Here is a 111,991-nt window from a genome sequence, read left to right as displayed (position 1 = left end):
TACCACCCATCTCGGTGAGCCGGAGCATATTGTGGCAATGGCCAAGATGCAGCGGCGTCTCGCGAAACAGCACGACAAGCCGACGGCGCTCCTTCAACACGACGTCGGCGGCGCGGGTGACAAGATTGCCGCCGGTTCCCATGGCTATCTCCGCCAGGCTTTTGGCAGAGCAGGGGGCAACGATCATGCCGGCCGTGCGGAAGGAGCCGCTCGCAATCGGCGCACCGATATCGCGATTGTCGTGGCAGTGGTCGGCCAGTTGCTTGACTTTTGCGACGGTCATGTCGGTTTCATGCGACATGGCGGTCATGGCTGCGCGGGAAATGACCAGATGCGTCTCGATGGATTCGGAGCGCAACATTTCGAGGATTCGGATTCCGTAGTCGAAGCCGGAGGCCCCGGTGATGGCGACGATGATGCGTTTGGGGCCGGCCATGTGATCTGTCCTCAATAGTCTTCAATATGCGCGCGCACCTTGCGCATCACGTCTTCGGGCGGCCGGCAGAATTCCGACAAGGTCCCGCGTTCGCCGTCGCCAGGTCGGGTGCAGGCAACCATGCCGATCTTGGTAATTGTCAGGTTTTCATGGACAGGGTCGCAGCGATCGGCCTTCATGCCCGGCAGGACGACCAGATCCTCGTCGCCCCGGAACCGCGCGGCAAGCGACCATTCCACCTGAGCGGGATCTTCCGGATCGATATCGTCTTCGACGACGATGACGTGCTTCAGGAGATTGATCTGTCCCATTGCGAGGATGATCGCTCGCTTGCCCTCGCCGAGACGTGGCCGGTGCATGACGATGATCGCATGCAGCCGTCCCATGCCGCCATCCGTCACCAGAACCCGGCGGACTGCAGGGATGACCCGCTTCAGCGCCTGACAGCAGACTGCCTCGATAGCGATAGCTCCAAGCAGGCAGTGCTCCGAAGCATAGCCCGGCAGGATCGCTTGATAGACGGCATCGCTGCGGTGGGTAACGCAGGTGATCCGGCCGCCTGTCCCCGGGCCGTAACTGACGTAAAAGCCGTGGAACTCCGAGACCGAGCCTTCCTCGATCAGATCGCCAGCATCAATCTCTCCCTCGAGGACGATTTCCGCGCCGGCGGGAATTTCCAGAGGCACCGTCAGGCAGCGCGTCAGCTGCAGCGGTTCGCCGAGCATCCCGCCAACGACATCGTATTCGTCGTCACCGAGGCCGAGGTACATCTGTGAACCGAGCAGCACCGCGGGATGATTGCCGATGGCGACGGCGATCGGCAGCTTCCGCCCCAGCCCCCTGGCCTTTTCCGCCAGAAGATTGAGATGATGATTCTTGGCGATCCCGACCATGATGCGCCCGCCGCCGTCGAGCCGCAGCCGTGCGATGGAGACATTGCGGCGCCCGGTTTCCGGGTCCTTGGCGACAATAACGCCGGCGGTGATATAGGCTCCGCTTTCGTGCTCGAACCAGGTCGGAACGGGCAAAAGGTGGGCAAGATCGAAGAGATCTTTATGCACGACTTCGTGCAAGGGAGCATTTTCAACCATCACCGGAGAGATCGGCGAGGCGAGCGCCTTCAGGACCATCTGTTGGAGATCCGCCTTTTCGACGCCGAGAAGTGCCGCGACCCTTTCCCTGGAGTTCATGATGTTGCCGACGACCGGCATGGTGTGGCCCATAACATTGGAAAACAATTGAGCCGGGCCACGATCCCGTAATGCGAGGACGGCGCCGATTTCGAAGCGGGTGTCGACGGGGCGCTCGACCCGGTGTAATTGGCCGGCTGCCTTCAGATATTCCAGGGCCGCGCGGAAACTCTGATCGAATGAAGGGTGGGACATTGCCATCTCCTAGTCGAAAACCGATCGGCTGATGCCGAAGGCAGATTTCACCACATTGACGATCGGCGAGAGATCGAAGACCTGCTGGCCCTCGGTCCCGATCGGAAGCATGGGCAGGATCTGCTCGACCAGCGGCCGCACGCCGTCGCCGAGCGTGTGGATCGGCAGGGCGCGCCGATGGATCGCCCAGACCGCGCAGGCCATCTCGATGGCAACCACATTCCAGGCCGGCACCAGCATCCGCACCGTTTCCGCAACGGATTGCGGCGCATTGCCGGCGACATCCTCGACACCATCGTCGAGCTGGCCGGAATAGTTCAGCATTGCGGGATGGGCCGCTTGCCGAACCGCGCCGACATTCGCGCCGGCTATGTGACCGAAATTGAGGAACTGGACGCCGCCGATTGCGCCCGGCTCGACGGCAAGGCTGGTCGGCAATCCGGTGAACCCCGGCCACTGTATCTTATGGATACGCTGACCTGACGCCTCGATCACCTTGGCGAGTGCCTGACGCAACGTGTCCATGGCAAGCGCGCAGGCCGTCGTTTCCATGTTACCATGTGAGATGAAATCGCCGGAGGCGGTGTCGATGAGCGGATTGTCGCAAGCCGCCGACAGCTCGCTTTCAAATATGCCGGTCGCGAAATCGAAAGCGGCCTCGGCCGCGCCGTGGATCTGCGGGATGCAGCGGAAACTGAGGGGGTCCTGCAGGAAGCGGGCCTCACCGGCTTGCCACAGCCGGCTCTTGGCAAGCCGCGCGCGCAGGGCGACGCCGACACGGGTCTGGCCGGCCTGTCCGCGTGCGGCATCCACTCGGGCGCCCCATGATTGAACATTGCCGCGAAAGCCTTCCATCGACATCGCGCCTGCGGCTGTCGCCGCATCGAGAAGCGCTCTTACCTCCATGATCGCAAGGCTGGCTTCCGCCAGCATCAGGCTGTTGGAATTGAGCAGCGATACGGCCTCCTTGGCTGCGAGGCTTCCGACAGGCGAGGGACCTGCGCCGCCGTTCCCGATCGCCGCATTGCCGATCAGCGGCGCTGCAAGCTGGCTCATCGCCACGATATCCGATGCACCGACGGACGATCCAAGCCGCGCGCCGGGAAGATCGTCGGTCTGCAGCCGCGCAAGCAGGCTTTCGACCAATTCGAGGCGGACGCCGGAGCGCCCGCGCGCAAACAGCGAAAGCTGGATCGCAAGCGCGGCACGGACGACCTCTGGCGGCGCATCGCGTCCAGGCGCAAGCGTCGCATGGGCCGTGATCATCAGATTGTTGTAGCGAGCAATGGCTTCGGTGCTGATGCCGAAGTCCTTCTGGCTGCCGACTCCGGTCGTAATCCCGTAAGCGGGTGTGCCGCTCTCGACCAGCCTGTCGACAATGGCGCGCGCCGCGGCGACCGTCGCGCGTCCCTGTTGTGAGAGATCGACAGTTACGCGCTGTCTCGCGATCGCTTCGACCGCCTGCAGTGTCAGCGGCGTGTCGCCAAGAGTAACCGTGGACGGTGTCGTATCATTCAACGGCATTGTGCTCCCCGTCTTCCCACTGTTCCCGATCTTGCCGGGTAACTTTATTGCGGATGTCCGATCCGGGCGATATGCTAAAATATGGACACTGGATGCGCGACGACATCGCCACGTCGGCATCGCTATGGGACGCGAACCGGATGAATATTGCCACCCTGGCTATGACGCTTGCGGTTATGCAGGAGGGCTCCGTTCGCGGCGCCGCCCGCTTGCTCCGGCGTCCGGTCTCAACTGTCGCTGCGGCTTTCGAGCGGTTCGAGGCAGCGCTTGTGCTGAAATTGGCCCTACGCATCGATGGGGTGCTGTCCTTTACATTGGCCGGCGAGACCTTTGGACGGTCGATGGCAACCTTCGTCGAGAAGCTCGGGGCCATTGCCGAAATTGCAGAGCCAAAAGTCACCGTCGGTGGCAACGAAGTGCTGATCTGGGCGGCCGGCAGCACGATCTCCATTGGCTCGCTCTCCCATTTTAACCATGTCGTCCGCGCCGGCAGTGTCCGGCGGGCGGCGCGTCTGCTGGGGATAGGCCAGCCGAACCTGTCGCGCCAAATGCTGCATCTGGAAACGGTGCTAGGCTGCCCCCTGCTGGTGAGGGCCAGCGAAGGCTGCATGCCAACGGCGCAAGGGGCAGCCCTGAACGAGGCAGGGCTTGCCCTGGTCGCCCAGGTCGCAGAACTGACAGCCCCCGCCAAGATGCGGTTCGCTCAAGAAAGCAGGACAGTCAAGCTCGGCACGATCATCCCGATCAGTCACGAAGGCCGCCTTGCCGCGCGGTTGGCAAGGCTGGTCGCCCAATGGCGGGAGGACGACGCTCGACCGGATCTTCTTGTCAGCAGCACGACGGCGGAAGATCTGCTGGAAGGGCTGAAGTCCGGACGCTTCGATGTCGTGCTCCTCGATATTGCTACCCGGCACAAGCAGTTCGAAAGTCTGGAGATTTTCGCCGCGGAACTGGTGCTGGTCGCGCCATCTGAAGTCATGGCCGCAGCCGTCCCGCTCGAGTCCATGATTGCCGATAATTTGATGGCTGTCCCCAGTATGCGAAGTGGATTGCGGCAACAGATCAGCGAGGCACTGGGGTCGCTGATGGATAACAGCGGGAACGGGGATGTCTCGTCGCTGGTCGAGGTCGACGCGCTGTCGATCATTATCCGGCTCGTCAGCGATCATGGCTATTTGTCGATCCTTCCCATGGATACGGTGCCGTCGTCAGTGCGCGAAATCAGCATCGCCCGGTTGCCGGGAAATCCGCAGGTATGGTTTCATCTGGTGTGGCGACGGACACAGGCGGCAAGAAGGATTGCAATGCAGCTTGCCGATTCCCTGGCGCGGTCGGCTTAGCGCCGTTCGAGAGCAAGAATTGCCGGATCAAGTGTCAGCTGTCGCGCCCGCATAGCGTATTGCGATGAACGTCATGAGGCTCGCGACCGCGAAGGCATTGATGTTCAACAAGGCCGTAAGCTGATCGGAGTCCCAGGGAAAGAGCGGATCTCCCATTGTCTTCCAGGAGACGACGAAGCAGGCGAGGATGAAGCAGGCAAGACCCCGCTGCCACCATTTCTCACGCCCATAAAGGGACACCAGCACCAGTGCCATGCAGGGTGCGAGGAACAGGAGGGTCCCGGACGCTTTTCCGAATATGATGGTTTCGAAGACAGTGTCGAGCGTGCCGAAGAGCGGGAGAGCGAACCGGGCGAAGAAAGAGGATCGCCCCGCGACCAAGGGGATCACGAGGAGGAATGGAATAGAGGCAAGCGTTGCGGTGGACGTCCGGACACCGCTGCCGATAAGCCACCACACATAGAGCGGGTAGAAGGGCTTGTTGGCGATAATGACCCAGGCGATCGTCACGGTAGCCTGGGTCCGCTGATCCAGCGGCTGCCTCGTCATCCGGCGGGCCTTAGCAGATAGTGGCCGACACCCCAGACATCGCCCTTGTCATGTCCGAACAGGCCTGCCGTCGCCAGAAAGAAGAGCCGCCAGCGTCGCTGCCAAAGCGCGCTATCCCATCCATAGACCTTGTCGAAGAGCGGCTGGATGCGATCGATCTCGCGGTCGAAGTTCGCGAGCCAGTCGAGGGCGGTGCGCCGGTAGTGCTGGCCGGACCACCGCCATTCCCGTTCGACCGAAAACAGATCGGCGAAACGGCGCGTCAGATCGTGGGCTGGCATGATGCCGCCGGTGAAGAAATGATGTGCAATCCAATCGGCCGGATCGTCGCGATCGAATCTATAGGAGCGATCCCTGTGGGTGAACACATGCAGGAATAGCCTGCCATCGGGTTTCATCCAGCTGTGAACGCGCTCCAGCAATGTGCGCCAATTCGACATGTGCTCGAACATCTCAACCGAGACCACATGATCAAAACGTTCGCCGGTCTCGAAATCATTCATGTCTGCGGTGACGACGGTCAGATTGGTGAGGCCGCGCCGGGCCGCGATGTTGCGAATGTATGCGCGTTGAGAGGTGGAATTGGACACGGAGGTAATACGCGAGTTCGGGAACTGCTGTGCGAGATAAAGCGACAGCGAGCCCCAACCGCAACCGAGCTCCAGAACGCTCATGCCGTCTTCGATCCCCGCATGTTTGACCGTTTCGGCAAGGGCATGGACCTCGGCTTCCGCCAGCGTCGTGTCTGTGCTCGGATAGAGGCAGCAGGAGTATTTCCGCTGCGGCCCGAGAACCAGGCTGAAGAACTTCGCCGGCACCTCGTAATGCTGCCGATTGGCCTCGTCGGTATGGATTGCTATCGGAAAGCGATCCATCGTCTCGACAAAGGCATGTTCGGCAGCTTGCGGAGTTGCGGCCAATCGACGTCTTGTGCGTCCGCAAAGGAAATCGATGCCGGCAAGCGTCATGCCGTCGGGGAGCGGTACACGTTCGGCGGTATTGATGGCAAAGGCCAGCATGTTCATGATTATTCTCCTGAAGGGCGGGATTCGCGTTTGCGGGGGCCGGGGAAGAAGGCATTGACGCGTCGTTGCAGGGCACGGAACTTGTCGCCCCGCGAGTGCAGCATGTGTTCTTCCAGCGGTGGGATGCCTGAGACATGCGCGAGCAACCAGTACATCAGCGCCGGCGCGAGGAGCGATAACAGGCCCGACATCGATGTCGAGGCGGCAAATACGGGCCAACAGCACCAGAAGAGCCATTCGAAAAAGTAGTTGGGATGGCGGGAATATCGCCACAGGCCTACTTCGCAGACTTCGGTCTTTGCTTGCGGCGTCTTACGGAAACGGGAGAGCTGCCCGTCCGATATCGTCTCGCCGACAAGTGCCGCCGCCGCGATCAACATTGCAAGAAAATCCCGCCCGCCAGGATAGGCCTCGTCGTTCGTTGCTGCGAGATAGACGGCGAATACCAAAATGAAAGCCGCCAAAGCCTGAACCTGAAGGAAGAAGAACAGCCGCCGGCCGGCGCTGTCGCCCCAGACCTTGATGAGTTTGGCATAGCGTGGATCTTCGCCGGCGCCTTTGGTCCTTTTGCCTATATGCCAGCCGAGCCGCAGCGCCCAGACAGCGACAATGACAAGGACCGTCATACGACGCCCGAACGCGCCGTTGGCGAAGAAGGCTGCCGCAATACCGCCAATGCCGACGGCGAGGGACCAGATGGTATCGATCCAGCCGCTGCGGCCGGTCATGCGCTGCACCACCCAGGATGCGGCCATGGCCAGCGACAGACCGACCGCAATGAAAACCAGAAGAAACCAATCCATCCTTCCGCCCGCGTTCATGCACATCATCACACTGATGCCCTATTTACGGTCATCGTCCTGAACTGGTTTCGCTTCATTTTGAAAAAATCTCGCTATGCGCGAAACCAGCCACCGTCTCCTTCCGTATCTGTCTTGCGAGCCAAAAGCTGAGCATTGAGAGAAGAGAGGATTTGATGGGCCATTACGATCGGAACGGAGGCGGGCGGCGCCTGACTATCGCGGTGATCGGCAGCGGTATTTCAGGGCTTTCGGCTGCGTGGCTTCTGTCGAAGCGTCACGACGTGACCGTTTTCGAAGCGAGTGATCGGCTGGGCGGTCACAGCAATACGGTGGAGTTCAAGGGCGCGGCGGGCATCATCGCCGTTGATACCGGCTTCATCGTCTACAACGAGGTCACCTATCCCAACCTGACCGCGCTGTTTCGGACGCTCGACGTGCCGACTGCGGCTTCCGACATGTCTTTTGCGGTGTCGCTCGACGGCGGTGCCTACGAATATTCCGGCGGCACCGGTCTCGGTCTCTTCGCCCAGAAGTCCAATATCATCAGTCCGCGCTTCTGGTCGATGATGCGCGATCTCGTGCGTTTTTATCGCAACGCACCGCGGGACCTGGCTGACATGGCCGACATTTCGCTCGACGACTATCTTTCACGCAACGGTTACGGTCGCGCCTTCCGTGACGATCATCTCTATCCGATGGCGGCAGCGATCTGGTCGACGCCTGCCATGCAGGTCGGCGCCTATCCGGCGGCAAATTTCGTGCGGTTCTGCTGCAATCACGGCCTGCTTGAGTTTTTGGACCGACCGGTTTGGCGCACGGTGAAGGGCGGCAGCCGCAAATATGTGACGCGGATGACCAGTCGTTTCGCCGACCGTATCCGGTTGTCGACACCGGTGAAGGCCGTGCGCCGTGGGCTGCAGGGCATCGAGCTTGAGGATGCCCATGGCTGCAGGCATGTCTTCGACGATGTCGTCATCGCCACCCATGCCGATCAGGCACTGCGCATGCTGGTCGACGCCAGCACCGAGGAAAAACGTATTCTCGGCGCCTTCCGCTATTCGCGCAACGAGGCCGTTCTGCATGGTGACATCTCGTTGATGCCGAGGCGGCGGGCCGCCTGGTCGAGCTGGAACTATGTAGCCGAAAGGCCGGGCGAGCCGAACCAGCCTTCGATCACCTACTGGATGAACAAGCTTCAGCCGTTGGGCGACGCGCCGCCGACTTTCGTGACACTCAATCCGCAGCGGGCGCCGCGGGAAGAAACCGTAGTCTGCCGCGAGGTCTACGAACACCCGGTCTTCGATCTCGATACGGATCGGGCGCAGAAGGAGATCTGGTCGCTCCAGGGCGTGCGAAACACCTGGTTCTGTGGCGCTCATTTCGGATCGGGCTTCCATGAGGATGGCCTCCAGGCTGGGCTTGCGGTTGCGGAAGACCTCGGCGGCCTGCGCCGGCCTTGGCAGGTGGCGCGGGAAAGCGGACGTATCGTGCGAAAGCCGTTTGCAAGGCCGGTGGAGCTGCCTGATGACGTGGAGGTAAGCGCATGAGGGCTGGACTTCGCTCGGCGCTTTTTCCCGGATTGGTAACGCATGCGCGATCGAAGCCGAAACAGCACAGGCTCAGTTATCGCATCTATTCACTGCTGATCGATCTGGATGAGCTCGATGAAATCGATCGGCGACTGCGTCTTTTTTCGGTCGACCGGTTCAACCTCTTTTCGTTTTATCGCAAGGATCGGGGCGACGGTTCCGGTTCCGACCTCAAGAAGCAGGTTGAGCAATGCATGCGCAAAGCCGGCATCGAGCCGGATGGCGGGCCGATTCGGCTGCTCACCATGCCGCGCCTGCTCGGTTGGGCTTTCAATCCACTCAGCGTCTTCTTCTGCTACGCGACCGATGCATCTCTCAAAGCGATCTTGTGGGAGGTGGATAATACCTTCGGCGAGCGTCACGGTTATATGATCCCGGTCGAAGCGGATGGTGCTACGGAGATTGTCCAGCAATGCGACAAGGCTTTTCATGTGTCGCCTTTCATGGATATGGACCTTCGCTATCAATTCCGGGTCTCCCCGCCGACCGATATGCTTTCGATCCGGATCGACACCTTCGATCGCGAGGGACCTGTGTTGACTGCCAGGCATCTGGCGCATCGTACCGCCCTCACGGATAGAGCGTTGCTCAAAGCGTTTTTCACCATCCCCTTCCTGACGTTCCGCGTGATCGGCGGCATCTATTGGGAAGCGCTGAAGATCTGGTCGAAAGGCATTGGCTTGCGCGGCCATCCACTTCCGCCGGAGGAACCCATTACGTTCGTCCGCCCATCACCCGCTGAAGGGAAGACACCCCATTCGAAGGTCGATGTTCATGAGCCCGTTTGACGATTTTTCCCACGCTTCACTCCGTCTGTCCGACAGCACCGACAGGCTTTGCCTTGCCGGTCGTCTTTTGTTGAAATTGTTGCGCAACGTTCGCCATGGCCATCTGAAGATCATATTGCCGTCAGGCGCCGTGATCGAAAAATACGGTGTCGAGCCGGGTCCGCAGGCTGTGATCGTGATGCGGCGTTGGCGCATGTTGCGCCGCCTTGTCATCTCCGGGGATATCGGCTTTGCGGAAAGCTATCTCGACGAGGACTGGACGACACCGGATCTGACGGCGGTCATCCGTTTCGCCGCGAAAAACACCAAGGCGCTCGCGCCGACGGTCGAAGGGAGCCCGCTGATGCGCCTCTTCAACCGCGTGAAGCATTTGCTGAATGCGAATACGAAGCACGGTAGCCGGCGCAATATCGAGGCGCATTATGATCTCGGCAACGAGTTCTACAAGGAGTGGCTTGATCCCTCGATGCTCTATTCCTCGGGGATTTTTGACGATTCGACGCGCACATTGGAAGCCGCGCAGGAGAAGAAGCTTGGGCGCATTCTGGAAAGGCTCGATCTCGATGGCAGCGAAAGCGTGCTGGAGATCGGCTGCGGCTGGGGAGCGCTTGCCGTATTCCTGGCGGGCCGGGCAAAAGCGAAGGTGACGGGTGTCACCTTGTCACCTTCGCAGCTCGCCTGGGCAAAGGAAGCAGTCGCCGGTGCCGGCAAATCGGACCAGATCGACCTGCGCCTTCAGGATTATCGTGACCTCACCGGGCAATTCGACCGCATTGTCTCGATCGAGATGTTCGAGGCGGTTGGCGAAGCGTACTGGTCGAGTTATTTCGCAACGCTCAGGCGCTGCCTAAGACCTGGCGGTCGGGTCGTGCTGCAGGTCATCTCGATCGAAGAGGAACGCTTCAAGTCCTATCGCCGCGGTTCGGATTTTATCCAGAAGTACATCTTCCCGGGCGGCTTCCTGCCCTCGGATTCAGCCTTGTCGGCTGCAGCCTTGAAGGCTGGCTTCGTGCTTACAGCGAGAGAGCATTTCGGCACATCTTATGCACGGACGCTCGCCGACTGGCGCATGCGCTTTCACGCCCATTGGCCGGCGATCGCCGCGCTCGGCTTTGACGAGCGGTTCCGGCGCCTCTGGCACTACTACCTTTGCTATTGCGAAGCAGGCTTCGAGGAGGGGAGCATCGATGTCGGACTGTATACGCTCGAACACGCATGAGGGCGGGACGTTAAAGGGAGGCCTTCCTGTGGGACCGATGACCGGCGCGTTTGCGTGTCTGCTGATGACATTCGGAACGGTCGCGCAAGCCGCCGACATCGAGGGCCAATGGGCACGCGGAGACGGCAACGCCAAAGTCAGGATTGCGCCCTGCGGAGCCAACATCTGTGCGGTGAATACCTGGATAAAGCCAGGCACGCCGAGAGAAAAGGCGGGCGACAGGCTGGTGATGACGATCAAGGCTGGCGCAGATGGTGTCTACACCGGCAACGCCTTCGACCCTCAGCGCGATCTGACCTACAGGATCACAGTGACGGTGACCGGCGACCATATGGCAACGAAGGGTTGTGTGATTGCCGGGCTGATATGCAAGGGTGTCGATTGGATACGGACCCAATGATTGGCTGACGGCGTGTTACGAAGGAGATTGCGGTGAAGACCCATGTTGTCGCTTACCTCACCACCTTGATCGTGTTCGTCGCGATAGATTTCATCTGGCTGAGCAGCATGGCGGACCGGCTTTATCGGCCGCTGCTCGGAGACATGCTGGCAAGTGGCTTTCGACTGGCGCCCGCCATCGCGTTCTACCTGATCTACGCTCTAGGCCTCACAGCCCTTGCCGTGCGGCCTGGTCTGATAGCCGGATCAACCCAGACGGCGATCGTCTGCGGCGCGATGCTCGGCTTTACGGCCTATGCTACCTATGATCTGACCAACCAGGCGACGCTCAGAAATTGGTCGACCGTTCTGACTATAGCCGACCTTCTTTGGGGCACCTTCCTCTCTGGAATTGCCGCCGGGAGCGGCCAATGGATTACCGAGCGTCTGCTCGGGCCTGTCGGACCTAGCTGATAGGCCGCGCCCGTGCATGGGGCGACGCAGCCCGACCCCGGCGCTCAGCCATTCAGCCTCCAGATCTCGAAATTGAGTGCGAAGGCGAAAGCGACCCAGAATGCGAGAGGTAGCAGAGCGTAAGCCGCAGGTTGGTCAAGGCGATGGAAACTGCGGATGTCTCGAGGATCACGATCCATTGCGGGAGGATGTCCACGAGACCGAGCGCCGAACTATGAGAGCAAGGAATGCCCATGACCAAGCCGCATTGAAGGTGAGTTGCAAGTAGAAGCAAACGAGCGCTGGCGATTGCCCCCGAGCCTCAGTGGGAAACATCCATATGCGCCAGACCGCAAAGGTCACGAGTGTCTGAAGGCAATTCCAGACCGGTCCGAAGATCCGTTGGGCGGATTGAAAGTCGGCCACTGTCCAAGCAGAAGAACAATAATGATTGGTACGACTCCCATGCCGGCCTTCATCCAAGGTTCTTGTCGTTTCATTGCTTCATGCGGCATCGTGTTCTCTCTTCCGACCGCGCCCGCTTGCTAAGGCACTTTATTTCTTTCTACTCTTCAAATCTGATACGTGAATTTTCCCGGGCCGGATCACGGGATCCAAGTGGCACTGCCCGTCGTAGAAGGCGCATGAATGTTTCAGCACAGCCGATCGATAGTCATGGCAGACCGGACAGCATCTTTTCCTTTCACGGGAGACGAGCGGTGACGATGTTGTCCGATCGCGAGTTGCTATCGCGGGAAGCGATCAACCGGCTGGTTTTGGCGATCGCAACAAGACAGGATCGTCAGGCTTTCGCCGAGCTCTTCAATTTTGCAGCGCCCAGGATCAAGGCGTTCATGATGCGCTCGGGGTCCCCGCCTGAACTGGCGGAAGAAATTGCCCAGGAAGCGATGCTGCTCGTCTGGCGCAAGGCCTCTTATTTCGATCCTGCACGCGCCGGTGCCATGACATGGATCTTTACGATCGCACGGAATTTGCGCATCGACTTCCAGCGGAAGACCAAGACGGTCAAGCAGGCTCCCGGGGGCGAACCCGACGAATATCAGGTATCGGAACCGACGCCGGAGGAGATCCTCGTCGCCAGGGGAGATGAAGAAAGGGTTCGAGCCGCACTGCAGGCGCTCAGTTCGGAACAAGAGGAAATCATCAGATTGTCCTTTTTTCGTGATCGTCCTCATTCTGAAATCGCCAAGGAGCTGGATCTGCCGCTTGGGACCGTGAAATCTCGTATCAGACGTGCACTTGGCAGGCTGAGGGACATGCTGGAAGAAACACCATGACGATCAATCATCATCCCAGCGACCAAACACTCCTGCGCTTTGCCGCAGGCACGTTGCCTGCCGGTCCCGCGCTCGTGGTTGCCGCCCATCTGAGCGGTTGCCCATTTTGTCAAGGGCGGGTGGCGGCCTTCGAGGCCGTCGGCGGTGATATCCTGACACGGACGCGACCCGAGGCCCTGTCGTCGGATGCTCTCGAGCGCACCCTTGCCCGCTTGGACTCAAGCCATCGGGCGGCCACCATCAACCCCCGGCCGTCACCCATCTCCATCGATGGGCTTATCCTTCCAAGCGCATTGAGCGATTGCAAAGTGGGTCCCTGGCGCACCATCGGGGCAGGGGTCAAGCTTAGTCGCCTTGTCGTGCCGCATGCGCCAGCGGCAAACGTCATCCTGCTGAAAGTAAAAGCGAACAAACGCATGCCAGCGCATGGTCACACGGATCTGGAAGTAACGCAGGTTCTGAAGGGATCGTTCTCCGATGGCACTAATCGCTATCAGCCCGGAGACTTTGTCGAGGGCGACGACGAGACGGATCACCATCCGGTTATAGGCAGCGAAGGTGAATGTATTTCGTTGGCAGCCATCGAAGGACACGTCCGGTTTCATGGCTTCCTTGGAAGGCTGCTTCAACCTCTTGTTCGCATCTAAGTGAATTTTGCTTGGAACAAAGAGCGCCGAGATTATCCACCTCAATCCGCCAGAAGGCGATCGCTCTTGCAATGGACCGAACCGGAGAGCCCGCGACGGCAACCAACACCGGGACAGCTGCAGTTGCAGCGGTTTTCCTGTGCCGTTTAGTAGGAACTAAGCGTGATGGCGATGTTACGTTGTCGGTAGCTTAACGGTTGGCGGATAGTTGGGCGAGGATGAGCTGCCCGACGATCAGTTACAAGAATCGTCGCTTTCCATCGCAGATCATCTCGCATGCGGTGTGGCTGTATTTCCGATTCCCTTTGAGCCTGAGGCTGGTCGAGGAAATGTTTCTGGAGCGCGGCATTGTCGTGTCTTACAAAACGATCCGGCGATGGGGCTGCAAATTTGGGCGGCTTGCGCCAGGCAGTTGCGTAGAAAGAAGCCGTCACGCGAAGATATCTGGCATCTCAGTATGACGCGAGACGCGCTCAGTGCCTGCATCGACCCAAGAGTGTCCATACCAGCGCTCGTCAGGGGTGCACGGACGCAGCAGGACCTCGATCTTCGAGACCGTCGCCGGTCAAACGCTCCCAATTCTGAAAAGCAAGTTTCGATTTGCCGGCGTCGTCGAGTTCCAGACCGGCGACGAAACGCCGTGCATCGCCTCCAGGGCGATATTGGTACGGGTAGTCTGTCGAAAACAGGATGCGGTCAATTCCAACCGCGTCGACCGCCTGCCGCAGATAGGTGGGGCTGAACATGCCGCTTGCGGTTAGGTAAAGATTGCCGCGGATGTAATCCAAGAACGGCCGCTGGAGCTTGGAGACCCGATCAAGCATGACGAGCCGTTCGAGATAGAAAAGTACCAGCTCGCCCCAGTGGCCAAGGATTAACTGAAGCTTCGGGTAGCGGTCAAATACGCCTCCCAGGATCAGGCGCACAAACTGAATACCCGCCTCGAAATGCCATCCCAGCGCGAATGTGGACAAGGCGAGATCGACGGGAGCGCCGAAGCCCGCGTAATAGGAGTCGCGCACGCTCGTCCGTGGAATCTGCGGGTGGATCAGGAGCGGCACATTGAGCTCGGCCGCGCCAGCGAATGTCGGTTCAAAGATCGCATTATCCAGATTTTTGTCGCCGACCCGCCCAAAAAGAACGGCACCCTTGCAGCCGAGTTCCTCGACGGATCGTCGCAACTCCAGCGCCGCCGCGTCAGGCTCGGCGGATGGCAGAACCGCCATGGCCTGAAAACGAGACGGGTTGGCAGCGACGGCTTCGGCCAGCAAATCATTGGTACGACGCGCAAGATCGATGCCGTGGTGACCGAGGTGGTTGAGGCCTGGCGCCGTCAGGGAGAGAACCTGAACATCGACGCCCGTCTCGTCCATCAGAGCCAGCCGCTCTTCTCCAAGATTTGCAAGCCGCTCGCCAATCACACCCGGATTAAGGCCGAGCGTCCCGTCATCGGCGCCGGGGATGGTAGTCCACGCCTGCTTCACCTCATTGGGTAGGACATGTTCTTCGATCGCGATGATCTTCATCTCCCGGTCCTTAGGTTCGTGTCATCAGCGGCCCCAGACGACGCGCCACTTTTCATCATCCCGTGTGGATCTGAGGATGAGCTGACCATCCACGAAGCTGTATGCTCGTGGTAAATCCTGGCCCACAAGTTGTCGAACCAAGGCTCCTTCCACCCGATAGACGAAGATGCCGTTCGGGATATCGAGCGCAATCGTACCGTAGCTTGCTTCGTATCCGCCGCTGCTATACGGGCTGTCGACATGGTTGGGTTCAAGGTTGCAAACCTGAACTGCCATGTGGCCATCGTGCGTTACGACGAGGAGGCCTTCAGCGTCGGCCGTCCTCATCACTCCGTTCGCATCGGGCTGCTCGATCGCCACCAGCTGCCAAGCACCTGCCAATCGGGCAAGGATCTCAGCATCTGCGGTCGCCTGCTTGTACGTGGCAGCAACGGTCTTCATTTGGTTGAGTTCCTCTGTATTTTCGCCCTCGGTCGCTTCAGCTTTCGTGCAAACACTGCACGAGAGGCCGCCGCGCCGGAGCGAGACCGCCATCCATCTCTTCGCCCTGTCGCACCTCTCGCCGGGGCCGTCTTTCAGCGCTTCGTGGTCAGCTGATAGACGAGAGCCTGGCCGACGCCGTGCGCCGACGCCGGGTTCTGGCCCGTAATCAGGCGACCATCGGTCACGACATTTTCCGACCAATTGGGCGCAGGCTGATGCAGCGCGCCGCGCTGCTTGAGAGTGGTCGCAAGAAGGTAGGGCACCACTTTCGTGTAATTGACCTCGGCTTCCTCCTCGTCGGTAAAGGCGGCAAGCCTCTTGCCTGCCACGAGGTAGCTGCCATCGGATAGCGTCGCATTCACCAGCGCGGCCGGGCCATGGCAGACCGCCGAGACGATGCCGCCCGTCTCCCAGATCTCACGGATGACCTTCTGCACGGCCTCGCTGTCGGCAAAATCCCACATCGTGCCGTGGCCGCCGGCGAAGAAGACCGCCGAGTAGCGTGACGGGTCGAGATCCTTCAGGATCAACGAGTCAGCTAGCGCGCTGCGGAATTTCTTGTCCTTCCAGAAGCGATCGTTGACCGGGTCGGACAGGTCGAAGAAGTCGATCGGCGGATGGCCGCCGCGGATCGAGGCGACCTCCACCGGGATGCCGGCTGCCTCGAACACTTCCAGCGGATGGGTGAGTTCAACCATGGCGAAGCCGGTCGGCTCGCCGCTGTCGCCACGGATCGGATGGCTGGTCACCACGCACAGGATGGGCTTGATCGTGCTTGCCACGGTTCGGTCTCCTCAGGATTTAAGCGACGCCATGTCGATGACGAAGGATACTTCCCTTCGCTCTTCAACATGCGCTCATAGGCTTCGTTGATCTTCTGAATGGAAATGATCTCTGTGCCCGAGACGATGCCCTGGCGCGCGCCGCTCCAAGGCGAAACGTTCAATCGGCCCGAAGGCATACGCGAGATCAGACGTTGCCTGGGGCGAACAGCGATTCCCAGTTCGTGAAGGGACCGAGCGGGATCACGTCCCAGCCGATCAGGCCGGCCTTGGCGAGGGGAAATTCAGCAAGCGCTGCCTTGGCCGCCTCGACGGAGGCGGCTTCCGCGATGATGGCGACACCGGGACGGTCCTGCCGGAAGTAGATGTCACGGATGATGCCGCCCTTGTACATCTGCCAGGCGTGGCGAGCCTCATCCTGCATATGCGGCTGATACTTCTCCGGCGAGGCGCCGGGCTGTGGGACGTCGAGGCAAAGCAGTTTCATGGTCAAATTCCCTGGTTTGGTTTTGCGGTTAGGCAGGCTGAAACCGGCTGGTCGTCTCCGCCACGCGCCGGCCGAGATACTGAGCCGTCCTCAGATCGCTGCCGATCAGCGCCAAGTCGGGCGCCTGGTCCACGTTCGACTGGGTCATGACCCCGAGCCAGCTTCCCAGCCGATTGAGATCGTCCACGCTACCGGTGCTGCTGCTGTTGCCCGGCATCATATCGAGGCCCACCCAGATCATCCCGTGCTGGGCGGCGAACAGCGCCATGGACACCAGCGAATTCAGCTTGTCGCCGTGCTGGGCTCCGGAATTGGTAAAGCCGGCGGCGATCTTGTTGCGCCACGTCTGCTCCGACCAGGCGGCCTTGGTCGAATCTTCGAAGAACTGCTTGAGTTTGGCGCTGATCAGGCCGTTATAGGTCGGCGATCCGAAGATGATGGCATCGCTTCGCTCGAGTGTCTCCCAGTCCATCGGGCCGTCCGCGACGGCGATAAGTTTTGCCTCAGCTCCCGATACTTCGCCAATGCCGGCTGCCACTGCCTCAGCGACGCGCGCGGTGTGACCGAAGCCACTGTCATATACGATTGAAATCAACAACTTGATCGTCTTTCTGTAGTGAGAATGCACATGACGGGAGGGCGATTTGGGTCGATTGACCCTGATCGCTCTGCAAATGTCATTTGCCTGATCTCATCAATATCGTAGAATAGAGTTCATCAGTGGCGATTGTTTTTCACTTGTTTATTTCCTTCAGTTCCGCAATCGCGTCATAAAAGCGTCTGAAAGGTTTCGCCATGCGCGACAGATTTGACGGGATAGAAGTTTTTGTGGAGGCGGTAGAAGCAGGCGGGTTCAAAAGAGCGGCCGATCGGCTCTCCCTCACCCCTTCGGCCGTCGGCAAGGCCATTGCGCGCCTGGAAGAGCGGCTTGGCGTCCGCCTGTTTCAACGAACGACCCGCACGCAATGTCTGACTGAAGATGGCCAGCAATATTACGAGCGATGCCTGCGGGCCATCGAGGAATTGCGCACGGGCGAATCCCTGTTGGAAACGGGGCGGCGGGAGGTCGTGGGCAAACTTCGCGTGTCGCTGCCCGTCTTGTTCGGCCGCTACTGCGTCGCGCCCATTCTGCGCGCCTATGCGCGCCAGCATCCGAAGCTTGAACTCGAACTCAGCTTCAATGACCGTCAGGTCGACATGATTGCCGATGGTTTCGACCTTGCCGTGCGCAACGGCGCACTCGGTAATGGAACTTCGTTGCGCGCACGGCGGCTCGTCAGCCAACGCAAGGTGCTGTGCGCCTCTCCGGCCTATCTGGCGGCACGCGGACAGCCGCACTCCCTTACCGATTTCGCCGATCACGACGTGCTCGTTTATTGGCGCAACGACTATGCGCTGCCGTGGCGCCTCCCTGATGTCTCCGGTAACCTTATTGATGTGCCTGTCACCTCCCGGCTGCGTTTCGATGACCTTGAGGCCATCACGGACGCCGCGGTCGAGGGCATGGGGCTTGCCTGGCTGCCTCACTGGCTCATCAGCGACCGCATAAGCGCAGGCGATCTGGTCGAACTCTGGGCCGACCGGCCAAGCGCTACGGTCGAAGCCTACGCAGTCTGGCCGGCGGCGCAGCATCTGCCGCTGCGCTCGAGGCTGGCGATCGACGCCCTGGCGAGCGAGCTGCCGAAACGTTTCGGCCAAGAAATCCATTAGTCCGCCAAGCCTCGACGATATGGGCGTTGGTGTGGCCGAACCCTGTCTGATCCGCGAATTCCGCTCATTAGCTTGAATGGCGCAGCGCGCTTACAAGAAGGGAAAAAGCAGGAGAGGATTGGCGGCGGCTCGGATAATAGAGGTGAAACCCCTCCCAATAGGGCGAATAGTCTTCGAGAAACCGACAAAGGCGCCCGGTTTCGAGATAGGGCTTGGCGATATCCTCCGGGACATAGGCGAAACCAAAGCCGTCGAGAGCCGCCTCGAGAACATTATAGATCGTGTTGAAAACGAGCTGCCCGTCCACCCTAACCTTAAGCTCTCGTCCGTTCTCCTCGAACTCCCAGGCATAGAGGCCGCCATGAGTTGGCAGGCGCAGGTTGATGCAGCGATGCTGGGTCAACTCCTTCGGGTGGATCGGAATATCCCGAGACGCAAAATAGGATTCCGCGGCGACGACTGCGAAGCGTACATCCGGCCCGATCCTGACGGAGATCATGTCCTTGGCGATCTGTTCGCCAAAACGCACGCCAGCATCATAACGATCGCGGACGATGTCCTGCAAACCGTAATTAACATCAAGCTCGAGCCTGATATCCGGGTATTGATGGAGGAAACTGCGAAGCTTCGGCCAAATATAGTGCTGGATCTGATAGTCCCCTGCGGTCAACCGGATGGTTCCGGCGGGCTTATCACGCAGTGTGTTGAGCTCATCGATCGCCGTTCCGATTTCGTCAAAGAGCGGACCAATGCTCGCAAGCATCCGCTCGCCGGCTTCGGTCGGCGAGACACTGCGCGTCGTTCTCGTCAGGAGCCGCACGCCCAACCGCTCCTCGAGCTGACGGATCGTGTGACTGAGTGCCGACTGCGAAACACCGAGCTTAGCGGCCGCTTTCGTGAAACTGCGTTCCCGTGCAATCATCAGGAACACCATCAGATCATTGATATCCTGCCGCTCCAATCATGATTCCTTTCATGGCCAGACGTAAATTATAAACGCCGGACCATGAAATAGCAGCAAGCGGCGACGTCGAGGCGATCACCTTTGCATTGGATGCGCGGGCATCTGGGCGGGGCTTACTTCGCCCTATTGCGAAACACCTCAGCAACGACGGACGAAGCAGAAAACGCGTTCGGCCAACCAGCGTAGAAGGCAGCCTGGGTGATAACCTCGCCTGCTTCATCCGCGGTCAGGCCGTTATCCATCGCCCTATTGAGATGATAGCCGATCTGCGCGCTTTGTCCCGACGCAATGAGCGAGCTTACCGTGACGAGGCTTCGGTCGCGCGGCGCAAGACCCGGGCGCTGCCAGAGGTCGAGAAATAGCGGCTTGGCGGTAAACTGCACCAGTCCCGGCGAGATCTGCCCGACATTTTTCTCGACCGCAGTGGCCCGCTGCTGCTCCGCGTCTTCATTCAAAGGCAGTAATTGCGGGGAAGCCGATGGAAGCCGCTCGACCGTGATGCCACGTTCCGCGAACACGTCCTTCGTAGCGGCGACGGCCGACATCGCGTTCGACCATCCCGAATAGAATGCGAGATGGGTGATGATCTCGGAGATTTCCGCCGGCGTAACGTCGTTTTCAAGAGCGAGGTTCAGATAGTGCTTCAGGTCGATCGCCTGGTTTCGGGCAATGAGGATGGACAGCGTAACAATGCTGCGATCGCGCCGCGAGAGCTGCGGTCGCTGCCACAGGTTTCCAATCACATCCTCCTGAGCGTATCGGCCAAGAGCCGGCGACACGGACTGGATGTCGCTGATCGACAATGACGAGGCACTTCTTGGCGTAGCTCCGCCGCCAGTTCCTTCCTGAGCGAAAACGGGCTCACCCATCGTCAGTGAGATCGCCGTAGCAGCGAGAATCTTCTTCATTGGTATCTCCTTGGCATTGTTCACTCAACGATGACCATCGCATCGTCGTGTGGCTCATGATCGGACTATTCCGTGAGAAGCCATCTTTCGGCTAGAGCCGCTTATGCAACGGGGATCAGTTCCGATACTGCCCCCGTAAGTGAGCAGCGAGATCAGAGCCCCGAGCGGCGCAGTACGGCCTCGGGGTAACGAGCACCCTGGATGACGATGTTGGCCTGCTCGATTTCATCGAGATCGCACCGATCCAAGGTGATATTCAATGCCCCGATGTTTTCCTCGAACCGCTCGAGCTTGCGCGTGCCGAACAGCGGAACGATCCAAGGCTTCTGCGCCAGCAGCCAGGCAAGTGCGACCTGCGCCGGCGTCGCACCGTGCTTCTCGCCAACCTTGCGGATCAGGTCGACCAGCTTCTGGTTGGCGATGCGAGCCTCTTCGGAGAAGCGTGGGGTGTCCGCCCGGATATCGGAACTGTCGAACTTGGTATTGATGTCGATCTTGCCAGTCAGAAATCCCTTGCCCAACGGGCTGTAAGGAACGAGCCCGATACCAAGTTCCTCGATCGTCGGGATGATTTCTATCTCCGGCTCGCGGGTCCATAGCGAATATTCGCTCTGCAACACGGCCACCGGCTGCACGGCATGTGCTCGGCGAATGGACTGGGCACCGGCTTCGGACAGTCCGAACCACAGCACCTTGCCTTCGGCAATCAGATCCTTCACCGTGCCGGCCACGTCTTCCATCGGCACGTCCGGGTCGACCCGATGCTGATAGTAGAGATCGATATGGTCGGTGCGCAACCGTTTGAGGCTCCCTTCGATAGAGCGGCGGATTTGCGCCGGTCTGCTATTCACTCCGCCGCGATGCTGGCCGGTCTCCTGGTCGATATCCCAGCCGAATTTCGTTGCGATCTTGACCTGATTGCGAACCGGGGCGAGCGCCTCGCCTACCATCTCCTCATTGGTCCACGGGCCATAGACCTCGGCCGTGTCGAAGAAATCCATGCCGCGTTCGGCTGCAGTGCGAAGAAGGGCAATCATCTCCGCCCGGTCGGGGAGCTCGCGCGCCTTGCCGTAGCCCATGGCGCCAAGCGACAAGGCGGAAACCTCAAGGCCCTGACCCAGTTTGCGCCTGATCATATTGTGCGTCCTTTTCTTTGGATTGCTGTTGGACAGGCGACATCATCGGGATGCGGATGACGCGCCGTGTCTCTGACCATTGAGCCCGTAAACGTTATGCGATCAGTATTGCTTGCGCGGAGTAATCCTCACGGTCGCCGCGCGTGCTCGATCACTGATCATGGGCGCCAGATACGGGCTTTTGCCGTATTTTGCGCGATAGGCGTCGTCGATGCGATCATTGATCAGCCCGTCAATCGGCTCGAAGGCAACCTCCCTCGTCATGCCTGCTGCAATGATCCGGCCAGCCTTCTGGCGGACTGCGGCCTGATACCAGCGGGACGCCTGACCATGATAGCCACGCACGTAAAGACCACTGTCGACCACGACCTCCCAGATCCAGGTCGGAGTGCCGTAAGTGATCCCGTCCTCGCGAAAAGGCGCAATCTTCAGATCGTCTGCTCGATCGATCTTCGAAAGCTCATCCTGTAACCAGTTCATTGCCATCCTTCATAAGGCGCTCGCCTGCAACCGCACGACGTCGCCGGCCCGGCTATCCTTCGATTGGTCCAGACTTCTGTGGTACGGAACATAGAGCGCTTGTCTCATGTCGATTAGATGCAACAATTTGCATGAGCTTATGAGCCTGGCTAATCAATGAGAGCTTCTGCCGTACAAACGTCCTTCGATTGAAGGAGGATCAGCGGCCAGACTGGGAGCAGGTTCGACGCGCGTTGCGCGACCGCGCAAGATGCGCATCACCTTTGCAAATCAAGACAGGACTACATCGGACCGAACCACATAGCCGAGCGATCGTCCAAATCGCAGGTCTTGAACCGATACGAACCTGAGAAACCTAAATCCCCTCCGCGATTATCGGAGCCAGGGATTAATCACTTTCAACCCAGCCGTCTCGAACGGGCTTGTGTCGCGAGTTGCGAGGCGATTCGCCGCTGCTGTGGTGGCAATATAGCCGTCAACCGTGCCGATCGTTTTTCCAGATACCCGAGCGCGTGCCATCAGTTCCAAGTAAAACTGCGAAGTTGCCAGATCGAACGAAGGAATGCGCTCGGAAAAGTGAGGCAGCACGTCACCCTCCAGACGGTCGCGGAGGATAGTTTGCCGTTTCCCCGAAGGCATGGCAGCGAGCCCGAAGCGAAGTTCCGCAATCGTCATTGCGGAAATAAACAGCGTTTTGACGGCTTGGTCGTCCAACCAGGCGACCACTACCCCATCAGGAACCGGCTTCCACGGCTCGGATATAACATTGATGCCCAGCAAGATCATTCGAAGGTCATCGGTTGAACAGGCGTCTTGTCGCGACTTTTCCGCAGGGCTTCAACGTCGCTGCCGGAAAGCTCAGCGTCGCGACCGATAGCCGCCAGTAAAGACCCGAGCTTAACACGTTCGGGCGGACGAACAGACGCCTCAATAATGTCACGGATCACTGTCTCCGTGCTTCGGCCGTGATGAGCCGCTCGCAAGCGCAGAGCACGATGTGTTTCGTCAGAAAGATTTCGAATGGTAACCGCTGGAATTGATATCACTTCTACGGAAACGATAGCTTTGATGTCAAAGTCTGCAGAATGATGCCAACTTTCAAGGGCTTCAATAATGAGGACAATACCATGTCCGTTTAGGCCTACCTGCTCTTGAAAGAGGTCGAACCAAGTTTCCCATTCGCCGGCGACGAGCGGCCAAAAAACATCAGTCCCATCAAATGCTACCACGCAATTTCACGTGAGGTCCGATCAGAAGATGTCTGGCGTCACGGCGGCCGTCAATCCTACTGAGCAGAACCTCCGCAGCCGTCCGTCCGAGCTGCGTTGCGTTCTGATCGACGCTCGTTAGGCCGACAAGCGGCACAGCGGCCATCGGAGAATTGTCGTAGCCGATGATGGCAAGATCTTCAGGCACCCGAACCGCGTTTATCCGCGCTGCATTGATCAAGGGCACGGCATCGAGATCGGACCACACGAAAACTGCGCGAGGGCGATCCTTTGAATCGAGAAAACCCCGGATCGCTTCCTGCCGGTCGACGGCGACCGGCGGCAGCCGGATGATTCGTCCCTTGAGGCCGGCCTGCCTCATGGCGTCGAGATAGCCCGCCTCGCGCTGTAGGACGACGATGGTCGCCGGCGAATCCAGGATATCATAGCTCAGCATGGCAATATCCTGATGGCCAGCCCGCAGGGCCGCCTCGACAGCCAGATATCCGCCCCGTAGATCGTCGGAATTGACGGTATCATAGGTCTCGGCATGCGGCTCATGATGCGCGATGACGACGATCGGAATCTGCCGTGCATAGCGCTCCAGAACCTTGCCGGATATGCGCGGAGCAATGATGACGACGCCATCCATCCGGTTGTCGATCATCGATTCGATCATTGACGCTTCGATAGAGCTTGCGGAGCGCCCAATGCCGATCAATGCCTTGAAGCCATTTTCCGAGAGGGCGGCATTGGCCTCTTCGATGACACCGGGAAGGAACGGGTTCGATAGTTCGATCACCAGAACGCCAACGGTCTGCGTTCGTCCACGCATCGCTCGCGCGGCAACCGATGGGCGATAGTGAAGCTTTTCGATCGAGGCTTCCACCCTTCCTCTCAGGCCGTCGCTGACGCCATAAGCATTACGCAAAACTTTCGAGACCGCCGCAACGGACACACCTGCGTCTTCTGCCACATGCCGGATGGTCACCCGTTCCTGCGTCACGTTAACAATCTGATTTTTCATCATAAACTATCTCAATCCCCGAACCAGGCAAATTATAGGCACAAAACCCTTGCGCTGCAATCGATTGTGTAGAATGATATACATAGAACGATACACAAAATCGTATCCCGCCGGAGGACAGGCGGCTGAGGAGGCATGCAATGACAATTCGCTCAGACCACGGCGCAGCCGTGGCCAAGACCCATGTCGATTCCGCATTCCAATTTGCTGCATCGATGATCGCGCCCGCTTGCGATGCCGGTCAGGGAACCGCGGGAACATTCGTCTCCCGGCAATTCACGCTGGAAAAACTGCCGACCGAAGCGACTTTGCGCATTTCCGCACTGGGGCTCTATCGTGCCTTCATCAACGGCAAGCGCGTGGGCGACGATCTGCTCACGCCGGGCTGGACCTGCTATGATGATCGGCTCGCGTACCAGACCTACGACGTTACCGAGTATCTGCGCTCCGGCGAGAACCGCATCGAGATCTGGCTCGGCGATGGATGGTATCGCAGCCAGCTGCTATGGGCGCTTAACCCAATCTTCAATTGCTGGGGCGAACGGGTGGCGGCGATTGCGGAGCTGAATGCCGACGACCTGTCGCTTTTGAAGACCGACGACAGCTGGAAGAGCGGTTTTACGCCGGTCATCCGCAACGGCATTTATTATGGAGAGGACTACGACGCCCGCATCACGCCGCGCGACAGCTATGGCGTAGAGCCTTTGACCTTTGACAAGAGGCTGCTCGTTCCGTATGAGACAAACGCCGTCAAGGAACTCCCTGAGCACGCGCCGATCGATAGCTGGATCGAGGACGACGGCAGCAGCGTCCATGATTTTGGCCAGAACGCCGGCGCCTATATTCGTATCCGCGTGAAGGGTGAGAAAGGCGCCACGCTTCGCATCGAACATTCCGAAGTGCTCGGCCCCAAGCGATTTTTCGACAATCGCAACTATCGCAGCGCGCGGGCGGAGCTGATCTACACGCTCGCCGGAGAAGGGGAAGAGGTTTACGCACCACTCTTCACCTTCATGGGCTTCCGCTATGCGCGCGTCAGCATCACCGGCCAGGCGGAGCTGGTCGCCATCGCCATGGTTCCGATATCATCCGTTCCGGTGAGCGCCGGCGGTTTCAATTGTGGCGTCGCAGCGGTCAATCGCCTGGTCGAAAACACTATCTGGTCGCAGCGCTCCAACTTTATCGAGGTGCCGACAGACTGCCCGCAGCGCGATGAACGACTGGGGTGGACCGGCGATGCGCAGGTCTTCGCCGGAACTGCCTGTTGGCTGGCGAACAGCCAATCCTTCCTGCGGAAATTCCTCCGCGACGTCATGCATGACCAACGCGCCAATGGAGCTATTTCGCATTTTTCGCCGGACCCGACGCGCCTGCATCCAATCGACAGTCGTGGCGACTGGGCGGGATCGACCGGTTGGGGAGATGCCATCGTCATCATTCCCTGGCAGCTCTATCTCCATTATGGCGATGCTGCCGTACTTGAGGAATGCTTCCCGGCCATGCAGCGCTGGCTCGACTATTTGTGGGGCATTTCAAACGGACCGATCATCCGCCCGCCGGCTGTCTGGGGAGCGCAGGGCTTTACGTTCGGCGACTGGCTGCAGCCCGTTGGCGACAATCGCAAGCCGCGCCCGACGGTGGCGGACGATTGCGCGGCGACCCTCTATCATTTCATCTCTACCCAGCTGACGGCAAAGATCGCCCGCATCCTCGGCGAGCATGGCGAGGCGGAGCGCCTGGAGATCCGGACGGCGGAGATCCGCGACGCCTTCCACATGGAGTTCTTTACGCCGTCCGGCCGTATCGCGCACAATGATCAGACTTCATGGGCCCTGGCGTTCCTGTATGGTCTTGTTCCGCCGGAATATGAGGAGGCTGCGCGTGCCTATTTTCGGCGCGTGTCCGAAGAAACCGATGGCGTTATCGGCACCGGCTTCATAGGAACCCCGGCGCTGCTTCCGGCCCTCACACGGCTCGGCATGCATGACCTTGCGGAAAAGATGTTCCTCAATCGCAAGGTGCCAGGCTGGCTATACCAGGTTGATCAAGGCGCGACGTCGATATGGGAGCGATGGGATGCGCTTGCCGAAGACGGCACGATCTACGATCCTGACATGAACAGCTATAATCACTATGCCTATGGAGCCGTATGCCAATGGCTTTTCGAGGATGTCGCCGGGATCAAGCCGCTGGAGGGCGCGCCAGGCTTCGAGGAAATCTCATTCGATCCCACCATACTGCCGGCGCTGTCGCCGGTCTCAGCCTGGCATGATACGCGGTTCGGACGCATCGAGACGGGATGGACGGTGAAGGGAGAAACCGTCACATGCCGTCTGCTGCTGCCGGAGGGCATAACGGCACACCTGAAAGCTAGGCAGGGTCGAAAGTCGCTTCGGGTGGATGGCGCCGAGATCGAACCAGGCAGGGAATTCAAACTGGGCGAGGGGGAATACACGATCACCTTTGCCATCTGACATGACAGCTTGCGGCACTTTGTTCCGCAGGCAGGCAGCTCAATTCATTCCGGTCTTCAGGAGGAGGAAATGACCATGAGAGTGATGAAGTGGGTCCTCGCGGCAATTTCGATGTCGCTGGCGGCTGGTGTCGCGCATGCCGACGTGACGCTCAGCGTACTGATTGACACCAATCCCGAATCTATCGCGTCGTTCGACGCCGTCTCCAAGGCCTATATGGCGAAGCATCCGGATGTGAGCTTCGATGTTGAACAGCGTGCCGGCGGATCGGAAGGTGACAACATCATCAAGACACGCCTTGCAACCGGAGAAATGGCCGATATTTTTCAATATAATGCCGGATCGCTGTTTCAGGCCTTGAAGCCGGAACGGACGATGGCTGATCTGAACGATCTTTCTTCAGAAGCCGGAATTCTCGACAGTTTCAAGAAGGTCGTCACGAGCCCGGACGGCCATGTTCGCGGCATCCCGTTCGGCCCGGCCATGGGTGGTGGCATCTTCTACAACCGCAAGATCTATGCCGAGCTTGGCCTTGCGCCACCCAAGACCTGGGTGGAATTCATGGCCAACAACCAGAAGATCAAGGCGGCCGGCAAGGTGGCGATCGCCCAGACCTACGGCACGACCTGGACGTCCCAGCTTTTCGTGCTTGCCGATTTCCACAATGTTCAAGCCGAAATCCCCGACTTTGCTGCCGACTACACCGCCAACAAGCGGAAATATGCAGATACACCCGCCGCCTTGCGAGGATTTGAACATTTGGAAGAGGTCGCCAAAGGTGGATTTTTCAACGCCGATTTCGGCGCGGCGACCTTCGACGACGGCATGCGCATGGTGGCGACTGGCGAAGCCGCCCACTATCCAAATCTCACTTTCGGTATCGGGAACATACAGCAGAATTTTCCCGATAATCTGAAGGACCTCGGCTTTTTTGCTCTTCCCGGAACCGACGCCGCCAGGAATGGCCTGACGGTCTGGATGCCCGCCGCACTCTATGTCTCCGCGAAATCGGACCATGTCGAGGAGGCCAAGAAATTCGTCGACTGGGTCGGCTCCAAGGAAGCCTGCGACCTGATGGCCAAGGCAGTTCCCTCCGGTCCCTATCTCGTGAGGGGATGCGAGCTGCCGAAGGACATTCCACCCGTCGTTTCCGACATGTTGCCGTATTTCGAGACAGAAGGGCACGCAACTCCGGCATTGGAGTTTCTGTCGCCGATCAAGGGGCCCGCCCTCGAGCAGATCACGGTTGAGGTCGGGACCGGAATTCGCTCCGCCAAGGATGCCGCGGCCCTCTATGATCAGGACGTCGAAAAGCAGGCCAAGCAACTTGGACTGCCCAACTGGTAAACTCCCAGCCGATCCCTTGCCCGGCACCTGTCCGGGTGGGGGCACAAGGTAGCTCCATGGCCACACGCAAATCACCCTATCCCTATTGGTTCGTCCTGCCGGCAGCCATGATATTCACGGTTCTCTTTCTGGTGCCGACTGTCGCTTCCTTCTGGTTCAGCCTGACACGCTGGGATCTCTTTACCACCCAGTTCATCGGCCTGGACAACTATCGCCAGTTCTTCCGGGAACCATTTCTGATCCAGGGTCTGGTCAACACGATCATCTATGCGGTCATGACCTCCGGCACGAAGACGATCCTGGGTCTGCTGCTGGCTGTTCTTTTGACCTCGGGCATCTGGGCGCAGGGCCTGTTGCGCACGGTGATCTTCTTTCCGGTTCTCGTCTCCACGATCGGTGTCGGCATCACATTCTCCGTGCTCATGCATCCGACCCGCGGCCTGATCAATGTCACGCTCGCCGCCATCGGCATTCACGGACCCGGCTGGCTGACCGACCCGGCATTGGCGCTCTATTCGATTGTCTTCGTCGACCTTTGGAAGGGTATTGGCCTGGCAACCGTCATATATATTGCCGGTCTCGCTTCGATCAGCCCCGACTACTACGAAGCCGCCAGGATCGACGGCGCGACACGCCGCCAGATGTTTTTCCGCGTCACCGTTCCTCTGGTGAAACCGGCGACGATCACCGTCGTCACCCTGTCGCTGATCGGTGGGCTGCGCAGCTTCGACCTCATCTGGGCAATGACGCGCGGTGGCCCCGGCTTTTCCTCGGATGTGCTGGCAAGCGTCATCTACAAGCAGTATCAGGCCGGATTCTACGGCTTGTCGACGGCTGGGAATGTCATCCTGTTCATCCTCATCGGTGCGATCATTCTACCGATAACGGCCTGGTTTAACCGCAGGGAGGTGGACCTTTGACCCGCCGTCAGCTCTATATCGGTATTATCGCGCTGGCTGTTTGTGGCCTGATATTCGTCCTGCCTTTCCTATTCATCTTCATAACTGCTGCCAAAACCAAGCAGGATGCCGCGTCATTGACCTTCACGCTGCCCCAGGAATGGAACCTGTGGCAGAATTTCATCGAGGTCATTCAAACGCGAAACTACATGCTTCTACTGGCATATTTCAATTCAACCATCATCACTGTTGCTGCCGTTTCACTGCTTGTTCTTCTTGGCGCCATGGTTGGTTATATTTTGCAGCGTCGCCCATCAGGCTGGAACAGACTTATCTACGGCTGCGTTCTCGCCGGCCTCATGATCCCGCCTGCCGTTGTGCCAACCATCTGGGTGCTTCAGTCGATCGGCCTGTTCAAGTCCATATCGGGAATGATACTGATACAGGTCGCCTATGGTCTTGCCTTCACCGTCCTCATGTTCCGCAGCTTTATCGCGACAATTCCCCGCGATCTCGATGAAGCGGCAATCATCGACGGGGCAAAGCCGCTGCAGATCTTCTTTCGCGTCGTGTTGCCGTTGCTCAAGCCGGTGACCGTGACCATCATCGTCGTGCAGTCGATCGCCATCTTCAACGACTTCACCAACCCTCTCTATTACCTGCCCGGCAGAGAAAACGTAACGGTGCAGCTGACGCTCTACAATTTTCAGGGGCAGTTTCAGACGCAGTACAATCTTCTGTTCATGAATATTCTACTGGTGACGATCCCGCCGCTCATCGTCTTCGTATTCTTCAACAGGCAGATCGTGGCAGGCATGACGGCCGGCGCGGTGAAAGGATAAACCATGGCAAGTGTCGTTCTTCAGAATATCCGCAAGGACTTCGGCAGCCTGAACGTGATGAATGGTGTCGATCTGACCGTCGAAGCCGGGGAATTCTGTGTCTTCGTCGGCCCATCCGGCTGTGGAAAGTCCACTCTTCTGCGCATGATCGCGGGATTGGAAACCTCAACCTCGGGCAGGATTTCCATCGATGGCAAGGACGTAACGGACGCCGAGCCTTCGGAGCGCGGCATCGCAATGGTGTTTCAATCCTACGCGCTCTATCCGCATCTGACGGTCAGCGAAAACATCGGCTTCGGTCTTTCGCTTGCCAGGCGCCCGAAGGTCGAGATCCAGGAAAAGGTTCGCCAGACCGCTGATATTCTCCAGCTCTCGCATCTGCTGGATCGAAAGCCGAGGGCATTGTCCGGTGGCCAACGGCAACGCGTCGCGATCGGTCGGGCAATCATTCGCAATCCAAAGGTTTTCCTGTTTGACGAACCGCTCTCCAATCTCGACGCCTCGCTGCGATCGCAGATGCGAATGGAGTTGACCGAACTTCATGCCAAGCTCGGAGCAACGATGATCTATGTTACCCATGACCAGGTCGAGGCGATGACGATGGCAGACAAGATCGTCGTGCTCAATGGTGGCCGGATCGAACAGATCGGAACGCCAATGACCCTTTACCACAACCCGGCCACGCCCTTCGTCGCAGGTTTTATCGGATCGCCGAAAATGAACCTGTTTGACGGCGAAGTTGCGGCCAAGGAGGGGTGCAGAACCTACGGGATACGTCCGGAACATATCTCGCTTTCTCCTGCGGAGGGAAAATGGCAAGGGCGAGTGCGCCATATCGAACGGCTCGGCGCGGATACGGTCGTCCATCTGGACGTCCCCGAACTGACTTCACTCGTCGCGCGTACCGACGGGGATCGGCCGATCCAGATTGGCGAGGCCTTGTTTGCCACACCTTTGACCGGCAAGGAGCACAGATTTTAACATTTGCTATTGAACGGATCAGGCCTCACGACCCTGTTATTGCAAAAAGTGCTCCACCTCAAATTTTTCAACAACATACATCGGCTTGATCTCGGTGGAATGGCTGATTTTGGGCCGACAGCGGGTAGTCCGATGCTCGGGTCAGTGGGCGGCCGCCAGGTAGGATGCCGTCGATCTCCGGCACTCCGAAGGTAAGACAGCCGGCCTCTTTGGCGGATGCCCCCAGGGTCGAGATCCGCTTGCGAAGATCGGAGATCGCCCTTTCACGGACAGCAATCATCGTTCACGGCTCCCTTCAAGGTCGTGTTGGCGTCGAGTTCAAGCCCACATCATGTCAGCCAGAATGCGAATGTTCTATTTTCGTTCTAGATGGTTTAGAGAGTCAAGTAACCGGAAAGATGGGAGTATTATCCTGAATGTTAGAAATTCCGAGAATTGCTATCGGAATCAGGCACATAGCGAGCGTAAGGATTTTTCCGGTCACGGAGTCGGGATCACTGTCCGCTTGGATAACGGGGATAGAGCTGAAATCGTCGCAGTGTTTTTAAGATTTCCCTGCTGACGACCTTCGATATCGATCTGCCCCCGAAACTGCCCGCAGATATTTATTATAGCTTATGGCAATGCCACCGATATCGCCGTGCCCTGAAAGGGAAGGTGCGGGGCCGATGAGGTCGATGAGGTCGATGACATCGTTAAGCTGAATGTGCGACGCCGCGGTGACTATGCTCATGTTCATGCAGTTGTTTTTCCTCTGGAGTCCCGTCTCTCTGTGAGGCGTGCCTGGAACTTCGAATAGGGTAGGGTCAAGCCGGATGGACCTTTTCACCGTGCATGTCGACTCGTAACAAGATAACGGGATTGTCAACAAGCGACCAACGCCACCAAAGACTCGAGTTGATTTCAAATAGCGATCCGCGCACCAATGCCGGGCATGACTCCACGACGCAGAGCCCGTATAGAACGTTTATTAGGGGGCGTGCGGCATATGCTGCTGACGTCATGCATTTCTGGATCGACGCATAGGTATGAAATTTCCAGGTCAGACGACCGTTCGGGTTCCATTCAATTTCATCGTGCGATCGGTGGTGGTCTTCGTTGCCGTAGTGCTTCCGCGCCTGGCGGTTTTGGGAAGTCCCCCTTCCACAGATGAAGGGGGTCTACGCATATTTTGCGCAGATCGCGCATGCGACGTTGGCCAAAGGGCAGGGATTACCCGATACCGGCGCCCTGATGCTCTACCCGGTGCTTTTGTCGTGGTCCTTTGCGCTTTCCTTCAATCATTTGATCTTTTTACGAATTCTCGACATGGCTGTTAGCCTTGCGGCCGGATGGATCCTCTATGGCGTTGTAAGAAGAGAAAGCAGAAGCGCGTTCGCCACCACCCTGATTTCCTTTATCTTTCTCTTCACCATGAACCAGCCGATCTTCATTCAGTCCGGCTTCAAGAACAGCTTCTTTGCGGCATATGTTCCCCTGTTTCTGGCTGTATATCTTGAGCAAGGCGCCTGCCCAAAGAGCGTAGCGTCAAGGACGTCCAGTAGACCTGATTTGCGCACCCGTACTTTATCCTGATTCTTGCGGTGACCGTGTTTCAGGTGGCGTTGCAGATCGGCGCGCCGTCAGCCGGCGCCGTTTGGCAGCGGCGCGGCTGGGTCGATCAGGCCTTCGTTGCGAAGGTCCGACCAGAGCCCTACCGGGATCGACCAATGCATATATTGCAGGTTTTGCTCGAGCTCGGCTACCGAACGCGCACCCGGTATCACGCTGACGACGAGCTTATGGACGAGCGGGAACTGAAGGGCCGCGGCCGCCAGAGGAACCTTGTGGCTCTCACACACGGCATTCAGCCGCGCAACGCGCTCAAGCACATCCTGCGGTGCGTTCCTGGTGTTGAAGGTCGCGCCCTGGACGGCGCCGGTTGCCAGAATGCCGGAATTGTAGGGGCCGCCGATCACAAGCCTCGTACCCTTTCGTTCACAGGCCGGGAAAAGCGTTGCGAGCGGCTCCTGTTCCAGAAGCGTGTAGCGCCCGGCCAGAAGAAAATAGTCGAACTGCCCAGCCTCGACGAAATCCGAAAGCATCTGCCACTGGTTGATGCCGACACCGATCGCCTTGATTACGCCCTGCGACCGCAACTCGTCCAGTACCGGATAGGCGCCGTCCATCGCCTCTTGGAAGCGACTGCGGGCATAGGGATCTTCTCCCTTTGCGAAATGGATCGCCTCATCGGGATCATGGATCGCCAGCATGTCGATATAGTCGGTTCCAAGCCGCCTTAGCGAGCTTTCGATCGAGCGCAGCACTGCATCGCGCGAATAGTCGAAGTCGGCACGAAAGGCAGGAGCGTCATCCCAGAGAACCGGCTTGACCTCGCTTTCAGGGATCGGAACCAGATCGTAACCGACCTTGGAGGAAATGACGATCTCGCGCCGCGGCAGCGCTCTGATCGCTTCACCGAGGCGCGTTTCGGCAAGGCCGAAGCCATAGACCGGCGCGGTATCAAAATAGCGCAGGCCGTTTGCGAAGGCGGCGTGGACCGTGTCGTGGGCGACCCTGGGGTCGGTGGCGCGGTACATATTGCCGAGCCCCGTTCCTCCCAAGCCCATTGTGGTGACCGCCAGCCCGCTTGTCGTGACGTTTCTTTCTTCCAACCTCGGCATTTGATTTTCCTGCCTGTTTTCGATTTCACCATTTTGTGACGCCAGCGAAGGCGCCGTTTTGCTACGCGTCACCAAATCATATTGACATAGAAGTTGTCGTACAACAATGTAACCGTACGATGGTAAGCGCACGGGAGGTGTGGCACCGATCGTCAAAGGGAGGTTGCAGTGGTGAATGACGGTCACGATGAGAATGACGAATTCCATGCACGGCGGCTGCTGAGCCGCAGACAAGCCTTCGGCCTTGCGGCGAAAACCGGTCTTGGTGCCGCGGCATTGGCCAGTGGCGCTGCCGCCCTGGTCTCGAATCCCGATTTCGCCATGGCCCAGGCGGCGGCGCAGGCAAGTGCTGGCTTGCCGAAGAAGCCTTTCAAGTTTTACTTCGTCTGCCATGTGACGCTTGATCAGTTCTTCACGCCCTGCATCTACGGTATCCAGGATGCCTGCGCGGCCTTCGGCGCCAGCTATCAGTGGACGGGCTCACAGAAGAACGTCGTCTCGGAAATGGTGAGCGCCATGCAGACGGCGATTGCTCAGAAGGCCGATGGTATCGCGGTCTGTCTCGTCGATCCGAAGGCTTTCGATGCCGCGACGGATATGGCGATGGCGGCCGGCATTCCGGTCATCGCCTTTAACGCCGATGTCCCCACGGGAAGCCCGAACAAACGCCTTTCCTACGTCGGCCAGCCGTTGTTCCAATCAGGCTACAACAGCGCGGTGAAATGGCTGAAGCTGCTTCCGCCCAAGGCGCATGTGTTGTTGACGATCGGTGTTCCCGGTTCGCTCAATACGCAACCTCGTCTCGACGGCTACATCCAGGCGATCAAGGATCTTGGCAACGGCGTCACCTATGATGTCGTCAATGCCGGCCCGGACCCGCAGACGGAAATCTCACGTGTCGAATCCTATTATCTGAGCCATCAGAATGTCGCGGGCATGTTCGGCACCGGCGGTTCCGATACCTATGCCTGCGGTTTCGTGTCGAACAAATATGGTCTGGCAAAAAAGGGTGGTGTGGTCGCCGGCTTCGATCTCTTCCCGCAGACCTTGACCTTCATCAAGAGTGGCGACGTGACTTTCACCACCGACCAGCAGGCCTATCTGCAGGGCTTCCTGCCGGTGCAGCAGATGTTCCTCTACAAGGTCTCCGGCGGCCTGGTCGGTCCGGCAAACAGTGACACTAGCCAGGCCTATGTGACGAAGGACAATGTCGACCAATATCTCGGCCAGACGCGCTTCGAAGGCCGCACGAGCGACGAGCCGAAGTGAGCAAGTCCGCTGAACCGGAGTGCACGGCCGATACCGGTCGTGCGCTTGCCTGCCGGCCATGGCACCGGCCATCAATAATGAGGTCGTTTATCCAATGAATGTGGAGCCAGGAGGCCTCGAAAAGGCCCATCATATCGTTGCTGTCCCGCCGCCCCGTCCGACGATGGGCAGCAGGGCGGCGACGATATTTTCCCGCTACAAGGAAGCAAGTGTTGCCGTTGTCGCCGTGCTGCTCGTCATCTATTTCCAGATCGGCAGCAATGGCGGCTTCCTGACGACCCCGTTGATGAGTGTCGTCCTACGCGACACGGGCCGGCTGGGCATGATCTCGGTCGCCGAAGTCATGCTGATGATAACAGGCGAGATCGACCTGTCGCTGAGCAGCACTTTCTCGCTCGCGTCCTATCTGATGGTGCTGATGTCGGTCACCTGGGGGTTGCCGCTTTTTGCCGGCGCCATCATCGGCATTGTTCTCGGCGTCGCCATCGGCTTCATCAATGGCTACATCACGGTCAGGATGCGTGTGCCGTCGCTGATTACCACGGTCGGCACGCTCTTCCTGCTGCAGGGCATTACCGTTTCGATCTACGACAGCCAGCCGATCGTCGCGCCCGTGGAAGAGCCGTTCAATTCGATCTTCGGCGAAAGCCTCTATGCGCCTGGCGACACACTGTTTTCATTGCATGGACTGACGGCATTCTCGCCGTTCCTGTGGGCGCTGCTCGTGGTCCTCGCCTTGGCGCTGGTGTTGACCAAGACACGCTTCGGCCTCCACACGGTCGCAACAGGCAGCAACATTACCGGCGCGCGCGAAATCGGCATCCGAACCGACTGGATAAAGATCTACAACTTCATGATTGCCGGCGGCATCGCGGCATTTGCCGGCATCATCAACACGGCCGAGTTTTCGTCCGCCGATCCGACGGCCGGCAGCCCGTTTCTGACGCTTCAGGCGATCGCCGCCGCCGTCATTGGCGGCACATCCCTGCTTGGCGGCTCCGGGACGGCAATCGGCTCGCTCATCGGCGCCTTCATGGTCGCCTCGCTCAACAACGGCCTCGTCATGGTCGGCGCGCAGGCGACGACTTCCGATATCTATCTCGGAGGTGCGATCGTTGCCGCCATGATCCTCAACGTTCAGGTCGACAGACTGCGCACACGGAGGCGCAAATGACAGACGAACCCATTCCCGCCCTGGCCGAAGACGCATCGGTCATTCTGGAGATGCAGCATATCAGCAAGAGTTTCGGGCCGGTGACGGCACTTGTCGATGTCAGCCTCAAGCTTCGCAAGGGGGAAGTCTTGGCGCTCGTCGGCGACAATGGCGCGGGAAAATCGACGCTGATCAAGATCATGTCGGGGTTCCACACGCCGGATCACGGCAAGATGCTTTTCGGCGGAGCCGAGGTCGGGTTCAAATCGCCGCGTGACGCGCGCGCGCTCGGCATCGAAACCGTCTATCAGGACCTCGCCCTCATCGGCGATCTCAGCGTCTATCACAACATGTTCCTCGGGCGCGAACAGCGCAAGCGCTTCCTTGGGCTCAACTTGCTCGACAATCAGCGTATGCGGCAGCTTTCACGCACCTATCTCGATACGCTTGGCATCTCGATCCCCAGTGTGAACAGCACGGTCGACATGTTGTCGGGCGGCCAGCGCCAGTGCATCGCGGTGGCGCGCTCCATCTATTCCTCGCCGACCGTGCTGATCCTCGACGAGCCTCTCGCGGCACTGGGTGTGCGCGAGAGTGCCCATGTGCTCGGGCTGATCCAGAATTTGCGGCGCCAGCGCGAGGTTTCGGTCGTGCTGATCGTTCACAACTACAATCAGATCTTCGAGGTCTGCGATCGGATCAACTTCCTGCATGCCGGCGAGATCGTGCTTGACGCCTCGACATCGGAGACCAGCGAGGAGGAGCTGATCCACATCGTCAAATCAGGTCTTGGCAAGCGTGCGATTGCTGCTGCGGGGTAGGGAAGCCGCATTCCGCCCATTTTCATACGTAATCGTGCTGAGGTCGGGTCTGCCTGATACCTTTTAGAATATCCGCGGCCTTTTCCGCGATCATGACGGTTGCGGCATTGGTATTCGACGAAATCAGCCGGGGCATGATCGAGCTGTCACAAACCCTTAGTCGATCGATGCCCCAAACCTGGAGTTCGGGGTCGACGACCGCATCGCCCGCGCCGCCCATGCGGCATGTCCCGACAGGGTGATAGGCGGAGCGTGCATATTGCCGTGCAAACTCCCGGTATTCAGCCTGAGTACGAATATTTCCATCCGGCAGATGCAGCTTTTTGATGAAAGGCGTGAAGGCTGCTTGCGAAAGGATTTCCTGGCTGATCTTGATGCCGTCGACGGCGCGTTCGAGATCATAGGGTTCGGCAAAGGCATTGGGGTCGATGGCCGGCGCGGCACGCGGGTCCTTGGAGCGTAGGCTCACCTGTCCGCGCGAGCGCGGGCGCACATGGTAGGAATTCAGCGTGCAGCCGTTGCCGCCGGGAACACCGCCAATACCTTCCTCGACACCGGCGCCGGGAAGGAAATGGAACTGGATGTCAGGGGTCTTCTCGTTACGATCGCCCCACCAGAAGCCGCCCGCTTCGACGATATTGGATGCGACCGGTCCCTTGCGGAACAAGGCATACTCGATGCCAGCGGCAATCTGCCAGCGGCGCTTCTTGTAGCGGTCAATTCCGTAAGGTCCGCTCAGTTCGGCCAGCACATCGACATCCATGTGATCCTGCAGGTTCTTGCCGACCTGCGGGAGGTCTCTGATGACGTCGATATCAAGCGCGCGCAATTCATCGGCTGGTCCGAGGCCCGAAAGCATCAGCATCTTCGGCGAGCCGATGGCGCCCGCCGTCAGGATGACTTCGCGCTCCGCCCTCAGCAGCACCGGACGACCATCCTCGATGATTTCGATGCCGACGGCGCAGCCATTTTCGATGACGATGCGGTTGACGGCGGTGTCTGTCCGCACCGTCAGGTTCTTGCGTCCCAAGGCCGGCCTCAGATAGCCGACGGCCGTACTACTGCGCCGTCCGTTGCGCGTCGTCGTCTGGTAGAAGCCGGCTCCAGCCTGCGATCCGGCGTTAAAGTCGGGATTGAAGGGAAGGCCTGCTTCCTGTGCCGCGCGCACGAACGTGCGTGTCAGTGGGTGAGGGCTCTGCGAGCTCACGCCGAGCGGACCTTCAGTGCCATGATGAGCGCCGCCGAACGTGTCGTTGCCTTCGGATTTGCGGAAATAAGGCCGCACATCCTCATAGCCCCAGCCTTGGCAGCCTTCGAGATCGCGCCAGGCGTCATAATCCTCGGGGCACCCGCGAGTGAAGACCTGGGCGTTGATCGAGCTGCCGCCGCCGAGCACGCGGGCCTGGGGATAGACCATCGTGCGGCCTGCGATCTCGCGACCGGCGATCGTCTCGTAACCCCAGATCAACGGGCCTGCGGTCATCTTGAAGAAACCGACCGGGAGGTGAATATACATATTCGTGTCGCGCGGACCGGCCTCCAGCAAGGTGACGGAAACATCCGGATCTTCGCTCAGGCGTGCAGCCAGCACGCATCCCGCCGAGCCGCCACCGACGATGATATAATCGGGCATTCTCTCCTCCGCAGATGCCGGGAATTCCTCTTCGTCCGGCCATCAGTTCGGCTGCACAATCTCAAGTCTCTTGTCCCTCGTCAAGAGAAAGGGTACGGTTATAGTCTTGAAGGGTTGTCGTACAAATGCTACGACTGTCGTGCTTCAGATCTGGATGTCGCGGGAAGAAGGACGGCATCCGATCCTCGTCATTCAAAGGGAGGTTTTCGAATGACTGACAGGACAAATTCGCGTTTCGCCAGCATGAACCGCCGATCGTTTCTCGCCACCGTGGCGGCAGGCGCCACGGTCGCCGCACTGCCAAGACAACTCTTCGCCGCGGACAAGCCGACGCTCGTCACCTCGATCCGCTCGCTGTCCAATCCCTATCATGCGGTCTGGAAGACGGGGGCAGAGGCCTTTGCGTCGGCCGTCGGGCTCGACCACGTCACGCTGGTTTCCGAGGGCAACAGCGAAAAGGGCATTGCCGATATCAAGGCCATGCTCGCCAAGACCGGCGGCAACATGGTCTTGAATTCCGACCCGAACGATACGCCCGACGCACGGCCGATCGTGGAGGCCTGCGCCAAGGCCGGCGCCTACGTCGTGACGCAGTGGAACAAGCCCGACGACCTTCACCCGAAGGATTTCAATCCCTTCTACGTCTCGCACATCGAGTTCGACGGCATTTCCAGCGGCAAGCAGATTGCCGAAATCCTGTTCAAGTCGATCGGCGGCTCCGGCGGCATCATCGCCCTTGGCGGACAGATTTCGAATACGGCGGCGATCGAGCGCAAGAAGGGCCTGGAAGAGGCGCTGGCCGCAAATCCCAATATCAAGCTGCTGGATTTCCAGGTCGCCAACTGGAAATCATCGGAAGCCTACGACCTGACGGGCAATCTGCTGACGCGCTTCGGCGACGACGTGAAGGCTGTCTGGGCCGCCAATGACGATATGGGCACGGGCGCTCTGGAAGCGCTGCGCGCCGAAAATCTCGCCGGCAAGGTTCCGGTCGTCGGAGTCGATGGCATCAAGGCGACAGTCGATGCGGTCCGCAAGGGCGAGTTTGCCTGCACCGTGACATCAGATCCGTTCTGGCAGGGCGGCATGGGGCTCGCCATCGGCCTCGCTGCATTGCAGAAGAAGTTCGACCCCGCCAAGGAGCCGCCCGAGCATCGCGAGTTCTACGGCAAGGCCGTGCTGATCGCCAAGGACAATGTCGAGGACTACTACAAGAACAACATCGACTCGCATCCGACGCTCGACTGGAACGATCTCTGGGGCCGCGTCACGGGCGCCATTCGCGCCTAGCCCGGCAGTAGTCTCCCTTTGCAGCTTGCGGCTCCTCCCGTGGCTGCCTCGTGGCTGGCAGATGTTGCGACACCTGCCAGCCCTCTCCGGATGACGCAGCGAGGTATGTCCGTTGACCATCAACGTCGAGAACATCAAAACTATCACGAAAAGCAAGCGGGCAGGTGCCATGCCGACGTCTGGAAGCCGCCTGGTGGACAAGCTTAATCTGAAGCGCTGGCGTTCCCATGCCCCGGCGCTGGTGCTGATTGCGCTTTGCATTCTCATCACCATAGCAAATCCGAATTTCATCGAACTCCGCAATCTCGTGCGTGTCGCGAATTCCGCCGCTGTGCCGCTGACGCTTGCCATGGGGCTGACCTTCATCATCATGCTCGGTAGCATCGATCTGTCGGTCGAAGGGTCGCTGTCGGTCGCTGCGATGGTCACCGTGCTTCTGGCGACCAATGATGTCAATGCCAACTCCTATGGCTGGTTCGCGGTCATCGCGGCGATCGCCGCCAGCACGCTGATGGGATTTGCGACCGGCATCATCCAGACGTTCCTGAGAATACCATCCTTCATGGCAACGCTCGGTGTCTGGTTCATCGGGCTTGGCATCTCCGTCTATATGCTCGGCGGTTCGGCCGTGCGCCTGATGGACCCATCTATCCGTGATCTCGCCCTGATGCGCGTGCTCGGCCTGCCGCTCGCGGTATGGGTGGCATTTGCGGCCTTCCTGCTTGCCTGCACGGTCCAATATTATACGCGTCTTGGGCGACACATCGTGGCGATCGGAGGTGGCGAGGACGTGGCCGAGCTTTCGGGCATCAATCTGCGCCGGGTGCGCATCATGGCCTTCGGGTTGGCGGGCTTCTTCTTCGGCGTGGCCGGTGTGCTTGCCGCCGCCCAGCTTGGTCGGTCCGACGCGGTCATTGCGGACGGTCGGCTGTTTGCGGCCGTCACCGCTGTTGTCGTCGGTGGCACGGCGCTGACTGGCGGGGAAGGAGGCGTCGTCAATACGCTGATCGGCGTGCTCATCGTGACCGTGCTCAGCAATGGCATGATCCTGCTCGGCGTCTCTCCCTATGTGCAGCAGACCGTGCAAGGGCTGATGATCATCGCCGCCGTCGCGCTTTCCCTCGACCGCCTGCGCCTCCAGATCGTGAAGTGACCGCCATGTTGTCAGCCAAAGAAATCAGCAAATCCTTCGCGGGTGTTCACGCACTGAAAGACGTTTCGCTCGAAATCAGGCCGAACGAGGTCGTCGGGCTGATCGGTGAAAACGGAGCGGGCAAGTCGACGCTGATGCGCGTCCTCGCTGGAACCCACCAGCCCGACAGTGGAACGCTCATGCTCGACGGCCAGCCGCTCAGGTTGCGCAATGCGCGCGATGGCGCCATGCACGGCATCGGCATGGTCTTTCAGGAGCAGTCGCTGCTGCTCAATCTCTCCGTGGCGGAAAACATTTATCTCGGCCAGGAAGACCGGTTCGTTCGCTTCGGCATCATGGATTGGAAAGGCATGCGGGCGGCGGCCAGGCGGCAGCTGGAAAAGATCGGCGTCGATATCGACGTAACAGCGCGAACCTCGGAGTTGACATTCGCCGCTCGCCAGATGGTCGAACTCGCCAAGGCGCTGACACTTGAGGAAAGCGTATCACGCCCGCTGGTAATTCTGCTCGATGAGCCGACATCCGTGCTGAGTGGCAGCGATATCGACGTGCTGTTCAAGCGCGTGCGGTCGCTGAAGTCCCGGGCGAGCTTCGTCTTCGTTTCGCACCGCCTGGACGAGGTCCTGCGCATCTCGGACCGCGTCTACACCATGAAGGATGGGCAGGTGGTTGCCGAGCACAGGGCGGCCGATGTCTCCGGGCCGCAGCTGCACGAAATCATGGTCGGCCGCGGCCTGCAGGCAACCTACTATAAAGAGGACAAGCAGATCCCACCACGGAGCGAGATCGTCGTCGATGCCAGCCGGCTGGCGATCGAAGGCGCATTCCATGACGTCGATCTGCAGATCCGCGCCGGCGAGATCGTCGGTATCGCCGGTGTCGTCGGATCAGGACGTGAAGAAGTCACCCGCGCCATCGGCGGCTTCCTGACGCATACCGGCGGCACCTTGAAGATCAATGGAGAAGCCGTGCATTTTCGATCGCCCGAACAGGCGGTCCGCAAGAGCGTTGGATATGTCCCGCGCGAAAGACGCGTCGAAGGCCTGGTGATGTTTCTCTCCATTGCCGAAAACATCACGCTTGCCGATCTCTCTTCCGTCATGCGCAAGGGCGCGATCGATTACGGCCGCGAACGCCGTCTTGCCAGCGACTGGATCAAGCGCCTGCGTATCAAGGCTCCGGGTCCCGACATCGCCTGCCGCAAGCTTTCCGGCGGCAATCAGCAGAAGGTGGTGCTGGCCCGCTGGATGACGGCCGGTTCGCGCATCCTGGTGCTCGACCATCCGACGCGCGGGCTGGATGTCGGCGCGAAGGAGGAGGTCTACGAGCTGGTTCGCGAATTGTCGTCGCAAGGCATCGCGATCCTGCTGATCTCCGACACGCTCGAGGAGACGATCGGGCTTTCGCACCGCGTGCTTGTCATGCGCGACGGCGCGGTGACCGCGCATTTTGATGCGGCGCCGGGAAACAAGCCGGATCAGGTCGATCTGGTTCGGGCGATGGTTTGAGGAGAGCATCGTGAACAGCTTCAAAGATATTAAAGCGCTCATCGCCGCAGGCTGGGTCCAAGGGGCGATACCACCCGCGTTGCTGGTCGTGCTGGTGCTTGTCATCGAGGTGGCAGCACCCGGCTTTCTCTCCGGCGACACGCTGCTTCTTCTGTTGTCGAACACGGCGGTCGTCTTCATCTTGGCAGCCGGCGTGACCTTCGTCATTCTCATCGGCGGCATCGATCTATCGATCCAGTCGGTCGCATCACTTTCAAGCGTCATCCTCGCTCAGCTGCTACCGCAGATCGGCATCCTGGCCTTTCCGGCAGCCATTCTTTCGGGTCTCATCTTCGGTGTCCTCAGCGGCTACGTCCATGTCCGGCTGAAGGTTCCGTCCTTCGTCGCAACGCTTGCAACCGGCGGCGTCGTCGCCGGCATCGCGCTTTGGGCCGCCGCCGGCCGCGCCATTACCATCGAAGAAGGCGGCCGCGAGAAGACCGCGTGGATCAATGGAACGTTTGCCGGCTTGCCGACCGTCATCTGGATAGCAGCCGTCATCGGCATCCTGGCCTATATCGGCCTGCGTTATACGCGCTTCGGGCGCCACAGCCTGGCCGTCGGCGCCGGTGAACCGGCGGCGATTGCGGCCGGGATCAATGTCGAGCGGACGAAGATCGTCGCCTTTGCAATTTCGGGAATGCTGGCGGCCATTGCCGGCGTCATCCTCGCCGCGCGTCTGTCGAGCGGCTCGCCCAATCTTGCCAACCAGCTCCTGCTGCCTGCCATTGCCGCCGTCATCGTCGGCGGCACGGCGATCACGGGAGGCCTTGGTGGCGTGGCGCGCACGGCCGTCGGCGCGCTGATCATCTCGATCGTCCGCATCGGCATGACCTTCGTCGGGATCAATATCTTCGCGGAGAACGTCGTCTTCGGTGCCGTCCTCATCCTAGCTGTTGCGGTCACCATCGATCGCAGCAAGATCGCGATCATCAAATGACAGGGCGTTCGGGGGCGGCATTTGCGCATGAAAAAGGCCGCGTCGACCGACGCGGCCCCAGGACGGTGCAGCGACGGTTACATCGTGTCGAGGCCGATCAGCTCAATCTTGTAGCCATCCGGATCTTCGATGAAGGCGATATGGGTCGTGCCGTGCAGCATAGGGCCGGGCGGGCGCGGTATCTTCGCTCCCTGCTTCTCCAGAGCGGCGCAGACGGCATAGATGTCGTTGACGCCGAGCGCAAGGTGGCCGAAGGCGGTGCCGAGATCGTAGGGCTCTTCACGACCCCAATTGTAGGTCAGCTCGACGACCGTATCCGTTTCCTCTGGACCGTAGCCGACAAAGGCGTTGGTGAATTTTCCGCCGGGATAGTCGTCCTTGCGCAGAAGCTTCATGCCGAGGAGCTCGGTATAGAACTTGATCGACCTGTCGAGGTCGAAAACGCGGATCATGGTGTGCATCATTCGAAATTGGCCGGACGCTGCGGTCATAGTACGGGTCCTCCTGCAAGTTATCGTTTTCACACCGGTTTTTAGCGAAAGGGGAGCAGCGGAAAGGTCCCTGCACTTGATGTTCAAAACCGATGTTGTATGATAACCATGTAAGTGACCCAATTGTCCAGATGTTTTCCCGCTGAACCGGAGCAACAGAATGAATGCCCTCCCGCCCCTTCAGGAAAGAGCGCTTGCCGCCCTCGTCACTGCCATGCCGGCAGACATGTTCCTGACGGATGCGAAGGCCATGGAACGCTATAGCCGTGACTGGTCAGGCGACCATTATGGCCGGCCATTGGCGGTCGCTCGGCCGCGATCGACGGACGAGCTCAGCCGGTTGATGCGCCGCTGCCACGAAGAGCAGATCCATGTCGTGCCGCAGGGTGGGCTGACGGGGCTCGTCGGAGCGGCCGTGCCGAGCTATCCCGGCGGCGAGATCGTCGTGTCGCTGGAACGGATGAACAAGGTGCGCTCCGTAAACCCGATCGATTTCGCCATGGTCGTGGAAGCCGGCTGTATTCTCGAGGATGCCAAGCGCCACGCCGAGGCGGCCGACTGCATCCTGCCGATCACCTTCGGCGCGCAGGGCACTTGCCGGATCGGCGGCAACGTCTCCACCAATGCCGGCGGTTTCAACGTCCTGCGCTACGGCATGACGCGCGATCTCGTGCTCGGCCTTGAGGTGGTGCTCGCCGACGGCCGCATCTGGAACGGCCTGCGCACGCTGCGAAAGGACAATCGCGGCTATGACCTGAAGCAACTGTTCATCGGCAGCGAAGGTACGCTCGGCATCGTGACCGCTGTCGCGCTCAAGGTCTTTCCGAAGCCGGAGCAGGTGGAGACGGCGCTGGTCGGCCTGCAATCGGTCGAAGCCGCCATGCAGCTCTATGCACGGGCGCGGCGCCAATGCAGCGATCTGCTAACCGCTTTCGAGCTCATCCTGCGCGGCGGCATCGAAATCGCCATCAATTCCCGGGACGATCTGCCCGATCCGCTCGGCGAAGCCTATCCCGTCTATGTGCTGATCGAGGCCTCGGCCGCCGGCCGCGTCGACCTCAGGGCATTGCTGGAAGGCTTTCTCGCCGACGCCTCCGATCTCGTTCTCGATGGCGTCCTTGCCGGCAGCAAGGCGCAAAGCGAGCGGCTCTGGCTGCTGCGCGAGATGATGGTCGAGGCGCAGGGCCGCGGCGGGCGTTACCTTCGTACCGATGTGTCGGTCTCGATATCCAGCCTGGCCTCCTTCGTGTCCGACACGCTCGATGCCCTCTCGAAAAAACACCCCGAGGCGATTGCCGTAACCTACGGTCATGTCGGTGACGGCAATATCCATCTGAACATCGTTCCTCCCGAAGACATGCCGGCTGACCGATTCGACGAACTGTTCCACGCGACGGAGGAGGTGATCTTCGATGTCGTGGACCGGCACGGCGGCTCGATTAGCGCCGAGCACGGCATCGGCCGCGTCAAGCAGGCGGCGTTCCTCAAACGCGCCGACCCCTTGACGCTCGAGCTTTCCCGCCGGATCAAGGATGCGTTCGATCCCAGGCATCTATTGAGCGAGGGCCGAATATTGGCAGGCATGGAACGTAAGGCACAGGGGTAGGGGATGACGCTGAAACTCGATAAGGTCAATCGCGGGCCACATCTGTCGACGCTGGTCGCAAGTTCGATCTCGCGCGAGATCGCCCAAGGGCGGCTGAGGCCCGGCGACCAGCTGCCGACCGAACAGCAACTGGCCCAGACGTTCGGCGTCAGCCGTAACGTGGTTCGCGAGGCGATCGCCCGGCTGCGTTCCGAAGGCCGGATCTGGTCGCAGCAGGGCCGCGGCGCCTTTGTCGCCGACGAGCCCAATCCGACGGTGCTGACGATCGATTTCGAGGCGCTGCAGCAGGCAAGCGCTTTCAAATCGCTCTTCGAACTGCGCGGTATCCTTGAAGTCCAGGCAGCCGCTTTGGCCGCAAGGCGCCGCACGAGGAACGATCTTCTCGCCATGAAGGATGCGCTGGCAACGATGCGGGCGGCTCCTTACGGCAGTGTCATGTGGCTGAAGACCGACCTCGAATTTCATAAGACGCTCGCCGCGGCGACCGACAATGTCTACATGGTCCAGTTTCTGATGTTCGTCTCGGAAAAGGTGCGCGAAAGCATTCTCGCGTCAGGCAATCAGCAGCGATCAGAAGATCTCGCCGCCGTCACGCTCGGCGAGCACCAGCGCATTCTCGATGCCATCGAAGCGGGGGATGCCGAGGAAGCTCAGGAAGCGATGCGTGCCCACCTCCATGGCGCAGCAAGCCGCGTCGGCCTTGCCGAGGAGCAATCCGAATAAACTGTTGAGGATTTCAAATGACAGGAAGACTTGAGGGAAAGACGGCAGTCGTGACGGCGGCCGGGCAGGGGATGGGGTGTGCCACCGTGCTGGCCTTCCTCAGGGAAGGTGCCCGGGTCTGGGCGACGGACATCGATGCGACGAAGCTCGATGCGCTTCGCGATCATGCCGGCGTTACGGTGCGAAGGCTTGACGTTTTAAAAGCGGAGGAAATCAAGGATTTCTCGGCCGAAATCGCTGCGCCTGATATTCTTTTCAATTGCGCTGGTTTTGTCCATAACGGCTCGATCCTCGACTGCGACGAGGATGCTTTCGACTTTTCCGTCAATCTGAACATCCGCGCCATGTACCGGATGATCCGCGCCTTCCTGCCGGGCATGATTGCCCGCGGCGGCGGATCGATCGTCAACATGGCGTCGGTGGCGTCGAGCGTCATCGCAGCGCCGAACCGTTTCATCTACGGCACTACCAAGGCTGCGGTGATCGGGCTGACGAAATCGGTTGCGCTCGATTATGTCGGTCACGGCATCCGCGCCAATGCGATCTGCCCCGGCACGGTGGAAAGCCCCTCGCTGCAGGATCGTATGCGGGCACTTGGCGACTACGATCAGGCGAGAGCCGGCTTCATCGCGCGTCAGCCGATGGGAAGACTTGGAACGGCCGAGGAAGTCGCCGAACTCGTCGTGTACCTCGCCAGCAACGAGTCGGCCTTCATGACCGGCAACGCCATCGTCATTGATGGTGGCTGGGCGAACGCCTGAAGAACCAACTCAAAATAGCGGACAATCGACATGAAGCTTCTACGATACGGCCAGCGCGGCCTTGAAAAGCCCGGCATCCTCGACACGACTGGAAAGGTCCGAGATCTGAGCGGTGAGATCGACGATATTGCCGGCAATAACCTGACTACGGCCGGCCTGGCAAAGATCGCCGCGCTCGATGTCGAAAGCCTCCCCGTGGTGGCCGAGCCCGGCCGCCTCGGCCCATGCGTCGCGCGAACCGGCAAGTTCATCTGCGTTGGCTTGAACTATGCCGACCATGCCGCCGAGACGGGTGCGGCCATTCCCGAAGAGCCGATCCTTTTCATGAAGGCGACGAGCGCCATCACGGGGCCAAACGACAACGTCATCATCCCGCGCAAGTCGAAGAAGACGGACTGGGAAGTCGAGCTCGGCATCGTGATTGGCGATGAGGCACGCTACGTCTCCGAGGCCGACGCCATGAAGCATGTCGCCGGCTATTGCCTGATCAACGACGTTTCAGAGCGCGAATTCCAGGCCGAACGCGGGGGACAATGGACCAAGGGCAAGTCGGCCGACAGTTTTGGGCCGATCGGCCCGTGGGTGGTCACGCGCGACGAGATTGCCGATCCGCAGAACCTGAAGATGTGGCTGTCGGTTGACGGCACGATGCGCCAGAACGGTTCCACGAAGACGATGATCTTCGGCGTCGCCTTCCTCGTCCACTATATCTCGCAATTCATGAGCCTGCAGCCGGGCGATATCATTTCCACCGGCACGCCGCCCGGCGTTGGCCTCGGCATGAAGCCGCCGGTCTTTCTGACCGCGGGCCAGACGATCAAGCTTGGCATCGAGGGCCTCGGCGAACAGACCCAAGTGACCGTCGAGGCGGCCTGATCTGTGCAAGGAGGCGCTGCCAGCGCCTCCTCCTTCAGGGCAACTGGCGTTTATCCATGATGCCCATGATCCTCAGCGCTGCAGAGGCAGCGCCATAACCATTGTCGATATTGCAGACGGTTATGCCGGACGCGCAACTGGCCAGCATGGCGTTCAAAGCCGTGCGGCCGCCCTCGGCTGCTCCATAGCCGACGGAGGTCGGTACGGCGATGAGGACACCGCCAACAAGACCGCCGAGCACGCTGGCGAGTGCCGCATCCATACCGGCGACAGCAATGACGATCGGATGACGACGGATCTCCTCGATCCTGTCCATCAGCCGCCAGAGGCCCGCGACGCCAACATCGGTGATGAGATTGGCTTCGACGCCCGCATGACGGAGCGTCCGCGCGGCTTCCCGCGCCACGCCGGCATCCGACGTACCGGCAGCGACGATCGCAACCTTGCCAGTGACGACGACCGGCCGCAGCGGCCCGAAAAACGCGGTACGGGAGAGGGGGCAGTAGTCGATATCGGCAGCAAGCTCAGACGGCAGGCTTGAGAGCTTCTCAGCATCCAGGCGCGTCAGGAGTACACCGACTTTCCGCTCACCGGCATCTTCAAGGATCGATGCGATCTGCCCGACGCTCTTGCCCTCGCTGAATACAGCCTCATCAAGCCCGATGCGGGCGGAACGACCAAAATCGAAGACGACATCCGGGCCGCTCACTACTTTGCTCCAACGAAAGCACTGCCATTGCGATAGGCTTCGAAGCCTATCGGACGGGCGGCGAGTGCCGCAGGCAACAGTGCGACGATCGCGTCAGAGAGATAAGGCCGTCTGTCGGGTGCAATCCGAGCGAGGCTTTGTGGGTCGAGTTCGATGATAACGCCAGTGCGCCGCACGCGGCAGCGCACCGTCTGAGGTGTCAGTTCGTCGCCGACCAGGCGTTCGATGGCATGGATCGCCTTCAGCATCTCGGGATCGATGGCAATCGCCGTCTCGACGCGGCTGGAAAGGCAAGGCGAGGCCGGCAGCTCAGAAAGGTCGCCAAGGCCAAGTTCGCGGGCAAGCGCGCGTACACCTTGCTTGTCGATCCCCGTTTCAAGATAGGGATGGCGGACCTGATGGTTGCGGGCAGCTTCAAGCCCCGGCCGATATTCCCCGAGATCGTCGGTATTGGCGCCGGACAGAACCTGCCGGTCACATATGCGAGTGATGGCGCCATAGAGGTTGCCCTTGCAGAAGAAGCAGCGGTTCACCGGGTTGCTCAGGTAGTTCTCGTCGGCAAACTCACCCGCGTCGAGAATGCGAAGATCCCAGCCCTCACATTCGGCAAAATGGCGCACGCGTTCGGTCGCTTCGCCCGGCACGGCGGGAGAAACGGCGTGCATCATCGTGACCCGGTCTCTGCCGAGCAGGCGGTGAGCGATGACACCAAGCGTCATGGAATCGACGCCACCGCTGACCGCGATGGCCGATGTCTCCAACGACGAGAGCATGTCTTCCAGTCTCTGCCTCATTGCTCGTCCTCTGTGACGCTGGCCTCGGCTCGCCGCCGCAGTCGGGTCCGCGCGGCACTTCCTGCGATATCGGTGAGGTCATCGGCCTCCAGTTTGGCGGTGCGGCCGGCGGGACGGTCGACGAGTTTGAGGCGAAGAGACCGGCCATCCAGTTCGGTATGTCTCGTTTCGCGCGGCAGCACGCTCCGGTCGGCGAGCGAATGCCGGACACCGATCGTCGTTGTCTCATCGAAAATGGCGGTGACGATATCGTCGCGGGCGGCAGGATCGGCAAGGATGCGAAGATGGGTCATCATCCGGCCTTTCTTTCCGAAGACAGGCATCTGCACGACATCGAGCACGCCATCGCGGGCGCGCAGATTGTCGATCGCCTGCGCTAGGTCCTCGCCGGTCTGATCGTCGATCTCGCATTCGAGAACGGCCACCTGATCCTGGACAATGGATGTCTCGAGCGTCTCGAAAGTGAGCACACGGAGGCAGTTGCTGACATCAGGTAGGCGCTTCGTGCCGAAACCATGGCCGGAGGCGGTCAGCCGTCGGGGCCTGCGGGTGGTGTCGGCGCGATTGCAGAGGTAGCGCAGGATCGCCGCGCCGGTCGGCGTCACCCGCTCACCGACCACACCGTCGTCGATGGTCACGAAGCCTTTCATGAGAAGTGCCGTCGCCGGGGCAGGCACAGGCAGTAGCCCGTGGGCGCTTTGCACGCGGCCCGAGCCGAGCGACAGAGCGCCCACGGTCCACTTTACAGCACCGACGCGAGCAATCAGCCAACCGGCGGCAACGATATCGGCAATGGAATCCCAGGCACCGACCTCGTGGAAGCGTACCTGCTCGGGAGTAACCCCATGCACTTGCGCCTCCGCCTCGGCCAGATGAGAGAAGATGCCGACCGTATGCTTCACGGATTCCCGATCGAGCTTTGAAGTCAGTAGAGCCTCGCGGATCAAATGCCAGTCGGCGTGATGGTGGTGTCCTGCATGGTCTTCATGGACCTCTGCGCGCCGACCGTTGCGCCGAACGACGAAACGCCGACCCGTGAGGATACCATCATTGTGATCCAACAGCTCAAACACGACTTTATCGAGCAGCGGGCAGAGCGACAGGGCCTCCATCAGCCCTGCCTCGAGATCCGGCCTTACGTCCAGGAGTGCCGCGACGAACATGTCGCCGGCAATGCCTCCGATCGGATCGAGATGCACTTCAAGCATGGTCGATCCTCACCTATTCCGCTGGCCCGTTCTTTTCCGTCAGCGAGACACCGTTCAAAGCTGCAATGACGTCTGACAGGGCCGGCACGAAGGCTTCACCCCGGCCGGAGGCCACTGCCGCTGCAAAACTGTTGCGAACCGCTGCCCCGACCGGATTGGCGGCCTGGACGGATTGCGCGAAGGAGGCGAGGTAGCTCATATCCTTCAGGGCATTGACCATGGCGAAGCGCTGGGCATTCTCGTTGCGGTTCAGGACGAATTCGAAGAAGGCCTGATAGAAGCCGCAGTCCATGCGGCTGCCGCGCAATACGCTGTCGAAAACCTGCGGCGTCAGGCCGGCCTTGGCCGCCAGCATCAACGCTTCGGAATAGATCGCCGAATAGCCCATCGATACGAAATTGTTGAGCAGCTTCATCGTATGGCCGGTGCCGACGCCTCCCGTCGACACGATGCGGGCGGCGAAGGCCTCAAGGATCGGTCGAGCACGGGCGACCGCTTCCGGCGAGCCGCCGACCATCACATCCAGCTTGCCCTCGGCAGCTTCCTTCGGGGTCCGTGCCAGCGGCGCGTCGACGAGGGTGATTCCCGATTGCGCAAGCTCTTCCGCCAATTTTATCGTTTCGGCCGGATTGGACGTCGAGCAGTCGATGAGAAGCAATGGCTTTCCCGCCGCAACAATCCCGTCCCGCCCGGATACCAGCTCGCGAACCTGCTCGGAACCGGTGACGCAGAGCACGATGACATCCGACACCTCGGCCAGTTCTCTTGCCGTTGCAACCTCTGCCGCACCGCGTGTTTTCAGTTGATCGACCGCCTCACGCTTCCGGTAGGCTACAACGGTCACCGGCCATCCCTTGGCAAGCAGGTTTGCCGCCATGCCGGAGCCCATGGCGCCGATACCGATGAATCCGATTTTCTCTTTCATTCTTTCCTCCCGGTTGGTTTCGGTTGTACCGTCACGCGCTTTTGCTTTTTCCACTCGTATGGGTTAGCAACGACATCATTGGCTGGCCGCCAAATAGCGAGAATGGGCTTAAAGACAGCATGAAGGACAGGGACAACGCCGTTTTCAACACGATCCCGCAGACGCCCAATCTGCGCAGCGGGCTCGCGGACAGCCTGATTACCCAGATCGAGTCCGGCGACCTGAAGCCGGGTCAGCGGCTGCCGACGGAACAGGCGATCATGGAGGCAACTGGCGTTAGCAGAACCATCGTTCGCGAAGCGCTGGCGACGCTCCGCGCAAAGGGGCTGATCACCACGCGGCAGGGCCTCGGCGCCTTCGTCTCCAACGACCCGATGCCGCGATCCTTCTCGATCATCCCGAATGATCTGGAATCCATTGACGAAGTCCTTCGGGTGCTGGAACTGCGTCTCGGCATCGAATATGAAGCCGCCGGCCTGGCGGCATTGCGGCGTACCCCGGAAGACCTGATCCGCATGCAGGACCGTCTCGATGCCCTGGACCGCGCCATCGAAGAGGGCGGCTATGGTGCGGAGGAGGACTTTGCCTTCCACCGCACGATATTGGTCGCGACGCAAAATTCCTACTACAGCCGGCTTTTCGATACGTTCGGCACCGCCATGGTGCCGCGCCAATGGGCACGTCTCGACAGGATGACTGCTTCCGAGCGCCAGCGCCATGCTGCCGGCATGCGTCGGGAACACCATGCCATCTTCAACGCGATCCGCGACGGCAACGAAGCGGCGGCCCGCAAGGCGCTGCGCAATCACCTGTCGAAGAGCACGGCCCGCTTTGAAGAGCTTCGCGACGCCAGCCTGCACCGGTAGTCGCTCAGACCGAATAACGAGGCACGACATAAGGTCCCTCCGGAATGATGGCGACGGCGGGATCACCGCTTCTCGCAATGCTGCGTTCGATGGCGCTTGTGAGGTCGTCGATCACTTCCACACCTGTCAGACGGCGATCCTCGCCGGCAAGGCCCGTGGTGTAGAGCTCGACCTTGCCGAGCCGCATGGGCTTCAGCTGCATCTCCGTCTGCCATTCGTCGATCTCGGCGAGGCTCTTGGCCGTCAGTGTCGCCAGGAAGCGCTCTGGTCCCAGTTCGACAAGCCGTGCCTGCGCCTCGCGGAACTCCGGCGATCCGAAGCCTTCGGAGCATTCCGAAGCGATGATCAGCGTGCCGCCGGGCTTTAAAATGTCGAGCGGCGTCACCATGCCCTTGATCGTCTGATAGTAAGTCTTGTCGAGCGGATAGCCGGCCGACGAGGTGACGACGGTGGAGAACTTGCGGGGCAGGGGAATGCTGGTGGCAGCGCTGACGAAATCGACCGCCGCCTGATGACTGGCGATGATCTCGCCGAAGGTGACGCAGACAAGATCGCGCTCCTCGTCCAGTACGGTATTCAGCGCATAGACGTCGCCCAGCATGCGGACAATCTCCAGCTGCTCCTCATGCAGCGGATTGCCGACGAGATTGCACTGGACGGCGAGCGGGTCTTCCATGAAGCGGGCGGAATGGAAGGTACGGATGGTCTCGTGATGGGCGACGCCCGGCGCGATCACCTTGCGTCCGCCGGACCAGCCGGCCATGAAATGAGGTTCGACCAATCCGGTCGCGATGCGCAGATCGGCCTCCACGAAGAGCCGATCGAGCTTCACCGGCGTTTGGCGGGTGTTCGTGAAGCCGAGATCGACATGGGCGGCCTCATCCCGGGCATAATGGTTCTCCACACGCACGGTCTCCAGCACCCATGGATCGCCGATGAGCTCGGCCAGTTCCTCGCCGAGGTTCGGGCGGTGCAGACCGGTCGCGACCAGCACGGAAATCCCGTCGAGCGGAATGCCGGCGGCAACCATGGTTTCGATCATCGGACGCAGGAAAAGCCGGTTCGGAACGGGGCGGGTGATATCGCAGATCAGAATGCAGGCGCTTGTCCTACCCTTTGCCAGATCGCCAAGTGGTGCCGAGCCGATCGGGTTTTCCAAGGCGGAGATAATCGAAGTGACGGGATCGGCCAGCTTCGGTAATGCCTGCTTGCGGATCACGGTCGGCCGCGCATTCTGCGGCAGGGTGATGTCGATATGACCGCGACCGTAGGAAAGGGTGATTTCACTCATGATGATACCTGTTCCGTGACGCCGCCGAGATAGAGCTCGCGCATCAGCGACATGTTCTTCAGCTCGGAGATCGGGCCTGAGGTTGCGATGCGGCCGTTCTGCATGAGATAGCCGCGCGATGCGACGGAAAGGGCAAGCCCTGCATTCTGCTCGACAAGTAGCACCGATGCGCCGAAGGTCCTGCCGATATCGAGGATGATCGCCTGGATTTCCTTGACGAGCAGCGGCGAAAGCCCGAGCGACGGCTCATCGAGCAGCAGGACGCGCGGCCTTGCCATCAAGCCGCGCGCGATCGCCAGCATCTGCTGTTGACCGCCGCTCAGCGAGCCGCCCTTCTGCTGACGCTTCGAGGCAAGGATGGGGAAAAATCCCTCCATCGTCTTCACGTCGATGTCTACCGCATCGGCATCGCGGCGTGTGTAGGCGCCAAGGCGAAGATTTTCCTCGACCGTCATGTCGGCGAAGATGCGCCGGCCCTCGGGCACCAGGACGACGCCGCGTTTGGCCATGACATCGGGTGTGCGACCCGTCAGGTCTTCGCCGGCGAAAGTGACGCTTCCGGCGCGCGGCTTGACGAGGCCGACGATCGTGCGCAGCAGCGTCGACTTTCCCGCGCCGTTCGGCCCGAGGATGGTGATTACCTCGCCCTCGTCAAGCGTCAGCGAAACCTCACGGTTGACGACCGTCGCGCCATAACCCGTCGTGATATTCGATAGGCTGAGCAGGCTCACAACGCGCCTCCCAGATAGACTTCGAGGACTTTCGGGTCGGCAAGAACGGCCTGCGTCGGCCCGTCGGCGATCTTCGAACCGAAGTCGAGCACCACGAGGCGCTTGCAGAGCATCTGCATTAGCTTCATGTCGTGATCGATGACGCAGACGCTGATGCCATGACCGGGAAACTGCTTGACGAGACCGACAAGCGTTGCGGTTTCCTTGTCGTTGAGGCCAGCCGCCGGCTCGTCGAGCAGGATCAGCGATGGGCGTGTCGCCAGTGCCAGAGCGATACCGAGAAGACGCAGGTTGCCGAAGGGCAGCACCCCGGCTCTTTCTGTTGCCAATGCCAGGAGGCCGACGAAATCGAGCAAGGCGGCCGGTGTCGTCCATGGATAGGGGCGGCCGGTATTGCGGGCGTGCTCGCAGGCGATCTGGACGTTTTCCCATACGGATAGGCCTGGAAAGGCCATGGCCTGCTGGAAGGTGTAGCCGATCCCCGCGCCGGATATTTCATGGGCGGCGAGACTGGTGATGTCGCGGCCGCGCCAGCTGACCTTGCCGTCCGTCGGCTTGTAGACGCCGGTGATGACGTTGAAGAGCGTCGTCTTGCCGGAGCCGTTCGGGCCGACGATCCCAAGGATCTCGCCTTCCTCGATCGAGATATCGACGCCGGAGAGCGCGGTGAGGCCACCGAACTGCTTCTTCAGCCCGTTGATTTCGAGAATGGCGTTCATCGGCCAGCCTCCGAGGCTTGATGGCCGTTGGCGGCCCGGTTCGCCGCCTGCTTTCGCATCGAACCGCGTAAAAGCCGCTGCCAACCGTCGATCAGGCCGGCAATCAGCCCGTTCGGAAGCAGCAGGATCACCGCGATGAGGCACACCCCGTAAAGGATACGGGATTCGACCGGATCGAGGTTCAGGACTTCAGGTAGAAACGAGACGAGGATGCCGCCCGCGATCGGTCCGAGCAGCAGCCTTGCGCCGCCGATCATGACCATGAGCGCCAGATAGATGCTCGGGAAGGAGGCGAACTGCGTAGGTGAGATGTGGCGCAGGAAATAGGCAAGCAGGACGCCCGACACACCGGCGAAGACGCCGCTGACGACGAAGGCGCCAATCTTGTGGCGGCCGACATTGATACCGAGCGAGGCGGCAAGCTTCTCGTTCTCGCGGATTGCCCGCAGCGTGCGTCCATAGCGCGAGTTGATGATCGCCCAGCTTGCCACGGCGCTTAGCGTGACGAAGGCCAGCACGATGAAGTAATAGGGCAGGAGATCGTCGGCACGTTCGCCGAAGACGTTGACCGGAAGCTGCAGGTCGAGGCCGGTTGCGGCACCCGTATAGTCGCCGCCATTGGTGAGGACGATCGTCAGCAACTGCCCGAAGGCGAAGGTCATGATGACGAAATGGTGGCCGCTGACGCGCAAGGACGGGATACCGATGACGACGGCGGCGATCGCGGCGAAAATGCCGCCGAGCGGCAGCGCCACCCAGAAGCCGACGCCGCTGTCACGGGCAAGAATTGCAGCGGTATAGGCTCCGACCCCGACGAGCGCTGCGTGGCCCATGGAGAGAATGCCGGTCTGTCCGAAGAGGACCGAAAGGCCATAAAGGGCCACGATATTGATACCGGCGGAAATCGCCAGCGACAGCATTCGGTTGCTGGGGCCAAGCGCCGGCATCAGTGCCAACAGTGCGAGCACGACGAGAGCGGGGATCAGGGAACGAAAGGGCGAAAGCGAATTCTTCATGATCTTGTCTTTCGTGCCTCAGGCCATCTTGGGTCCGCTCGTGCCGCCGAAGAGACCGTTCGGACGGAAGAGCAGCACCAGGATCATCAAGGCGAAGGAATAAGCGTCAGTCCATTCGGAGAAACCGTAGCCGGCGCTGAAGCCTTCGACGATGCCGAGGATGAGACCAGCGACGACGGCGCCTGTCAGGTTTCCAAGGCCGCCGATAAGCGCAACGGCAAAGCCCTTCATGACCATCGTGCCGCCGGTGAACGGCGTGATGGGGAAGAGCGCGATCAACAGTGCGCCGCCGAGACCGGCAAGCGCGCTGCCGAGAACGAAAACGCCGGTGATGTAACGACGGACGGGAATGCCCATAAGTGCGGCCGTGTCGCGATCATCGACGGCGGCGCGAAGCGCGCGGCCATAGCGGCTGCGGGTCACCATGGCGAAGGTCAGCGCGACCACAGCGATAGTCACGAAAATGACCATCAGGCGGACAGACGCAATACGGACGCCCCCGACGTTCCAGATGCCTGCCAGCGGGCGCGGAATGCTTTTCTGGTTCGGGTCGTAGAAGAAAATGACGATGTGCTGCAGCACGACGATCAGACCAAGCGAGACGATGAAGCCGTTGGTCGGCCGCGTCAGCGTGAAACGGAACAGGCCGCGTTCGAGAACGAAGCCCATGGCTCCAACGGCGACGACGGCAAGGACAAGCGCGATGAAAAAGCCGAGCCCGGCCTGCACCGCAAGCCACGTCACGATGCTGCCGACCATCAGGAATTCGCCATGCGCGAAATTGATGATCCCGGTCAGCCCGAAGATCAAAGTAACCCCGACGGCGATCAGCGTGATGACGCTTGCGATCGATAGACCGTTGAGGATTTGCTGAAAGAGAATATCCACAGCCCTGTCCCGCTGTTGCGCAGGCCTTGTATGCCCGTCCGTTTCTGTGACGAAACTCCCGCCGGCAAGAGATCGCCGGCGGGAGCGCATTGGCAATTTACTCGGCAGGCGCCTCGGCGGGCGGCTGCTGCATGGCGCAGGAGATGTCGCCGCCGGGCGCTGCCGCGCAGACTTCCGTGGCGTGGGTCACCTGATGGCTCTTGTTGAAGGAAAGATCGTCGGAGACGACCCCCTTGTGATGCAGCGATTCCATCGCCGCGACGGTCTTGTCCGGATCAAGCGAGCCGGCCTTCTCCCAGGCCTCGGCCAGCATGTGCACGTAGTCGTAGTAGAGCAGGGAGACCGACGAGGTCACGCCCTTCGGGGCGCCGGCTGCGAAGTAATCCTTGAAGTAGGTCTTCGCGTTGGCATTCGAGGACTCGCCCCAGCAGATCGGAACGCAGCTCATGGCGACTGGAACATCGGCGCTGAGGCCGCGCTCCTTCCAGATGCCGGGGTCGACGCCGAACAGGAAGTAGCTTGGCGCAACGCCGAGTTCCAGCGCCTGCGGCAGGGCTGCCAGCGTCGAGTCGCCGTTGTACCAGAAGTGCACCACATCCGGATTGAGGCTCTTCGCCCGGGTCAGGAACGGCGAGAAGTCGGTGGTATCGGGCGGATAGGAAATGACCTCGGGCACTTCCTGGCCCTCTGCCTTCAGCGCCTTGACGTAATAGGAGGTCAGGAACTGTCCTGTCGCGTCATTGCCGACGATGACGACGGATTTCTTCAGCGGATGGCCGACAAGCGGCGTCAAAAGGCTGAGCACGCCGCGGGCGGTCGAGCCGGAACGCTGGAATTCCTGCGGCTCCGACTGGAAAAGATAATGGTCCTCGCCGCCGGGGGCCACGGATTGCGGGTTCAGGATTTTCGCAAGCGTGCTGTTGCCGGCGATCTGGATCACCTTCGCAGGCTGGGTGATCTTGGTCATGGCAAGGGTGAAATCATGCGTTTCGGAGCCAAAGATAGCCGCGACCTTGTCGTCGCGCACCAGCTCCTGCGTTGCTGCAATTGCCGTTGAAATGTCGGTGCGGTCGTCGCGCTTCAAAAGCTCGATCTTGTAGGTCTTGTCGCCGACCTTGACGCCTCCGGCGTCGTTGATTTCCTTGACCGCCAAGCCGACGCCTGCGGGCAGAGTGTGGCCAGCCGAGACGAAGGCTCCGGATTCGGCGGCAACGACGCCGATCTTGATGGTGTCTTCCGCCAGCGCCAGATGCGCAGATGCGCTGAGGCCGAGTGCAAGAGAAATGCCTCCCAATACCGATGATCGCACGATCCCATCCTCCCAATGCAGATTTTGCGTACTTACCGGGTTGTCGTACAACCCTGTTTTCTGATAATTGGATCGACTGTGAATGTCAAGCAAGTCCAACCAGACGGAAGCCGGCCTTGCCGGCGACCACAGACGAGGGAGAGAGAGATGCGAACGAGGGAATTTGGCCGGACGGGTCGCAAGGTCAGCGACATCGGCTTCGGCGCCTGGGCCATCGGCGCCGCCTGGGGTGAAGTCAACGACGAGGAGGCACTTGCGGCACTTCATACGGCGCTCGATACGGGTGTTACCTTCATCGATACGGCAGATGTTTATGGCGACGGCCATTCAGAACGCCTGATTGCGAAGGTCATGCGCGAGCGCGGCGGCGAGCGCCCGTTCATCGCGACCAAGGCGGGTCGACGTCTTCCCGCGCAATCGGTGGAGGGTTACAGCAGCGAGAACCTGACCTCCTGGATCGACCACAGCCTCAAGAATCTCGAGACCGATTGCCTGGACCTCGTGCAGTTGCATTGCCCGCCGACCGATCTCTATTACCATCCGGAAGTGTTCGAGCGGCTGGATCGCCTGGTGCAGCAGGGCAAGATCCGCAATTACGGCGTCAGCGTCGAACGTGTCGAGGAAGCGCTGAAGGCGATCGAATATCCCGACGTCGTCAGCGTGCAGATCATCTTCAATGCCTTCCGCCAGCGCCCGATCGAACATTTCTTCAAGCAGGCCGAGGACAAGAAGGTCGCGATCATAGCCCGCGTGCCGCTCGCAAGCGGGCTTCTCTCCGGCAAGTTCAGGAAGGACACCAAGTTCGAGGCCAATGACCATCGCCTCTTCAACCGCAATGGCGAGGCCTTCGATGTCGGCGAGACCTTCTCCGGCGTGCCCTACGAAGTTGGTCTGGAAGCCGTCGAGAAAGTACGGCCGCTGGTGTCGGGCGATACCACCATGGCGAAGTTTGCCCTGCGCTGGATCTTGATGTTCGACGCCGTCACCGTCGCCATTCCCGGCGCCCGCAATCCGCAGCAGGCACAATCAAACGCGGAAGCGGCTGACCTTCCGGCAATTTCCTCGGATGCGATGCAGGAGATAAGGTCGATCTACGACACCTACATCAAGCAGTATGTCCATCAGCGCTGGTAGGGGAGTGCGATCCATGACGAGCCCAATCATCGATTCCCATCATCATTTCTGGGACCCGGCCGGCGGCGGCGATTATGGCTGGCTGAGCGGCCCCTTCGAGCCGCTCAACAGGACCTTCGAGCCGGCCGATCTGCGGCCAAGCCTCGAAAGGAACGGTGTCGCGGGTACCGTCCTCGTCCAGACCTGGAACGATCTCGGCGAGACCTGGGATTTCATAAAGACTGCCGAAGAAACGGATTTCGTTGCAGGCGTCGTCGGCTGGGTCGATCTGACCGATGGCAAGCTTCCTGAGACGCTTTCCGAACTGCGGGTATCATCTTATGGGAAATGGCTCGTCGGTGTCCGGCATCTGATCCAGACGGAAAACGATCCCAACTGGCTGCTGCGCGAGGACGTCAAACACGGTCTGGCAGCCGTCCAGGCAGCTGGCCTCGTCTATGATCTCGTCCCGAACCTGCCGCAGCTGCCATCCTCAATCAAAACAGTCGAAGCGTTTCCCGACATGCGTTTCGTGCTTGATCACATTTCGAAGCCGGAGATCCGCAATCGCGGCTTTGACGAGTGGGCCGTTCTGATCCGCCAGTTCCGCAGCCAGCGTCATCATGTCTGGTGCAAGCTTTCGGGCATGGTCACGGAAGCCGATTGGCAAAGCTGGACGGCCGAAGACCTGAAACCCTATGTTCACGAAGTGCTTGACGTATTCGGGACCGATCGCTGTATGTTCGGCACCGATTGGCCGGTCTGCCTTGTCGCGGCGAGCTATGACAGGGTGGTCGACGCCCTGCAGGAATGCATCAAGGATCTCTCCGAAAACGACAGGAAGAAGATCTTCGGCCTGAATGCCATCGAGGCCTATCGGCTGCCGGAATTCCAGGAGCGGGGTGCATGACCGGCAATCCATCCCGAAGCCGCATCGGCTTTGCCTCGCGCCTCGGCTTCGGCGCGAGCGGCATTGGCACCCTCTACCGCGACGTGACCGAGGCCCAGGCGGCCGATGTGCTCAACGCGGCCTATGAAGGCGGACTGCGTTACTTTGATACCGCTCCGCTTTACGGGCATGGCCTCAGCGAACTGCGCCTCGGCCGCTTCCTGCGCACCATCGACCGGAAGACCGTCACGGTCTCCACCAAGGTTGGCCGCTACATGGTGCCGCCATACGGAGAGACGGTCGACTATGGGCTCTGGGCGTCGCCGCTTCGCCTGAAACCGGTGTTCGACTATAGCTATGCCGGCACCATGCGCTCGCTGGAGCAATCCGCGAGCCGGCTCGGCATTGCCGACTTCGATCTCGTCTATATCCATGATGTGGATCGCTTCACGCATGGCGACGCCTATGAGCGGCACTTCAACGAGGCCATCGAAGGCTGCTACCGCGCGCTCGATGATCTCCGTAAGGCCGGCCACATCAGGGCGATCGGCGTTGGCGTCAACGAGAGCGATGTCGCGACGCGCTTCATCAGAGCCTGTTCTCTGGACGCGGTGATGATGGCCGGCCGCTACACGCTCCTCGACCGCGCCGCCGAGGCGGATCTGTTGCCGGAAGCGGAGAGGCAGGGCGTCGAGATCGTGGTTGCGGGCGTATTCAATTCCGGCATTCTGGCAACGGGCGCCAGCGGCGCTGCAGCGACCTATGACTACGGCACGCCTCCGCCTGATATCGTCGAACGAGTGAAGAGGATCGAGGAGGCGTGCAAACGCCACGACGTTCCGCTTCAGGCTGCGGCAATCCAGTATCCGTTGCGCAATTCCCTCGTTTCCGCAGCCGTGCTTGGCATGAGCAATGTCGAACGCATCGGTCAGAATCTCGCTTGGTCGAAGATGGTCATCCCGGAGAGCTTCTGGAGCGAATTGGATGCGGCGTTATAGGAGAGATCGTCGGCTCCACAGTGTGAAGCCGGCCAAGGCCAGGAGGCGAATCCAATTACCAGATACGCCATCGTACATGCTCGATTTGGACGATGGTGGCTGCAATTTAGGCTGCCTCCTTCAAAGCATTGCGAAAATTGCATAGCTGCACTGCAGCATAAACGCTGGCGATCCGCGGCGGATGGGATAGTCTTGTTTCCAACGAAGCGATGCACCTCCTCCCGCAAAGCTTCGTGTTTCAGATGGTCCGCTCCTCCTCCCAAGGGCCATCTGTAGGAACGGCGGCACTCCTCCTCCCAGTCGCTGTTCGGTTCTTTTTGAAAAGCCTGCCGCACCTCCTCCCGCGGCAGGCTTTTTCAATTTCGGGCGCCGACGTTCAAAGACCGACACCGTGCCGGGATCGCGATTGACCATCTCCAGCATCTTCGTTCGTCAGGGACATCATCGGCACCGTTGATCATCATCACGGCTGTCGAGTGAAACTAAATCGACTCCATTCGCCAAATCCGACCGTTTTCCGGCATCCGCCATCGACAATTCGCTAGTTCTCGCGCCCTGAGTGTCAGCAATCTCATCGGCAACTGGCTCTCAAAGAAGTGATGTGGCGCATGTGAATGTGATGGGCGCGCAAATTGTTCGCTCGGTGCGAAAAAGATAGCTGTCGGGAGTACGGTTGGAGGCTCACGTGAAGATTTGCTCTTTGTTTCTCGTATTGATCTGTCTTTTGGCGCCCCATGCAGCCAGTGCATCGGCTTTGACTGCATGCGGCGGCTCCATTCCCTGTGCAGTCGAGGGCGGAGACTACAGGATCGAGCTTCCGGCCGATGGGGACGTGCGCGGCGTCTACGTATTCTTCCATGGTTTCAAGAGTTCGGCCGAACTTCAGATGCAGCAGCACTACCTGGTTGACGCCACGCTTGCGCATCATCTTGCCTATGCCGCGGTCGACGGTTTGGCCGGCAGCTGGTCCTTTCCCAATGGCCCCGGCAAAAGCCGGAACGACGATGCCTTCGTCACCAATGTATTGGCTGACCTTCGGAGCCGATATGGCTTTACCGCAGACAGGACCATTATCGGCGGCTTTTCGATCGGCGCGTCGATGGCCTATTACACGGCATGCCGGCATGGAGATCTTGCGGCTGCCATGTTGACCTTTTCCGGCGTCTTTTGGAATCCCTTGCCGAAACCGTCGGACTGCATCGCGAACCTTCCGCCGATGGTTCACTTTCATGGCACCGCCGATGAGACGTTCCCGCTTTCCGGCCGGCAGGTCGGCCCCACATCTCATCAAGGGGATGCCTACAAAAGCATTGCGATCCTGCGGGAACGGGCGAAATGCGACACACGGCAAGCCAAGACCATAACGCTTGACGGGATCGCCTGTGACGACGTGCCCTCCTGCATACGCGGAGACAGCATTTTGTGCATCCACAATGGCGGCCACGAGGCCCGTGCCGATTTTCTCGATGCCGGGCTGACCGCGCTCGGTTACGCGAAATAGGCGTCGGTCTTCGGCACGCAAACAATCAGATCCTCCACTGTAACGATCCGGTCATGCGCTGCGTATCAATCGATAGCCCACTGTTCGACGGGCATAGGACAATTCCGAAAACGGAGCTCTCGATGTTACACACAATCATTGCACCCAATGCGGGTCATCCCGTGGTCCATCATATCGGGGAAGGAGCCTCGGTGTGGGGGCATGCGATTACGGCAAGCATTGCTCATCTGATCCAGCTCAATCATGAGATCGAACTCGATTACTCGCTTATTGGCGCCGGAGTCGTGTTTCAGCGCACGTCGGGTGCTGCGATGCTGCCGCATGTGCTCGGCGAAAATGCCGTCCGCCTGCAGGTCGAGAAGGCCACGTTCCGCCGGGCGGCCGGCAATCCGCAGATCGGGACGGGTGCCATCGCCTGCGTCAGTATCGGTGACAGCTGCATCCTGAAACTGTGGGGGCATATCGCCGTCGACGATTCATCGATGCGCTGGGATCATCCGATGGGTAGCGACCGGGGCATTACGGTTCCCGCGATTTTCACGGTTTCCTTTTGGGAGGTGTCGCGGACGGCGGAGACGCGTCTGTCGACGCTGCTGCGCGAGACCGCCGAGAAGGACCGCAGGATCAGGGATTTGGAAGCCATTGTCGCGCTGACGGTGTGCTCGCAATAGCCGCGCGCTTTAACACGCCTGCGCAATGCACGAAGTCGTGAACATCGCTGCTGTAACTTTCGCTCTCTCTCAAACGAAAACAGCGCGTTCGTTCACAAAGGAAAGGATAGGATTGTCATGGTTTCGTTTCAACGCGCTGCGGCGCTTGCAATTGCCTTGACCGCTGCCGGGATCTCGACTGCAGGCGCTGATGAGATCTTTTCTAAAAATGGCATCGCCATCAATGGTTATGATCCGGTGGCCTATTTCACCGATCACAAGCCGGTGAAGGGAAGCCAGAAATATACGGCGAAGTACGAGGGTGCCACCTTCTACTTTGCGTCGGCGGATCACCGCGACATGTTCGCAAGCGATCCGACCCTCTACGCGCCGCAATTTGGTGGCTATTGTGCCTATGGTGCCGCCGAAGGACACAAGGCTCCGACAGAGCCCCAGGCATATACGGTGGTCGATGGAAAGCTTTATCTGAATTACAATGATGACGTCCTCAAAACCTGGCGTCAGGATGTGCCCGGCTACATTGCCAAGGCCAACGCCAATTGGGGCACAGTGAAAACGCAGCCGGCGCCCTAAGCCGGCTTTCCGCCGCGCCGGTCCGCCCACACAGCAACGCCCTTTGCCAACTCAGGAGCAAAACCCCATGATTACGGGTCCCCGCTTTCCCCGAAAGCATCCATCACGGCTTCGTGACTGCCAAAGAGCGATCGTCAACGATTTAAACGAGTTGCTCGATCGGGCGGACCGGGCGGGCTGGAATCGAAGCGAAGTGCTTGTCGCGCTCGCCGATTTGCTCGACGCCGAAACCGGCGAGGACGATCAGTTGCTGCGCGCCATGGCCGATTATGTAAGGCATGGCGGAACGGCAGCGGCATGAGATCGACAATTTAGGACCGGATAGCTGATGCGGCTGCTACTTTCTTTGCTCTTTTACTTCCTGACCTTCGCCGTCACCCTTGCCGCGGAAACGCCATTGGCGATGAATGATGCCTTTCGGTTTTCGGTGACCCGGGGTGCACCCGGCACAATCGAACTGCATTGGCGGATGCCGCCGGGCTACTATCTTTATCGAGAGCACCTGTCGGCCAAAAACGCGGACGGCTCGCCGATCAATCTCGAAACCGCGCCAGGAGTCGAGAAAACCGACGATAATTTTGGAACGACCGAGGTCTATTTCGGATCGGCCGATGCCGTTGTGAGATCGGCAACGCAGAAAATTACCGTCACCTACCGGGGCTGCCAGGAGCATGGATTGTGCTATCCGCCGGCAAGCCGCATCGTGGACCCTGCTACGCTCGCGATTTCCGATCAGCCGGCCTTTGCTTTGCCGATCGGCGGCAAGTCGGCATGGTCTCCCCAGGCGATCGCGTCTCCTCAGGCGACGGCGCCCCTGTCGGAAGATGCAGGTCCTGCAGTCGAGATCGCAAAGCCGGCTCCCCCTGCCGACACGATCGTCGATCGCTTCTTGTCGCGTGGCGGCATAGCGCTTGCCTTGGCGGCCTTTGTCGGCTTCGGCGTCCTTCTCGCGTTCACCCCTTGCGTATTCCCGCTCTATCCCATTCTTGCCGCAACCCTTGCTCGGGAGGGCGGGCAACTGAACGCGGGGAGGGGTTTCCTGCTGTCGGCCGGTTATGCGGTCGGGCTCGCATCCGCCTTCGCGATCTTCGGCGCGGTCGCGGCATGGACGGGCGAAAACCTGCAGATTGCGCTGCAATCGCCCGTCATGGTTGCAATTCTTGCGGCGATCTTTGCCATCCTGGCGCTGTCGATGTTCGGCCTTTTTGAACTCCAGCTTCCAGCCGCTCTTGTCACCCGTCTCAGCCGCCAAGGCGGAACGCAGCGCAGCTCGGTCGGCTCGGCGGTCGTCCTTGGCTTTTCCTCCGCATTTGTTATCGGCCCGTGCGTGACCGCACCGCTGGCCGGAGCGCTGCTTTACGTGGCGCGAACGGGCGACGCTTTGATCGGCGCAGCATTGTTGTTTGCTCTCGGTCTCGGCAAGGGCATTCCGCTGGTCGTGTTCGGTACGGCCGGTTCCAAGGTGCTGCCGCGCGCAGGTGCCTGGATGGAATCGGTGAAGCACATCTTTGGCTTCATTTTCTTCGCGGTTGCCATCTGGCTGGCGGAACCGGTTCTCCCCACATGGCTGCCGCTCGTTCTTTGGGCGATCCTGGCAATGACGGTTGCCATATTCTTCGGCGCTTTCGACGTCACCAAGGGGCGCGTCCAGCCGCTGCGCATGTGCGCGCAGGCAATCGGCCTTCTTTCGGCCGTTTATGCCGTGGTACTGCTTGTCGGCGCCGCAGCCGGATCGGTGGACCCGCTGCGACCGCTCGATGGCCTTTCTATCGCTCGAGCCGGGGCAGGGGGACGGGATGAGATAGTGCAACGGATGGCGGCGGTCGATTCACGCGAAGATTTCAATCGCCAGCTGGCTAAGGCTGGCGCGGAAGGCAAGGCAAGTCTCGTCTATTTCACGGCCGACTGGTGCGTCTCCTGCCGCTCGATCGATCGCTCGGTACTGTCGAAGCCCGATGTCATCGATGCATTGAAGCCGCTGCAAGCGATAAAAGTCGATCTGACTGACATCGGGCCGGCGCAGCGGGAGTTGATGCGCGATATGAACGTCGTTGGCCCACCCACGATGATCTTCATTCGACCGGATCAGCGGGAAGCAAAAAATGCTCGCCTTATCGGCGAGTTCGGTGCCGATGATGTCCTGGAGGCAGCCAAGGCTGCGCAGGCCGGGAACATCGGCGGGTAGGACCAACATGGTATCGGATAGGAAAACAGGTATGTTGAATCGTAGACACTTTCTCTCGGTGGCAGCGGGTGGGGTTGCGCTTGCCGGATTGGCTCCGCGCCTTGGCTTTGCACAGCAATTGACGCAGCAGGAGGTCTTTCATGATCCCGATGCTCCGGTGCTCGGCAACCCAAAAGGCGACGTGACGGTCGTGGAGTTTTTCGACTACCAGTGCCCATACTGCAAGAAGAGCCATCCGGACGTCGAGGCCGCCGTCTCTGAAGATGGAAATGTTCGCCTTATCATGAAGGACTGGCCGGTGTTCGGCGATGTCTCGGTATTCGCGGCGCAAGCCGTTCTCGGCGCCAATGAAATCGGCCTCTACAAGCCGGCCATGGAAGCTCTCATGGCGACGCAGGGGTCGCTGAGCGAAGACAAGGTGAGGTCGGTACTGTCGACCGCCGGCATCGACATGGGCAAAGTTACGACAGCGCTGCAGCAAAACAACCAGAAGATCTCGGATCTTCTGACGCGCAATTACAAGCAGGCCGTTGCCTTCAATTTTCGCGGCACGCCGTCCTTCGTGATCGGCAGAGGCACCTATTCCGGAGTCCTGAGCAAGGACCAGCTGCGCGAGGCCATCAATCAGGCCCGCGCAGCTTAAGCGATCAATCAAGCGTCTTCGGTCGGCCTTGCTGGGAGCCGAACAACGCTGGCGCAAAGGGCGATGTCACGAAGGGAGCGGGCGAACGATGTATCGTCCGCTCGTTGTTTTGGAAGGATAACGCCGAAGCCCTGCAGCCTGAAGCCCTCAACCGCTGATCTCCTGATCGGAGAGGAGTCCGAGGATCGCATCGCGATCCTGATCCACATGCGGGGGCGGCCCATCAAAGCGAACCGGTGTCGCCGACATCTTCAACGGATTTCCCAATAGCCGCACGCTCTGGCCGTCATCGGTCTGCATCTCGACCACCATGTCCCTTGCGATCGTGTGGGGGTTGGAAACCACCTGATCGACGGTGGCGACGCGGCCGGCGGGAATTTCGGCTGCGACGAGCCGTTGCTCCCAACGCTCCGCCGTGTCTGCTTTCAAGGCTTCTGTTACCAGCGGGTCCAGCACGTCGATATTGAGCACACGGTCGCGGTTTCGGCGAAAGCGCTCGTCGTCGGAGAGTTCTGGGAGCCCGATCGCCATAGAGAAGCGGACAAATTGCTGATCATTGCCGACGGCAATCGCGATCTCGCCCTCTGCCGTCTGAAACGTCTGATAGGGAGCTATGTTGGGATGTCGATTGCCGATCCGTGTGGGGATCTTTCCCGAAACAAGGTGGTTGGTGGCGGCGTTGACCAGCCAGGAGACCTGCGTGTCATAGAGCGAAAGATCGATATGCTGGCCTTCGCCGGTTCGATCCCGGTGACGAAGTGCCGCGAGGATTCCGACGGTCGCATACATGCCGCACATCACATCGGCGATGCCGACGCCGGCTTTGAGCGGTCTTCCGCCGTTGGCGTCGCTTTCGCCGGTAATGCTCATGATGCCGCCCATGGCCTGGATCAGGAAATCATAGCCGGTCCGATTTGCATAAGGGCCGGTTTGACCGAATCCTGATATCGAGCACCAGACGATATCGGGCCTTGTCTCGCGGATCGCTTGATATCCAAGCCCACGCCGGTCGAGGTCGCCGGGCTTGTAGTTCTCGATCACGACATCGCAGATCGCCGCCAAACGTCTGACGAGCGCGATCCCGTCTTCCGTGGCAAGGTCGATGGCAATCGATCGTTTGTTGCGGTTGGCAGCCAGGAAATAGGCACTGAGATCGCTATCGCTGCCATCGGCTGATGGAACGAAGGGCGGTCCCCAGCTCCGTGTATCGTCGCCAAAACCCGGCCGCTCGACCTTGATGACATCGGCACCGAGATCGGCAAGTAGCTGCGTGCAGGTTGGCCCCGCCAGGATACGTGAGAGGTCGAGAATACGCAGGCCGTGCAGGCTGCTCTTTTGCTGATGCTCGGTCATTCCTGCCTCATGATTTCCAGGGAGAGCTTTTGAACCACCGCACCAGATAGGCGGCCACGATCAGTACCGCGAAGCCGAAGAGGTTGCCGATCACTTCCGCACCAGTGGTGCGGCCGGCATGGTCAAGCGCAATCCCGATCGGCTGGGCAATCACCATTCCCGTGATAAAGACGGCAAGCGACTGCTGGCCGACCACGGTCACGACACGAACAGCACGGCCGCGCAGGCGCGATCCCTTCTCTCCGACAAGATGGATGGCTATGTAGCAGAGCGCCAGGAAATGAACGAAACGCAGGACGCCGAAATCCGTCTTGTCGGTAAACGGCATAAGCCTATTGGCAACCATCTCGAAAAACGGATGAACCTCCTGAAATCGCACCCAGGCAAAAGGTATCGTTATCACGACCATTGCAATGGCAAGGGCCATTAGCTTCCGGTTAAGGCGTGGTACAGGCAGATGACCACGCATGATGAAGAACCCAGTGAAAAATAGCAGCTGCCATCCGAATGGATTGAAGAACCATGGTCGATATGACCATGGTTCCGCCGGTAGGTTCGTTAAGCCGAACTGAGTCAGAAACCATAATACCGCCATGATTGCGAAAGGTAGAAGGCGATGGATACGGACAGCAAGTATCATCGGCGGAAGTAGCGCCAGAATGACGATATACATCGGTAGGATGTCAAAGTAGTTCGGCACGTAGGTAAGGGTGAGGAGTCCGACAAGAAGATGTCCCGGATCTTTCATGAAAGGCACGAGGTTCAGGCTGTCGACATAGGTCACTCCATCATAGCGCGTCCCGGCCACGACCATGATAGCGGCGACAACGACAAAGACGGCGATATGAGCCCAGAAGATCTGCCAGATACGCTGCGCGATGCGGGCGACAAGGGCAACCGGACCGTTCCTATCAAAGGTCGAGCCGAATGCGATCGCCGACGCCATCCCCGACTGGAAGACGAACATCTCGGTTGCGTCGGAAAAGCCGAAGCGTGCGGGAATCCAGAGCGCCCAGCCGTCGCTTGGAATGTGGGCGAGCAGGATGATCAACATTCCGACGCCCCGAAAGAAATCCAGACGCGGATCGCGCGGCCGCTTGGCTTCGCGCGAGACGACGCCTGCCGCCGGGACGGGTTCAGAAGGCGCCGTCGTAGGCGCTGGCATCGAACCGGCAGGCGATAAGGGTGAAGCCGCCGCGCTTGCCTGCAGCTTCAAGCTCATTACGGAAGTCATTGGAATTCTCCACATTGACACCATGGCCGCCGAAGCCTCGGGCAACGACGGCAAAATCGGTTTCGCCGAGCGTGACTCCGGCAGAAGCGAGGCCAGCGGCCGTTTGTTTGAGTGCGATCAGCGCAAGGCTGCGGTCCTGAAAGACAATGATCGTCAGCGGTAGATTGAGGTCGCGAACCGTTGCGAGTTCACCGACACCCATCTCAAGCCCGCCGTCGCCCATCACGGCGAACAACCGGCGCGATGGGTTCGCGACCTGGGCGCCGATCGCGAGGGGCAGCGCCGCATTCATCGTGCAAAAGCCTGCCGATTGAAGGAGTGAAAAAGGCCTGGTCGCCGCCCACTTCTGCGAAAGAAGGATTCGATGGGCGCCGCTGTCGACCGTTACCAGGCCGTCGTGTCCGGCGGCATGATTGAGGACATCGACGATCGCATGAGGGCCCCAGGCCGAGCGGGTCGCAAAGATTTCCTTGAGTTCGCGTTTTACGGCGGCAGGCTCGCCATCCGCCCAGCCTCTGTGGGGAATAGCGGAGCGGCCAAGAACCTCTACGACGGATTTTGGGTCAGCGATGAAGCTCGTGGCGGCGTGATGCATGGCATGATCCGGCCGCGCGCGGGAAATTTCGACGAGCCGGGATGGGTCATCCATGAAGTCGAGCCAGCCGAGGCGCATCTCGATCGGATCGTAGCCGACCGAGATGACGAGATCCGCCCTTTGGATCAGGGCCAGCAACACGCGATCCGCACGCGGCGACAGGCCCGCTCCGCCCAAGGCCAGCGGATGGTTTTCGGGAAGGATGCCCTTCGCCTTATATGTCGTGACAACAGGTGCGACGATCGCCTCGGCCAGATGCTGAATGCCCGGTCCGGCGCCACTGCGCGCGGCTTCAAGGCCGGCAAGGATCAACGGCCGCTTGGCAGCGCCTACTCGTTCCAGCAGCCGTTTTATGGCGGGGTCGGATTCGGCGACGGATGCCCGCAATTGCTGTGGCGCGCGTACGATTGCAGCGCTTGGGCTGGCGGCGGCTGCAACAGCCGGTGAGAGATCGAGATGGACCGGTCCCATTGGCTCGGCGGTGGCGATCGCCAAGGCACGCGCGATCGTCGATGCGGCGCTTTCCGGCTCGATCTCGAACGAGGCTTTGACGATTGGGCGCAACAGTTGCGCGTGATCGATGACCTGATGGGTATAGCGGGCGCGCGTGGCACGATCGACGACGCCCGAGATGACAATCAGGGGGATACGTTCCTGAAGCGCATCGGCAATACCGTTGACGGCATTGGCAAGCCCTGGCCCGACCGTCGTCACCAGAAGCTCCGGATGTCCGGTGATGGTGCTCGCGCCGGCGGCCATGATCGCCGCAGACGTTTCGTGCCGCGCCAGATGGAAGACGATGCCGGCCGCCTGTAATGCGTCGATCAACGTCACCACTTCGCCGCCCGGCACACCGAAGGCGTTGCGAACCTGATGAGCGTGAAGCGTCCTCGCAAGAATGTCGGCGACGCGATTGGAAACGGGCTCTTGGGTCATTGGATCATATTTCGCAAGGAAAAGAGTGTTGAGTTCGAAGCCTGCCCGGCAGAGGGCGGAGGGCCGGGCAGGCCTCCTCCATGAAGCGCCTCAGTGCTCCAGGAAACGGACGAGGAAGGCGACGACGGTTCCAAACAGCATATGGCCGATCAGCGATGCCCAGGTCAGCGTAATGAACCCGAGGAACGGCGGCAGGCCGGCAAAGAGATGGGCCATGACGTAGAGCGCGAAGACCCACAGTCCCGTTCCAAAGCCGATGCCCGTCAGAAGCAGTGGCAGCTTCGGAAGGATCAGCCGCTGCAACGGCCGGGCAACGAACAGGTAGCCGATCGGATAGAAGACAATACCGACAACCGCATGGATGGCTTCGGCCAGAAGCAGGTTGTTGAAGCCGAACACCGATTGGATCAGGGCGGCCGGTTCGAGCGGTCCTCCGACCCAGAGCGGAGTAATGAGCCGCGCCCATATCTCCCAGGTTATATCGGCTGCAAGACCGGAAAAGATGATCGTGCGTACGAGGTTGGGTTGGATTTCCGGAAAGACGCTGGTCTTGTTCATATCCATCATCGACATTGTGGTAATCCTTTCAAGGGGTTGAGTCAGGCGGCCGACAGGCGTCTGTCGGTGGAGTGTTCGATCGAATGAAAAAGCTGGTCCTCGGCCTTCAGCCGCTGGCGGAGCTGGCCAATCCGGGCAACGCCTGTGGTGTCGCCGGTCGATCCGACTGCCTTTGCCAGCGCAAGGACGAAGAAATCGCGCTGCGCATTGCTGCCACCGATTTTCGGAAGGTGCGCCACCATGGCATCGAGGACGCGCCGGTCGGCGGGGGTGTCGAGGCCGGCGAGGACGCGCGACATCGGTACACCGACCTCCGCGGCTACGCGCGCCTGATCGTCGAGCCCGAGTGCCTTGGCATCGATATGTGCGACGAGTTCGGCAACGCCCGCCCGGTCACCGACCGCGACCATGGCGGCCAGATTGTGCAGGGCCGCGAAGATCAGCGTCGTGTCGGTCCGGCGGCGGTGGGCGATGTCGGCGAGGTCGCTCCAGCGGGCGCCGACATCGACGCCGGATTGCTCCATGCGCCAAAGCAATGAGACGGCGTTGGCCATATCCCGGAAATCATCGGTCTGCTGGGGACGGACCTCTTCGTCATAGATCCTGAGCACGCGGTCGTAATCGCCGCGCTCCAGATGCAGGAGGCCGAGATGCCAGGCCATGTGGAACGAGAAGTTGTTGCAGCGAGACCAGGCCGTTCGGCTGCCTTCCAGCCAGTCGACGCCTTCGGCTGTATCGCCGCGCATCTCAAAGACATGCGAGACGGCGTGAAGCCCCCAGGAATCGTCGGGTTGCATGGCGACTGCGCGCTGGCCGATCCGCAGTGCGTCGTCATAATGGCCATGCTCCTCAAGCGAGAAGGCGTGGCACCCGAGGATGAAGCCGGCGGTCGAGCTTTCCGGATCGAGAGCCATGATGGCACGCGTACTTGCCTGAAGCATGCCGGCGGCATCGCCGAGCATGAAACGCAGGGCATGGGAGATCTTGAAAGGCAGAAAGGTCGCTGGCCTGTGCCGAAAGCCTTCGTCGAGCATGTTTGCCGCCCGCGCGAACAGGCCCTGCTCGGCGGCTTCAAGCGCGGCGACAAGGATGCGTTCGTCCGAAGTGCCGCCGCCATTGAAGGCGAGCGCGCGCTCGGCATCCCCCAGGGCCAGACTTGCCGTTGCGCCGAGCTCCTCGCGGGCGAGGATGAGGTTGGCGAAGCCTTTCAGCGCATGGGCGGCGACATGATCAGGGTCAGCCGCAAGTGTCGCCTGGAGGGCGGCACCCGTGTTCGGCCTGTGCGTTGCCAGGCCGAAGACCGCACCTTCGAAGGCGCGATTGGCCTCATCGCTACCGGTGCTCGTTAGCAGATCGTATGCATCGCGTTTCATCTGTTCACTCCTTGAGGAGGGGCGCTCGTCTGAAATCCGTGAGGCTTCAGTGACCGTCCGACAGATGCCTTTACGTTTGCGCCGGACATGTCGTTACAACGCCGCGTGCATTTTTTGCGCGCAGCGCTGCAATTCGATCTGCGGCACGTTTTCGATGAGAGGTGGAAGGCTTGGGCTGAAGGCGGCAGTGGTTCTTTGAACCATCCGCGAAAATTTTTCTGCTTCCGGTCGTAACAAAAGGACCGGGCGATGCGTAGGGCCGAGCGGAGACCAATTTTGCCATGTGAGGGCACCGCAATGACGATCGCAGAAGGGGACGTGTCCGCAACAAGAGCGAGGGAAGCGTTAAACCAGGCAATGCAGGCTCACATGGCGGGAGAGCTCGACCTCGCGCGGGAACGCTATTGCGAGGTGCTCGGCCACCGATATCGTGTCGCCGACGTCCTCCCGCTACTGGCCGGAATTGCTGCATTGAAGGGCGATACGGAGGCGGCCATGTCCTGGTGGACAGAGCTGTTGCTGCTCAAGCCGGACCACGTTCTTGCCCTTCTGGAAAAGGGCGCCCTGCTGCTCAAGACTGGCGAACGTGCCGAAGCAATTGCCTGTTTCGAAATGGCGGCGACCGTCTCCCCCGACAATCCGCTTGCCCTCAACAATCTCGCCGTCGCCCTGGCCCAGGCTGACCGGCATCATGAGGCGCTGAACGGCTTTCGGCGGCTCGCAAGACTCCAGCCGGAGAACGTCATGCCACAGCATCAGGTGCGGCGCATGACGTCGAGGATCGTTCCTTTCTGGCATATACCGATGCTCAACGATGTGCGCCGCAATGATGCTTTCGAAGCGGCGATCGTCAGGGCTGTCGCCGCGCGTGGTCCGGATGCCCAGGTTCTCGACATCGGAGCGGGTAGCGGATTGTTGTCGATGATGGCGGCTCGAGCGGGCGCCAGGCGCATCGTGACCTGCGAGGCCGTGCCGGTGATTGCAGAGGCAGCCGGGCGGATCATCGAAAAGAACGGCTTTGCCGATCGCATCGATGTCATCAACAAAGTGTCGACGGAACTTGCAGTTGGCCATGATCTGATGTCCCGCGCCGATATTCTGATCTCGGAAATCCTCTCCAGCGATCTGCTTGCCGAAGACGTGCTCAGCACGTTTGAAGATGCCCATGCGCGATTGATCAAGGAGGATGCGCTCGTCATCCCGAGGGCGGCGACTGCCGTCGGTTGCCTTGCCGAGAGCGATGTCCTGGGAGACTATTGCTTTGTCGGCGAGGTATCTGGTTTCGATGTTTCGGAATTTTCCGCGCTTTCGACCAACCGTCTGCCCGTTCACGGTAGCATGACCAACTGGAGAAGGTTGTCACTCGACGTTGATCTGCAAACGATCGATCTGACGCGCAAGAAGCACGCGGAAGAACTCCGCCGGCTTGAAATACCCGTCATGGCGGATGGCGTGGCGACCGGGATTATTCAATGGATGAAAATTGACCTCGCGGAGGGTGTCGAGTTCTCCAACCATCCAAGCAACTATTGCGACGGTGGTTGGCTGCAGGTCCTGCATCCTTTCCCAAAACCGGTGAAAGTCCGGCAGGGTTCAACCTTTTCGATCATGGTTGGTCACGACCGGAGCAGCTTGATCCTGATGCCCGCGACATTGGAAGAAGCTTGCGCGTGACAGTCGACGAAGGTGAGAGGAAGAGCCCATGCGAGACAATATAGAAGCGTTCGTGTTCGACGCCTATGGGACGCTTTTTGATACCCAGTCCGTCGAGACAACCGTCGAGGAGGCATTTCCCGGCTGGGGTAGCGTCATCAGCCACATCTGGCGGATGAAACAGCTTGAATATTCCTGGCTGTCGACCCTGATGGATCGCTACGAGGATTTTTGGTCGATTACCCAGCGCTCCCTCGATTACACGCTTCGTTCTCTTGAGCTCGCTTGCGATCGGCAGACACTTGAAGGGGTTGCGGCGGCGTATCTTGACCTGAAGCATTTTGAGGACGCGCCTGTTTGCCTCGACGCGCTTGCGCCGTATCGGCGCGCAATTCTGTCGAACGGCAGCAGCGCGATGCTGGCAAGTCTCGCGGAGCGCTCGAAACTGGTGCGGTCTCTCGATCATATCATCAGCGTTGACATGAATGGCGCCTACAAGCCGTCACCCCGGGCCTATATGCTGGTGGGCGACGTGCTCAAGCTGCCGCCGGAGCGTGTGGCCTTCGTGTCTTCCAACGGCTTCGACATATGCGGGGCAAAAAGCTTCGGCTTTACGGTCATTCGCGTCGCACGCAGCCCATCCGGACCATCGTTTGTACAGGCTGAGAAGCCGCAGATGGACGAGCGGCGGCTTTTTGCCCTGATGCGCGGTCAGCTGGAGACGTTCGACTATCCTCCCGACTTCACCGTGCAGTCGCTCGCGGAGATACCGGATTTGTTTGAGCGCAAAGTCCGCTGACGCCGATGTATCTCTATCTCAAGGCGCTTCATATCTTTTCCGTGGTCGTGTTTGTCGGCGGCACGCTGACGATGGGCCTGCTTTTGCGGTTTATCGTGCGTACTGATGACCGGGCGCAAGCACGTCGATTGACCGAAACCCTGCTTCATTGGGACGGGTTGGTGACGACGCCAGCACTCGGGTTCGTTTGGGCGGCCGGATTCACAATGGCCTTCGGCGCCGGCTGGTTCACGTCGCCCTGGCTCTTGCTGAAGATCGGGCCGGCCTTGCTCCTGAGCGGCGTGCACGGCCTGGGCGGAATGGCCCTGAGGCGCTTTCTTCGCGACGGCCGCCCTGTCAGCCCTCTGTTCGGGCTGATGCCGATGGTCGTCCTGGCTATTCTGGCCGTCATAGCCTGGCTTGCCGTCGTCAAGCCGTTCTAGCCGGCGCGCATTGAATTATAGAACAAGTGTATTAAAACTGAGTTGGTGAGATAACCGAAGGAGGCATGTGATGATCCGCTTTTATTTCCATCCGACCCCAAATCCGGCAAAAGTTGCCCTTTTCCTTGAGGAAGCCGGCCTTCCTCATGAGGTTATCCCGGTCGATACGAGCAAGGGCGAGCAGCACGATCCATCCTTTCGAGCAATCAACCCGAACGGCAAGGTCCCGGCCATCGTCGACACGGAAGGCCCGGGCGGCAAGGAGGCCCGCGTCTTTGATTCCACGGCAATTCTCCTCTATCTCGCGGAGAAGACCGGGAAATTCCTGGGTGAGGTCAGCGACCGGCCCGAATTGCTCTCCTGGTTGTTCTTCATTTCCTCCGGCCTTGGCCCGTTTTCAGGCCAGGCGGTACATTTCCAGTATGCCGCACCCGAGGGTCTCGACTATGCCGTCAATCGCTATCGGCGGGAGGCGGAGCGCCACTATCAGGTTCTGAACGATCATCTGCAAGACAGATCCTATATCGTTGGGGAAACCTACACGATCGCGGATATGTCGGCCTGGGGATGGGTCGATCGTGCCTCGCGGGTCATGAAAGGCGCCGAAGATCCTCTCGCGGCCTATCCGAATGTGAAGCGGCTGTTTGAAACCGTTGACGCGCGTCCTGCTGTTGCGCAGGCGCGCAAAGTCGGCAAGGACCATGATTTCAAGCGCATCAATGACGAGGAGACCAAACGCGCATTGTTCCCCTCGAATTATCCGCGTGTGGACAAGGTCAACCCTTGAGCTCATCCAATGAGCAAGAAATACCGGTGCGGCGTGCCTGCCTCGCTGATGGTGGAGGCAGGCCATGTCGAGATAGCGTATTGTTGAATGCGCCAGCGTTGAGTTTTAAATCATCTGTTATAAAATGCCGGCAATTTCGCCAAAGGCTGGCGGCGCAATCGACTTTACGAGACTGAATGCATGGCCCGACCAAGGGAATTTGACGAGGAAACGGTTCTTACTTTGGCTGTAGAGCATTTCTGGGAGCACGGTTACGAGGCGACATCGATCCGCGATCTTGCTCAAGCGATGGGCTTGACCACCGCCAGCATCTACAATGCGTTCGGAGACAAGCGCGCCATCTATCGGCGCGCGCTCGATTTCTACGTCGAGCGAAGTTTTGGCGATCGCGTCGGTCGCTTTGAAACCCGGCCGCCCCGGGAGGCCATCCGCGCCTTCTTCGAGGAAATCATCGAGCGATCTCTATCCGATGTGCAAAGGAAGGGATGCATGCTGGTGAATTCGGCTCTTGAAGTAGCCCCCCATGACGAAGAATTTCAACGCGTCGTCGCCGGAGTTCTCGTTCAGGTCGAGGCATTCTTCAGACGGTGCGTCCAGGCCGGCCAAAGCGACGGTTCGATCAATCGCGCACAGAATGCCTCGGAATTGGCGGGCATGCTGCTGAGCACGCTCTTGGGAATTCGCGTGCTTGCCCGCATGCGACCGGAAAGGAAGTTGCTGAAGGGTCTGATAAAACCGGTATTCGCATCGCTTCAGCCGCAAGCGGAAAGGCGGCTGGACCCATCCGTTCGTGATTGATGGCGTCCGTCGCCGGCAACCGACTCCAACGTGCAGTCAGTATTCTTTGGAAAATCCCATGATCGCCTGTAACAATTTGCCAAGGACTGCCGAAATAGGAGTTGTCGGATGAAAAATCCGGCGCTCGAAGAAGAATGGGCGTCCTGGATGCGCTCTGCGATTGAAGGCGACACTCGTTCTTATCACAAATTGCTGACCGCCATTACGCCGCGCCTGCGGGTCATGGCGAGGAGACGATGTGAGCTGTTCGGAGCGCCGGCGAGCGAGGCCGAGGACGTGGTGCAGGAAGTTCTATTAGCGATTCATCTGAAGCGGGGGACCTGGGATCAATCCCGTCCCCTGGGGCCATGGATGTCGGCAATTGTTCGCAACAAGCTCGTTGACAGTTTGCGGCGGCGGGGGCGGCAGATCAGCGTTCCATTGGAAGACGTGCTGGCAATGCTCGAAAGCGACGATCACGTCTCGCCATCCGACAGGATGGATGTCGAGCGAGTTTTACAACACCTCAAGGACCCGCAACGCACGATCGTGCAGTCGATTTCGATCGAAGGGTCGAGCGTCCGCGAGACGGCGGAACGGCTGAAAATGACCGAGGTTGCGGTGCGCGTGTCATTGCACCGGGCGCTGAGGGCGCTTGCGGCCCTCTATTCGGAGCGCGCGACATGAACACGCGCGATCTCATCACTCTCCTATCGCAGGACGCCTCGGTCCGGGAGGATCTTGGCCACTCGCTGAAACATGCAACCATCGCGGCGACCTTGATCGCCGGCATCGTATTCTTCAGCGCGATCGGCTTCAGGGTCGATATCGACACGGCGATCGAGACCGGTCGGTTTCTCTTCAAGTTCGTCATCACCATCGCCTTGGCCATGAGCGCCGGCGCCGTTCTCATTCGGATCGGGCGACCGGGTATTCCAACCGGCAGGCTCGCGTTGGGCCTTCTTCTCCCTGTCGTTCTGATGGTTGGCGCGGCGATATTCGAGCTGACGGTGATGCCGCCGGAGACCTGGGCGGTGCGCATGATCGGACACAATTCGAGGCTCTGCCTGACGATCATTCCATTTCTTTCGCTTGGCCCGCTCGCATGCTTCCTACTGGCACTTCGGCATGGAGCGCCAGAAAGACCGGCGCTTGCGGGCGCGATTGCGGGCCTGGCGGCGTCGGGGATTGCGGCAACCTTCTATGCCGCCAATTGCGACGACGATAGTCCGTTATTCGTCCTGCTCTGGTATCCGATCGCGATTTCGCTGGTTGCGGCAATCGGCGCCCTTATCGGGGACAGGATATTGCGTTGGTAGCTCTAAACACGGGAATGGGAGCCCGTTGCTGTCATCTTGCGCAGTGATCGGGTCGAGAGAGGGTGGTCGAGGCGCCACGCTGGCATCTGGCATGAACCGGATGAGATCGCTATGAGAGATGGAACGACGACATTCTTCTCGGATGACCGCCATGGATTGTTGCACAGGCATCCAGCCACGATAGCGGCGAATAGGGTATCGACCGACTGAAAGATATAGACTTGGAAATACCAGCGTGAAGACAGACGAGCTAATCACCCTGATTTCGCAGGATACGCATCCACCTGTGAATCTGTCGCGAGCAATTCTCCTCGCCATCGCCATCGGCAGTCTCTTCGCCGCTACGGCCTTCTTTCTGACGCTCGGATTACGGCCCGATATCGGCCAGGCGATAGATACCGTCCGGTTTCCTTTCAAGATCCTCGTCACATTCACGCTGTTTGTTGCGGCGACCGCTGCTGTTGGACGGGTCATACGGCCTGGGCAGGAGCTCGGGTTTCGGGGAAGGTTGCTGCTTGTTGTCCCGGCCCTGCTTCTCCTCGGGGTTGCTTTGGAACTCGGGATCACACCCTCGGCACTTTGGACCGCGAAGTTGATCGGACACAATGCGCTCCACTGCCTGACCATCGTTCCCGCCCTGTCGCTGCTTCCGGGCATTTTTCTATTGCTCGCCATGCGGCATGGGGCGCCAGAACGTCCGGGGGTTGCCGGAGCTCTCGCTGGTTTGGCGTCGGCGGGTATCGGGGCGACGTTCTATGGCCTGAATTGCCCGGATGACAGCCCGCTCTTCGTTGCGACCTGGTATCCGATTGCAACGACGGTCGTTGCGGCAATCGGCTTCTTTGCGGGACGACGTTTATTGCGGTGGTGATGTCAACGTGAAGGGTCTGCTCAACATCGCCGCTACCGTTCTGCCGCAGACGATTAAGCAGCATTCGGGCCATATCTTCGACATATCGTCGATCGCGGCACGAAGCAGCGATCATTGTCCGGTCGGTCTACACGTTTGTGTGACCCACTTTCCAATAGCCGGGGCCGAGGGTAAATTCGCTGGCATGAAGGGTGCCACGTTCATTCGTCGATTGTTGTTATTCGTCACCATGCTTGCGGTCGTCGTCGGCCCGATGAGCATTGGTCTGGCGGATAGCGCCATGGCCTCTTCGGCTCCAGCGATGATTGGAGATATGAGCGCCACGATGCCGGGCATGCAAATGGCGGAGAACATGCCCTGCTGCCCCGAACAGCGGCCTGTCGGAAAGATGGACTGCGGCAAGGGCTGCCTGTTGTCGCTCGTCTGCACAACGTCGATGTCGGCCCATGGGCCCGACGCCCACGGCTGGTCTGTTGCCATTTCCTGGTTGTCGCATCGCTACAATCTCATGCCGCCATCACAACTGACACCAGCGTTTGTCGAGCCCCCGGCCCGACCTCCGAAAGCCTGATCTCAATCAATCTTTGAAACATGCCGCGATTCCAATCGGACGCCTGAACGCGTTCGATGGGAGCCGATGGCCGTCAATTTTGACCCGAGGACGTGATCAGGAAGATCCGTCCCGATGAGATCGGAATCATGAACAAGACCTATCTTTCCGGAGCGATGCTCCTTGCCGGCGTGCTGATCGTCGGTTCCGCCACCATGTCGTTCGCAGCCGCACAAGACTACGAGTTCCAGCCGGTTTCCACCGACGTCAAGCAGGGCCAGGGATCGCTGGTCTCGGTGCGTCTCGTCGACAAACGGACCGGCAAGCCGGTTCCCGATGCCGTTATCTTCACGACGCGGATGGACATGGCGCCTGAAGGCATGGAGACGATGACGGTTCCAGTCGAGGCGACGGGCTCGACTGGCCCGGGCGTCTACGCCTTCAAGGCCGACTTCAGCATGGCCGGCAGCTGGCGTTTCAAGCTTGCCGCTAAGGTTCAGGGCGAGCCGGACACCGTCCAGGGCGAACTCTTGCTGAAGGCGACCCCTTGAACACGCCATCGCGTGTGGCAGCCACGCTCTCCCTCGCCGTATTGCTCGGCGGGGGAGGCTATTGGGCTGGCACGAACAACCTTGCCTCCATGGTCAGACTTGAAACCTCCGGAGCGGCCTTTGCCGCGCCTGCCGCCTCAGTGGCAACATCGACCGGCGCCGGCGCGGTGATTTACTACCGCCATCCCGATCGCCTGCCGCAGTTCTCGGCGGTGCCGAAGAATGCAGATGATGGACGCGCCTTCGTCGCCGTGCATGCAAGCGAGGACGTGAGTTTCGACGACAAGGCGAAGAAGACACAGCCCGTCAAGGGCAGCATCCTCTACTACCGAAATCCGATGGGCCTGGCCGACACGTCGAAAGTGCCGAAGAAGGATTCGATGGAAATGGACTATATTCCGGTCTACGAGGGGGAGCAGTCCGATGCCTCGACCGTCAAGGTCCCGCTCGGTAAGCTACAGCGCACCGGCGTGAGGACAGCGACGGCCGAGATGGCCAGCATCGGCCGCAAAGTCGAGGTGCCGGGGACCGTGACGCTCGACGAACGCCTCGTCAGCGTAATCTCGATGCGGACGGATTCCTTCGTCGACGACGTTGCCAACATCACCACCGGCGACCGTATCGGCCGGGGCGAGAAACTATTCCGCTTCTATTCCAAGGAAATCGCCGCGGCGGCTTCCGAATATGCCGCCGGCAGGGAGGGCTCGCGCGGCAATGATGATGCCGGCTCTGCACTGCGCCTCAAGAATCTCGGCGTACCGCAGGAAGTGATCGACACGATCGCACGAACGCGGCAGGTGCCGCCGAGCATGACCTATACGGCGCCGCGAGACGGCGTCATCCTCGAGCGCGCGGCCGTCGCAGGCATGATGGCAAAGTCCGGGGATACCCTGTTTCGCATCGCTGACATCTCCGACATGTGGGTGATCGCCGACCTCCCCGAATATGACCTTGCTGCCGTTCGTGTCGGAGCGAAGGCCGACATCACGATCCGCAGCCTTCCCGGAAAGACCTTCCACGGCACGGTCGATCTCATCTACCCGCAAGTGGACATGCAGACGCGCACGACCAAGGTCCGCATCGAGCTTGCCAATCCGGACGGTCTCTTGCTGGCCAACATGTATGCCGATGTCGCGATCGAGGCGGGCGTTCCGAGCCCCGTCGTCTCGGTTCCCAACAGTGCCATCGTCGACACAGGCGATCGTCAGGTGGTGTTCATCGACAAGGGCGACGGACGGTTCGAACCGAGGGATGTCAAGCTCGGTGTGCGTGGCGACGACAATACGGAGATCAGGCAGGGTGTGGCCGCCGGCGACAAGGTGGTCGTCTCCGCCAACTTCCTGCTCGACGCCGAAAGCAATCTCAACGCGGCGCTGAGCGCCATGACCCCTGAGGAAGCCAAGCCATGATCTCTCGCGTCATTTCCTGGTCCGCCCACAATCTCGTCCTGATCTTCGTCGGTGCCGCGCTTGCCGTGGCAGGCGGCATCTACGCGCTGCGCTCCCTGCCGCTTGACGCCATCCCCGACCTCTCCGACGTTCAGGTGATCGTCTACACCGAATATCCCGGCCAGGCGCCGCAGGTGGTCGAGGATCAGGTCACCTATCCGCTGACGACGTCGATGCTCACCGTGCCGAAGTCGAAGGTCGTACGCGGCTTTTCCTTCTTCGGCGTCTCCTTCGTCTACGTCATCTTTGACGACGGCACCGATCCTTATTGGGCGCGCAGCCGCGTCCTCGAATATCTGAACGCGGCGTCGAGCCGCCTGCCTCAGGGCGTCACTCCGACGCTCGGTCCCGACGCGACAGGCGTCGGCTGGGTCTATGAATACGCGCTGGTTGCCAAGGAACTTTCGCTTGCCGAACTGCGCTCGCTGCAGGATTGGGTCGTGCGTTTCGGCCTGTCGAAATCAGAGGGCGTGGCCGAGGTCGCAAGCGTCGGCGGCTTCGTCAAGCAATATTCCATCGTCGTCGATCCCGCCCGCCTCAAGGCGCAGGGCATATCGCTGCAAGACGTCGCCAATGCCGTGCGCGCCAGCAACACCGATGTTGGCGGCCGGACGATCGAGCTCTCCGAATTCGAATTCATGGTTCGCGGGCGAGGCTATCTCAAGGGCATTCCCGATATCGAGAACATCGTCCTGAAGAGCCAGAATGGCGTACCGTTGCGTCTTGGAGATGTCGCCCGGGTCGAGCTGGTTCCGGACGAACGCCGAGGCATCACCGAGCTCAATGGCGAGGGCGAAGTGGCGGGTGGCATCGTGCTGCAGCGGTTCGGCGCAAACGCCCTGACCGTGATCGACAATGTCAAGAAAAGCATGAACGATATCAAGGGCAGTCTGCCGCCGGGCACGGAGATCGTACCCGTCTATGACCGCTCCACCCTGATCGAGGCCGCGATCGAAACCCTGAAGGGGACACTGGTCGAGGAAACGATCGTCGTCGCCCTGGTGACGATCGCCTTCCTGCTGCATGTCCGCAGCGCGCTGGTCGCCATCGTCATGCTGCCCGTCGGCATCCTGATCGCCTTCATCGCCATGCGGCTTCTCGGCCTTGGCGCCAACATCATGAGCCTTGGCGGTATCGCGATTGCCATCGGCGCGATGATCGACGCTGCCATCGTCATGATCGAGAACGCCCACAAACACCTTGAACGCGCTCCCCCCGACAAGCCGCGGATCGACATCCTCGTCGAGGCAGCAAGCGAAGTCGGCCCGGCGCTGTTCTTCAGCCTGCTGATCATCACGGTCTCGTTCCTGCCGATCTTCACGCTGGAATCGCAGGAAGGCCGTCTGTTTGGACCGCTCGCCTTCACCAAGACCTTCTCGATGGCAGCGGCCGCGCTGCTGTCGGTGACATTGGTGCCGGCGCTGATGGTGCTCTTCGTCAGGGGACGCATCGTTCCCGAGCAGAAGAACCCGGTGAACCGTTTCCTGATCTGGATCTACCGGCCGGTTATTTCCGGCGTCCTCAAAGTAAAGACCCTGACCATCGTGGCCGCGCTCGCCATCCTGGCGGCGACCGTCTGGCCGGCTCAGCACATCGGCAGCGAGTTCATGCCCAATCTCGACGAGGGCACGCTGATGTACATGCCGACGACACTGCCCGGCATCTCGATCACCAAGGCGGCCGAACTGATGCAGACGCAGGATCGCATCATCAAATCCTTCCCGGAAGTTAAGACCGTGTTCGGCAAGGCCGGCCGCGCTCTGACGGCCACCGATCCGGCTCCGACCGAGATGTTCGAAACGATCATCCAGCTGAAACCGAAAGCCGAGTGGCGTCCGGGAGTGACCGTCGAAAGCCTCCGGCAGGAGATGGATGCGGCACTGCAGTTTCCCGGCGTGTCGAACGCCTGGACCATGCCGATCCGCGGCCGCATCGACATGCTCTCGACCGGCATCAGGACGCCCGTCGGCGTCAAGGTCTATGGCACCGATCTTGGCGAAATGGAGAAGGTCGCGCGGCAGATCGAAACGGTGCTGAAGACCATACCGGGAACGTCGAGCGCCTATGCCGAACGGGTGATCGGCGGCTACTATCTCGATATCGTTCCCGATCGCACCGCGCTTGGTCGCTACGGGCTGACCGTCAACGACGTGCAGGACGTGATCGGGATGGCGCTCGGCTCCGAGGTCGTGACCTCGACGGTCGAAGGCCGCGAGCGATACGGGGTGGCGGTGCGCTATCCCCGGGCCTTGCGCAGCGATCCGCAAGCGATCGCCCGCGATGTGCAGATATCGCTACCCGGCGGCGGAACGGTTCCGCTTGGCGAGGTGGCCGATGTCAAGCTGACGCGCGGCGCCACGACGATCCGCACCGAAAACGGCCAGCTTGCCGTCTATGTGTATGTCGATATCGCCGGCCGCGATCTCGGCGGCTACGTCGCCGAGGCACAACAGGCGGTGGCGAAGAGCGTCAAGCTGCAGCCGGGCTACTCCGTCGCCTGGAGCGGTCAGTTCGAGTATCTGCAACGGGCCGAGGCTCGGCTTGCTATCGTCGTTCCCCTGACCCTGGCGCTGATCTTCCTGCTGCTCTACCTGAATTTCAAGGAGCTGACGGAAACGATGATCGTCATGCTGTCGCTGCCCTTCGCGCTCGTCGGCGGCATCTGGCTGATGTGGTGGATGGGTTTCAACGCCTCGGTAGCGGTCGCCGTCGGCTTCATCGCCCTTGCCGGCGTCGCGACTGAGACAGGCGTGATCATGCTGATCTATCTCGACCACGCGATGAAAGAGCGGCGCGATGCCTGCGAGAAGGAAGGCCGCACGTTCTCGAAGCTCGACCTCAACCGGGCCATCATGGTCGGCGCGGTCGAACGCGTCCGGCCGAAGATGATGACGGTTGTTGCCATCATGGCCGGCCTCGTGCCCATCCTGTGGCGGACCGGCACGGGCTCCGAGATCATGCAGCGTATCGCGGTGCCGATGATCGGCGGCATGGTGTCTTCGACATTGCTGACGCTGATCGTCATCCCCGCGGTCTACGGGCTGGTCAAGGGATGGCGGCTGCCGGGAGCGGACGAACATCTGGCCTCTGCCATCGATGATAGACAAAAGCTCGAGGCTGCTGAATGACATCCCGGCCGGAGGCGGATATCGCCTCCGGCCGATCTGGTACGGAGTCATCCTGAGATACGACTTGTGCGTCGGTTCAGACTAACCGACAGGTCTCACCTGAGTGAGCAGCCTCTTACGGCACGTGGAATTCGATCCGAAAGCGCGGCATCGTGCTGGGGCTGCCGTGGAGAATAGTTCCCATGACGCATCTTCCTCCTGACGACTGACGATCAACAGTTCACCATCACACTCCGGGACTGCATATCCATTGTATATTTCCAGCCAGCATAGCTTTCCATCACTGATGGATTCTGAGTCCTCCGATTCCATCCTAACTGTCGAGAATCCGTCATAAAAATTATGAAAATTAGCTGCTGGTAAAAGAAATAAGCTTCTTTAGAAGTTCTTCGGAGATCTCAAACTGGCGCGCTGTTCCGCGGCCCATAGAATTCTTGACCATCGTTTCCGTGAGCATCCCGCGCCTGACAAGCAGATCAACCGTCTCCTTGGCGCCGCTCCGGGTCAGTTCTGTAATCTCTATTATATTTGAAAGGGTTAGCTTTTGATGGGCTTGGGTCATTGTGTAGAGAATCGTCATCATGCCAATCTCTTTCAGCCGAGCCTGCGGCGTCTCGTCCTCACGCGGATGATCAAGGATCTCATGGAGAATAAGTCCTGAGAAGGCAAGATTATGCCATTGCGTCTTGAGTGCTCTTGTCATGTCATTTAACTGTGTTATATACGCTAGTATAAAGGCGCGTTGATGGGGCTGATGTTCCCTTCTGCAATGGGGCGGCGCTGTTCCGGAGGGTCCTGTCCATGAAAAACCTTCTGCTGAATTCACGACTTGCGATCTGCTGCATATTATTACCCTACCTGATTTCGGGCAGTAAAGCGCTGGCTGACGATTGGGGATGCCGGGTTATCCTCTGCCTCTCAAATCCTGGCGGGGCGACCCAGTACGCGGAATGCCGACCTCCGATCCAGAAACTCTGGAACCAGCTTGCAAAAGGCCATTCGTTTCCAACCTGCAGCGGCGTAGGCTTTCAAAGCTCCCGACCGGGTTATGAGCCTTACTTTTGCGATGCCGGATATAGGCTGTTGGGGAGCTACGGTCCTCGCGGTGAGCGGACAACCTGCGTCTCGACATCCCACAAGCGTGTCAGCAATTTGCTTTGCTCCGATGATCGAGACAACTATGGCGACGGCTCCAACGCGGTTCTGTCACCACGCTGGCAACGGGAAGACGGACGTCTTCAATGCATGGGCTATGCAATCATGCGCCCAAATGAGCGAACGCAGCCACACTATCTCGACGTCACCATCGACGGCGTCGGCAAGCAGCGCGTGTGGTACTGACCGATGGCTGCTGTATTCGTCGATCTCGCCCAAGCCTGCGCACCCATGGTTCAGGTGGAAACACTCGCCTCAGTCGTAAGCCTCGAGAGCCGCTTCCAGCCCTTCGCAATCCGCATCAACAGCGGCTCGCCCCTTGCGGCACAGCCGACGACGAAAGCCGAGGCGATCGAAGTCGCCACATCGCTGATATCTGACCATCAGGATATCCAGCTCGGCCTTGGCGGGATCGGTGTCGAAGAGCTCCGGAAGCTGAAGCTGTCCGTATCGGATGCCTTCGATCCGTGCCTGAACCTCAAGGCCACAGCGACGCTTCTTGACGGCTACTACCGTCTCGCTGTGCGTGTCGGCGCCGATACCGCCCAGGCGGAGAAGGTGATGCTCCAATCCTATTATGGACGCGACGATCCGTCCGTCGGGGCGATGGTCAAATACGACGAGCAGGTGCGCCGTGAAGGAAAGCGGCTTTCCGCCAAACTTGCATTGCTCACTATTGCCGAACCGCATGATCAGGCCGCGTCTGCCGACCAACCACCTGATCAAGTGGCTCAGCCGCTCCCAAGGCAAATTTCCCAAACCGAAGAAGCCGCATCCTGGGATGTGTTCAATTCCAGACGCCGGTCTTCAATCCTCATTTTCCAGAATGATCGATCGGAGCAGAGTGAATGATCTCCAAAACCAGTTTTCGCCCCTTTGCCGCCTCGACGCTCATGGCGGCAGCAATCGTTGTATTCATGGTTGAACCCGCTTTTGCCCAATCCGCCGGTATCGAAAGCGTATTGCAGAACATCGTCACCATGCTCACCGGCAACATCGCCAAACTGCTGGCGGTCATAGCCGTGATCATCATCTGCATCGCCTGGATGTTCGGCTACATGGATCTGCGCCGAGCCGGCTTCTGGATCATCGGTATTGGTGGGATTTTTGGCGCTACCGAGCTGGTCAACACCATCGTTGGAGGCTGAACGCCATGGCGAACGCTCCGACCCTTGAAGAAGACACGCTGTTTCTCGCCTGCACGCGCCCGGCGATGATTGCCGGCGTGACCATGGAAGCGATGGGCATCAACATCATGCTGACGACGATCCTCTATATCACCGCCGGATCGATCGCTTACGCACTGGTCGGCGTCGCCTTCCATCTCGTGTTCCGGGCGTTCGTCAAGCACGACCACAACATGTTCCGGATCCTGCTTGCCTGGATCGAGACTCGCGGCCGCTCACGCAACGCCTCCTTCTGGGGCGGCGCGACGCTCTCGCCGCTTAAGCTTGTCCGACGCTATGACGAAAGGGATCTGAGCTTTGCCTAGTCTTGCGACGTTACGGTCCCGTGAGCTCGGGCCTGAGACCTTCATCCCCTATATCCGCCACCTCGACAAGACCACCATTGCGCTGGATTCCAGGGCGTTGATGACGATGATCGCGCTCGATGGCGTTTCCTTCGAGACTGCCGACGTTTTGGACTTGAACGCCCTGCACCGCAGCCTCAACACGCTTTACCGCAATATCGCCGACGAGCGCCTGGCGCTGTGGGCGCATGTCGTGCGCCGGCGTGACAATGACTACCCCGAAGGGCAGTTCGCCAATCACTTTTCCGATGGCCTCAATGTTAAATATCGGGAGCGCATGGTCCGCGAGGACCTGTTTCGAAACGATCTCTACCTCACGCTTGTCTGGCACCCAAGCCGGGATCCGGCCGAGAAAGCGGCCAATCTTCTCTCGCGCCTGCGCAAAGTGCGTCGATCCGGTATCGAGCTTGACGAGGCTGCCCTGAAGCATCTGCGTGACAAGGTGGCCGATGTCACCGCCGGCCTCAAACGCTTTGAACCGCGTATTCTGTCTCTGTACGGTCAGGACGGCACCCTGTTCTCAGAACCAAGCGAAGTTCTGCATCAGATCGTTGGAGGACGACGCGAGCCGGTCCCGTTGACCGAGGGGCGCATTTCCTCGGCGATCTATTCGGACCGGGTGATATTCGGGCGGGAGACCGTCGAGATCCGCCACGAGGCCGACAGCCGCTATGCCGGCCTGTTCGGTTTCAAGGAATATCCGGCAACGACACGCGGTGGCATGCTCGACGGCATCCTGACCGCGCCCTTTGAATTCGTCCTCACACAGTCCTTTGCTTTCGCCTCGAAGGCTGATGCCCGCACGATCATGGGCCGCAAGCAGAACCAGATGGTCAGCGCCGGTGACAAGGCAGCATCGCAGATCGAGGAGCTGGGCGAGGCGATGGACGATCTCGAATCCAATCGCTTCGTCATCGGAGAGCATCACCTGGCCCTTGCCGTCCTTGCGCCATCGGTCAAGGAATTAACCGATCATATGGCGAAGGCTCGCGCCCATCTCACCAGCGGCGGAGCGGTCGTCGCTCGCGAGGATCTCGGACTCGAGGCCGCATGGTGGGCGCAATTGCCAGGCAATTTCCGCTATCGGGCGCGCTCAGGCGCGATTACCTCGCGCAACTTTGCAGCCCTCTCTCCCTATCATTCCTATCCGACCGGCCAGAAGGACGGCAATGAATGGGGGCCGGCGGTCGCCATCCTGAAGACCGCATCGGGGTCACCCTTCTACTTCAATTTTCATCATGGGGATCTCGGCAATACCTTTGTCTGCGGCCCGTCGGGCGCCGGCAAGACGGTGCTCCTGAACTTCATGCTCTCGCAGCTCGAGAAGCACGATCCCCATATGGTGTTTTTCGACAAGGACCGTGGCGCTGATCTGTTCGTTCGTGCCGCCGGCGGTACCTATCTGCCGCTCAGGAACGGCGTGGCCACAGGCTGCGCGCCATTGAAAGCGCTGGAGCTGACAGCCGAAAACAAGGTGTTCCTCACGCGCTGGGTCGGCAAGCTGGTGGGAGCGAGAAGCCGAGAACTGACTGTCACCGAGCTGCGTGACATTGCCTCGGCCGTCGACGGTCTGGCGGACCTTCCTGTCGAGCGCCGCTCCATCGGCGCCTTGCGCACCTTCCTCGACAACTCCAACCTCGAAGGCATCGCCTCCAGGCTCAGACGCTGGGAGAGGGGAGGGTTGCTTGGCTGGGTCTTTGACAACGAGACCGACGACATCGGGATTGGCGCAAAGTTCATCGGCTACGACATGACAGACTTCCTCGACAATGAGGAGATCCGCACACCCTTGATGGCCTATCTCTTTTTCCGGATCGAGCAATTGATCGACGGGCGCCGCATCATCATCGTCATCGACGAGTTCTGGAAGGCTTTGCAGGACGAGGGTTTCCGGGACCTCGCTCAGGACAAGCTGAAGACGATCCGCAAGCAGAACGGCCTCATGCTGTTTGCGACCCAAAGCCCGCGCGACGCGATCGTCTCGCCGATTGCTCATACGATCGTCGAGCAGTGCCCGACACAGATTTTTTTGCCGAACCCACGCGGCGACCGCGCTGACTATATCGACGGTTTCAAGCTGACGGAACGCGAATTCGAGCTCATTTCCAGGGAGCTCTCCGTCGAGAGCCGCCGCTTCATAGTCAAGCAGGGCCATAACAGCATCGTTGCCGAACTGAACCTCAATGGTTTCGACGACGAGCTCGCGATTTTGTCGGGCCGCACAGCGAATGTCGAGTTGGCAGACGCCATCCGTTCCGAGATGGGCGAAGGATGCGAGGATTGGCTCGCCCTGTTTCAGGAAAGAAGGAAGACATCATGATCCGCAAAGGCAGGATACGGCGCTTTCTGGCAACCGCCACCTTTCTGGCATCAACGGGTCTTGCGACTGCGCAGGGCATCCCGGTCGTCGATCAGACGGCAATTGCCAAGCAGATCGAGAGTATCACGCAGCTCAAATCTCAACTCGATGCCTTGAACCAGCAGCTTCAGCAGGCCCAGCAGCTCTATGGATCGCTGAACAAGATGACCAACATGGCCGATGTCGCCGGTTTGCTGAACGATCCTTCGATCCGCAAGGCGTTGCCGCAGGACTTCGGCGCCATCGAAGGGCTGCTCAAGGGTTCCGGAACCGGCGCCTTCGGCAATGCCGCGTCGAAATTCCTTGATGACAATTCGACTTACCGTACGGATGCCAACGATTTTTACGCGCAGGAGCTTTCCCGCGCCCAGAACCATAACGCCGGGCAGATGAGCCTCGGCCAGCAGATCTATGATGCGGCAACCAAACGCATCGACGGCATCGACCAGCTGCGCCAGCAGATTTCGAGTGCTGCCGATGCCAAGGACATCGCCGATCTGCAGGCGCGCCTGCAGGCCGAGACCGCCTTCCTGCAAACCGACGTTCTGCGCATGCAGGGCCTGCAGATGGTGCAGCAAGCCCAGGTACAGGTCGATGATCAGCGCAAGGCCGAGGAGTGGCGCAAGCGAATGGACACGATGGGAGCGGCGCTCAAATGAGATGGTTCCTGACCGGTGCTGTGGTGCTTCTCCTATCGGCCTGCTCGCCTGAGAAGCAGAAGGTCTACACTGTCGACGAGCTGGTAGCAGACGATGCGCTGCTGGCGAAAATCATCGGCGAGTGCCGCAACAGTCCAGGTGAGCTCCACGATACACCCAACTGCCGCAATGCCGAGGCGGCCGATGGCAGGCTCCGTCTCGAGCGCATGCGCAAGTCGTTGGGAGGCTGACGGATGTATCAGGTGTTCAGTTTCGTCGACGGACAGTTCAAGACACCGCTCGAAAACTTCATTTCCTCCGGAACCTCGAACATCGCCAATTGGGTTAGCGGTCCGTTGACGGCGGCACTCACGCTTTATGTCGTGCTCTATGGTTATCTCGTGCTGCGCGGCTCGGTCCAGGAACCCATTCTCGAATTCGCCTTCAGGGTCATCAAGCTTGCGATCATCGTCATGCTGGTGAGGAACGCCAGCGACTATCAAACCTATGTCACCAACATCTTCTTCGACACGTTGCCGCGGGAGATATCGCAGGCTCTGAACTCCGGCACGACGCCGAGCGCCTCTACATTCGACAGCCTCTTGGATAAGGGCCAGAAATGCGCCTACGAGATATGGTCGCGGGCCTCCTGGCCGGTCGATATCGTGACGGGCGTCGGCGGCATGCTGGTTATCGGTGTAAGCTTTCTTGTCGCGGCGATCGGCTACATCGTGTCGCTCTATGCGCGTCTGGCGCTTGCCATCGTACTGGCGATAGGGCCGATCTTCATTGCGCTCGCGATGTTCCAACCAACCCGCCGTTTCACCGAATCCTGGATCGGCCAGCTTGTAAACTTCGTCATCCTGCAGGTGCTGGTCGTTGCGATCGGCTCGCTGCTGATCACTTGCATCGACACGACCTTCACCGCGATCGAAGGGTATAGCGATGTCCTGATGCGTCCGATTGCGCTCTGCGCGATCTGCATCGCTGCGCTCTACGTCTTCTACCAATTGCCCGGCATCGCCTCGGCACTCGCCGCAGGCGGAGCATCGCTGACCTACGGCTATGGCGCTGCTCGCGACGCGCACGAAAGCACGCTCGCCTGGGCTGTCTCCCACACGGTGAGGGCGGTCGGCCGCGGAGCGCGTGGCCTCGGTCGCCGGCTGACACCGAACCGGGCCGAATGACAGCCTCGATATCAATGGAATTGGACAGGTTATTACTAGATGATCCGTATCCTTTTGTTGCTTTCGCTGACCATGGGCCTCGCAGGCTGCGGCTCGATCTCCCATCCTCTGCCAAAATGTGACGGCTATTCCCGCCGGCCGCTCAACCGCTCCATGTGGCAGTGGGAGAACGATGGAAAAGTCGACAAGGCGGCGAGCCATGCCACCTCCTACGCGCAAGAGCCGATGTCGCCCACGCCAGCCGCCTTCGCGCACCTCGATGTCACAAGTTCCTATCGTCCATGTGAGGGAAAGTGACATGGTGAGCGAGGATAGTCTGAAGCGCTATTTCGACAGGGCTCGCCGGTTCGATCAGGATAGGCTGATCCAGGTGGAACGTTCTGCCCGTGTCGCCTGGTTTGTCGCCATCTCGGCCGGTATCGTCGCGGTTGTTTCCGTTTTCGCCATCGCCGGCCTCACGCCATTGAAAACCGTCGAACCCTTCGTCGTGCGGGTCGACAATTCCACGGGCATTGTCGATGTGGTGTCCGCGCTGACTTCGACTGCCGGCACTTACGATGAGGCGGTGACGAAGTATTTTGCGGCAAAATATGTTCGTGCCCGGGAAGGGTATGTCTCGAGCGAGGCCGAGGACAATTTCCGCACAGTGGCGCTGTTATCGTCGCAGCCCGAGCAGGCCCGCTTTGCCGCTGTTTACCGCGGCAGCAATCCGGATTCGCCGCAGAATATCTATGGCCGCGGCGCAACGGCACGGATCAACATCGCCTCCATCTCGCTGATCAACGCCCGTGTGACGTCTGTCCGTTACATGCGAACCGTCACGCGAGGCGACGATGTCCGCACCACGCATTGGGTGGCGACGCTGACCTTCTCCTATGCCAACGCCCCGATGTCCTCGACAGACCGCCTGGTCAATCCCTTGGGCTTCGCCGTCAGCGACTATCGCGCCGATCCGGAGGCCATCAATTGAGACTGCATTTCCTCGTCTCCCTCATGTTGGTGTTGGCTACTGGACTTTCTTCGAGGGCTCTCGCGCTCGATACACCGCGCAGTGCCCCGCTGGACAGCCGCGTCCGCTTTGTCGACTACCAGGCTTACAACATCACCAAGATCCTCGGCACGCTCAGATCGTCGGTACAGATCGAATTTGCCGCCGACGAGGAGATCGCCCACGTCGCGCTCGGCAACAGCGTCGCATGGGAGGTGGCGCCGGCCGGCAACATCCTGTTCCTGAAACCTCGGGAAAACCAGCCGGTGACGAACATCTCCGTCGTGACGACGCGGCGGGACGGCTCGACGCGCAGCTACCAGATGGAACTGACAGTTCGCGACGGCAGCGTCGAAGCCGGGCAAAACACTTACTTCTATGTGAAATATCGCTATCCGACCGACGAGGCGCAGCGCCGCAAGCAGGACGCCGCTGCTCGCGCGGAGGCCGCACAGGCCGGGCAAGCGGATCGCGTCCTTGGGCTGCATGAGGCCTATGGCCCCCGCAACTGGCGCTATTCCACCCAAGGGTCCCAGGCCCTTGAGCCGCAGGCGGTCTATGACAATGGCAAGGTCACCACCTTCGCCTTCGTCGGCAACCAGGAAATGCCCGCTATCTACATGGAGAATTCCGACGGCACCGAAAGCCTGGTGCCAAAATCCGTCGACGGCAATCTGGTGCTGGTCCACGCAATCAGCCGCAAGTTCATCCTGCGCAGGGGCAGCGACGTGCTCTGCATCTTCAACGAGGCCTACGATCGCGTCGGTATCAACCCCGATACCAACACGACGTCACCGTCGGTCGAGCGTGTCGTCAAGGCGCAACCGGATACAGGCCGATAGGAGATGTCATGGCCGAGGAAGAAATTACCCAGATCCCTGGCGAGCGGGCCGAAACATCGACCGGCGGCCGGCTCGACAACAATCCGGTCCTCAAACGCGGCGCCGTCGCCCTGGCGATCGTCGTTTTCGTCGCCTTCGCCCTCTGGTCGATGCGCGGACAGGAGAAGCGGTCAGATGGCACCCAGCCGGAACGGGTCGTCATCCGTCAGACATCGGACTTCGAGCCGGCCAAGGAACCGGTACAGCCGGTGAAGGCGCCGACCGAAGTTCAACTGCCAACCCCGGTCGTGACCGAACAGGCGCCTACCGACAACGACAAGCTGCTCGATGCGGCAAGGCGCGCGCCGGTGATCGCTTATGGTGGCGAGAAATCGCCGGCGACCCGGAGGGGAAATTCGGACCCAACCACGGATCAGCCGTCGAACTACGTATCCCCCGGCATCAATCCCGGCAGCTTCCAGTCGCAAGGCGAAAACGAGGACCAGCGCTTCAACCGCATGCTGGCGCCGACGCAATTGCAGGGATCTCGGGCCGGTACGCTCGGCAACCGCGATTTCATCGTCGCCATGGGCACGTCCGTCCCTTGCGTGCTGGAGACCGCACTTTCGTCCGATCAGCCGGGTTTCACCAGTTGCGTCATCAACCGTGATGTCCTGTCGGACAACGGCCGTGTCGTGCTGATGGAAAAGGGAACCCAGGTCGTCGGCGAATATCGCGGCGGCCTTCGTCGTGGGCAGAAGCGTCTCTTCGTCCTCTGGAACCGGGCGAAAACGCCGAAAGGCGTGATCGTCACCCTGGCATCGCCGGCAACCGATGCCCTCGGCCGGGCCGGCGTCGACGGTTATGTCGATACGCATTGGTGGGAGCGTTTTGGCAGCGCCATCCTCTTGTCGATCGTCGGCGATGCGAGCTCCTATGTCAGCAGCCGGCTGCAGGACAGTAATGTCGAGGCGCAGAATACCACCAGCGCCGGCCAGCAGGCAGCCGCGATCGCCGTCGAACAGTCGATCAACATCCCACCGACGCTTCTGAAACATCAGGGCGAGCTCGTTTCCATCTTCGTGGCACGTGATCTCGACTTTTCGAGCGTCTACAGGCTTCGCGTCACTGAGCCTCGCAATCGCATCTACGACCGCGCCGTGCTCGGCGACTTCAGCCCGGCCTCAAGTCTTGTCACGAAGTAGGTGCTCTGATGATGGAAGCTCCCGACGCCGGTGTCGTTCGTGAACTTCTGCTGCCGTTTTCACCGTTCCTGCGCGACAAGGCGCTCTATGAGGTCATCGTCAATGAGCCCGGAAAAGTCGTGACGGAGGGAGCGGACGGCTGGCGGACCCACGACGTGCCGGAATTGTCGTATGATCGGTTGATGCGTCTCGCGCGGGCAATCGCGAGTTTCTCCAATCAATCGATCGACGAGGCCCGTCCGATCCTGTCGGCGACGCTGCCGGACGACGAACGCATTCAGATCGTGATTCCGCCTGCCACCGCGAGAGGAACCATCAGCCTCACTATCCGCAAGCCCTCCTCGGTTTCGCTGAGCCTTGACGATCTCGATTGTGAAGGATTGTTCGCCGATCTCGTCCGAGCTGAAAGAGACAGAAGCCAATCGGGTGACAGGCTGTTGGAATACTACCGGATCGGCGCCTACAAGCAATTTCTTAAGGAAGCGGTACTTGCCCGGAAAAACATCATCATCTCCGGCGCGACTGGATCGGGCAAGACGACGCTATCCAAGGCACTGATCCGCTACATCCCCGAGACCGAACGGATCATATCCATCGAGGATACGCCAGAACTGGTCATCCCACAGCCAAACCATGTCCGGCTGTTCTATTCGAAGGGTGGCCAGGGAATGGCCAGGATCGGCGCCAAGGACCTTCTCGAATCCTGCCTGCGGATGCGGCCCGACCGGATCCTGCTGCAGGAGCTTCGCGACGGCACCGCTTTCTACTATATCCGCAACGTGAACTCCGGCCATCCCGGATCGATTACGACAGTCCATGCCGATTCCCCGCGCTTTGCCTTCGAACAATTGACGTTGCTGGTGAAGGAATCGGAAGGCGGCGGCGACCTCGAACGCCACGACATTCGTGAGATGCTGATGCTTGCGATCGACGTCATCGCTCAGTGCAAACGCATCGACGGGCAGTTTCGCGTCACCGAAATCTACTATCGCGATGCAGTCACCGCGCGTGGCCGAACGAGACAACCGATGCCGCCGTCATAGAGACTCTGAAATAGCTTAGTGACGCAATGAGCCAGGAGGCCGAGATCAGTGCGCCTATCGGCATCACGCGAAACCTGATGGCCGTCTGGCGGAGCAGACCGTTGCCCGCAGCCGGCGGCCAGGCGAATTCCGGCGGGAAACGGTGAGGATGGCGGATTGGGCTGGAGGGAGAGGGGGGAAGGGGCGTTCGTGGCGGGTCGCGGTTGTCGGAGAGAGGCTCCGGCCGGCCCGTCACGGAGAAAACGACATGGCACAGGCCGTCCAGAAAATCACGCTCAATGCCGGGCGTGACATCCCCTTCAATAAGCTCGTGCTTAGCCAGCAGAACGTCCGCAAGACCAAGGCGGGCGTCTCGATCGAGGAGCTCGCCGAAGACATCGCGCGACGCGGACTGCTGACCAGCCTCAATGTCCGCGCCGAGGTCGACGGCGATGGCAATGAAACCGGCATCTACCGTATCCCTGCGGGTGGCCGCCGCTACCGCGCGCTGGAGCTGCTGGTTGCCCAGAAGAAATTGGCGAAGACGGCGGCCATTCCCTGCATCGTCAGCAAGAGCGAAACCCTCGAATCCGAGGATTCTCTTGCCGAGAACATCAAGCGCGTCGACCTTCACCCGCTGGATGAGTTTCGGGCCATCATGACGCTGCGCGAACAGGGGCTCGACGAGGAAGAGATTGCCGCCCGCTTCCATATGTCGGTTGCAACGGTGAAGCAGCGTCTGCGGCTGGCCTCTGTCTCGCCGCGTCTGCTCGAGCTCTACGCCAACGACGAAATGAAGCTCGGCCAGGTCATGGCGTTCTCGATCACCAATGATCATGTTCGCCAGGAGCAGGTCTGGGACACGATCTCGCGGTCCCATAATCAGGATGCCTATTATATCCGGCGGATGCTGACAGAGACCGCTGTCCGGGCCTCCGATCGCCGCGCCGTTTATTTGGGCATTGACGTCTATGAGGCGGCCGGCGGTGTCGTGATGCGCGACCTGTTCGAACAGGACAATGGCGGATGGCTGCAGGATCCGGCGCTGCTCGAAAAACTCGTGCTCGAAAGGCTGACCGTCGACGTCGGGGCCCTGAAGGCTGATGAGGGCTGGAAATGGGTCGATGCGGCTTTCGATTTCCCCTATGGCCACACCTCCGGTCTTCGCCGTTTCTACGGCGAGCGGGCCGAATACACCGAGGAAGAGCTTGCGCGTTATGATGCGCTGAAAGCGGAATACGACAAGCTCGAGGCGGAATATGCCGAGGCGGAGGACTATTCCGAGGAAACCGAGGCGCGGCTCGAGCTACTAGGCAATGAGCTCGATACCCTCAACGATCGGCCCTACGTCTTCGATCCGGAGGACGTTGCCCGCGGTGGCGCTTTCATCTCGCTTGCCGCCAGCGGCGAGCTCAAGATCGAGCGCGGCTTCGTCCGGCCCGAAGACGAGGCCGCCACCGAGCCGGATGGCAGTGATGCCGTTGGCTCCAATAGCGGCGATAGCGATGAGGAAGGCAGTTATGCTATCGTTGCGGCCTCAGGGAACGGCGGCATCTCGATCAATGGCAAACCCGCCGGCGACGAGGAATCGGAGGACGACGACGGTAAGGCTCGTCCGCTCTCCGATCGCCTTATCGAGGATCTCACTGCCGCACGCACGGTCGCGCTTCGCAATGCTCTGGCCAGCAATCCGTCGATAGCTTTCATCGCCGCCCTGCATGTGGTGGTCCTGAAGATCTTTTACAGATATGGAGCAGATTCATGCCTGGAGATTATGCTGCAGCATACCGCGTTCAGCCAGACGCAGGGACTTGGCGATACGGTCTGGGCCAAGGAGATCGGCGAGCGGCAGGAAGCCTGGGGTTATGATCTTCCCGGGAATGCCGGCGAGGTTTGGGACTATCTGATCGCGCTCGACCAGGATAGCCGCATGGCGCTGTTTGCTCATTGCGTCTCGTTGTCGTTGAACGCCACGATCCAGGCGTGGAACAGGCGAACGAAGGAAAACGTCCACGCCAGGCAGCTTGCACGATCGCTCGGCTTTGGCATGGTCGATGCCGGCTGGGCGCCGACAGTCGACAACTATCTCGGCCGTGTCACCAAGGCGCATATCCTGCAGGCGGTGCGCGAAGCGAAGGGTGAGCAATCGGTGCAGCTCATCGATCATTTGAAGAAATCCGATATGGCGCGCGAGGCTGCCCGCCTGCTGGAAGGCAGCGAATGGCTCCCTGAGGTGTTGCGGTTCCCGGCCGATGAGAATGCTGGGGAACCCGAGGTCGTTGCTGCTGCTACGGACGCCATCGTTGAAGGCAAGGTCGTCGAGGGCACCGAAGTCGATCTACGGGCCTTCCTGGTGGAAGGCCAAGATGCGGAGGAGGCATCCGCCGATCCAGCCGATGACGATGGAGGATATCTCGACGCGGCGCAATAACTGCCGTCAGCCAACATCGAATGATCCAGAGCCCGGCCATTGCGCCGGACTCTGGTTTGAGGGGTCAGCCGCTTGCGGGGTGGCAAGAGTGGGGCCGGGGAGGGGCGAACCGGGCGGTGAGAGAGGGGTGCCTGGCCTCAATCTTGTTGCCTCTCTGGAGAAAGATCGATGTCAACATTCGAAGTTGCCGCCCAGCCCGCCGCCATTGTCCCTGACGAGCGTCGCCTCGCATTCTTGCCCAGCCTGTTCGGGCACTCGTCGCTGATTATCGGCGAGAACGCGGTGTATAATCTCATGGGGCGGCTAAGCCCCCTCGATTATGGCGGCGGGTTCTGGGACTTCTACGAGCATGGCGGCAAGCCGCTGTTCATGGCTCCGAGGTCCAAATCGCGCTTTCGGATCACCGGCGATATCACCGGGTTTCAGGGAGAGGTCTCGGCAGAGGCCGCAGGGATTATCGCCACACTCTTCGCGTTCTCACATATCTCGTTTCAGCATCAATCCGAGTATCTCTCCGAAGGCTACGGCCGGCTCTATGCCTACTCGGCGGATCACCCCGAAGCCGCCGAGATTTTTCAGGCGATCGATTGAGGCATCAAACCTGCGCGTCTCGATTGGCGCAGCTACCCAGCAATTTGGTCGGATCGATCCGGGCGGCAAGTTGTCCGGATGAGCCCTCCCGCAATCCGAAAAGATCGATACCAATGACGACATTGGAAAGCCGCATGTTCGTGACCATCTCATCAGGTCACGTGAGCACCGAAACCGCCTGGATGCTTGACAATACACCCTGTGCGGAATGGCCTTGCGTCGGAGGGGGGTATGCCGACTACGGCTGGTTCTTTTACGCTCATGACGAAAATACTGGGGAAGAGGATCAGCGCATTCCCGACGACCTCTTTGCCATCATGACATGGGCGCGCCTGAAAGGGTTCAGTCATATCCTGCTCGATCGCGACGCGGAGCAGGTTGATGATCTGGTCTGGCATGACTGGTAATACCGCTAAATCAACGACCTAGCTGTTCAACGCAACAGTCGCCGTTCGAGCAAGGATTGCATGTCTCGCCGACCGTCGGCGATGCAATAGATGATCACATCCCGTCCCATGATGCGGTAGATCATGCGCCATGGCTTGTGATGCAGTTCCCGATATTCGGTGATGCCGAGCCCAAGCAGTTCCTTCGGCACGTTTCCCCGGCCGGGGAAATCTTCAAGTCCCAGACAGGCTTGTTCGATTTCCCCGAGTAACCGTTCGGCGGTTTGGACGCCATCCCGACTGGCGAGGAAACGGTAGAGATCCTCAAGATCCTGTTCCGCGGCCTCTACGAACAGAACCTGATACGGCATCAGGTTTCAGAGTTCGACAAGCGTGTGCGAAGGCGTGCGAAGGTTTCTTTCGCAGGGCGGACTTTTCCCTCTTCGACCTGTTTGTTGGTCAGCGCCAGCACCTTTAAAAGCGCCAGCGTTTCCTGCGTCTCCTCATATTGCGTGACGTCCTGAAGCACGGCTTTTGCCTCGCCATGCAATGTGATCACGACGGGCTTGCGATCATCGCCAAGCTGGCGAATGACTTCCGGTGCATGAGCCTTGAGGTAGCTGATGGGCTTGACCTGTTCCGAGAATTTCATTCGATCCGGACTCCTTTTGACCAGAATATAGACCGTTAATGGTCTGATTGGAAGCCATCGTTGCCTGGCTGCAAGAGGGAGAGCTGGGCGGTTTGGAGGGGTGGTGGCCGCTGGAAGGCCAGAGAGAGGGCTTGCGGAACCGCCCGCATCGCTGCCCAGTCTTTCGGCGATATTATCCACTCTTCCCCTCACCCGCCCGGTAATCGCGACAGCGATCAGCCGGGTTCCTTCGTTTCAGGAGACCTCAACATGAACACCATGATTGCCAATCCGCAGTCGACGTCGTCCGGATTTAAGGTCGATATTTCCCGCGGTGAACGCATCGGTCGCGTTTCGTCCGAATGGTTTTCGCGTCCCGACGACGAGCGCTATCTATCGCTCTCCGATCTTCATCGTGCAGTCAGCACCAGAACCGAGCGTGCGCGCGTCCGGACGGTCGAGACCGCCGAAATCCACGTCGAGGCGACCCGCGACAATGCCGAACGCCTGTCGCTGATTGTTCCCGGCGGGCGCGAGCCACTGGCGCCGACACATTGGAGCTACGGCCAGCTATGCAGCCTGGTCGGCGCGCCCGCGAGCTACATGCGCCAACTGCCCGCGCCGCTAGCGGCGATCAATCTTCAGCACGGGCTCCTCAATCGCAATGCCGAAATGGTCAAGACCCTGGAGATGGACGATGGTCGCGTCGAGCTGCGAGCGGTGACTGGACCTGAATACGGGCGTATCTGGGATCAGGATCTTGTAGCGGCTGTGATTGGTATCGCCGGCAATGGCACTGGCGACACGATCTGGAAAGTGCCCGGAGTGCTGGATTGGTCGAACATGACCCACAACCCATTCGTTGATGTCACAAAAGACACCACCACGCTTTATGCCAGCGACCGCGACATCTTCCTGTTTCTCGTCGACGATACGCACCCGATCGAGGCAGGCCGATTGCAGAACGGTGAGCCGGATTTCTATTTTCGTGGCTTTTATGCCTGGAACAGCGAGGTCGGCTCCAAGACGCTTGGGATTGCAAGCTTTTACCTGCGGGCAGTGTGTGCCAACAGGAATCTCTGGGGAACCGAGAATTTCGAGGAGATCACCATCCGTCACTCGAAATTTGCGGCACAGCGTTTCGCCCAAGAGGTCGCGCCGGCATTGACGAATTTCGCCAATTCCTCGCCCGCGCCCTTCATCGCCGGCATTCGCGCCGCTCGGGAGCGTATCGTCGCCCGAAGCGACGACGATCGTTTGGACTTCCTGCGCAAGCGCGGTTTCTCGAAGCACGAAACCGGCAAGATCATCGAGACCGTTCTTTCCGAAGAAGGGAGACCCCCCGAGAGTATTTTTGACTTCGTGCAGGGCATCACCGCCCTTGCGCGCGGCAAGTCGCATCAGGACACGCGGCTCGAACTCGAAGGCAAAGCTCGAAAACTGCTCGAAAGTGCGGCCTGACACGCTTGCCCATTAGCAATCTTCATCCCTCCGAGCCCGGCCCCGCGCCGGGCTTTTCCGTTCAGGAGAACTGAAATGACGAACGATTTTTCCTTCCACGCTTACGTCGCGGCCGAGGCCATCGAAAAGGTTGGCCGTCTGTTCAATGCGTCGATCGACGATATTCTCAACGAACTGCTGCAAAACGCACGACGGGCAGGGGCGACAAAGGTCGTGATCGACCAGATTGTCCATCCCCGCTTTGGAGATGCCATCCGCATCGCCGACGACGGCGCCGGTCTCGACGACCCACGATCGCTTTTTTCTCTCGGATACAGCAACTGGTCGGAAACCCTGTCGCGCTCCGAGGACGCTGCCGGCATGGGCTTCTTCGCTCTCGCCAATCGAGGAGCCATCGTCCTCGCCCGGCAGAAAAACACCGAGAACGCATGGACGATCGAGGCGACGCCTGACGCCTTTCATGGCAGGCAACTGATCAATGCACAGCTCGGCCCGAAAGGTCATGCGGGAATGACCGTCATTTTCCCCGAAGGTACCAACGACAACCTTGCCGACGCCGTTTGTCGCGCCGCGCGGCACTTCCCCCTTCCAGTCGACTTCAACGGTGCGCCGATGGCTTCTGCCGATTTTCTCAACGGCGCGAGCCGTGTCGAGGAATGGCGTGGCATCCGGATCGGCGTGTTCGACCGTGACCTCGCCTATGGCTACGGCGACAACGCCAACTTCCACGGCGTAACCCTTAGAATTCTGCTGCCATGGCTCCGGCAATCCTGGCATTCCTCTTATTGCGCCCGGATTGACGTCGTCGACTGCGCCTATCTGAAGCTGGTGCTGCCTGCGCGCAAGGAGGTTGTGCGCGACGCGATGTATGAAGGCTTGGTGCTGGAGATCAATCGCGTGTATTTCCGCCTCGTTGCGGCGGGCGGTCCGCACAGCCTCGCCTTCAGTGACTATCAGCGCGCCTTGTCTCTCGGCGTCGAGCTGCAGGAGGCCGAACCATTCCTCAGGCCGTTTTTTCCAGCCTTTGCCGAATCCGACCGCAACGAAACCGTCGCTCCACGACCGGTGGGTCCGAACGCTCATATTTATGAGGGTGGCGGCCCCCTTGAAGAACAGAACGTTGCTCGTGCGTTTGCCGTTTGGAACGATGCTCCACCCATTTTTGAACCGAACCATGCCTATGCCGGCTATGTCTGGTACGACCGGTTGAGCTGGATCACCCTGAAAAACTACAGGATGATCATGGGCGACGTCGTCGAGGAGATCGATCCGGACGATTCATTCGAGACCGAGGGTCGGCCGGATCGGCTCGAAATGGCCCTTGAGGTGCTCGATACGCACGTGGCGGAGATCCGGCATCTCGAAACCGATCTGCTCGTCGCAGGTCCTGACTACGGTACCCTCGAGGAGGTGGACATCCGTGTCACGCGACAATCGACGATCACGCCGGCGAAACTGCAAACGTTCCTGATCGACGCGCTGTTTTCGCCTTCCGACGATGCGGAAGACGCATCCTACGAGCAGCAGCTGGAGTGGTTCACCGACGCTGCTGAGGACCGGAGCATCAATCTGCTGCAGTCAGAAGCTGATGCCGACCTCAACGCGATCGTTCGTGCCGTCGAGCGCGAACTTGTGTGGCGTGTCCCGAAGCATGGATCGATTGTGATCCGGATCGATGACGGAAAGGTCTCTGTCGAAGGGCTGCCGAGCATCGAGGGTGCCGCAGAGGCATCGCCTCGCCAGATCTGAGCATATCTGGATCAAGGCAGTCGCGGGATTTCGCCTTCCGCCACTCGCCAGACCCAGGGGGTGATCTCAGGTCTCGCCCCGATCATGTCGGCGAGGACGTGCTCATATTCCTCTCCGGCGCTCGCCGGCACGATGAACATGGCGACGGGAGCAGGCTTCTGCTCCGGCAACGTCACCGACACGATCGGTGCATCGCGGGCCAGATTGAAGCGCAATCCCTTGACGCTCTTTCGCTTGAGGTGGCCGAGTTTTTCCAGAAGCCGCAGTTCGTGAATGTCCTCGAACGGCAGCCAGTGCTCGTTGACCACCATCAGGGCAACCTCTTCGACCGATGCAATGCCGGCGACCGATATCCCAAAGGTGGCGATGACGATCAGGTGGAACGTCTCGCTCGATCGCCACAGTTCCAGTTCGGTTTCATGGCGTGTGGCCAGCCGTCGCCATACACTCTCCTCGATCATCAGTGGAAATGGCATGTGCCGCACGACAATCCTCTGCCCCTCACGCGCGGCGGAAAACTCCTTCACTTCGGCCACGATCATCATGAGTTTCCGAGGTCCCGGGCCGGTCGCCTGCACATCCTTCAGCGCGGCGACGCGCCGTGCGGCTATCCCGTCCTTGTCGTCGGGATGGAACACTTCCGGCACGAAGAGCATGTCACCCAGGGCATTTCCTCTTGCCGTCATCTGCGCGGCGGCGTTCAGAAGGCTGGCTCGCACCCGGCCCCAGCCGCGCCTGCCTGCCCAGGTCGAACGCCATTCCGTCAGCTCGCCCGTCGCCCAGAGATAATGCAGCATCGCTCGCAGTGACAATTTCCTGGGCTCGCTGCGGATGCCATGCTCGGACACGTTGGACGGGGCACTGGGCGCGGCGCGAGGCCCGCGTTTCGTCAGCGAAAAGTCCAGTTTCAGATCGGCCTTGCCGCCGGCGCCGATCTGGATCGCATTGCCGATCAACGGGCCAAGGCCGGAAAGCTCGTAGGGAGGCTCATAAGACGGGCATGAAGGATCGTGATCGCGACCTGAAAGGGGCATGCGTTTGACGAGATACTGATCCTCCAGGCGCACGATATACATCGGTACCGGCGGGTTCTTGCATTGGCATTGTGGTCGGATCTTTTGTTCGTAGGCGCGGGGAAGCAGCGCATGGAACTCGACGGTATCCTCCTCAAGTGACCTGTCATCAATCAGAAACCACCGCACCTTGCTCCTCCTGTTTTGATTCAGGAATCTTGCCGGACGAGGCCGTCCGATGACGATGTAGCACAAACTCGATCGATTATACTATCGTAAACAAAATAGTATGAGATAGCCGACAGCACGATCTGCCTATTGCCACAGGCAAGAAAGCGGCGCCGCGGCGAGCTTTTCGCCAAACGGTACGACATCGGTATTCTCATAAAGGACGATGCCGAATGCAAATTTCTCGCCGCACGCGTCCGCAAGCGTTTTCAGTCCCCCAAAATCACCCGCCTTCACCGTGGCGCTTGCCTTCACCTCTATTCCCACGATCATGCCATCGTCGCGTTCGAGCACGACATCCACCTCGCGCATCTGCTGGTCGCGAAAATGGTAGGGCGTGAGTCTCAGGTCCGAGCCCGACATGAGTTTCAGGATCTCGGAAAAGACAAAGGTTTCCACAAGTGCACCGAAGGCACCGCGATCGGCCTTGATCCGCTCGAAGGTCAGTCCTCTTGCTGTGGCCAGTATACCGGAGTCGAGGAAGTGCAGTTTTGGCGTCTTGGCAATCCGTTTCAGTGCATTTGTATACCAGGGCTGCACGGTGGCGATCAGGAAGACCTGTTCGAGCAGACCGACATACCGCTGTCCGGTCTTGTGGCTGACATTGATGCTCGATCCGAACTGCGAATAGTTCACCAATTGGCCAGAATGTTCGGCTAGGAGCCGCGCGAATTTCGGCAATTCAGTGAGTTTCTCCACGTCGGCTATGTCTCGCAGATCGCGAGTGAGGACCGATGTCAGATAGGATCGCGACCAATCCTGTCGCCGCCGCTCGCTTTCACGCGCGATTGCTTCGGGAAAGCCGCCGAGCAAAACAAGCCGCAGAAGCTCATCTCCGACGATCGCTTGTCGATCGCCCTGCAGTTTTCCCTCGAACAGCCGGGGCAGGAAAGTCGGCAGTCCTCCTTCGATCTCGACCCGGGAAAGCGGCAACATGCGGAACGTCTCCATGCGACCGGCCAAGCTATCGGCGACACGAGGTAGGGTGAGGACATTGGCGGAGCCGGTCAGCAGAAAGCGGCCGGGACGATAATCCTCGTCCACTGTCTTCTTGATCGCCAGCAACAAGTCGGGCGCGCGCTGGATTTCGTCGATGATTGCCTTGTCAAGACCCCGTATGAAACCGGCGGGTCGGATTGTGCCGCCGCAAGCACCGTCTAATCGTCCAGGGTAACGTAGCGACGGTCATCTCCGTCTAGTTTCCGGACGAGCGTGGTTTTTCCGGCCAGGCGTGCGCCGACAATCAAGACGACCGGCGTATCCGAAAGCGCTTCCTCCACCCGATGTTCGACGAACCGATTGCACATGGTTGCTTTCGACTCTTTGAAAATTGGAAATATGAAACATGATAATTGGAAGCCAATAGGCCGCTTATTGAGAGATGACGACGAGGAATCTAGAAGTGGCCAATGATCTTTGCTCGAACCTGAACTGATAGTCGCCCTGTCTTTGAGATAGGTGTTACGTTCCGAAGGAGGGAGAGAGGGGCCGGAAGAGGGTTGCCTGCCCGGGTTTGGAGAGCGTCCTGGCGGGCCTATCCTTTCCCGCTCTCGACAGGGTTTGCCATGAACGTCATCACATCCGGCGCCGCAAGCGCGACCGTCGACTCGCTTGCCGGCGACATCACGCTCCGTCGCGTGCACGTTATGAACGACTATCGCATCGAGCTTGCCTGCTTTCGCGAGGGCATGTGCAACAGGTTACGATCCTTTGGCCTCTTTTCGGAAATGATCGCCTGGAAGGTCGGGTTTTTCATCCCCACCTCGGATGAGGGATCCGCGATCCTCTCGCATCTTCTCGAGCGCCATCGCGTCGTCGATGTCGCCGGTCGGACGTGAAGGAGGCCATAGCCATGCTTTCCGCCTCGGAATTGGCGGACCGTCTTGCGCACGATGCCGAGGCGGTCTGTCGTCACTATCTCTCCGCCGGCCGCCGGGCCGGCAATTACTGGATCGTCGGCGATGTCGCGAACAACAAGGGCAAGTCGCTCTATGTTCATCTTTCCGGTCCTCGCAAGGGCAGATGGGCGGATGCAGCGACAGCGCAACATGGCGACCTGCTCGATCTCGTGCGTGAAACCTGCGGATTTGCCGACTTCCGCGATGTCGCCGACGAGGCGAGGCGTTTCCTGAACGAACCCCGGTCCGGCCCAACCCAATCCACATCGGCATTGTCCAGCAGGAGCGTCGAGCTCGACAGCCCATTGGTCGAAAGTCCGGCTGTTGAACGCGCAAGGCGCCTGTTTCGCATGACGCAGCCGCTCTGCGGCACGCTGGCCGACAGCTATCTGCGCCGGCGCGGCATCCTGCGCGCGTCCTTGCATCCCGCCCTCCGCTTCCACCCGTGCTGCCACTATCGTGACCTCATGACCGGCAAGACCCGCAGCTATCCGGCGATGATCGCAGCCGTAACCGACCGCGCCGGCATGATCACCGGGGTGCACCGCACCTGGCTCGACCCGGATGGCGAGGGAAAGGCAAGGCTCGACGATCCCCGCCGGGCGCTTGGCCGCCTGCTCGGCAACGCCGTCCGGTTCCGCTTCCCGGTCCATGGCCTCGTGCCTGTCATGGCGGCGGGCGAGGGGCTCGAAAGCATTCTGTCGCTCTCGCAATTGATGTCCGGCATGCCGATGGTCTCGGCGCTATCGGCCAATCATCTCACCGCGTTTCGGCCACCAACAGGGTGCTTGCGCCTCTATGTGGCCGCGGACGCAGATGCTGCGGGCCGGCATGGCATTAAGGGATTGAGCCGCCGGGCGCAGGCGCACGGCATCCAGCCGCTCGTGCTCTCCCCGGAGCTCGGCGACTTCAACGAGGATCTGTGCCGGCTGGGACCCGACCGGCTCATCGCAAATCTCCGGGCTCAACTCACACCGGAAGACGCTTGTGCTTTTCTTCCCGCGTGACGCGGTCGCGCCGGGGACAACTGATCAGGGCGAGGCGTGGCTGGCGGGGTCGGTGCCTGCCGGTTTCCCTCTTGGTGAGGTGCGCGCCTGCGGGCCTGCCGAGATGCGACCCTTACCATGCGGCGGTCGGGCCTTCAGCGGATCGGTCAGGTTTCTTCCCTGCGCCGGCTCTTTCAGCGCATCGGCCGTTCCGAAAACCGGCCGCCACTTTTCGGGCCGATGCTGCAGCCGGCGCTCCTCGCGGGCCAAGAAACCTGGCCTCAACCGCCCGGCGCTGCGCTAAGCGGCTTCGCTTCGCTCGCGGTTCCGGCCCGGCCGCCACCTGAACAGGGATCGCCGTCAGGCCGCGAGAGGCGCGGCCCAAACCCGACGGAGATCAGCATGAACCTCATCCTTCCCACCGACGACGCCTTGGAACCCCATCACGTTTCGTCCCCGACCGACCGCTTCATCTACGAGATGCAGATTTACGGCCATCGCTCCTTTCAGGACGAGCCGGATCCGCGGCCGCTGCCGGAAGAACCGGTCGTCCAATCGGCGCTGACCGCGATGTTCGATGCCATGTTCGAGATGCTCGGCGACACGCGGCTGGAACCCGATCTCGAAGACCTGCTCTGGTCGACGGTCAATCTCTTTCACCGCGCCGGCGAGCGCATCCAGCGCGAGCTGCAGCGCAACGAGGACGCACAGCGCACTGGCCAGCATGAGCAGGACGGCTCGGAGGTGAAGTCGGTCGAGCTCGAACGACACGTCGTCGAAGGCATTTCGCTTCTGGAGCGCCGCAACGCCTTCGAGTTCATGCGCGATTATGCCGCCGACCTCTTCGAGGCGCAGACCGGATCGACATGGCGACCGCGGACCGGCTCGAAAGTCAGCCATGCCAATATGACGGCCGCGATGATCGATAGCCGCGACTTTCTTTCCGCTCGCCGCCGCACTGAGACCGAGGTGATGATCCCAGCCGGCACGAAGATCGCCTTCGGCGGCGGTATGGACTACAACGACCATGAGGCGATCTGGGATGCGCTCGATCGCGCGCATATGAAATTTCCGGACATGGCCTTGCTGCACGGCGGGTCGCCGAAGGGTGCCGAACGTATCGCGGCGTGCTGGGCAGAGAACCGCAAGGTAACGCAGATCGCCTTCAAGCCAAGCTGGACGAAACACGCAAAGGCGGCACCCTTCCGCCGCAACGACGATATGCTCTCCGTGATGCCGGCCGGCGTCATCGTTTTTCCGGGTTCAGGCATCACCAGCAATCTGGCCGACAAGGCCCGGCGTCTCGGTATACCGGTTTGGCGCTTCGGAGGAGGGGGTGCGTAAAAGCCCCAGTTGCTCCGAACGCAGACACAACGCTTGCATCTTTGTTGAATTGTGTACACATTTCCCATTGAAACGGAGCCTGGCCATGCCTCAATCCCGTCAACATACATCATCTCCCCGCCGTGTCGGTGTGCGGGAATTTCGCGGCAACCTGACGTCCTTCCTCAAACAGGTCGAAGACGGGCAGAGATTCGTCCTGACATCCCATCACAAGGTTGTTGCGGAAATCGGACCGCCGTCGTCGGACGTTGTCATGCGGAAACCCGGCGCGTTACGCGGAAAGATCAAAGTCGATAATAATTTTGACAGCCTGCCTGCGGATGTTCTGATGTCCATGGAAGACGGGACATGAGACTGCTGCTCGATACGCACGCCTTGTTGTGGTTGCTAAACTACGACGAGACGCTGGCACGGTATGCTATTCGAGCCGCCGAACTTGCTTCATGTCGCGATCCGTTTATCGCGTCCAATCCTCGATCCGTAGGCCCGCCACCCGGTTGAACTCACCGACATTATTGGTGACCAATATGAGCCCGCGCGCTTTTGCCTGTCCTGCAATTAGCACGTCATAAGGGCCGATCGGCATACCCTTTGCAGCGAGCGCCGCGCGAACTTCTCCGGCGACGAAGGCATCGTTCCGGTCGAAATCCAGTATAGAAAAATCGGCCAGAAGCAGCCTTAAGGTTTCGAGGTTGTGCTCGATCCGCGCGCTCTTGTGAGCCCCATAGTAAAGCTCATGAACGACGATCGCCGACAAGGCGATGCTGCCTTGTTCGCTCTCGAAAATCCGTGCGGCGAGTCTGTCGGATTTGCGGCCGATCAGCGCGATCACTGCATTCGTATCCAGCAGGTGAGAAATCACCGGAACACCGCATCAAGATCTGGCCGATTTTGCGGTTGGGGCTGCTCGCGACCGCTCAATAGGAAATCGTCGCTCATTCCGCGTGCCAACGCCGCTTTGAGCGATCCCCACGCCTCATCGTGCGCGACATGCGGGCGCAGGACTACTGCGTCACCCTCCTGGCTGACCTCGACGCGATCGACGTTGAAGCGAAACTCCTTGGGGAGGCGAACCGCCTGCGAATTGCCGGATTGAAATATCTTTGCGAAATGGGGCATGATCCCCTCCTAATTAACGTATATACGGCCTAGTATATACGTGTGTAATAAGTTCAACACAAGGGGAGGAGCAGATTAAACCCGCGTCTGAATTCTCCAGCCGACGACGGAAGTTGGTGCCCAGTACGTCGGCAAAGTTGGCTCCGATCGTCAGCGCAGGTTGTCAGTATCGGGTTCCTTGGTGAGCACTTGCGGTTCGGCGGCTGATCGAACTGCAGCGAGCTCACAAGGATTGCACCTCGGGCCGCTGTAACAAACTGCTTCGTTCGGTATTGCCGCAGGACTGGCATGGGGCATACCGATCTCACGGTCCAGCGAAAGCATGGCGAGGGTGCTTCATGTGCTTGAAGTGGCCGACAGGGGCGCGCGGCGATGGCGTAGAGCCGCATGGGGCGGAGCGTCAGATCGGTGCGAGGCTAATATCCGGCAGCGTTGAACCGGGCGGCTATGATGGTTTGTCGCGGCCCTCCGTTGCCCCGAACCAATCCCGTTTTATGTCGCTCGTTTAGACGACCGCCTGCTTTTGCGGTCAACCCCTGAAGGGGTAAGACTCGCCCGAAATTTTGCAAAATTCGATTTCGGTTCTTTCGTCCTGGCGGAAAATAGAATTTTGCAAAAATTTCAGCCGCGCTGACCGCAGCAGATCGGTCGTCTCTTCGGGCGCCATCGGGAATGGTCCCGAGCAACCGAAGGAGACTGAACCATGGCCACCACGATCGCAACCCTGACGCAGAAGACCGACGGCGTCCTCGAAGGCGTCTTCGCCACCATCCGGGTCAACGCCCCGATCGCCATCGTCCCAAACGTAAGCAAGGCGAGCGAAGAAGCCCCCGACTACCGTGTCATCCACCGCAAGACCGGCTTCGAAATCGGCGCCGCGTGGAACCGCATCGCTCGCCAGACCGGTGAGGAATACCTCTCGGTGAAGCTGGAGGCGCCGGAGATCGGTGTGATCTTCGGCAATCTCGCCCAGGCACCCGGCGGCGATCCGAGCAAGAAGGTGATCCTCTGGAACAACCCGAACTGAGTGGAATACAGCCGGCCCCGAGCGATCGGGGCCGGTTTCTCCGGCTTTTCTCCTGTGGTGGGAGAGAAAGAGGGCATCGAGCCCCTTTCCCTCCTTCTTCCGTGCCAAACGAGAGAAAGGTCTGTCTGCTCAGAAAGACAAATTTGCCATGAGGGGCTCGCGCCGCGTCAAGGACATCGCGGCCCCTCCAATTTTTTCGCCGAACTGCTGAAGCGGCTCGGCGAAAAAATCGGTTCCTCCGCTCGCCGCCTCCGGCGGTCGCTCCGCCATCCTTGACCCGGCCCGATCCTCACGACCCCGAGCGTCATCTTTCACATTTACAAGGAGATGACGACGATGACGAATGCACTCGAAATCCAGATCGAACTGTTGCGCGCCGAACTGAACAACGCCGATCCGGCCGAGCGCCGCCAGATCGAGGCGGAGCTGGAACAAGCCCGCGCGGAACTGGCGGCGGCAATCGCTGAACAGGATCGCACAAGTGGCGCTGAGCCTCCCCAGTGAGGGAGGCTTTCGTGTCGCCTACACGCCCACTGGGCCGGATCGACCCGCATGGCGAATCTGAGGCTCCGCGTGAACCTATGGTCCGGACGGGGTCGAGGGTCATAACTGGGGTCGGGTCTTATAGCCTCTTGCGCGCTTCGCCTTTAGGAGATCCAGAAACATCAACACCGCCTCGTCTTCTCGATCGAAGTGATGAACCAGCGATTGTCCGGTCGAGCCAATGCGGCCCCATCGCCGTGTCAGGCAGGGTGTGCCGAACAGTGTCGGCTCGATAGACAGCGCGTAGAAGCGTGCCATGTTCTTGGCCGCGTCCGTGCGCTCGACATAGAGGTGATAAGGCTGAGCGAGCATGGTGACAGAATCGCCCATCGGGAAATGCACGTCCAACGACACTTATGAATCGGTGGCTGCCCGACGATTCATTTTCGTGATGAAACATTTTCCCGACGGCGTGAGGCCTGGCTGCCCTGCCAACCCTTGCGGGACGCTCTCATTGCAATTAAACTATCGAAAATGCGTCAGTAAATCTCGCCGTAGCAGCCCGTCGGGCACTCGCACAGCGGCACGCAACGGAGCGTGGATTAATGACCACCGAACCTTCTCTTCGCCCTGCATTTGAGAAAACGGCGATGTCACGTTGTCTGCAGCTTAACGGTTGGCGGATAACTAGGCGAGGATGAGCTCGCCGACGATCAGTTACAAGAACCACCGCTTTCCGCC

General features: G+C 60.0%; 117 protein-coding genes and 3 pseudogenes (1 of these 120 cut by a window edge). 73 read left to right on the top strand and 47 right to left on the bottom strand.

The genetic code is table 11. From position 1 onward, the window contains the following. The 3 genes in view from ACIQWP_RS29115 to ACIQWP_RS29105 are tightly spaced (at most 11 nt apart) and all read right to left on the bottom strand, a layout consistent with a single transcriptional unit that may run on beyond the window. Nucleotides 1–436, bottom strand: partial view of a UbiX family flavin prenyltransferase gene (locus ACIQWP_RS29115; RefSeq protein WP_402795211.1) — the 5' portion only. 134 nt of this gene lie to the left of the window's left edge; 436 of the gene's 570 nt are visible here — the first part of the coding sequence; the start codon lies at nt 434–436; its stop codon lies beyond the left edge, outside the window. An 11-nt stretch (nt 437–447) separates the two neighbouring features. Then, the gene (locus ACIQWP_RS29110) at nt 448–1,821 is read right to left on the bottom strand and encodes a UbiD family decarboxylase (protein ID WP_402795208.1); all 1,374 of its coding nucleotides are present in this window, start codon (nt 1,819–1,821) and stop codon (nt 448–450) included. Between the two features lie 9 nt (nt 1,822–1,830). Then, nucleotides 1,831–3,345 carry an aromatic amino acid ammonia-lyase gene (locus tag ACIQWP_RS29105; protein ID WP_402795205.1) on the bottom strand — a complete coding sequence of 505 codons (1,515 nt, stop codon included), beginning with the start codon at nt 3,343–3,345 and terminating at the stop codon, nt 1,831–1,833. Between the two features lie 92 nt (nt 3,346–3,437). Between ACIQWP_RS29105 and ACIQWP_RS29100 the strand changes: the two genes are divergently transcribed. After that, nucleotides 3,438–4,685, top strand: a complete 1,248-nt coding sequence (locus ACIQWP_RS29100; protein ID WP_402795202.1) for a LysR family transcriptional regulator — start codon at nt 3,438–3,440, stop codon at nt 4,683–4,685. Nucleotides 4,686–4,712: 27 nt separating this feature from the next. On the opposite strand, the gene ACIQWP_RS29095 is transcribed toward ACIQWP_RS29100, so the two are convergent. The 3 genes from ACIQWP_RS29095 to ACIQWP_RS29085 are packed head-to-tail and all read right to left on the bottom strand — an operon-like array spanning nt 4,713 to nt 7,062. After that, nucleotides 4,713–5,234 (bottom strand): hypothetical protein, encoded by a 522-nt coding sequence (locus ACIQWP_RS29095; protein WP_402795200.1) that lies wholly within the window; start codon nt 5,232–5,234, stop codon nt 4,713–4,715. Beyond that, on the bottom strand, nt 5,231–6,259 hold the full coding sequence (locus ACIQWP_RS29090) for an SAM-dependent methyltransferase (RefSeq protein WP_402795199.1): 1,029 nt from the start codon (nt 6,257–6,259) through the stop codon (nt 5,231–5,233). Before ACIQWP_RS29090 ends, ACIQWP_RS29095 begins: the two co-directional genes overlap by 4 nt. Nucleotides 6,260–6,261: 2 nt before the next feature. Then, nucleotides 6,262–7,062 (bottom strand): DUF1295 domain-containing protein, encoded by an 801-nt coding sequence (locus ACIQWP_RS29085; RefSeq protein ID WP_402795197.1) that lies wholly within the window; start codon nt 7,060–7,062, stop codon nt 6,262–6,264. 173 nt (nt 7,063–7,235) lie between these two features. Here ACIQWP_RS29085 and ACIQWP_RS29080 point away from each other — a divergent pair, with 173 nt between their 5' ends. Genes ACIQWP_RS29080 through ACIQWP_RS29060 form a run of 5 tightly spaced genes read left to right on the top strand, consistent with a single transcriptional unit; the run spans nt 7,236 to nt 11,510 of the window. Then, nucleotides 7,236–8,609: an NAD(P)/FAD-dependent oxidoreductase gene (locus ACIQWP_RS29080; protein ID WP_402795195.1), complete on the top strand. Its 1,374-nt coding sequence runs from the start codon at nt 7,236–7,238 to the stop codon at nt 8,607–8,609. Beyond that, nucleotides 8,606–9,439: a DUF1365 domain-containing protein gene (locus tag ACIQWP_RS29075; RefSeq protein ID WP_402795192.1), complete on the top strand. Its 834-nt coding sequence runs from the start codon at nt 8,606–8,608 to the stop codon at nt 9,437–9,439. Before ACIQWP_RS29080 ends, ACIQWP_RS29075 begins: the two co-directional genes overlap by 4 nt. Next, nucleotides 9,426–10,658: a class I SAM-dependent methyltransferase gene (locus ACIQWP_RS29070; RefSeq protein WP_402795190.1), complete on the top strand. Its 1,233-nt coding sequence runs from the start codon at nt 9,426–9,428 to the stop codon at nt 10,656–10,658. The genes ACIQWP_RS29075 and ACIQWP_RS29070 overlap by 14 nt, the downstream gene beginning before the upstream one ends. Before the next feature lie 37 nt (nt 10,659–10,695). Further along, nucleotides 10,696–11,058: a DUF2147 domain-containing protein gene (locus ACIQWP_RS29065; RefSeq protein ID WP_402795222.1), complete on the top strand. Its 363-nt coding sequence runs from the start codon at nt 10,696–10,698 to the stop codon at nt 11,056–11,058. Nucleotides 11,059–11,090: 32 nt separating this feature from the next. Further along, on the top strand, nt 11,091–11,510 hold the full coding sequence (locus ACIQWP_RS29060; protein WP_402795188.1) for a DUF2177 family protein: 420 nt from the start codon (nt 11,091–11,093) through the stop codon (nt 11,508–11,510). 44 nt (nt 11,511–11,554) lie between these two features. On the opposite strand, the gene ACIQWP_RS29055 is transcribed toward ACIQWP_RS29060, so the two are convergent. Then, on the bottom strand, nt 11,555–11,689 hold the full coding sequence (locus tag ACIQWP_RS29055) for a tryptophan-rich sensory protein (RefSeq protein WP_402795185.1): 135 nt from the start codon (nt 11,687–11,689) through the stop codon (nt 11,555–11,557). Beyond that, entirely contained in the window at nt 11,679–11,852 is a 174-nt protein-coding gene (locus tag ACIQWP_RS29050; RefSeq protein WP_402795183.1) for a hypothetical protein, read from the bottom strand. Before ACIQWP_RS29050 ends, ACIQWP_RS29055 begins: the two co-directional genes overlap by 11 nt. 362 nt (nt 11,853–12,214) lie before the next feature. Between ACIQWP_RS29050 and ACIQWP_RS29045 the strand changes: the two genes are divergently transcribed. The 3 genes and pseudogenes from ACIQWP_RS29045 to ACIQWP_RS29035 all read left to right on the top strand — a co-directional run. Further along, a complete protein-coding gene (locus ACIQWP_RS29045; protein ID WP_402795219.1) occupies nt 12,215–12,787 on the top strand; it encodes a sigma-70 family RNA polymerase sigma factor in 573 nt (190 codons plus the stop codon). Next, nucleotides 12,784–13,434, top strand: a complete 651-nt coding sequence (locus tag ACIQWP_RS29040) for a ChrR family anti-sigma-E factor (protein ID WP_402795180.1) — start codon at nt 12,784–12,786, stop codon at nt 13,432–13,434. Before ACIQWP_RS29045 ends, ACIQWP_RS29040 begins: the two co-directional genes overlap by 4 nt. A gap of 218 nt (nt 13,435–13,652) precedes the next feature. Next, nucleotides 13,653–13,888 (top strand): annotated as a pseudogene (locus ACIQWP_RS29035) (IS6 family transposase); the annotation flags it as partial. Between the two features lie 61 nt (nt 13,889–13,949). On the opposite strand, the gene ACIQWP_RS29030 reads toward ACIQWP_RS29035, so the two are convergent. From ACIQWP_RS29030 to ACIQWP_RS29010, 5 genes are all read right to left on the bottom strand, one after another. Continuing rightward, the gene (locus tag ACIQWP_RS29030; RefSeq protein ID WP_402795178.1) at nt 13,950–14,960 is read right to left on the bottom strand and encodes an amidohydrolase family protein; all 1,011 of its coding nucleotides are present in this window, start codon (nt 14,958–14,960) and stop codon (nt 13,950–13,952) included. Nucleotides 14,961–14,984: 24 nt separating this feature from the next. Continuing rightward, complete coding sequence (locus ACIQWP_RS29025) at nt 14,985–15,494, bottom strand: hypothetical protein (RefSeq protein WP_402795175.1); 510 nt, start codon at nt 15,492–15,494, stop codon at nt 14,985–14,987. A 41-nt stretch (nt 15,495–15,535) separates the two neighbouring features. After that, nucleotides 15,536–16,225 carry a type 1 glutamine amidotransferase domain-containing protein gene (locus ACIQWP_RS29020; RefSeq protein WP_402795173.1) on the bottom strand — a complete coding sequence of 230 codons (690 nt, stop codon included), beginning with the start codon at nt 16,223–16,225 and terminating at the stop codon, nt 15,536–15,538. Between the two features lie 187 nt (nt 16,226–16,412). After that, on the bottom strand, nt 16,413–16,712 hold the full coding sequence (locus tag ACIQWP_RS29015; RefSeq protein WP_402795170.1) for a superoxide dismutase: 300 nt from the start codon (nt 16,710–16,712) through the stop codon (nt 16,413–16,415). A gap of 28 nt (nt 16,713–16,740) precedes the next feature. Beyond that, nucleotides 16,741–17,310 carry a flavodoxin family protein gene (locus tag ACIQWP_RS29010; protein WP_402795168.1) on the bottom strand — a complete coding sequence of 190 codons (570 nt, stop codon included), beginning with the start codon at nt 17,308–17,310 and terminating at the stop codon, nt 16,741–16,743. Between the two features lie 197 nt (nt 17,311–17,507). Here ACIQWP_RS29010 and ACIQWP_RS29005 point away from each other — a divergent pair, with 197 nt between their 5' ends. Further along, nucleotides 17,508–18,422 (top strand): LysR family transcriptional regulator, encoded by a 915-nt coding sequence (locus ACIQWP_RS29005; protein WP_402795166.1) that lies wholly within the window; start codon nt 17,508–17,510, stop codon nt 18,420–18,422. 67 nt (nt 18,423–18,489) lie between these two features. On the opposite strand, the gene ACIQWP_RS29000 is transcribed toward ACIQWP_RS29005, so the two are convergent. The 7 genes from ACIQWP_RS29000 to ACIQWP_RS28970 form a co-directional block, all read right to left on the bottom strand. Then, nucleotides 18,490–19,383: a LysR family transcriptional regulator gene (locus tag ACIQWP_RS29000; RefSeq protein WP_402795164.1), complete on the bottom strand. Its 894-nt coding sequence runs from the start codon at nt 19,381–19,383 to the stop codon at nt 18,490–18,492. A 116-nt stretch (nt 19,384–19,499) separates the two neighbouring features. Further along, nucleotides 19,500–20,294: a carboxymuconolactone decarboxylase family protein gene (locus ACIQWP_RS28995; RefSeq protein WP_402795161.1), complete on the bottom strand. Its 795-nt coding sequence runs from the start codon at nt 20,292–20,294 to the stop codon at nt 19,500–19,502. A gap of 152 nt (nt 20,295–20,446) precedes the next feature. Beyond that, the gene (locus tag ACIQWP_RS28990; protein ID WP_402795159.1) at nt 20,447–21,430 is read right to left on the bottom strand and encodes an aldo/keto reductase; all 984 of its coding nucleotides are present in this window, start codon (nt 21,428–21,430) and stop codon (nt 20,447–20,449) included. Between the two features lie 102 nt (nt 21,431–21,532). Then, nucleotides 21,533–21,910 carry a DUF2255 family protein gene (locus tag ACIQWP_RS28985; RefSeq protein ID WP_402795157.1) on the bottom strand — a complete coding sequence of 126 codons (378 nt, stop codon included), beginning with the start codon at nt 21,908–21,910 and terminating at the stop codon, nt 21,533–21,535. Nucleotides 21,911–22,282: 372 nt separating this feature from the next. Then, nucleotides 22,283–22,696, bottom strand: coding sequence for a type II toxin-antitoxin system VapC family toxin (locus ACIQWP_RS28980; RefSeq protein WP_402795154.1), 414 nt, complete (start codon nt 22,694–22,696; stop codon nt 22,283–22,285). Then, nucleotides 22,693–22,947, bottom strand: a complete 255-nt coding sequence (locus ACIQWP_RS28975; protein WP_402795217.1) for a FitA-like ribbon-helix-helix domain-containing protein — start codon at nt 22,945–22,947, stop codon at nt 22,693–22,695. The genes ACIQWP_RS28980 and ACIQWP_RS28975 overlap by 4 nt, the downstream gene beginning before the upstream one ends. Nucleotides 22,948–23,125: 178 nt before the next feature. Next, nucleotides 23,126–24,145, bottom strand: coding sequence for a LacI family DNA-binding transcriptional regulator (locus ACIQWP_RS28970; RefSeq protein WP_402795151.1), 1,020 nt, complete (start codon nt 24,143–24,145; stop codon nt 23,126–23,128). Between the two features lie 140 nt (nt 24,146–24,285). On the opposite strand from ACIQWP_RS28970, the gene ACIQWP_RS28965 reads away from it, so the two are divergent. The 6 genes from ACIQWP_RS28965 (at nt 24,286) to ACIQWP_RS28940 (ending at nt 32,263) form a co-directional block, all read left to right on the top strand. Further along, nucleotides 24,286–26,619 (top strand): family 78 glycoside hydrolase catalytic domain, encoded by a 2,334-nt coding sequence (locus tag ACIQWP_RS28965; RefSeq protein WP_402795148.1) that lies wholly within the window; start codon nt 24,286–24,288, stop codon nt 26,617–26,619. A gap of 69 nt (nt 26,620–26,688) precedes the next feature. After that, nucleotides 26,689–27,966, top strand: coding sequence for an ABC transporter substrate-binding protein (locus tag ACIQWP_RS28960; RefSeq protein WP_402795146.1), 1,278 nt, complete (start codon nt 26,689–26,691; stop codon nt 27,964–27,966). Between the two features lie 56 nt (nt 27,967–28,022). Beyond that, nucleotides 28,023–28,886 carry a carbohydrate ABC transporter permease gene (locus ACIQWP_RS28955; protein WP_402795143.1) on the top strand — a complete coding sequence of 288 codons (864 nt, stop codon included), beginning with the start codon at nt 28,023–28,025 and terminating at the stop codon, nt 28,884–28,886. Continuing rightward, on the top strand, nt 28,883–29,707 hold the full coding sequence (locus ACIQWP_RS28950) for a carbohydrate ABC transporter permease (RefSeq protein WP_402795140.1): 825 nt from the start codon (nt 28,883–28,885) through the stop codon (nt 29,705–29,707). Before ACIQWP_RS28955 ends, ACIQWP_RS28950 begins: the two co-directional genes overlap by 4 nt. Nucleotides 29,708–29,710: 3 nt before the next feature. Next, nucleotides 29,711–30,688 (top strand): ABC transporter ATP-binding protein, encoded by a 978-nt coding sequence (locus ACIQWP_RS28945; protein ID WP_402795138.1) that lies wholly within the window; start codon nt 29,711–29,713, stop codon nt 30,686–30,688. Nucleotides 30,689–31,837: 1,149 nt separating this feature from the next. Then, on the top strand, nt 31,838–32,263 hold the full coding sequence (locus ACIQWP_RS28940) for a hypothetical protein (RefSeq protein ID WP_402795136.1): 426 nt from the start codon (nt 31,838–31,840) through the stop codon (nt 32,261–32,263). A 47-nt stretch (nt 32,264–32,310) separates the two neighbouring features. Here the strand turns inward: ACIQWP_RS28940 and ACIQWP_RS28935 are convergent, their stop codons facing one another. Beyond that, nucleotides 32,311–33,351: an aldo/keto reductase gene (locus ACIQWP_RS28935; RefSeq protein ID WP_402795134.1), complete on the bottom strand. Its 1,041-nt coding sequence runs from the start codon at nt 33,349–33,351 to the stop codon at nt 32,311–32,313. Nucleotides 33,352–33,519: 168 nt separating this feature from the next. Here ACIQWP_RS28935 and ACIQWP_RS28930 point away from each other — a divergent pair, with 168 nt between their 5' ends. The 3 genes from ACIQWP_RS28930 to ACIQWP_RS28920 all read left to right on the top strand — a co-directional run bounded on the left by ACIQWP_RS28930 (nt 33,520) and on the right by ACIQWP_RS28920 (nt 36,594). Continuing rightward, nucleotides 33,520–34,620, top strand: coding sequence for a sugar ABC transporter substrate-binding protein (locus tag ACIQWP_RS28930; protein ID WP_402795132.1), 1,101 nt, complete (start codon nt 33,520–33,522; stop codon nt 34,618–34,620). A gap of 94 nt (nt 34,621–34,714) precedes the next feature. Further along, nucleotides 34,715–35,794 (top strand): ABC transporter permease, encoded by a 1,080-nt coding sequence (locus ACIQWP_RS28925; RefSeq protein ID WP_402795129.1) that lies wholly within the window; start codon nt 34,715–34,717, stop codon nt 35,792–35,794. Continuing rightward, complete coding sequence (locus ACIQWP_RS28920) at nt 35,791–36,594, top strand: ATP-binding cassette domain-containing protein (RefSeq protein WP_402795128.1); 804 nt, start codon at nt 35,791–35,793, stop codon at nt 36,592–36,594. Before ACIQWP_RS28925 ends, ACIQWP_RS28920 begins: the two co-directional genes overlap by 4 nt. Before the next feature lie 22 nt (nt 36,595–36,616). Here ACIQWP_RS28920 and ACIQWP_RS28915 read toward each other — a convergent pair whose 3' ends face one another. Next, a complete protein-coding gene (locus ACIQWP_RS28915; protein WP_402795126.1) occupies nt 36,617–38,227 on the bottom strand; it encodes a GMC family oxidoreductase in 1,611 nt (536 codons plus the stop codon). Between the two features lie 210 nt (nt 38,228–38,437). On the opposite strand from ACIQWP_RS28915, the gene ACIQWP_RS28910 reads away from it, so the two are divergent. The 4 genes from ACIQWP_RS28910 to ACIQWP_RS28895 all read left to right on the top strand — a co-directional run bounded on the left by ACIQWP_RS28910 (nt 38,438) and on the right by ACIQWP_RS28895 (nt 43,157). Beyond that, a complete protein-coding gene (locus ACIQWP_RS28910; RefSeq protein WP_402795123.1) occupies nt 38,438–39,517 on the top strand; it encodes a sugar ABC transporter substrate-binding protein in 1,080 nt (359 codons plus the stop codon). Between the two features lie 169 nt (nt 39,518–39,686). Further along, the gene (locus ACIQWP_RS28905) at nt 39,687–40,670 is read left to right on the top strand and encodes an ABC transporter permease (protein WP_402795121.1); all 984 of its coding nucleotides are present in this window, start codon (nt 39,687–39,689) and stop codon (nt 40,668–40,670) included. 5 nt (nt 40,671–40,675) lie between these two features. Continuing rightward, entirely contained in the window at nt 40,676–42,178 is a 1,503-nt protein-coding gene (locus ACIQWP_RS28900) for a sugar ABC transporter ATP-binding protein (RefSeq protein ID WP_402795118.1), read from the top strand. Nucleotides 42,179–42,188: 10 nt separating this feature from the next. After that, complete coding sequence (locus ACIQWP_RS28895) at nt 42,189–43,157, top strand: ABC transporter permease (RefSeq protein ID WP_402795115.1); 969 nt, start codon at nt 42,189–42,191, stop codon at nt 43,155–43,157. Between the two features lie 77 nt (nt 43,158–43,234). Here ACIQWP_RS28895 and gloA read toward each other — a convergent pair whose 3' ends face one another. Further along, the gene (gloA, locus tag ACIQWP_RS28890) at nt 43,235–43,648 is read right to left on the bottom strand and encodes a lactoylglutathione lyase (protein ID WP_402795114.1); all 414 of its coding nucleotides are present in this window, start codon (nt 43,646–43,648) and stop codon (nt 43,235–43,237) included. Nucleotides 43,649–43,808: 160 nt separating this feature from the next. Here gloA and ACIQWP_RS28885 point away from each other — a divergent pair, with 160 nt between their 5' ends. The 4 genes from ACIQWP_RS28885 to ACIQWP_RS28870 are packed head-to-tail and all read left to right on the top strand — an operon-like array spanning nt 43,809 to nt 47,614. Continuing rightward, nucleotides 43,809–45,254 (top strand): FAD-binding oxidoreductase, encoded by a 1,446-nt coding sequence (locus tag ACIQWP_RS28885; RefSeq protein WP_402795110.1) that lies wholly within the window; start codon nt 43,809–43,811, stop codon nt 45,252–45,254. Between the two features lie 3 nt (nt 45,255–45,257). Then, nucleotides 45,258–45,977 (top strand): FadR/GntR family transcriptional regulator, encoded by a 720-nt coding sequence (locus tag ACIQWP_RS28880; protein WP_402795108.1) that lies wholly within the window; start codon nt 45,258–45,260, stop codon nt 45,975–45,977. Nucleotides 45,978–45,994: 17 nt separating this feature from the next. Next, nucleotides 45,995–46,738, top strand: a complete 744-nt coding sequence (locus ACIQWP_RS28875) for an SDR family oxidoreductase (RefSeq protein WP_402795105.1) — start codon at nt 45,995–45,997, stop codon at nt 46,736–46,738. A gap of 30 nt (nt 46,739–46,768) precedes the next feature. Continuing rightward, nucleotides 46,769–47,614: a fumarylacetoacetate hydrolase family protein gene (locus ACIQWP_RS28870; protein WP_402795103.1), complete on the top strand. Its 846-nt coding sequence runs from the start codon at nt 46,769–46,771 to the stop codon at nt 47,612–47,614. Nucleotides 47,615–47,648: 34 nt separating this feature from the next. Here ACIQWP_RS28870 and larB read toward each other — a convergent pair whose 3' ends face one another. Genes larB through ACIQWP_RS28850 form a run of 4 tightly spaced genes read right to left on the bottom strand, consistent with a single transcriptional unit; the run spans nt 47,649 to nt 51,304 of the window. After that, entirely contained in the window at nt 47,649–48,323 is a 675-nt protein-coding gene (larB, locus tag ACIQWP_RS28865; protein ID WP_402795101.1) for a nickel pincer cofactor biosynthesis protein LarB, read from the bottom strand. Further along, complete coding sequence (locus ACIQWP_RS28860) at nt 48,323–49,117, bottom strand: adenine nucleotide alpha hydrolase (RefSeq protein ID WP_402795100.1); 795 nt, start codon at nt 49,115–49,117, stop codon at nt 48,323–48,325. Before ACIQWP_RS28860 ends, larB begins: the two co-directional genes overlap by 1 nt. Next, entirely contained in the window at nt 49,114–50,325 is a 1,212-nt protein-coding gene (locus tag ACIQWP_RS28855) for a LarC family nickel insertion protein (protein WP_402795097.1), read from the bottom strand. The genes ACIQWP_RS28860 and ACIQWP_RS28855 overlap by 4 nt, the downstream gene beginning before the upstream one ends. Before the next feature lie 13 nt (nt 50,326–50,338). After that, nucleotides 50,339–51,304 (bottom strand): NAD(P)-dependent oxidoreductase, encoded by a 966-nt coding sequence (locus tag ACIQWP_RS28850; protein ID WP_402795094.1) that lies wholly within the window; start codon nt 51,302–51,304, stop codon nt 50,339–50,341. Between the two features lie 65 nt (nt 51,305–51,369). Here ACIQWP_RS28850 and ACIQWP_RS28845 point away from each other — a divergent pair, with 65 nt between their 5' ends. Next, a complete protein-coding gene (locus ACIQWP_RS28845) occupies nt 51,370–52,116 on the top strand; it encodes a FadR/GntR family transcriptional regulator (RefSeq protein ID WP_402795092.1) in 747 nt (248 codons plus the stop codon). Nucleotides 52,117–52,120: 4 nt separating this feature from the next. Here ACIQWP_RS28845 and larA read toward each other — a convergent pair whose 3' ends face one another. The 6 genes from larA to ACIQWP_RS28815 form a co-directional block, all read right to left on the bottom strand. Next, nucleotides 52,121–53,407, bottom strand: a complete 1,287-nt coding sequence (larA, locus tag ACIQWP_RS28840) for a nickel-dependent lactate racemase (RefSeq protein ID WP_402795090.1) — start codon at nt 53,405–53,407, stop codon at nt 52,121–52,123. After that, on the bottom strand, nt 53,404–54,138 hold the full coding sequence (locus ACIQWP_RS28835) for an ABC transporter ATP-binding protein (protein ID WP_402795088.1): 735 nt from the start codon (nt 54,136–54,138) through the stop codon (nt 53,404–53,406). The genes larA and ACIQWP_RS28835 overlap by 4 nt, the downstream gene beginning before the upstream one ends. Beyond that, nucleotides 54,135–54,857 carry an ABC transporter ATP-binding protein gene (locus ACIQWP_RS28830; RefSeq protein WP_402795086.1) on the bottom strand — a complete coding sequence of 241 codons (723 nt, stop codon included), beginning with the start codon at nt 54,855–54,857 and terminating at the stop codon, nt 54,135–54,137. Before ACIQWP_RS28830 ends, ACIQWP_RS28835 begins: the two co-directional genes overlap by 4 nt. Then, a complete protein-coding gene (locus ACIQWP_RS28825) occupies nt 54,854–55,873 on the bottom strand; it encodes a branched-chain amino acid ABC transporter permease (protein WP_402795084.1) in 1,020 nt (339 codons plus the stop codon). The genes ACIQWP_RS28830 and ACIQWP_RS28825 overlap by 4 nt, the downstream gene beginning before the upstream one ends. Nucleotides 55,874–55,891: 18 nt before the next feature. After that, nucleotides 55,892–56,761 (bottom strand): branched-chain amino acid ABC transporter permease, encoded by an 870-nt coding sequence (locus ACIQWP_RS28820; protein ID WP_077470616.1) that lies wholly within the window; start codon nt 56,759–56,761, stop codon nt 55,892–55,894. A 97-nt stretch (nt 56,762–56,858) separates the two neighbouring features. Further along, nucleotides 56,859–58,070, bottom strand: coding sequence for an ABC transporter substrate-binding protein (locus tag ACIQWP_RS28815; RefSeq protein WP_402795078.1), 1,212 nt, complete (start codon nt 58,068–58,070; stop codon nt 56,859–56,861). A gap of 147 nt (nt 58,071–58,217) precedes the next feature. Here ACIQWP_RS28815 and ACIQWP_RS28810 point away from each other — a divergent pair, with 147 nt between their 5' ends. The 9 genes from ACIQWP_RS28810 (at nt 58,218) to ACIQWP_RS28770 (ending at nt 66,643) form a co-directional block, all read left to right on the top strand. Further along, on the top strand, nt 58,218–59,204 hold the full coding sequence (locus tag ACIQWP_RS28810; RefSeq protein WP_402795075.1) for an aldo/keto reductase: 987 nt from the start codon (nt 58,218–58,220) through the stop codon (nt 59,202–59,204). 13 nt (nt 59,205–59,217) lie between these two features. Next, a complete protein-coding gene (locus ACIQWP_RS28805; RefSeq protein WP_402795073.1) occupies nt 59,218–60,093 on the top strand; it encodes an amidohydrolase family protein in 876 nt (291 codons plus the stop codon). After that, nucleotides 60,090–61,070: an aldo/keto reductase gene (locus tag ACIQWP_RS28800; protein ID WP_402795070.1), complete on the top strand. Its 981-nt coding sequence runs from the start codon at nt 60,090–60,092 to the stop codon at nt 61,068–61,070. Before ACIQWP_RS28805 ends, ACIQWP_RS28800 begins: the two co-directional genes overlap by 4 nt. Before the next feature lie 685 nt (nt 61,071–61,755). Continuing rightward, on the top strand, nt 61,756–62,571 hold the full coding sequence (locus tag ACIQWP_RS28795; protein ID WP_402795067.1) for an alpha/beta hydrolase family esterase: 816 nt from the start codon (nt 61,756–61,758) through the stop codon (nt 62,569–62,571). A gap of 122 nt (nt 62,572–62,693) precedes the next feature. Beyond that, a complete protein-coding gene (locus ACIQWP_RS28790) occupies nt 62,694–63,242 on the top strand; it encodes a hypothetical protein (protein ID WP_402795065.1) in 549 nt (182 codons plus the stop codon). 117 nt (nt 63,243–63,359) lie between these two features. Continuing rightward, complete coding sequence (locus ACIQWP_RS28785) at nt 63,360–63,815, top strand: YHS domain-containing (seleno)protein (RefSeq protein ID WP_402795063.1); 456 nt, start codon at nt 63,360–63,362, stop codon at nt 63,813–63,815. A gap of 67 nt (nt 63,816–63,882) precedes the next feature. After that, nucleotides 63,883–64,116 carry a hypothetical protein gene (locus ACIQWP_RS28780; RefSeq protein ID WP_402795061.1) on the top strand — a complete coding sequence of 78 codons (234 nt, stop codon included), beginning with the start codon at nt 63,883–63,885 and terminating at the stop codon, nt 64,114–64,116. A 27-nt stretch (nt 64,117–64,143) separates the two neighbouring features. After that, nucleotides 64,144–66,000, top strand: a complete 1,857-nt coding sequence (gene dsbD / locus ACIQWP_RS28775) for a protein-disulfide reductase DsbD (protein WP_402795058.1) — start codon at nt 64,144–64,146, stop codon at nt 65,998–66,000. Nucleotides 66,001–66,031: 31 nt separating this feature from the next. Next, nucleotides 66,032–66,643, top strand: coding sequence for a DsbA family protein (locus ACIQWP_RS28770; RefSeq protein ID WP_402795056.1), 612 nt, complete (start codon nt 66,032–66,034; stop codon nt 66,641–66,643). Nucleotides 66,644–66,790: 147 nt separating this feature from the next. On the opposite strand, the gene ACIQWP_RS28765 is transcribed toward ACIQWP_RS28770, so the two are convergent. From ACIQWP_RS28765 to ACIQWP_RS28745, 5 genes are all read right to left on the bottom strand, one after another. Beyond that, nucleotides 66,791–67,996, bottom strand: coding sequence for a CaiB/BaiF CoA transferase family protein (locus tag ACIQWP_RS28765; RefSeq protein WP_402795053.1), 1,206 nt, complete (start codon nt 67,994–67,996; stop codon nt 66,791–66,793). 7 nt (nt 67,997–68,003) lie between these two features. Continuing rightward, entirely contained in the window at nt 68,004–69,161 is a 1,158-nt protein-coding gene (locus ACIQWP_RS28760; RefSeq protein ID WP_402795050.1) for an OpgC family protein, read from the bottom strand. Further along, nucleotides 69,133–70,761: a thiamine pyrophosphate-binding protein gene (locus ACIQWP_RS28755; protein WP_402795048.1), complete on the bottom strand. Its 1,629-nt coding sequence runs from the start codon at nt 70,759–70,761 to the stop codon at nt 69,133–69,135. The genes ACIQWP_RS28760 and ACIQWP_RS28755 overlap by 29 nt, the downstream gene beginning before the upstream one ends. 90 nt (nt 70,762–70,851) lie before the next feature. Further along, the gene (locus ACIQWP_RS28750; RefSeq protein WP_402795045.1) at nt 70,852–71,334 is read right to left on the bottom strand and encodes a hypothetical protein; all 483 of its coding nucleotides are present in this window, start codon (nt 71,332–71,334) and stop codon (nt 70,852–70,854) included. Nucleotides 71,335–71,360: 26 nt separating this feature from the next. Continuing rightward, the gene (locus ACIQWP_RS28745) at nt 71,361–72,692 is read right to left on the bottom strand and encodes a tetratricopeptide repeat protein (protein ID WP_402795042.1); all 1,332 of its coding nucleotides are present in this window, start codon (nt 72,690–72,692) and stop codon (nt 71,361–71,363) included. 369 nt (nt 72,693–73,061) lie between these two features. On the opposite strand from ACIQWP_RS28745, the gene ACIQWP_RS28740 reads away from it, so the two are divergent. The 12 genes and pseudogenes from ACIQWP_RS28740 to ACIQWP_RS28685 all read left to right on the top strand — a co-directional run bounded on the left by ACIQWP_RS28740 (nt 73,062) and on the right by ACIQWP_RS28685 (nt 84,997). Next, the gene (locus tag ACIQWP_RS28740) at nt 73,062–74,366 is read left to right on the top strand and encodes a 50S ribosomal protein L11 methyltransferase (RefSeq protein WP_402795039.1); all 1,305 of its coding nucleotides are present in this window, start codon (nt 73,062–73,064) and stop codon (nt 74,364–74,366) included. 52 nt (nt 74,367–74,418) lie between these two features. Continuing rightward, a complete protein-coding gene (locus ACIQWP_RS28735; RefSeq protein WP_402795036.1) occupies nt 74,419–75,144 on the top strand; it encodes a haloacid dehalogenase type II in 726 nt (241 codons plus the stop codon). A gap of 5 nt (nt 75,145–75,149) precedes the next feature. Then, nucleotides 75,150–75,566, top strand: coding sequence for a CopD family protein (locus ACIQWP_RS28730; protein ID WP_402795033.1), 417 nt, complete (start codon nt 75,150–75,152; stop codon nt 75,564–75,566). Between the two features lie 70 nt (nt 75,567–75,636). Then, the gene (locus ACIQWP_RS28725; protein WP_402795031.1) at nt 75,637–76,353 is read left to right on the top strand and encodes a glutathione S-transferase family protein; all 717 of its coding nucleotides are present in this window, start codon (nt 75,637–75,639) and stop codon (nt 76,351–76,353) included. 180 nt (nt 76,354–76,533) lie between these two features. Further along, nucleotides 76,534–77,151: a TetR/AcrR family transcriptional regulator gene (locus ACIQWP_RS28720; RefSeq protein ID WP_402795028.1), complete on the top strand. Its 618-nt coding sequence runs from the start codon at nt 76,534–76,536 to the stop codon at nt 77,149–77,151. A gap of 108 nt (nt 77,152–77,259) precedes the next feature. Beyond that, nucleotides 77,260–77,817, top strand: a complete 558-nt coding sequence (locus tag ACIQWP_RS28715) for a sigma-70 family RNA polymerase sigma factor (protein ID WP_402795026.1) — start codon at nt 77,260–77,262, stop codon at nt 77,815–77,817. After that, nucleotides 77,814–78,449, top strand: a complete 636-nt coding sequence (locus ACIQWP_RS28710; RefSeq protein WP_402795023.1) for an NrsF family protein — start codon at nt 77,814–77,816, stop codon at nt 78,447–78,449. The genes ACIQWP_RS28715 and ACIQWP_RS28710 overlap by 4 nt, the downstream gene beginning before the upstream one ends. A 235-nt stretch (nt 78,450–78,684) precedes the next feature. Further along, nucleotides 78,685–79,320, top strand: a complete 636-nt coding sequence (locus tag ACIQWP_RS28705) for an NrsF family protein (RefSeq protein ID WP_402795020.1) — start codon at nt 78,685–78,687, stop codon at nt 79,318–79,320. Continuing rightward, nucleotides 79,319–79,423: pseudogene (locus ACIQWP_RS28700) on the top strand (oxidoreductase); the annotation flags it as partial. The gene ACIQWP_RS28705 and the pseudogene ACIQWP_RS28700, both read left to right, overlap by 2 nt. Nucleotides 79,424–80,019: 596 nt before the next feature. Further along, a complete protein-coding gene (locus ACIQWP_RS28695) occupies nt 80,020–80,421 on the top strand; it encodes a FixH family protein (RefSeq protein ID WP_402795017.1) in 402 nt (133 codons plus the stop codon). Next, on the top strand, nt 80,418–81,830 hold the full coding sequence (locus tag ACIQWP_RS28690) for an efflux RND transporter periplasmic adaptor subunit (protein WP_402795015.1): 1,413 nt from the start codon (nt 80,418–80,420) through the stop codon (nt 81,828–81,830). Before ACIQWP_RS28695 ends, ACIQWP_RS28690 begins: the two co-directional genes overlap by 4 nt. Beyond that, nucleotides 81,827–84,997, top strand: a complete 3,171-nt coding sequence (locus ACIQWP_RS28685) for an efflux RND transporter permease subunit (RefSeq protein ID WP_402795013.1) — start codon at nt 81,827–81,829, stop codon at nt 84,995–84,997. The genes ACIQWP_RS28690 and ACIQWP_RS28685 overlap by 4 nt, the downstream gene beginning before the upstream one ends. Nucleotides 84,998–85,346: 349 nt before the next feature. Here the strand turns inward: ACIQWP_RS28685 and ACIQWP_RS28680 are convergent, their stop codons facing one another. Beyond that, complete coding sequence (locus ACIQWP_RS28680; protein ID WP_402795010.1) at nt 85,347–85,700, bottom strand: MarR family transcriptional regulator; 354 nt, start codon at nt 85,698–85,700, stop codon at nt 85,347–85,349. Nucleotides 85,701–85,798: 98 nt separating this feature from the next. On the opposite strand from ACIQWP_RS28680, the gene ACIQWP_RS28675 reads away from it, so the two are divergent. The 16 genes from ACIQWP_RS28675 (at nt 85,799) to ACIQWP_RS28600 (ending at nt 99,332) form a co-directional block, all read left to right on the top strand. Beyond that, nucleotides 85,799–86,338 carry a hypothetical protein gene (locus tag ACIQWP_RS28675; protein WP_402795007.1) on the top strand — a complete coding sequence of 180 codons (540 nt, stop codon included), beginning with the start codon at nt 85,799–85,801 and terminating at the stop codon, nt 86,336–86,338. A 3-nt stretch (nt 86,339–86,341) separates the two neighbouring features. Continuing rightward, on the top strand, nt 86,342–87,004 hold the full coding sequence (locus ACIQWP_RS28670) for a lytic transglycosylase domain-containing protein (protein WP_402795004.1): 663 nt from the start codon (nt 86,342–86,344) through the stop codon (nt 87,002–87,004). Beyond that, nucleotides 87,001–87,300, top strand: a complete 300-nt coding sequence (locus tag ACIQWP_RS28665) for a TrbC/VirB2 family protein (protein ID WP_402795002.1) — start codon at nt 87,001–87,003, stop codon at nt 87,298–87,300. The genes ACIQWP_RS28670 and ACIQWP_RS28665 overlap by 4 nt, the downstream gene beginning before the upstream one ends. Before the next feature lie 5 nt (nt 87,301–87,305). After that, nucleotides 87,306–87,644, top strand: a complete 339-nt coding sequence (locus ACIQWP_RS28660; protein WP_402794999.1) for a type IV secretion system protein VirB3 — start codon at nt 87,306–87,308, stop codon at nt 87,642–87,644. Then, on the top strand, nt 87,637–90,003 hold the full coding sequence (locus ACIQWP_RS28655; RefSeq protein ID WP_402794996.1) for a VirB4 family type IV secretion/conjugal transfer ATPase: 2,367 nt from the start codon (nt 87,637–87,639) through the stop codon (nt 90,001–90,003). The genes ACIQWP_RS28660 and ACIQWP_RS28655 overlap by 8 nt, the downstream gene beginning before the upstream one ends. Beyond that, on the top strand, nt 90,000–90,701 hold the full coding sequence (virB5, locus tag ACIQWP_RS28650; protein ID WP_402794993.1) for a P-type DNA transfer protein VirB5: 702 nt from the start codon (nt 90,000–90,002) through the stop codon (nt 90,699–90,701). The genes ACIQWP_RS28655 and virB5 overlap by 4 nt, the downstream gene beginning before the upstream one ends. Further along, nucleotides 90,698–90,931, top strand: a complete 234-nt coding sequence (locus ACIQWP_RS28645) for an EexN family lipoprotein (RefSeq protein WP_402794990.1) — start codon at nt 90,698–90,700, stop codon at nt 90,929–90,931. Before virB5 ends, ACIQWP_RS28645 begins: the two co-directional genes overlap by 4 nt. A 3-nt stretch (nt 90,932–90,934) precedes the next feature. Beyond that, nucleotides 90,935–91,867, top strand: coding sequence for a type IV secretion system protein (locus tag ACIQWP_RS28640; RefSeq protein ID WP_402794987.1), 933 nt, complete (start codon nt 90,935–90,937; stop codon nt 91,865–91,867). Nucleotides 91,868–91,906: 39 nt separating this feature from the next. After that, nucleotides 91,907–92,164: a hypothetical protein gene (locus ACIQWP_RS28635; protein ID WP_402794985.1), complete on the top strand. Its 258-nt coding sequence runs from the start codon at nt 91,907–91,909 to the stop codon at nt 92,162–92,164. A 1-nt stretch (nt 92,165) separates the two neighbouring features. Further along, nucleotides 92,166–92,837, top strand: a complete 672-nt coding sequence (locus ACIQWP_RS28630) for a virB8 family protein (RefSeq protein ID WP_402794982.1) — start codon at nt 92,166–92,168, stop codon at nt 92,835–92,837. Then, nucleotides 92,834–93,697 (top strand): P-type conjugative transfer protein VirB9, encoded by an 864-nt coding sequence (virB9, locus tag ACIQWP_RS28625; RefSeq protein WP_402794979.1) that lies wholly within the window; start codon nt 92,834–92,836, stop codon nt 93,695–93,697. The genes ACIQWP_RS28630 and virB9 overlap by 4 nt, the downstream gene beginning before the upstream one ends. Before the next feature lie 8 nt (nt 93,698–93,705). After that, nucleotides 93,706–94,881 (top strand): type IV secretion system protein VirB10, encoded by a 1,176-nt coding sequence (gene virB10 / locus ACIQWP_RS28620; RefSeq protein ID WP_402794976.1) that lies wholly within the window; start codon nt 93,706–93,708, stop codon nt 94,879–94,881. Between the two features lie 8 nt (nt 94,882–94,889). Next, the gene (gene virB11 / locus ACIQWP_RS28615) at nt 94,890–95,924 is read left to right on the top strand and encodes a P-type DNA transfer ATPase VirB11 (protein ID WP_402794973.1); all 1,035 of its coding nucleotides are present in this window, start codon (nt 94,890–94,892) and stop codon (nt 95,922–95,924) included. Nucleotides 95,925–96,171: 247 nt separating this feature from the next. Then, entirely contained in the window at nt 96,172–98,334 is a 2,163-nt protein-coding gene (locus ACIQWP_RS28610) for a ParB/RepB/Spo0J family partition protein (RefSeq protein ID WP_402794971.1), read from the top strand. Between the two features lie 168 nt (nt 98,335–98,502). Further along, complete coding sequence (locus ACIQWP_RS28605; RefSeq protein WP_402794968.1) at nt 98,503–98,925, top strand: antirestriction protein; 423 nt, start codon at nt 98,503–98,505, stop codon at nt 98,923–98,925. 134 nt (nt 98,926–99,059) lie between these two features. Beyond that, entirely contained in the window at nt 99,060–99,332 is a 273-nt protein-coding gene (locus ACIQWP_RS28600) for a hypothetical protein (RefSeq protein ID WP_402794965.1), read from the top strand. Between the two features lie 26 nt (nt 99,333–99,358). On the opposite strand, the gene ACIQWP_RS28595 is transcribed toward ACIQWP_RS28600, so the two are convergent. Next, nucleotides 99,359–99,682, bottom strand: a complete 324-nt coding sequence (locus ACIQWP_RS28595) for a type II toxin-antitoxin system RelE/ParE family toxin (RefSeq protein WP_402794962.1) — start codon at nt 99,680–99,682, stop codon at nt 99,359–99,361. After that, nucleotides 99,682–99,963 (bottom strand): type II toxin-antitoxin system Phd/YefM family antitoxin, encoded by a 282-nt coding sequence (locus ACIQWP_RS28590; RefSeq protein WP_402795215.1) that lies wholly within the window; start codon nt 99,961–99,963, stop codon nt 99,682–99,684. Before ACIQWP_RS28590 ends, ACIQWP_RS28595 begins: the two co-directional genes overlap by 1 nt. A gap of 249 nt (nt 99,964–100,212) precedes the next feature. On the opposite strand from ACIQWP_RS28590, the gene ACIQWP_RS28585 reads away from it, so the two are divergent. After that, the gene (locus tag ACIQWP_RS28585) at nt 100,213–101,403 is read left to right on the top strand and encodes a DUF932 domain-containing protein (RefSeq protein ID WP_402794959.1); all 1,191 of its coding nucleotides are present in this window, start codon (nt 100,213–100,215) and stop codon (nt 101,401–101,403) included. 75 nt (nt 101,404–101,478) lie between these two features. Further along, nucleotides 101,479–103,152, top strand: coding sequence for an ATP-binding protein (locus ACIQWP_RS28580; protein WP_402794957.1), 1,674 nt, complete (start codon nt 101,479–101,481; stop codon nt 103,150–103,152). A gap of 11 nt (nt 103,153–103,163) precedes the next feature. Here the strand turns inward: ACIQWP_RS28580 and ACIQWP_RS28575 are convergent, their stop codons facing one another. Next, nucleotides 103,164–104,354 carry a DUF1173 domain-containing protein gene (locus ACIQWP_RS28575; protein WP_402794956.1) on the bottom strand — a complete coding sequence of 397 codons (1,191 nt, stop codon included), beginning with the start codon at nt 104,352–104,354 and terminating at the stop codon, nt 103,164–103,166. A 126-nt stretch (nt 104,355–104,480) separates the two neighbouring features. Then, nucleotides 104,481–105,700: pseudogene (locus ACIQWP_RS28570) on the bottom strand (ATP-binding protein). Between the two features lie 258 nt (nt 105,701–105,958). On the opposite strand from ACIQWP_RS28570, the gene ACIQWP_RS28565 reads away from it, so the two are divergent. Further along, on the top strand, nt 105,959–106,231 hold the full coding sequence (locus ACIQWP_RS28565) for a hypothetical protein (protein WP_402794953.1): 273 nt from the start codon (nt 105,959–105,961) through the stop codon (nt 106,229–106,231). Nucleotides 106,232–106,245: 14 nt separating this feature from the next. Continuing rightward, a complete protein-coding gene (locus ACIQWP_RS28560) occupies nt 106,246–107,298 on the top strand; it encodes a toprim domain-containing protein (RefSeq protein WP_402794950.1) in 1,053 nt (350 codons plus the stop codon). 24 nt (nt 107,299–107,322) lie between these two features. Here the strand turns inward: ACIQWP_RS28560 and ACIQWP_RS28555 are convergent, their stop codons facing one another. Then, nucleotides 107,323–107,547, bottom strand: coding sequence for a hypothetical protein (locus ACIQWP_RS28555; protein ID WP_402794947.1), 225 nt, complete (start codon nt 107,545–107,547; stop codon nt 107,323–107,325). Between the two features lie 132 nt (nt 107,548–107,679). Between ACIQWP_RS28555 and ACIQWP_RS28550 the strand changes: the two genes are divergently transcribed. Together ACIQWP_RS28550 and ACIQWP_RS28545 are read left to right on the top strand one after the other, a co-directional pair. Beyond that, on the top strand, nt 107,680–108,621 hold the full coding sequence (locus ACIQWP_RS28550) for a DUF2493 domain-containing protein (RefSeq protein WP_402794945.1): 942 nt from the start codon (nt 107,680–107,682) through the stop codon (nt 108,619–108,621). An 85-nt stretch (nt 108,622–108,706) separates the two neighbouring features. After that, nucleotides 108,707–108,973, top strand: a complete 267-nt coding sequence (locus ACIQWP_RS28545; RefSeq protein WP_402794942.1) for a type II toxin-antitoxin system Phd/YefM family antitoxin — start codon at nt 108,707–108,709, stop codon at nt 108,971–108,973. A gap of 105 nt (nt 108,974–109,078) precedes the next feature. Here ACIQWP_RS28545 and ACIQWP_RS28540 read toward each other — a convergent pair whose 3' ends face one another. Both ACIQWP_RS28540 and ACIQWP_RS28535 read right to left on the bottom strand, forming a co-directional pair. Continuing rightward, nucleotides 109,079–109,483, bottom strand: coding sequence for a type II toxin-antitoxin system VapC family toxin (locus tag ACIQWP_RS28540; protein ID WP_402794939.1), 405 nt, complete (start codon nt 109,481–109,483; stop codon nt 109,079–109,081). Then, nucleotides 109,480–109,740 carry an antitoxin gene (locus ACIQWP_RS28535; RefSeq protein ID WP_402794937.1) on the bottom strand — a complete coding sequence of 87 codons (261 nt, stop codon included), beginning with the start codon at nt 109,738–109,740 and terminating at the stop codon, nt 109,480–109,482. The genes ACIQWP_RS28540 and ACIQWP_RS28535 overlap by 4 nt, the downstream gene beginning before the upstream one ends. A gap of 703 nt (nt 109,741–110,443) precedes the next feature. Between ACIQWP_RS28535 and ACIQWP_RS28530 the strand changes: the two genes are divergently transcribed. Beyond that, nucleotides 110,444–110,767, top strand: coding sequence for a DUF736 domain-containing protein (locus tag ACIQWP_RS28530; protein WP_402794934.1), 324 nt, complete (start codon nt 110,444–110,446; stop codon nt 110,765–110,767). A gap of 336 nt (nt 110,768–111,103) precedes the next feature. Next, on the top strand, nt 111,104–111,271 hold the full coding sequence (locus tag ACIQWP_RS28525; RefSeq protein WP_402795224.1) for a hypothetical protein: 168 nt from the start codon (nt 111,104–111,106) through the stop codon (nt 111,269–111,271). 99 nt (nt 111,272–111,370) lie between these two features. On the opposite strand, the gene ACIQWP_RS28520 is transcribed toward ACIQWP_RS28525, so the two are convergent. Further along, entirely contained in the window at nt 111,371–111,622 is a 252-nt protein-coding gene (locus ACIQWP_RS28520; protein WP_402795213.1) for a WGR domain-containing protein, read from the bottom strand. Between the last annotated feature and the right edge of the window lie 369 nt (nt 111,623–111,991).

It is taken from the genome of Rhizobium sp. NPDC090279, assembly GCF_044769665.1.
Classification (GTDB): Bacteria; Pseudomonadota; Alphaproteobacteria; order Rhizobiales; family Rhizobiaceae; genus Rhizobium.
The sequence above is the reverse complement of the archived record's forward strand: the minus strand, read 5'-3'. Positions and strand labels throughout refer to the sequence as shown.

Coding starts and splice junctions, on each gene's coding strand:
- ACIQWP_RS29110 (WP_402795208.1), bottom strand. CDS start 1,821: ATGTCCCACCCTTCATTCGATCAGAGTTTCCGCGCGGCCCTGGAATAT.
- ACIQWP_RS29105 (WP_402795205.1), bottom strand. CDS start 3,345: ATGCCGTTGAATGATACGACACCGTCCACGGTTACTCTTGGCGACACG.
- ACIQWP_RS29100 (WP_402795202.1), top strand. CDS start 3,438: ATGCGCGACGACATCGCCACGTCGGCATCGCTATGGGACGCGAACCGG.
- ACIQWP_RS29095 (WP_402795200.1), bottom strand. CDS start 5,234: ATGACGAGGCAGCCGCTGGATCAGCGGACCCAGGCTACCGTGACGATC.
- ACIQWP_RS29090 (WP_402795199.1), bottom strand. CDS start 6,259: ATGAACATGCTGGCCTTTGCCATCAATACCGCCGAACGTGTACCGCTC.
- ACIQWP_RS29085 (WP_402795197.1), bottom strand. CDS start 7,062: ATGGATTGGTTTCTTCTGGTTTTCATTGCGGTCGGTCTGTCGCTGGCC.
- ACIQWP_RS29080 (WP_402795195.1), top strand. CDS start 7,236: ATGGGCCATTACGATCGGAACGGAGGCGGGCGGCGCCTGACTATCGCG.
- ACIQWP_RS29075 (WP_402795192.1), top strand. CDS start 8,606: ATGAGGGCTGGACTTCGCTCGGCGCTTTTTCCCGGATTGGTAACGCAT.
- ACIQWP_RS29070 (WP_402795190.1), top strand. CDS start 9,426: ATGAGCCCGTTTGACGATTTTTCCCACGCTTCACTCCGTCTGTCCGAC.
- ACIQWP_RS29065 (WP_402795222.1), top strand. CDS start 10,696: ATGACCGGCGCGTTTGCGTGTCTGCTGATGACATTCGGAACGGTCGCG.
- ACIQWP_RS29055 (WP_402795185.1), bottom strand. CDS start 11,689: ATGGATCGTGATCCTCGAGACATCCGCAGTTTCCATCGCCTTGACCAA.
- ACIQWP_RS29045 (WP_402795219.1), top strand. CDS start 12,215: ATGTTGTCCGATCGCGAGTTGCTATCGCGGGAAGCGATCAACCGGCTG.
- ACIQWP_RS29040 (WP_402795180.1), top strand. CDS start 12,784: ATGACGATCAATCATCATCCCAGCGACCAAACACTCCTGCGCTTTGCC.
- ACIQWP_RS29030 (WP_402795178.1), bottom strand. CDS start 14,960: ATGAAGATCATCGCGATCGAAGAACATGTCCTACCCAATGAGGTGAAG.
- ACIQWP_RS29025 (WP_402795175.1), bottom strand. CDS start 15,494: ATGGCGGTCTCGCTCCGGCGCGGCGGCCTCTCGTGCAGTGTTTGCACG.
- ACIQWP_RS29015 (WP_402795170.1), bottom strand. CDS start 16,712: ATGAAACTGCTTTGCCTCGACGTCCCACAGCCCGGCGCCTCGCCGGAG.
- ACIQWP_RS29005 (WP_402795166.1), top strand. CDS start 17,508: ATGCGCGACAGATTTGACGGGATAGAAGTTTTTGTGGAGGCGGTAGAA.
- ACIQWP_RS28995 (WP_402795161.1), bottom strand. CDS start 20,294: ATGAAGAAGATTCTCGCTGCTACGGCGATCTCACTGACGATGGGTGAG.
- ACIQWP_RS28990 (WP_402795159.1), bottom strand. CDS start 21,430: ATGATCAGGCGCAAACTGGGTCAGGGCCTTGAGGTTTCCGCCTTGTCG.
- ACIQWP_RS28985 (WP_402795157.1), bottom strand. CDS start 21,910: ATGAACTGGTTACAGGATGAGCTTTCGAAGATCGATCGAGCAGACGAT.
- ACIQWP_RS28980 (WP_402795154.1), bottom strand. CDS start 22,696: ATGATCTTGCTGGGCATCAATGTTATATCCGAGCCGTGGAAGCCGGTT.
- ACIQWP_RS28970 (WP_402795151.1), bottom strand. CDS start 24,145: ATGAAAAATCAGATTGTTAACGTGACGCAGGAACGGGTGACCATCCGG.
- ACIQWP_RS28965 (WP_402795148.1), top strand. CDS start 24,286: ATGACAATTCGCTCAGACCACGGCGCAGCCGTGGCCAAGACCCATGTC.
- ACIQWP_RS28960 (WP_402795146.1), top strand. CDS start 26,689: ATGACCATGAGAGTGATGAAGTGGGTCCTCGCGGCAATTTCGATGTCG.
- ACIQWP_RS28955 (WP_402795143.1), top strand. CDS start 28,023: ATGGCCACACGCAAATCACCCTATCCCTATTGGTTCGTCCTGCCGGCA.
- ACIQWP_RS28945 (WP_402795138.1), top strand. CDS start 29,711: ATGGCAAGTGTCGTTCTTCAGAATATCCGCAAGGACTTCGGCAGCCTG.
- ACIQWP_RS28940 (WP_402795136.1), top strand. CDS start 31,838: ATGAAGGGGGTCTACGCATATTTTGCGCAGATCGCGCATGCGACGTTG.
- ACIQWP_RS28935 (WP_402795134.1), bottom strand. CDS start 33,351: ATGCCGAGGTTGGAAGAAAGAAACGTCACGACAAGCGGGCTGGCGGTC.
- ACIQWP_RS28925 (WP_402795129.1), top strand. CDS start 34,715: ATGAATGTGGAGCCAGGAGGCCTCGAAAAGGCCCATCATATCGTTGCT.
- ACIQWP_RS28920 (WP_402795128.1), top strand. CDS start 35,791: ATGACAGACGAACCCATTCCCGCCCTGGCCGAAGACGCATCGGTCATT.
- ACIQWP_RS28915 (WP_402795126.1), bottom strand. CDS start 38,227: ATGCCCGATTATATCATCGTCGGTGGCGGCTCGGCGGGATGCGTGCTG.
- ACIQWP_RS28910 (WP_402795123.1), top strand. CDS start 38,438: ATGACTGACAGGACAAATTCGCGTTTCGCCAGCATGAACCGCCGATCG.
- ACIQWP_RS28905 (WP_402795121.1), top strand. CDS start 39,687: ATGCCGACGTCTGGAAGCCGCCTGGTGGACAAGCTTAATCTGAAGCGC.
- ACIQWP_RS28900 (WP_402795118.1), top strand. CDS start 40,676: ATGTTGTCAGCCAAAGAAATCAGCAAATCCTTCGCGGGTGTTCACGCA.
- gloA (WP_402795114.1), bottom strand. CDS start 43,648: ATGACCGCAGCGTCCGGCCAATTTCGAATGATGCACACCATGATCCGC.
- ACIQWP_RS28885 (WP_402795110.1), top strand. CDS start 43,809: ATGAATGCCCTCCCGCCCCTTCAGGAAAGAGCGCTTGCCGCCCTCGTC.
- ACIQWP_RS28880 (WP_402795108.1), top strand. CDS start 45,258: ATGACGCTGAAACTCGATAAGGTCAATCGCGGGCCACATCTGTCGACG.
- ACIQWP_RS28875 (WP_402795105.1), top strand. CDS start 45,995: ATGACAGGAAGACTTGAGGGAAAGACGGCAGTCGTGACGGCGGCCGGG.
- ACIQWP_RS28870 (WP_402795103.1), top strand. CDS start 46,769: ATGAAGCTTCTACGATACGGCCAGCGCGGCCTTGAAAAGCCCGGCATC.
- ACIQWP_RS28860 (WP_402795100.1), bottom strand. CDS start 49,117: ATGAGGCAGAGACTGGAAGACATGCTCTCGTCGTTGGAGACATCGGCC.
- ACIQWP_RS28855 (WP_402795097.1), bottom strand. CDS start 50,325: ATGCTTGAAGTGCATCTCGATCCGATCGGAGGCATTGCCGGCGACATG.
- ACIQWP_RS28845 (WP_402795092.1), top strand. CDS start 51,370: ATGAAGGACAGGGACAACGCCGTTTTCAACACGATCCCGCAGACGCCC.
- larA (WP_402795090.1), bottom strand. CDS start 53,407: ATGAGTGAAATCACCCTTTCCTACGGTCGCGGTCATATCGACATCACC.
- ACIQWP_RS28830 (WP_402795086.1), bottom strand. CDS start 54,857: ATGAACGCCATTCTCGAAATCAACGGGCTGAAGAAGCAGTTCGGTGGC.
- ACIQWP_RS28825 (WP_402795084.1), bottom strand. CDS start 55,873: ATGAAGAATTCGCTTTCGCCCTTTCGTTCCCTGATCCCCGCTCTCGTC.
- ACIQWP_RS28810 (WP_402795075.1), top strand. CDS start 58,218: ATGCGAACGAGGGAATTTGGCCGGACGGGTCGCAAGGTCAGCGACATC.
- ACIQWP_RS28805 (WP_402795073.1), top strand. CDS start 59,218: ATGACGAGCCCAATCATCGATTCCCATCATCATTTCTGGGACCCGGCC.
- ACIQWP_RS28800 (WP_402795070.1), top strand. CDS start 60,090: ATGACCGGCAATCCATCCCGAAGCCGCATCGGCTTTGCCTCGCGCCTC.
- ACIQWP_RS28790 (WP_402795065.1), top strand. CDS start 62,694: ATGTTACACACAATCATTGCACCCAATGCGGGTCATCCCGTGGTCCAT.
- ACIQWP_RS28785 (WP_402795063.1), top strand. CDS start 63,360: ATGGTTTCGTTTCAACGCGCTGCGGCGCTTGCAATTGCCTTGACCGCT.
- ACIQWP_RS28780 (WP_402795061.1), top strand. CDS start 63,883: ATGATTACGGGTCCCCGCTTTCCCCGAAAGCATCCATCACGGCTTCGT.
- dsbD (WP_402795058.1), top strand. CDS start 64,144: ATGCGGCTGCTACTTTCTTTGCTCTTTTACTTCCTGACCTTCGCCGTC.
- ACIQWP_RS28770 (WP_402795056.1), top strand. CDS start 66,032: ATGTTGAATCGTAGACACTTTCTCTCGGTGGCAGCGGGTGGGGTTGCG.
- ACIQWP_RS28765 (WP_402795053.1), bottom strand. CDS start 67,996: ATGACCGAGCATCAGCAAAAGAGCAGCCTGCACGGCCTGCGTATTCTC.
- ACIQWP_RS28760 (WP_402795050.1), bottom strand. CDS start 69,161: ATGCCAGCGCCTACGACGGCGCCTTCTGAACCCGTCCCGGCGGCAGGC.
- ACIQWP_RS28755 (WP_402795048.1), bottom strand. CDS start 70,761: ATGACCCAAGAGCCCGTTTCCAATCGCGTCGCCGACATTCTTGCGAGG.
- ACIQWP_RS28750 (WP_402795045.1), bottom strand. CDS start 71,334: ATGTCGATGATGGATATGAACAAGACCAGCGTCTTTCCGGAAATCCAA.
- ACIQWP_RS28745 (WP_402795042.1), bottom strand. CDS start 72,692: ATGAAACGCGATGCATACGATCTGCTAACGAGCACCGGTAGCGATGAG.
- ACIQWP_RS28740 (WP_402795039.1), top strand. CDS start 73,062: ATGGCGGGAGAGCTCGACCTCGCGCGGGAACGCTATTGCGAGGTGCTC.
- ACIQWP_RS28730 (WP_402795033.1), top strand. CDS start 75,150: ATGTATCTCTATCTCAAGGCGCTTCATATCTTTTCCGTGGTCGTGTTT.
- ACIQWP_RS28725 (WP_402795031.1), top strand. CDS start 75,637: ATGATCCGCTTTTATTTCCATCCGACCCCAAATCCGGCAAAAGTTGCC.
- ACIQWP_RS28720 (WP_402795028.1), top strand. CDS start 76,534: ATGGCCCGACCAAGGGAATTTGACGAGGAAACGGTTCTTACTTTGGCT.
- ACIQWP_RS28715 (WP_402795026.1), top strand. CDS start 77,260: ATGAAAAATCCGGCGCTCGAAGAAGAATGGGCGTCCTGGATGCGCTCT.
- ACIQWP_RS28710 (WP_402795023.1), top strand. CDS start 77,814: ATGAACACGCGCGATCTCATCACTCTCCTATCGCAGGACGCCTCGGTC.
- ACIQWP_RS28695 (WP_402795017.1), top strand. CDS start 80,020: ATGAACAAGACCTATCTTTCCGGAGCGATGCTCCTTGCCGGCGTGCTG.
- ACIQWP_RS28685 (WP_402795013.1), top strand. CDS start 81,827: ATGATCTCTCGCGTCATTTCCTGGTCCGCCCACAATCTCGTCCTGATC.
- ACIQWP_RS28680 (WP_402795010.1), bottom strand. CDS start 85,700: ATGACAAGAGCACTCAAGACGCAATGGCATAATCTTGCCTTCTCAGGA.
- ACIQWP_RS28675 (WP_402795007.1), top strand. CDS start 85,799: ATGAAAAACCTTCTGCTGAATTCACGACTTGCGATCTGCTGCATATTA.
- ACIQWP_RS28670 (WP_402795004.1), top strand. CDS start 86,342: ATGGCTGCTGTATTCGTCGATCTCGCCCAAGCCTGCGCACCCATGGTT.
- ACIQWP_RS28665 (WP_402795002.1), top strand. CDS start 87,001: ATGATCTCCAAAACCAGTTTTCGCCCCTTTGCCGCCTCGACGCTCATG.
- ACIQWP_RS28660 (WP_402794999.1), top strand. CDS start 87,306: ATGGCGAACGCTCCGACCCTTGAAGAAGACACGCTGTTTCTCGCCTGC.
- virB5 (WP_402794993.1), top strand. CDS start 90,000: ATGATCCGCAAAGGCAGGATACGGCGCTTTCTGGCAACCGCCACCTTT.
- ACIQWP_RS28645 (WP_402794990.1), top strand. CDS start 90,698: ATGAGATGGTTCCTGACCGGTGCTGTGGTGCTTCTCCTATCGGCCTGC.
- ACIQWP_RS28640 (WP_402794987.1), top strand. CDS start 90,935: ATGTATCAGGTGTTCAGTTTCGTCGACGGACAGTTCAAGACACCGCTC.
- ACIQWP_RS28635 (WP_402794985.1), top strand. CDS start 91,907: ATGATCCGTATCCTTTTGTTGCTTTCGCTGACCATGGGCCTCGCAGGC.
- ACIQWP_RS28630 (WP_402794982.1), top strand. CDS start 92,166: ATGGTGAGCGAGGATAGTCTGAAGCGCTATTTCGACAGGGCTCGCCGG.
- virB10 (WP_402794976.1), top strand. CDS start 93,706: ATGGCCGAGGAAGAAATTACCCAGATCCCTGGCGAGCGGGCCGAAACA.
- virB11 (WP_402794973.1), top strand. CDS start 94,890: ATGATGGAAGCTCCCGACGCCGGTGTCGTTCGTGAACTTCTGCTGCCG.
- ACIQWP_RS28610 (WP_402794971.1), top strand. CDS start 96,172: ATGGCACAGGCCGTCCAGAAAATCACGCTCAATGCCGGGCGTGACATC.
- ACIQWP_RS28605 (WP_402794968.1), top strand. CDS start 98,503: ATGTCAACATTCGAAGTTGCCGCCCAGCCCGCCGCCATTGTCCCTGAC.
- ACIQWP_RS28600 (WP_402794965.1), top strand. CDS start 99,060: ATGTTCGTGACCATCTCATCAGGTCACGTGAGCACCGAAACCGCCTGG.
- ACIQWP_RS28595 (WP_402794962.1), bottom strand. CDS start 99,682: ATGCCGTATCAGGTTCTGTTCGTAGAGGCCGCGGAACAGGATCTTGAG.
- ACIQWP_RS28590 (WP_402795215.1), bottom strand. CDS start 99,963: ATGAAATTCTCGGAACAGGTCAAGCCCATCAGCTACCTCAAGGCTCAT.
- ACIQWP_RS28585 (WP_402794959.1), top strand. CDS start 100,213: ATGAACACCATGATTGCCAATCCGCAGTCGACGTCGTCCGGATTTAAG.
- ACIQWP_RS28580 (WP_402794957.1), top strand. CDS start 101,479: ATGACGAACGATTTTTCCTTCCACGCTTACGTCGCGGCCGAGGCCATC.
- ACIQWP_RS28565 (WP_402794953.1), top strand. CDS start 105,959: ATGAACGTCATCACATCCGGCGCCGCAAGCGCGACCGTCGACTCGCTT.
- ACIQWP_RS28560 (WP_402794950.1), top strand. CDS start 106,246: ATGCTTTCCGCCTCGGAATTGGCGGACCGTCTTGCGCACGATGCCGAG.
- ACIQWP_RS28550 (WP_402794945.1), top strand. CDS start 107,680: ATGAACCTCATCCTTCCCACCGACGACGCCTTGGAACCCCATCACGTT.
- ACIQWP_RS28545 (WP_402794942.1), top strand. CDS start 108,707: ATGCCTCAATCCCGTCAACATACATCATCTCCCCGCCGTGTCGGTGTG.
- ACIQWP_RS28535 (WP_402794937.1), bottom strand. CDS start 109,740: ATGCCCCATTTCGCAAAGATATTTCAATCCGGCAATTCGCAGGCGGTT.
- ACIQWP_RS28530 (WP_402794934.1), top strand. CDS start 110,444: ATGGCCACCACGATCGCAACCCTGACGCAGAAGACCGACGGCGTCCTC.
- ACIQWP_RS28525 (WP_402795224.1), top strand. CDS start 111,104: ATGACGAATGCACTCGAAATCCAGATCGAACTGTTGCGCGCCGAACTG.
- ACIQWP_RS28520 (WP_402795213.1), bottom strand. CDS start 111,622: ATGCTCGCTCAGCCTTATCACCTCTATGTCGAGCGCACGGACGCGGCC.